Annotated in this window: 102 protein-coding genes and 1 tRNA gene; 37 read left to right on the top strand and 66 right to left on the bottom strand. The window is 65.7% G+C overall.

The window, feature by feature from the left end:
* Positions 1-172: 172 nt before the first annotated feature.
* Positions 173-1426, bottom strand: a complete 1254-nt coding sequence (gene murA / locus A5658_RS00510) for a UDP-N-acetylglucosamine 1-carboxyvinyltransferase (protein ID WP_067329492.1) — start codon at positions 1424-1426, stop codon at positions 173-175.
* Positions 1427-1484: 58 nt separating this feature from the next.
* On the opposite strand from murA, the gene A5658_RS00505 reads away from it, so the two are divergent.
* On the top strand, positions 1485-2063 hold the full coding sequence (locus tag A5658_RS00505; RefSeq protein ID WP_067329551.1) for a cob(I)yrinic acid a,c-diamide adenosyltransferase: 579 nt from the start codon (positions 1485-1487) through the stop codon (positions 2061-2063).
* Between the two features lie 8 nt (positions 2064-2071).
* Here A5658_RS00505 and A5658_RS00500 read toward each other — a convergent pair whose 3' ends face one another.
* The 22 genes from A5658_RS00500 to argS form a co-directional block, all read right to left on the bottom strand.
* Positions 2072-2515 carry a DUF2550 domain-containing protein gene (locus A5658_RS00500; protein WP_067329489.1) on the bottom strand — a complete coding sequence of 148 codons (444 nt, stop codon included), beginning with the start codon at positions 2513-2515 and terminating at the stop codon, positions 2072-2074.
* 12 nt (positions 2516-2527) lie between these two features.
* The gene (locus A5658_RS00495) at positions 2528-2893 is read right to left on the bottom strand and encodes a F0F1 ATP synthase subunit epsilon (RefSeq protein ID WP_067329486.1); all 366 of its coding nucleotides are present in this window, start codon (positions 2891-2893) and stop codon (positions 2528-2530) included.
* 49 nt (positions 2894-2942) lie between these two features.
* Positions 2943-4403, bottom strand: a complete 1461-nt coding sequence (atpD, locus tag A5658_RS00490; protein WP_067329483.1) for a F0F1 ATP synthase subunit beta — start codon at positions 4401-4403, stop codon at positions 2943-2945.
* Between the two features lie 24 nt (positions 4404-4427).
* Positions 4428-5336, bottom strand: coding sequence for a F0F1 ATP synthase subunit gamma (locus tag A5658_RS00485; RefSeq protein ID WP_067329480.1), 909 nt, complete (start codon positions 5334-5336; stop codon positions 4428-4430).
* Between the two features lie 6 nt (positions 5337-5342).
* Positions 5343-6995, bottom strand: a complete 1653-nt coding sequence (gene atpA, locus A5658_RS00480; RefSeq protein ID WP_067329477.1) for a F0F1 ATP synthase subunit alpha — start codon at positions 6993-6995, stop codon at positions 5343-5345.
* 39 nt (positions 6996-7034) lie between these two features.
* Positions 7035-8375 (bottom strand): F0F1 ATP synthase subunit B/delta, encoded by a 1341-nt coding sequence (locus tag A5658_RS00475; RefSeq protein WP_067329474.1) that lies wholly within the window; start codon positions 8373-8375, stop codon positions 7035-7037.
* A 7-nt stretch (positions 8376-8382) separates the two neighbouring features.
* Positions 8383-8895 (bottom strand): F0F1 ATP synthase subunit B, encoded by a 513-nt coding sequence (locus tag A5658_RS00470; RefSeq protein ID WP_067329471.1) that lies wholly within the window; start codon positions 8893-8895, stop codon positions 8383-8385.
* 9 nt (positions 8896-8904) lie between these two features.
* Positions 8905-9150, bottom strand: a complete 246-nt coding sequence (locus A5658_RS00465) for a F0F1 ATP synthase subunit C (RefSeq protein WP_067329468.1) — start codon at positions 9148-9150, stop codon at positions 8905-8907.
* Between the two features lie 63 nt (positions 9151-9213).
* Positions 9214-9999 (bottom strand): F0F1 ATP synthase subunit A, encoded by a 786-nt coding sequence (gene atpB / locus A5658_RS00460; RefSeq protein WP_067329466.1) that lies wholly within the window; start codon positions 9997-9999, stop codon positions 9214-9216.
* Positions 9992-10441 carry an ATP synthase subunit I gene (locus A5658_RS00455; RefSeq protein ID WP_067329461.1) on the bottom strand — a complete coding sequence of 150 codons (450 nt, stop codon included), beginning with the start codon at positions 10439-10441 and terminating at the stop codon, positions 9992-9994. Before A5658_RS00455 ends, atpB begins: the two co-directional genes overlap by 8 nt.
* 223 nt (positions 10442-10664) lie before the next feature.
* On the bottom strand, positions 10665-11867 hold the full coding sequence (locus A5658_RS00450) for a glycosyltransferase family 4 protein (RefSeq protein WP_156751177.1): 1203 nt from the start codon (positions 11865-11867) through the stop codon (positions 10665-10667).
* 31 nt (positions 11868-11898) lie between these two features.
* Positions 11899-12552, bottom strand: a complete 654-nt coding sequence (locus A5658_RS00445; protein WP_067329457.1) for an L-threonylcarbamoyladenylate synthase — start codon at positions 12550-12552, stop codon at positions 11899-11901.
* On the bottom strand, positions 12549-13400 hold the full coding sequence (gene prmC / locus A5658_RS00440; RefSeq protein WP_067329452.1) for a peptide chain release factor N(5)-glutamine methyltransferase: 852 nt from the start codon (positions 13398-13400) through the stop codon (positions 12549-12551). Before prmC ends, A5658_RS00445 begins: the two co-directional genes overlap by 4 nt.
* Positions 13397-14470 (bottom strand): peptide chain release factor 1, encoded by a 1074-nt coding sequence (gene prfA / locus A5658_RS00435; protein WP_067329449.1) that lies wholly within the window; start codon positions 14468-14470, stop codon positions 13397-13399. Before prfA ends, prmC begins: the two co-directional genes overlap by 4 nt.
* An 83-nt stretch (positions 14471-14553) precedes the next feature.
* Complete coding sequence (rpmE, locus tag A5658_RS00430) at positions 14554-14796, bottom strand: 50S ribosomal protein L31 (protein ID WP_067329446.1); 243 nt, start codon at positions 14794-14796, stop codon at positions 14554-14556.
* 145 nt (positions 14797-14941) lie between these two features.
* Positions 14942-16549, bottom strand: a complete 1608-nt coding sequence (gene fadD1 / locus A5658_RS00425; RefSeq protein ID WP_067329443.1) for a fatty-acid--CoA ligase FadD1 — start codon at positions 16547-16549, stop codon at positions 14942-14944.
* A 79-nt stretch (positions 16550-16628) separates the two neighbouring features.
* A complete protein-coding gene (rho, locus tag A5658_RS00420) occupies positions 16629-18416 on the bottom strand; it encodes a transcription termination factor Rho (RefSeq protein WP_369830462.1) in 1788 nt (595 codons plus the stop codon).
* Positions 18417-18742: 326 nt separating this feature from the next.
* Positions 18743-19678 (bottom strand): homoserine kinase, encoded by a 936-nt coding sequence (gene thrB, locus A5658_RS00415; RefSeq protein ID WP_067329437.1) that lies wholly within the window; start codon positions 19676-19678, stop codon positions 18743-18745.
* Complete coding sequence (gene thrC, locus A5658_RS00410; RefSeq protein ID WP_067329434.1) at positions 19678-20760, bottom strand: threonine synthase; 1083 nt, start codon at positions 20758-20760, stop codon at positions 19678-19680. The genes thrB and thrC overlap by 1 nt, the downstream gene beginning before the upstream one ends.
* Positions 20757-22082, bottom strand: a complete 1326-nt coding sequence (locus A5658_RS00405) for a homoserine dehydrogenase (RefSeq protein ID WP_067329430.1) — start codon at positions 22080-22082, stop codon at positions 20757-20759. The genes thrC and A5658_RS00405 overlap by 4 nt, the downstream gene beginning before the upstream one ends.
* A gap of 3 nt (positions 22083-22085) precedes the next feature.
* On the bottom strand, positions 22086-23420 hold the full coding sequence (lysA, locus tag A5658_RS00400; RefSeq protein ID WP_231997153.1) for a diaminopimelate decarboxylase: 1335 nt from the start codon (positions 23418-23420) through the stop codon (positions 22086-22088).
* 80 nt (positions 23421-23500) lie between these two features.
* On the bottom strand, positions 23501-25153 hold the full coding sequence (gene argS / locus A5658_RS00395; protein ID WP_067329545.1) for an arginine--tRNA ligase: 1653 nt from the start codon (positions 25151-25153) through the stop codon (positions 23501-23503).
* Between the two features lie 113 nt (positions 25154-25266).
* Here argS and A5658_RS00390 point away from each other — a divergent pair.
* A tRNA-Arg gene (locus A5658_RS00390) sits at positions 25267-25339 on the top strand.
* Positions 25340-25397: 58 nt separating this feature from the next.
* On the opposite strand, the gene A5658_RS00385 is transcribed toward A5658_RS00390, so the two are convergent.
* Complete coding sequence (locus tag A5658_RS00385) at positions 25398-25793, bottom strand: DUF2834 domain-containing protein (protein ID WP_369830461.1); 396 nt, start codon at positions 25791-25793, stop codon at positions 25398-25400.
* Between the two features lie 274 nt (positions 25794-26067).
* Entirely contained in the window at positions 26068-26328 is a 261-nt protein-coding gene (locus A5658_RS00380; protein WP_156751176.1) for a hypothetical protein, read from the bottom strand.
* 124 nt (positions 26329-26452) lie between these two features.
* On the opposite strand from A5658_RS00380, the gene A5658_RS00375 reads away from it, so the two are divergent.
* The gene (locus tag A5658_RS00375; protein ID WP_067329420.1) at positions 26453-27349 is read left to right on the top strand and encodes a PE-PPE domain-containing protein; all 897 of its coding nucleotides are present in this window, start codon (positions 26453-26455) and stop codon (positions 27347-27349) included.
* Here A5658_RS00375 and A5658_RS00370 read toward each other — a convergent pair.
* From A5658_RS00370 to A5658_RS00340, 7 genes are all read right to left on the bottom strand, one after another.
* Entirely contained in the window at positions 27346-27651 is a 306-nt protein-coding gene (locus A5658_RS00370; protein WP_067329537.1) for a DUF732 domain-containing protein, read from the bottom strand. The genes A5658_RS00375 and A5658_RS00370 overlap by 4 nt on opposite strands.
* A gap of 161 nt (positions 27652-27812) precedes the next feature.
* Positions 27813-28160 carry a DUF732 domain-containing protein gene (locus A5658_RS00365; protein WP_067329533.1) on the bottom strand — a complete coding sequence of 116 codons (348 nt, stop codon included), beginning with the start codon at positions 28158-28160 and terminating at the stop codon, positions 27813-27815.
* Between the two features lie 123 nt (positions 28161-28283).
* Complete coding sequence (locus A5658_RS00360) at positions 28284-28634, bottom strand: hypothetical protein (RefSeq protein ID WP_067329416.1); 351 nt, start codon at positions 28632-28634, stop codon at positions 28284-28286.
* Between the two features lie 100 nt (positions 28635-28734).
* Complete coding sequence (locus A5658_RS00355; RefSeq protein WP_067329413.1) at positions 28735-31371, bottom strand: FAD/NAD(P)-binding protein; 2637 nt, start codon at positions 31369-31371, stop codon at positions 28735-28737.
* Between the two features lie 45 nt (positions 31372-31416).
* Positions 31417-31890: a DUF4232 domain-containing protein gene (locus A5658_RS00350; protein ID WP_197502999.1), complete on the bottom strand. Its 474-nt coding sequence runs from the start codon at positions 31888-31890 to the stop codon at positions 31417-31419.
* A gap of 155 nt (positions 31891-32045) precedes the next feature.
* A complete protein-coding gene (locus A5658_RS00345; RefSeq protein ID WP_067329406.1) occupies positions 32046-32432 on the bottom strand; it encodes a DUF2237 family protein in 387 nt (128 codons plus the stop codon).
* Positions 32425-33309 carry an LLM class flavin-dependent oxidoreductase gene (locus A5658_RS00340; protein WP_067329403.1) on the bottom strand — a complete coding sequence of 295 codons (885 nt, stop codon included), beginning with the start codon at positions 33307-33309 and terminating at the stop codon, positions 32425-32427. Before A5658_RS00340 ends, A5658_RS00345 begins: the two co-directional genes overlap by 8 nt.
* 76 nt (positions 33310-33385) lie before the next feature.
* Between A5658_RS00340 and A5658_RS00335 the strand changes: the two genes are divergently transcribed.
* Positions 33386-33799 (top strand): VOC family protein, encoded by a 414-nt coding sequence (locus A5658_RS00335; RefSeq protein WP_067329400.1) that lies wholly within the window; start codon positions 33386-33388, stop codon positions 33797-33799.
* Between the two features lie 13 nt (positions 33800-33812).
* Complete coding sequence (locus tag A5658_RS00330) at positions 33813-34202, top strand: VOC family protein (RefSeq protein WP_067329530.1); 390 nt, start codon at positions 33813-33815, stop codon at positions 34200-34202.
* Here the strand turns inward: A5658_RS00330 and A5658_RS00325 are convergent.
* From A5658_RS00325 to A5658_RS00305, 5 genes are all read right to left on the bottom strand, one after another.
* Positions 34199-34681, bottom strand: coding sequence for an RrF2 family transcriptional regulator (locus A5658_RS00325; RefSeq protein ID WP_067329397.1), 483 nt, complete (start codon positions 34679-34681; stop codon positions 34199-34201). The two genes, A5658_RS00330 and A5658_RS00325, sit on opposite strands and share 4 nt — an antisense overlap.
* A gap of 28 nt (positions 34682-34709) precedes the next feature.
* Complete coding sequence (locus A5658_RS00320; protein ID WP_067329393.1) at positions 34710-35438, bottom strand: 3'(2'),5'-bisphosphate nucleotidase CysQ; 729 nt, start codon at positions 35436-35438, stop codon at positions 34710-34712.
* Positions 35435-37288, bottom strand: a complete 1854-nt coding sequence (cysC, locus tag A5658_RS00315) for an adenylyl-sulfate kinase (protein WP_067329390.1) — start codon at positions 37286-37288, stop codon at positions 35435-35437. Before cysC ends, A5658_RS00320 begins: the two co-directional genes overlap by 4 nt.
* Positions 37288-38211, bottom strand: coding sequence for a sulfate adenylyltransferase subunit CysD (gene cysD / locus A5658_RS00310; protein ID WP_067329387.1), 924 nt, complete (start codon positions 38209-38211; stop codon positions 37288-37290). The genes cysC and cysD overlap by 1 nt, the downstream gene beginning before the upstream one ends.
* Before the next feature lie 194 nt (positions 38212-38405).
* Positions 38406-38897 (bottom strand): carbonic anhydrase, encoded by a 492-nt coding sequence (locus A5658_RS00305; protein WP_067329384.1) that lies wholly within the window; start codon positions 38895-38897, stop codon positions 38406-38408.
* Positions 38898-39000: 103 nt separating this feature from the next.
* Between A5658_RS00305 and A5658_RS00300 the strand changes: the two genes are divergently transcribed.
* The 5 genes from A5658_RS00300 (at position 39001) to A5658_RS00280 (ending at position 45804) form a co-directional block, all read left to right on the top strand.
* Positions 39001-39978, top strand: a complete 978-nt coding sequence (locus A5658_RS00300) for an ABC transporter permease (protein WP_067329381.1) — start codon at positions 39001-39003, stop codon at positions 39976-39978.
* Positions 39975-40859 (top strand): ABC transporter permease, encoded by an 885-nt coding sequence (locus A5658_RS00295; RefSeq protein WP_067329378.1) that lies wholly within the window; start codon positions 39975-39977, stop codon positions 40857-40859. Before A5658_RS00300 ends, A5658_RS00295 begins: the two co-directional genes overlap by 4 nt.
* Entirely contained in the window at positions 40856-42691 is a 1836-nt protein-coding gene (locus A5658_RS00290) for an ABC transporter ATP-binding protein (RefSeq protein WP_067329375.1), read from the top strand. Before A5658_RS00295 ends, A5658_RS00290 begins: the two co-directional genes overlap by 4 nt.
* Positions 42684-44342 (top strand): ABC transporter family substrate-binding protein, encoded by a 1659-nt coding sequence (locus tag A5658_RS00285; RefSeq protein WP_067329372.1) that lies wholly within the window; start codon positions 42684-42686, stop codon positions 44340-44342. Before A5658_RS00290 ends, A5658_RS00285 begins: the two co-directional genes overlap by 8 nt.
* 94 nt (positions 44343-44436) lie before the next feature.
* Positions 44437-45804 carry a cytochrome P450 gene (locus A5658_RS00280; protein WP_067329369.1) on the top strand — a complete coding sequence of 456 codons (1368 nt, stop codon included), beginning with the start codon at positions 44437-44439 and terminating at the stop codon, positions 45802-45804.
* A gap of 286 nt (positions 45805-46090) precedes the next feature.
* On the opposite strand, the gene A5658_RS00275 is transcribed toward A5658_RS00280, so the two are convergent.
* Positions 46091-48703: an ATP-binding protein gene (locus tag A5658_RS00275; protein WP_067329366.1), complete on the bottom strand. Its 2613-nt coding sequence runs from the start codon at positions 48701-48703 to the stop codon at positions 46091-46093.
* Positions 48700-49863, bottom strand: a complete 1164-nt coding sequence (locus A5658_RS00270) for an exonuclease SbcCD subunit D (RefSeq protein ID WP_067329364.1) — start codon at positions 49861-49863, stop codon at positions 48700-48702. The genes A5658_RS00275 and A5658_RS00270 overlap by 4 nt, the downstream gene beginning before the upstream one ends.
* A 221-nt stretch (positions 49864-50084) precedes the next feature.
* Between A5658_RS00270 and A5658_RS00265 the strand changes: the two genes are divergently transcribed.
* Positions 50085-50561, top strand: a complete 477-nt coding sequence (locus A5658_RS00265; protein WP_067329527.1) for a histidine phosphatase family protein — start codon at positions 50085-50087, stop codon at positions 50559-50561.
* A 16-nt stretch (positions 50562-50577) separates the two neighbouring features.
* Here the strand turns inward: A5658_RS00265 and A5658_RS00260 are convergent, their stop codons facing one another.
* The 5 genes from A5658_RS00260 to A5658_RS00240 form a co-directional block, all read right to left on the bottom strand.
* On the bottom strand, positions 50578-51165 hold the full coding sequence (locus A5658_RS00260) for a hypothetical protein (protein WP_156751175.1): 588 nt from the start codon (positions 51163-51165) through the stop codon (positions 50578-50580).
* A 158-nt stretch (positions 51166-51323) separates the two neighbouring features.
* Complete coding sequence (locus tag A5658_RS00255; RefSeq protein WP_067329358.1) at positions 51324-51758, bottom strand: type II toxin-antitoxin system VapC family toxin; 435 nt, start codon at positions 51756-51758, stop codon at positions 51324-51326.
* Positions 51742-51975, bottom strand: a complete 234-nt coding sequence (locus A5658_RS00250; protein WP_231997150.1) for an AbrB/MazE/SpoVT family DNA-binding domain-containing protein — start codon at positions 51973-51975, stop codon at positions 51742-51744. The genes A5658_RS00255 and A5658_RS00250 overlap by 17 nt, the downstream gene beginning before the upstream one ends.
* Before the next feature lie 203 nt (positions 51976-52178).
* Complete coding sequence (locus A5658_RS00245) at positions 52179-52736, bottom strand: DUF3558 domain-containing protein (RefSeq protein ID WP_067329355.1); 558 nt, start codon at positions 52734-52736, stop codon at positions 52179-52181.
* On the bottom strand, positions 52733-53281 hold the full coding sequence (locus A5658_RS00240) for a DUF3558 domain-containing protein (RefSeq protein ID WP_067329352.1): 549 nt from the start codon (positions 53279-53281) through the stop codon (positions 52733-52735). The genes A5658_RS00245 and A5658_RS00240 overlap by 4 nt, the downstream gene beginning before the upstream one ends.
* 108 nt (positions 53282-53389) lie before the next feature.
* On the opposite strand from A5658_RS00240, the gene A5658_RS00235 reads away from it, so the two are divergent.
* The gene (locus A5658_RS00235; protein ID WP_067329521.1) at positions 53390-55138 is read left to right on the top strand and encodes an ABC transporter ATP-binding protein; all 1749 of its coding nucleotides are present in this window, start codon (positions 53390-53392) and stop codon (positions 55136-55138) included.
* The gene (locus A5658_RS00230) at positions 55135-57024 is read left to right on the top strand and encodes an ABC transporter ATP-binding protein (protein ID WP_067329349.1); all 1890 of its coding nucleotides are present in this window, start codon (positions 55135-55137) and stop codon (positions 57022-57024) included. Before A5658_RS00235 ends, A5658_RS00230 begins: the two co-directional genes overlap by 4 nt.
* 151 nt (positions 57025-57175) lie before the next feature.
* Here A5658_RS00230 and A5658_RS00225 read toward each other — a convergent pair whose 3' ends face one another.
* Together A5658_RS00225 and A5658_RS00220 are read right to left on the bottom strand one after the other, a co-directional pair.
* Positions 57176-57742: a hypothetical protein gene (locus A5658_RS00225; protein ID WP_067329347.1), complete on the bottom strand. Its 567-nt coding sequence runs from the start codon at positions 57740-57742 to the stop codon at positions 57176-57178.
* A gap of 171 nt (positions 57743-57913) precedes the next feature.
* Positions 57914-59023, bottom strand: coding sequence for an adenylate/guanylate cyclase domain-containing protein (locus A5658_RS00220; RefSeq protein ID WP_067329344.1), 1110 nt, complete (start codon positions 59021-59023; stop codon positions 57914-57916).
* A gap of 16 nt (positions 59024-59039) precedes the next feature.
* On the opposite strand from A5658_RS00220, the gene A5658_RS00215 reads away from it, so the two are divergent.
* The gene (locus A5658_RS00215) at positions 59040-59534 is read left to right on the top strand and encodes a DNA-deoxyinosine glycosylase (protein ID WP_067329341.1); all 495 of its coding nucleotides are present in this window, start codon (positions 59040-59042) and stop codon (positions 59532-59534) included.
* Here the strand turns inward: A5658_RS00215 and A5658_RS00210 are convergent.
* Positions 59529-60920 (bottom strand): amidase, encoded by a 1392-nt coding sequence (locus tag A5658_RS00210; protein WP_082992838.1) that lies wholly within the window; start codon positions 60918-60920, stop codon positions 59529-59531. The genes A5658_RS00215 and A5658_RS00210 overlap by 6 nt on opposite strands.
* 54 nt (positions 60921-60974) lie before the next feature.
* Here A5658_RS00210 and A5658_RS00205 point away from each other — a divergent pair, with 54 nt between their 5' ends.
* Both A5658_RS00205 and A5658_RS00200 read left to right on the top strand, forming a co-directional pair.
* Positions 60975-61403 (top strand): HIT family protein, encoded by a 429-nt coding sequence (locus A5658_RS00205; RefSeq protein WP_067329339.1) that lies wholly within the window; start codon positions 60975-60977, stop codon positions 61401-61403.
* A gap of 10 nt (positions 61404-61413) precedes the next feature.
* Positions 61414-61854, top strand: coding sequence for a nitroreductase family deazaflavin-dependent oxidoreductase (locus tag A5658_RS00200; protein ID WP_067329336.1), 441 nt, complete (start codon positions 61414-61416; stop codon positions 61852-61854).
* Here the strand turns inward: A5658_RS00200 and A5658_RS00195 are convergent.
* Positions 61851-62888, bottom strand: coding sequence for an LLM class flavin-dependent oxidoreductase (locus tag A5658_RS00195; RefSeq protein ID WP_067329333.1), 1038 nt, complete (start codon positions 62886-62888; stop codon positions 61851-61853). The two genes, A5658_RS00200 and A5658_RS00195, sit on opposite strands and share 4 nt — an antisense overlap.
* Before the next feature lie 35 nt (positions 62889-62923).
* Entirely contained in the window at positions 62924-63760 is an 837-nt protein-coding gene (locus tag A5658_RS00190; RefSeq protein WP_067329330.1) for a uracil-DNA glycosylase, read from the bottom strand.
* A gap of 60 nt (positions 63761-63820) precedes the next feature.
* Between A5658_RS00190 and A5658_RS00185 the strand changes: the two genes are divergently transcribed.
* Positions 63821-65188, top strand: coding sequence for an FAD-binding oxidoreductase (locus A5658_RS00185; RefSeq protein WP_067329327.1), 1368 nt, complete (start codon positions 63821-63823; stop codon positions 65186-65188).
* Position 65189: 1 nt separating this feature from the next.
* Here the strand turns inward: A5658_RS00185 and A5658_RS00180 are convergent, their stop codons facing one another.
* A complete protein-coding gene (locus A5658_RS00180) occupies positions 65190-65741 on the bottom strand; it encodes a dihydrofolate reductase family protein (RefSeq protein WP_067329515.1) in 552 nt (183 codons plus the stop codon).
* A gap of 64 nt (positions 65742-65805) precedes the next feature.
* Here A5658_RS00180 and A5658_RS00175 point away from each other — a divergent pair, with 64 nt between their 5' ends.
* Positions 65806-66237 (top strand): VOC family protein, encoded by a 432-nt coding sequence (locus tag A5658_RS00175; RefSeq protein ID WP_067329324.1) that lies wholly within the window; start codon positions 65806-65808, stop codon positions 66235-66237.
* Complete coding sequence (locus tag A5658_RS00170; protein ID WP_067329321.1) at positions 66234-66671, top strand: nitroreductase family deazaflavin-dependent oxidoreductase; 438 nt, start codon at positions 66234-66236, stop codon at positions 66669-66671. Before A5658_RS00175 ends, A5658_RS00170 begins: the two co-directional genes overlap by 4 nt.
* Here the strand turns inward: A5658_RS00170 and A5658_RS00165 are convergent.
* Positions 66664-67200, bottom strand: coding sequence for a TetR family transcriptional regulator (locus tag A5658_RS00165; RefSeq protein WP_082992842.1), 537 nt, complete (start codon positions 67198-67200; stop codon positions 66664-66666). The genes A5658_RS00170 and A5658_RS00165 overlap by 8 nt on opposite strands.
* On the opposite strand from A5658_RS00165, the gene A5658_RS27810 reads away from it, so the two are divergent.
* Positions 67199-67360 carry a hypothetical protein gene (locus tag A5658_RS27810; protein WP_156751174.1) on the top strand — a complete coding sequence of 54 codons (162 nt, stop codon included), beginning with the start codon at positions 67199-67201 and terminating at the stop codon, positions 67358-67360. The two genes, A5658_RS00165 and A5658_RS27810, sit on opposite strands and share 2 nt — an antisense overlap.
* A 40-nt stretch (positions 67361-67400) precedes the next feature.
* Here the strand turns inward: A5658_RS27810 and A5658_RS00160 are convergent, their stop codons facing one another.
* The gene (locus A5658_RS00160; protein ID WP_067329316.1) at positions 67401-68054 is read right to left on the bottom strand and encodes a zeta toxin family protein; all 654 of its coding nucleotides are present in this window, start codon (positions 68052-68054) and stop codon (positions 67401-67403) included.
* 9 nt (positions 68055-68063) lie between these two features.
* On the bottom strand, positions 68064-68411 hold the full coding sequence (locus A5658_RS00155; RefSeq protein ID WP_067329313.1) for a type II toxin-antitoxin system Phd/YefM family antitoxin: 348 nt from the start codon (positions 68409-68411) through the stop codon (positions 68064-68066).
* Between the two features lie 170 nt (positions 68412-68581).
* Between A5658_RS00155 and A5658_RS00150 the strand changes: the two genes are divergently transcribed.
* Positions 68582-69505 (top strand): TIGR03560 family F420-dependent LLM class oxidoreductase, encoded by a 924-nt coding sequence (locus tag A5658_RS00150; RefSeq protein ID WP_067329511.1) that lies wholly within the window; start codon positions 68582-68584, stop codon positions 69503-69505.
* A 13-nt stretch (positions 69506-69518) separates the two neighbouring features.
* Here the strand turns inward: A5658_RS00150 and A5658_RS00145 are convergent, their stop codons facing one another.
* Positions 69519-70520, bottom strand: a complete 1002-nt coding sequence (locus A5658_RS00145) for a patatin-like phospholipase family protein (protein ID WP_231997148.1) — start codon at positions 70518-70520, stop codon at positions 69519-69521.
* 412 nt (positions 70521-70932) lie between these two features.
* On the opposite strand from A5658_RS00145, the gene A5658_RS00140 reads away from it, so the two are divergent.
* Both A5658_RS00140 and A5658_RS00135 read left to right on the top strand, forming a co-directional pair.
* On the top strand, positions 70933-71121 hold the full coding sequence (locus tag A5658_RS00140; protein WP_067329504.1) for a hypothetical protein: 189 nt from the start codon (positions 70933-70935) through the stop codon (positions 71119-71121).
* Between the two features lie 160 nt (positions 71122-71281).
* A complete protein-coding gene (locus A5658_RS00135) occupies positions 71282-72085 on the top strand; it encodes an alpha/beta fold hydrolase (protein ID WP_067329501.1) in 804 nt (267 codons plus the stop codon).
* Between the two features lie 335 nt (positions 72086-72420).
* On the opposite strand, the gene A5658_RS00130 is transcribed toward A5658_RS00135, so the two are convergent.
* Complete coding sequence (locus tag A5658_RS00130; RefSeq protein WP_067329310.1) at positions 72421-73620, bottom strand: hypothetical protein; 1200 nt, start codon at positions 73618-73620, stop codon at positions 72421-72423.
* 161 nt (positions 73621-73781) lie between these two features.
* Between A5658_RS00130 and A5658_RS00125 the strand changes: the two genes are divergently transcribed.
* A complete protein-coding gene (locus A5658_RS00125; RefSeq protein WP_067329307.1) occupies positions 73782-75014 on the top strand; it encodes a cytochrome P450 in 1233 nt (410 codons plus the stop codon).
* Positions 75015-75602, top strand: coding sequence for a TetR/AcrR family transcriptional regulator (locus A5658_RS00120; RefSeq protein WP_067329304.1), 588 nt, complete (start codon positions 75015-75017; stop codon positions 75600-75602).
* Here A5658_RS00120 and A5658_RS00115 read toward each other — a convergent pair.
* Positions 75583-76719 carry an acyltransferase gene (locus A5658_RS00115; protein WP_067329302.1) on the bottom strand — a complete coding sequence of 379 codons (1137 nt, stop codon included), beginning with the start codon at positions 76717-76719 and terminating at the stop codon, positions 75583-75585. The two genes, A5658_RS00120 and A5658_RS00115, sit on opposite strands and share 20 nt — an antisense overlap.
* On the bottom strand, positions 76716-78422 hold the full coding sequence (locus A5658_RS00110) for a DEAD/DEAH box helicase (RefSeq protein ID WP_067329299.1): 1707 nt from the start codon (positions 78420-78422) through the stop codon (positions 76716-76718). Before A5658_RS00110 ends, A5658_RS00115 begins: the two co-directional genes overlap by 4 nt.
* A gap of 94 nt (positions 78423-78516) precedes the next feature.
* Here A5658_RS00110 and A5658_RS00105 point away from each other — a divergent pair, with 94 nt between their 5' ends.
* Both A5658_RS00105 and A5658_RS00100 read left to right on the top strand, forming a co-directional pair.
* Entirely contained in the window at positions 78517-79071 is a 555-nt protein-coding gene (locus A5658_RS00105; RefSeq protein WP_067329498.1) for an LppP/LprE family lipoprotein, read from the top strand.
* 37 nt (positions 79072-79108) lie between these two features.
* Positions 79109-82525: a TM0106 family RecB-like putative nuclease gene (locus A5658_RS00100; RefSeq protein WP_067329296.1), complete on the top strand. Its 3417-nt coding sequence runs from the start codon at positions 79109-79111 to the stop codon at positions 82523-82525.
* Here the strand turns inward: A5658_RS00100 and A5658_RS00095 are convergent.
* Entirely contained in the window at positions 82522-84465 is a 1944-nt protein-coding gene (locus A5658_RS00095) for an MFS transporter (protein WP_082992837.1), read from the bottom strand. The genes A5658_RS00100 and A5658_RS00095 overlap by 4 nt on opposite strands.
* Positions 84462-85010: a PadR family transcriptional regulator gene (locus A5658_RS28310; protein WP_197502997.1), complete on the bottom strand. Its 549-nt coding sequence runs from the start codon at positions 85008-85010 to the stop codon at positions 84462-84464. Before A5658_RS28310 ends, A5658_RS00095 begins: the two co-directional genes overlap by 4 nt.
* Positions 85011-85234: 224 nt before the next feature.
* On the opposite strand from A5658_RS28310, the gene A5658_RS00085 reads away from it, so the two are divergent.
* Complete coding sequence (locus tag A5658_RS00085) at positions 85235-85984, top strand: hypothetical protein (protein WP_067329291.1); 750 nt, start codon at positions 85235-85237, stop codon at positions 85982-85984.
* Between the two features lie 233 nt (positions 85985-86217).
* The gene (locus tag A5658_RS00080) at positions 86218-89901 is read left to right on the top strand and encodes a multifunctional oxoglutarate decarboxylase/oxoglutarate dehydrogenase thiamine pyrophosphate-binding subunit/dihydrolipoyllysine-residue succinyltransferase subunit (RefSeq protein ID WP_067329289.1); all 3684 of its coding nucleotides are present in this window, start codon (positions 86218-86220) and stop codon (positions 89899-89901) included.
* 50 nt (positions 89902-89951) lie between these two features.
* On the opposite strand, the gene A5658_RS00075 is transcribed toward A5658_RS00080, so the two are convergent.
* The gene (locus tag A5658_RS00075; RefSeq protein ID WP_067329287.1) at positions 89952-92882 is read right to left on the bottom strand and encodes an RND family transporter; all 2931 of its coding nucleotides are present in this window, start codon (positions 92880-92882) and stop codon (positions 89952-89954) included.
* Entirely contained in the window at positions 92879-93316 is a 438-nt protein-coding gene (locus tag A5658_RS00070) for an MmpS family transport accessory protein (protein ID WP_067329285.1), read from the bottom strand. The genes A5658_RS00075 and A5658_RS00070 overlap by 4 nt, the downstream gene beginning before the upstream one ends.
* A gap of 343 nt (positions 93317-93659) precedes the next feature.
* Here A5658_RS00070 and A5658_RS00065 point away from each other — a divergent pair, with 343 nt between their 5' ends.
* From A5658_RS00065 to A5658_RS00055, 3 genes are read left to right on the top strand one after another with little or no spacing between them, the layout of a single operon-like run.
* The gene (locus A5658_RS00065) at positions 93660-94499 is read left to right on the top strand and encodes a phthiotriol/phenolphthiotriol dimycocerosates methyltransferase (protein WP_067329283.1); all 840 of its coding nucleotides are present in this window, start codon (positions 93660-93662) and stop codon (positions 94497-94499) included.
* Between the two features lie 52 nt (positions 94500-94551).
* The gene (locus A5658_RS00060; protein ID WP_067329280.1) at positions 94552-95919 is read left to right on the top strand and encodes a cytochrome P450; all 1368 of its coding nucleotides are present in this window, start codon (positions 94552-94554) and stop codon (positions 95917-95919) included.
* 30 nt (positions 95920-95949) lie between these two features.
* Positions 95950-96756, top strand: coding sequence for a phthiotriol/phenolphthiotriol dimycocerosates methyltransferase (locus tag A5658_RS00055; RefSeq protein WP_067329277.1), 807 nt, complete (start codon positions 95950-95952; stop codon positions 96754-96756).
* Between the two features lie 7 nt (positions 96757-96763).
* Here the strand turns inward: A5658_RS00055 and A5658_RS00050 are convergent, their stop codons facing one another.
* Positions 96764-98257 carry an NAD(P)/FAD-dependent oxidoreductase gene (locus A5658_RS00050; RefSeq protein WP_067329274.1) on the bottom strand — a complete coding sequence of 498 codons (1494 nt, stop codon included), beginning with the start codon at positions 98255-98257 and terminating at the stop codon, positions 96764-96766.
* Positions 98258-98720: 463 nt separating this feature from the next.
* Here A5658_RS00050 and A5658_RS00045 point away from each other — a divergent pair, with 463 nt between their 5' ends.
* From A5658_RS00045 to A5658_RS00035, 3 genes are all read left to right on the top strand, one after another.
* Complete coding sequence (locus tag A5658_RS00045; RefSeq protein ID WP_067329495.1) at positions 98721-99710, top strand: diiron oxygenase; 990 nt, start codon at positions 98721-98723, stop codon at positions 99708-99710.
* Positions 99711-99842: 132 nt separating this feature from the next.
* Positions 99843-100679 carry a phthiotriol/phenolphthiotriol dimycocerosates methyltransferase gene (locus A5658_RS00040; RefSeq protein WP_067329271.1) on the top strand — a complete coding sequence of 279 codons (837 nt, stop codon included), beginning with the start codon at positions 99843-99845 and terminating at the stop codon, positions 100677-100679.
* Positions 100680-100725: 46 nt separating this feature from the next.
* Complete coding sequence (locus tag A5658_RS00035; protein WP_067329268.1) at positions 100726-102042, top strand: cytochrome P450; 1317 nt, start codon at positions 100726-100728, stop codon at positions 102040-102042.
* A gap of 10 nt (positions 102043-102052) precedes the next feature.
* Here A5658_RS00035 and A5658_RS00030 read toward each other — a convergent pair whose 3' ends face one another.
* Positions 102053-102838, bottom strand: a complete 786-nt coding sequence (locus tag A5658_RS00030; RefSeq protein ID WP_067329265.1) for an alpha/beta hydrolase — start codon at positions 102836-102838, stop codon at positions 102053-102055.
* Positions 102839-102917: 79 nt separating this feature from the next.
* On the bottom strand, positions 102918-103721 hold the full coding sequence (locus A5658_RS00025; protein ID WP_067329262.1) for an SDR family oxidoreductase: 804 nt from the start codon (positions 103719-103721) through the stop codon (positions 102918-102920).
* A gap of 137 nt (positions 103722-103858) precedes the next feature.
* Between A5658_RS00025 and A5658_RS00020 the strand changes: the two genes are divergently transcribed.
* Positions 103859-105127, top strand: a complete 1269-nt coding sequence (locus A5658_RS00020) for a PE-PPE domain-containing protein (RefSeq protein WP_156751172.1) — start codon at positions 103859-103861, stop codon at positions 105125-105127.
* Between the two features lie 44 nt (positions 105128-105171).
* Positions 105172-105999 (top strand): SDR family NAD(P)-dependent oxidoreductase, encoded by an 828-nt coding sequence (locus A5658_RS00015; RefSeq protein WP_067329256.1) that lies wholly within the window; start codon positions 105172-105174, stop codon positions 105997-105999.
* Between the two features lie 12 nt (positions 106000-106011).
* On the opposite strand, the gene A5658_RS00010 is transcribed toward A5658_RS00015, so the two are convergent.
* A complete protein-coding gene (locus A5658_RS00010; protein ID WP_156751171.1) occupies positions 106012-107763 on the bottom strand; it encodes a hypothetical protein in 1752 nt (583 codons plus the stop codon).
* Positions 107764-108009: 246 nt separating this feature from the next.
* Positions 108010-109620 carry a hypothetical protein gene (locus A5658_RS00005; RefSeq protein ID WP_156751170.1) on the bottom strand — a complete coding sequence of 537 codons (1611 nt, stop codon included), beginning with the start codon at positions 109618-109620 and terminating at the stop codon, positions 108010-108012.
* Between the last annotated feature and the right edge of the window lie 226 nt (positions 109621-109846).

The following is a 109846-nucleotide window of genomic DNA, read 5'->3' as shown; positions in this document are numbered from 1 at the left end:
GCGCCACAAATGCGGTCACAAAAACAACAACAAAAACAAAACCACCAAACACACTATTGAGTTCTCAAACAACACCCGTTTTCGGGCAACCCTGCTACTGTACTCCATCGCAAAAGCGCCGTCAAACTGCACGATTCACTGCCAGGGGCAGGTGTGCGACGTACCTAGCCGTCTACTGTACCCGCTCGATTTCTGCGCCGAGACTGGCCAGGTTCTCCACGAACAGCGGGTAGCCACGGTCGATGTGAAAGACGTCGTGGACCTCGGTGTCACCGTCTGCGACCAGGCCCGCAAGCACCAGTCCGGCGCCGGCCCGGATGTCGGATGACCAGACGGGCGCACTCGAGAGCTGAGGAAGACCGCGTACGACGGCATGGTGTCCGTCGGTACGGGCATCGGCGCCCAGTCGGATCATCTCCTCGACGAACCTGAACCGCGCCTCGAAGACGTTCTCGGTGATCATCGAAGTGCCGTCGGCAATCGACGCCAGAGCGATCGCCATCGGCTGCAGATCCGTCGGAAAACCGGGGAACGGCAGGGTGGCGACGTTGACGGCCTTCGGCCGTTCGTACTGGGTGACCCGGAAGCTGTCGTCCGTCTGGGTGACCGTGGCGCCTGCGTCGTGCAGTTTGTGTAAGACGACCTGCAGATGTGCCGGATCGATGCCGGTCACGGTGACGTCCCCGCGAGTCATCGCGGCGGCTATTCCCCACGTGGCGGCCACAATTCGGTCACCGATCACACGATGCTCGGTCGGGAATAGCCGCGGGACACCGGTGATCGTCATCGTCGGCGAACCCGCGCCTTCGACATGCGCACCCATTTGATTCAGCATCGTGCACAGATCGACCACGTCGGGTTCCCGCGCGGCGTTGTGAATCGTCGTGACACCCTCGGCCAGAACCGCGGCCATCAAGATATTCTCGGTGGCTCCGACCGAGGGGAACTCGAGCTGAATTTCCGCGCCGTGCAAGGAATCTGCCTGCGCGACGACGCAGCCGTGTTCGATATTGCAGACGGCTCCGAGTTGCCGCAGACCGGCTTGGTGCATATCCAGCGGACGCGAGCCGATGGCGTCACCACCTGGCAGTGCGACCCTGGCGCGCTTGCACCGCCCGACCAGGGGGCCGAGCACGCAGACCGAGGCCCGGAACTGGCGCACCGCAGCGAAGTCGGCGTCGTATTTGGGTTCGTCCGGCGAGGTGATGCGTACCGTCGCGCCGTCCAACTCGACGTTGGCACCAAGGCCTCGCAGCACCTCGGCCATCAATGGCACATCGAGGATGTCGGGGCAGTTGGTGATCGTGCTGGTACCTTCGGCCAGCAACGTCGCCGCCATCAACTTCAGAACGCTGTTTTTGGCTCCCCCAACAGCGACTTCGCCCGACAACCGACTCCCACCGGTCACCACGAAACGCTCGGTCACGCGGGCTAGTTTAGTGAAGCAGTATCGCCCTGTCAGTCAGCTAGGTACGTTCGTGATCATGGCCGTACATCTGACTCGCATCTACACCAGGACCGGCGACGACGGGACCACTGGATTGAGCGACTTCTCGCGGGTTTCCAAGAACGACACGCGATTGGTGGCGTACGCCGACTGCGATGAGGCCAACGCTGCTATCGGTGCGGCCCTGGCCTTGGGCGCCCCCGACGAGCGGATTGCTCACGTGCTGCGACGGATCCAGAACGACCTGTTCGACGCGGGCGCGGATCTCTCGACACCGGTGGTCGAGAATCCGAAGCATCCGCCGCTGCGCGTTACGCAGGACTACATCGACCGCCTCGAGACCTGGTGCGACGAGTTCAACGCGGCTCTGCCGCCGCTCACATCCTTTGTGCTGCCTGGTGGTTCGCCCCTCTCCGCGCTGCTGCACATCGCCCGCACGGTGACGCGGCGGGCCGAGCGCGCTGCCTGGGATGCAATCGATGAACATCCCTCGGACGTCAGTCCGCTGCCTGCGAAATATCTGAATCGCCTGTCCGACTTGCTGTTTATCCTGTGCCGGGTGGTCAATCCGGACGGCGACGTGCTCTGGCAACCAGGCGGCAGACGAGCCGACTAGCCGCCACGTCAGGTGCTGCGACGGCGCGCGCGCGGTGAGGGACGCGACTCCAGCCACGACTGGAACGCCGTCAAAGCCCCTCGGTCCAAGGCGATTTCGTAGCCTGCTTTGCGCTCCTGCGTGGCATCGCGTAGTTCCAGCACGATGATCTCTTCAGTCATGATGTCGAACTCGTCGCCGCGCGGTGGTCGACGCGAGACGACCTCGACGCCGCGCCTGTTGAGCTGGCGATCCGGCCAGAGGCGAACACTCGACAGTCGATAGAACGCGGCATCGCTTCCGCGGTAACGGATTACGCCGTGACGCCAGCCGTGGCCGCCCACCGCGGGGATGTCCCGCATGATTGCCGCTGTCCCACCCTGGCGCAGCTTCCACAGCCGATAGCTGAGAGCGACGACCGCCAGCCCCAAAACCGCAACGAGCACGACCATGACAATCATGAGCGCGCTCATCGCAGTGGTATATCAGTCGAGCGCGCCGACTGCGCGCAGCCTGCCGCGTCCCCTAGCAGCGATGCGAGGGTCGTCTGACTCCGAATCTTCTTTGGCCGCCGCCTCGTCGATCTCCGACTCGAATTGCGCCGACTCCGCGAGGATGCTCACGCTCTCCTCGGTCACTGACAGGAACCCGCCTTCGATGGCGACCCGAAGGTCGTCCTCGCCCGCACGCTCGACACGAACCATCGCGTCGTCAACCAATTGCGCAACCAGCGGGATATGACTGGGCAGAATCCCGATCTCCCCCACCGTGGTGCGCGTGAAGAGGAACGTCGCCTCGCCCGACCAGATCTTCCGATCGACGGCAACGATCTCCACGTTCAGCGCGGTCATCTCACACCTGCCCTTCCACGCTCAACCTTCGCCGCCGGCACCAACAACATCACAGCTTGGCGCCGAAGCTTTCGGCCTTCTTGGCCAGGTCGTCCAGGCCACCGATGAGGAAGAACGCCTGCTCGGGGATGTGGTCGAAATCACCCTTGGCCAGCTTGTCGAACGCCTCGATGGTTTCCTTCAGCGGCACGGTCGAACCCGGCTGCCCGGTGAACTGCTCGGCCGCCATCATGTTCTGCGACAGGAACCGCTCGATCCGGCGGGCCCGGTTGACCTGCTGCTTGTCTTCTTCCGACAGCTCGTCGATACCCAGAATCGCGATGATGTCCTGAAGGTCCTTGTAGCGCTGCAGGATTCGGATGACTTCCTGGGCAACCCGGTAGTGCTCGTCGCCGACGATCGCGGGGTCCAGGATGGTGGAGCTGGAGGCCAGCGGATCCACGGCCGGGAAGATCCCCTTGGAGAACACGTTTCGCGACAGCTCGGTGGTGGCGTCCAAGTGAGCGAACGTGGTTGCCGGGGCCGGGTCGGTGTAGTCGTCGGCGGGCACGTACACGGCCTGCATCGAGGTGATGGACTTGCCTCGGGTCGAGGTGATCCGCTCCTGCAGCTCACCCATTTCATCGGCCAGCGTGGGCTGGTAACCCACGGCCGAGGGCATCCGACCGAGCAGTGTCGACACCTCGGAGCCGGCCTGGGTGAACCGGAAGATGTTGTCGATGAACAGCAGCACGTCCTGGCCCTGCTCGTCGCGGAAGTACTCAGCCATCGTCAACGCCGACAACGCGACCCGCATACGGGTGCCAGGCGGCTCGTCCATCTGACCGAACACCAACGCGGTGTCCTTGAGCACATCGGCGTCCGCGAGCTCGACCCAGAGGTCGTTGCCCTCACGCGTGCGCTCCCCGACGCCGGCGAAAACCGAGGTCCCACCGAAGTTTCGGGCGATACGGTTGATCATCTCCTGGATCAGAACCGTCTTACCCACACCGGCACCACCGAACAGCGCGATCTTTCCACCACGCACGTAGGGCGTCAGCAGATCGACGACCTTCAGGCCGGTCTCGAGCATTTCGGTACGTGGCTCGAGCTCGTCGAACGGCGGGGGCTTGCGGTGAATCTCCCAGTGATCGAAGTCTTTTCCGTAGCCCGGTTCGTCAAGGCAGTCGCCCAGCGCGTTGAACACGTGGCCCTTGACGCCGTCGCCGACCGGAACCGAGATCGCGTCACCGGTGTCAGTCACCTCGACGCCACGGACCAGACCGTCGGTCGGTTGCATCGAGATCGCGCGAACCAGATTGTCGCCGAGGTGCTGTGCGACCTCGAGCGTGAGGGTCTTCGCCAGGTCCTTATAGGTGATCTCGGCGTGCAGGGCGTTGAACAGTTGGGGCACCGAGCCACGCGGAAATTCGACGTCAACCACGGGTCCGGTGATCCGCACGACGCGGCCGTGGGTGTCGCTGCCGTTCGGGTTCGTCGACTTCTCAGTCTTTTGGGTGGTAGCAGCCATGTCCTCTTCGCTTCCTGATGGGGCTTATTTGGCGTCGGCGAGCGCGTTGGCGCCACCGACGATTTCGCTGATTTCCTGGGTGATCTGGGCCTGCCGCTCACGGTTCGCCTCGAGCGTGAGCGACTTGATCAGGTCGTCGGCGTTGTCGCTGGCCGACTTCATCGCCCGTTGCCGTGAGGCCAGTTCTGACGCGGCGGACTCGAGCAGCGCCGCGTACACGCGGGTGGTCAGATACCGCGGCAGCATCGCATCGAACAGCGTCGTCGCATCCGGCTCGAACGAGTACAGCGTCTTCGGCTCGTTGTCGTCCTCGACGTACTCCACGACCATCGGTGCGATGCGGTGCGCTCCTACCGACTGCGACATCATCGACTTGAATTCGGTGTAGACGACGTGCACTTCGTCGACGCCGTCGTGCTCGTCGGACTCGTCGTCGCCGCGGCCGGCCATGAACGCGCTCACCAGCGAATCGGCCACCTTGACCGCGTCCTCATAGCTCGGCCGCTCCGAGAACCCGGTCCACGAGTCTTCGATGTCCCAGTTGCGGAACTTGAAGTAGCCCTGCGCTTTTCGCCCGACGGTGTAGAGCACAGGTGTCTTGCCGTCTTGCCGCAGCCGCGAGAAGAGCTCCTCGGCTCTGCGGAAGGCGCCGGAGTTGTACGCTCCGCACAGGCCACGGTCGGACGAAACGACCAGCACCGCAGCACGTTTCGGCGAGGGGTTCTCGACCAGCAGTGGGTGGTCGAGCGCGGCCTCGGCCGCCAGTGTGGTGAGCACGCGGGTGAGTTCGACGCAGTAGGGCCGGGCCTCGTTGAGCCGAGCCTGCGCCTTGCCGATGCGCGACGTCGCGATCATTTCCTGCGCCTTGGTGATCTTCTTGATCGCCCCGGCGGAACGAATGCGACCCCGCAGTTCGCGAAGTGTGGCAGCCATCCTCGATTACTTCTTCTGCTCCGGCGGTGCGGGCTTGTGCACCTGCACCGCTTCCTTCTCAATCTCTTTTTCGTCAAGCGCCTCGACATGCTCATCGGGCACCACCGAACCACCGCCGGTGGCGGCGAAGCCCTTCTTGAACTCGTTGATCGCGTCGACCAGCTTGTTCTCGGTCTCTTCGCTGAGCTTCTGGCTGTCCTTGATATCGGACAGGATGCCGTCCTTGCCTCCGCGGAGGTGGTCGAGGAATTCAGTCTCGAACCGGTGCACGTCCTCGGTGGGAACCGAGTCGAGGTGGCCACCGGTACCGAGGAAGATCGAAACCACCTGCTCCTCAACGGGTGCCGGCTGGTACTGCGGCTGCTTCAGCAACTCCACCAGCCGCTCGCCGCGCTCCAGCTGCGCCTTCGAGGTGGCGTCCAAGTCCGACGCGAACGCGGCGAACGACTCCAGCTCCCGGTACTGCGACAGGTCCAGTCGCAGCGAGCCGGCGACTTCCTTCATCGCCTTGATCTGAGCGGCACCACCGACACGGGACACTGACACACCGACGTTGATCGCCGGGCGGACACCCTGGTTGAACAGGTCGGACTCCAGGAAGCACTGACCGTCGGTGATCGAGATGACGTTGGTCGGAATGTAGGCCGAGATGTCGTTGGCCTTGGTCTCGATGACCGGCAAGCCTGTCATCGAGCCACCGCCGAGCTCGTCGGACAGCTTGGCGCAACGCTCGAGCAGCCGCGAGTGCAGGTAGAACACGTCGCCCGGGTAGGCCTCACGGCCGGGCGGACGACGCAGCAGCAGCGAGATGGCGCGGTAGGCCTCGGCCTGCTTGCTCAGGTCGTCGAACACGATCAGCACGTGCTTGCCGTTATACATCCAGTGCTGGGCGATCGCCGAACCCGTGTACGGCGCAAGCCATTTGAATCCGGCGGCGTCGGACGCCGGCGCCGCGACGATGGTCGTGTAGTCCATCGCGCCGCCCTCGTCGAGCGCACGCCGCACCGAAGCAATCGTGGTGCCCTTCTGACCGATGGCCACGTAGACGCAGCGGACCTGCTTCTTCTCGTCTCCGGTCTCCCAGTTCTCACGCTGGTTCAAGATGGTGTCGACGCAGACCGCGGTCTTGCCGGTCTTGCGGTCACCAATGATCAGCTGACGCTGGCCACGACCGATCGGAGTCATCGCGTCGATGGCTTTGATGCCCGTCTGCAGCGGCTCGGAAACGCTCTGCCGCTGCACTACCGACGGGGCCTGAATCTCCAACGCGCGACGCGTTTCCGCCTTGATGTCGCCCTGGCCGTCGATGGGCTCACCCAGCGGGTTGATCACGCGGCCGAGGAACTCGTCGCCGACCGGGACCGAAAGGACCTCGCCGGTCCGCTTGACCTGCTGGCCTTCTTCGAGCTTCTCGAAGTCACCCAGGATCACCGCGCCGACGCTGTGCTCGTCGAGGTTCAGTGCGACACCGAGCACCCCACCCGGGAACTCGAGGAGCTCCTGGGTCATCACGGACGGCAAACCCTCGACGTGCGCGATGCCGTCACCGGCATCCACGACGGTGCCCACCTCTTCTTTGGTGGTGTCGGAGGTGAAGGAGCTTACGTACTCCTCGATCGCACCCTGAATGTCGTCAGCCGAGATAGTCAACTCTGCCATGGCTTTTCGTTCTTCCTGCTTGTCGATGGTGTTACTGGGTCAGTCGGGCAACTGGGTCTGGGCTGCGGCGAGACGCGACGACAGCGTGCCGTCGATGATTTCGTCGCCAACCGAAATTGCGAGCCCGCCGAGCAGCTCTGGGTCGGTGGAAATCTGTGCTGTGACCGGGTGACCGTAGATCCGGCTCAGCACCTCGGTGAGGCGGGTGTGCTGGGCGTCGCTCAGTTCGGCCGCCGCGCTCACCTGCGCGACGATCTCGCCACGTCGAGCCACCGCGACCTTGGCCAGTTCTTGCACGGCCTCTTCGGCCGGCCGGCCACGAAGCAGCTCAACCGTCTTGGCGAGTAGGTCAGCCGTGGTCGCGTTGACGCCGGCGCCCGCACTTCCAAGGACGTTGCGCAGCAACTGAACTCGGGCGTCAGCCGGTGTTTCGTAGTCGCCCAGCAGGATGGCCAGGCGAGGCTGGGCATCGAGGATGCGAGAAAACCGGAACAACTGGTCTTCGACCTCGTCGAGCTGCCCGGCGCGATCGGCGCGAATCAGCAGCGCTTGGCGACCCGCCAGCTCGATGGCATCGATCAGGTCGCCCTCGGCCGACCAGCGCTGGGAAACGGCCGCTTTGGCCACGTCAAGCGCGGCCTGACCGACCTTGCCCGACACCAAACGTTCGAGCAGTCGGACTCGCGGTGTCGCATCCTCTGCGGTCTGCGTGAGGTAGCGGTTGACGACGGTCTCCCGATTCAACAGCGCCACAACGGATATCAGATCATCGGCGAGCGTTGACAAACCCTGGTCGTCAAGGCCGTCGGCAATCCCATCGAACTTGTCGAGCAGGTCCGTCAGGGCCTGCCGGCTGGCCGAGCGCATCTTCGTCGCGACGGGATATTGGACATCGGCCGTCGACGACGCCATGTCGTCGAGCTCGTCCAGGAAACGGTCCACAGTCGCCGACTGCTGTGCCGGGTCGGCCACGTATCCGCGCACCAATTCGCCTGCCCGGTGCACAGATTCGGCACCGATGTCCTGACGCAGCTGACGGATCAACTGCGCGCGCATCAACTCCGCTTGCTTGGCGCCCTGCTGCTTGATCCGCTCGGCGTCACTGTCGGCTTGAGCCCGTAGTTGTTCGCCGATGCGTTTCGCGTCGGCTCGCGCCTCTTCGGTCAACCGCTGCGCCTCGGCGCTGGCGTCTTCCTTCGCCTTGGTGTGGGCACGGCTGGCCTCCGCCAACCGATCAGCGGCGGCCGCGGATTCCGCCAGCTGCCGGCGCACGGTGTCTTGCTGGTCCGCCATCATCTTTCGCACTGGTGGCACGACGTAGCGCCAGACCAGCAGGATGATGACGGCGAACCCGACGAGCTGCCCGATAAATGTTGACATCTGGTGCTTACCGCTCCGAACCTATAGCCGAGACCGAGGTGCTGATCTCGACGCCGAGGATGCGGCTCGCCAGCGCGGTCGAGAGGCTCTCCACCCGCGTGCGAAGGTCCGCAGCCACGGCGTCACCCTCCCGCTTGAGTTGCTCGGCGACGTTCTGCAGGTTCGAGGAGACCTCCTCCTCGGCCTGCCCACGCTTTTCGTCGACGACCTTGCGGCCCTTGGTCCGAGCCTCGTCGCGAGCCGCCGATGCCGTAACCCGAGCGGCCGACATCGCCTTCTCGTAGTCCTCTTGGGCAGCGGCGAATTGCTCGGCCGATTTCTTGTTGTCTGCAACCGTTTTGGTGACCATGTTGTCGCGCTCTTTGAGCACCTTCGAGATCGGCGGGACCACGAAGGTGCCGATCACCCCGAGCACGATCAAGAAGATGATCAGCACGACGAAGAAGGTGCCGTTAGGCATGAGGAAGTTGCCCTCAGCCTGGCTGGCAGCCGCCAGAACCACAGCGCTCATGTCACCCATCTCGACTGACTACTTGACCGGAGTGGCGAAAACGAACAGCGCCATGAAGGCCAAGTTGATGAAGTAGGCGGCCTCGACCAGACCAACCGTGATGAAGAACGGCACGAACAGCCGTCCTTGCGCCTCGGGCTGGCGGGCGATGCCGGCGATCAGGGCGTTACCGGCGACACCGTCACCGATACCGGCGCCGATCGCGCCTCCGGCCATGATGAGTCCACCGCCGATGAGGGCGCCGGCAGCGATTGTGGGGTTCATTGCTTATCCTCCTTGATATTTGGTAGCGGTCTACCAAGTCTGTGGTGGTCGAGCCAGGACGTCTTAATGGTGGTCTTCCTCCAGTTCCATCGACTGGCTGAAGTACAGGATCGTCAGCAGCGCAAAGATGAACGCCTGGATTGCGCCGACGAACAGGTCGAATGCCTTCCAGACCGCGTTCGGCGCCCACAGCACGTATGGCGGGAACAGCGCGATCAGTGCGACGAGGATGCCGCCGGCGAAGATGTTGCCGAAGAGTCGGAGCGACAACGAGATCGGCTTGGCGAGTTCTTCGACGACGTTGATCGGCATGAAGATCACTCCGACGACCGGGGACAGGTTGTCCCACACGTGCCCCTTGAGGACCTTGACCGGATACCCGATCGGGCCGGCCCGCCAGATGCCGGCCAGGTGGTAACAGATGAACACGAACAGCGCCAGCGCCAGCACGTAGTTGATGTCCGAGGCAGGCGGGCCGAACACCTCTTTCGGCGATCCGCCCGATGACTTGGTGTACTGCAAGGGCAGCACCGACAGCCAGTTCGAGATCAGGATGTAGACGAAAAGCGTTACCGCGAGCGGCAGTACGAAGGGCGCGATACGCATTCCGATCGCAGCCTCGATCTGGTTGCGCATCTGGATGGTGATCGCCTCGAAGAACAACTGCACGCCGCCCGGGACACCACTCGAGGTGACCTTGGCGCGCAGGAAGAAGGCCAGTCCGATGACAATGAGGGCGGCGATCCCTGCCGACATCACCGTGTCGACGTTGATCGTCAGGCCGAACAACTCGGCGGTGTCGTGATGGCCGACCTCGATGGCGCCCTCAGCCAGCAGCATCTCAGTCATTGCTGTATCCCATCCCTTCAACACCGTCAGCCGCTCCGCTGCGCAGCTTCTTCCAGACCGGCAGTGCGGTCGTCAGCACCAGCAGCACCTGAAAGAGCGCAAGCCCGAATACCACGCCAAGCCCGGCCGGCCGGAACACGAACGCGATCGCCAATCCGATCGTCGTGATCACCAGCAGTCGCGTCGCAGAGTTCGCCGCCATCTTCTTTTTCAGCGGGTGCTCTTCGGCGGTGATCGCCGCGACCGAACGCTGCACACCGAGCGCATTGAGCAAACCCAACAGAAGTCCCACGCCGAAGAAAAGGCCGACCTTCGGATTGCCGAGAGAAGCGGCGATTGCGACCGCGACGGCAGTCAGCACAACCGAGATCGCGAACAGGCGAATAGGCCGAAACGCAATGGACGGGAACACCAACGGCGTGTCCTGCGCTGGTGTAGTCACTGCAGCACCTCAGTCCTCGTTCGGGGGGAGTTGTGCGTTGCTTGTCGCGTGGCCCGTTGAGCGTATCGGAGCGCTTTCAGCGCGCTCGCATCACCCAAGGGACTACTCCCCATTGTCGGTCGTTGGTCGGCAGGACCGGAGCTGGCTCCGACTGCCGATGGCCGGCAACCCGCGAGGTTAATTCGGGTTCTACCAGCACCGTACCATATCGACGAGGACTCTACTACTCCTCGTCGTAGACATCGTCACCGCGTCGTAGCAGCGGAATCAGCGTTGCGACGACCGCGATCACGGTGGCACCCAACATGACAGCGCCGGTGTTCCGCGGATCGAAGAAAATGGTGCTTGCCGTGCCGAATGCGACAATGCCGACCCACAGATAGATGATCAGCACGACCCGCCGATGGGAATGGCCGATTTGCAGGAGTCGGTGATGCAGATGCATTTTGTCGGGGCTGAACGCACTGCGGCCGGCTCGGGTGCGGCGCACGATCGCCAGCAGCAGGTCGAGCATCGGGACGAACATGACCGCAACGACCAATAGGAACGGCGACAGCAGAGCAAACACATCGCGGGCGCCGTACGCGTTCTGCGAGATGGGTCCGGCGGCCGTCGTCGACGCCGCGGCCAGCATCAGGCCGATGAGCATCGAACCGGAGTCACCCATGAAGATCTTGGCCGGATGGAAGTTGTGCGGCAGGAAACCCAGGCACGCTCCGGCCAGCACCACCGAGATGACCGCAGGCGGATAGAACAGCACGTCGCCGCCGTGGTCGCGGAGCAGGCCGACGGAGAACATGCAGATCGCCAGCGCGGTGATGAGCCCGAGTCCGGCGGCCAGCCCGTCGAGGCCGTCGACGAAGTTCATTGCGTTGACGATCGAGACCGTCAGCGCCAACGTGAGCAGGATCGACGACACCTGGTCGAGGACGATCGTGCCCACCCCGCCCAGCGGGATATACAGGACGCTCCACGCGACGCCCATCGTCACCAACACGCTGGCCGCGGTGATCTGACCGGCGAATTTCGTCAGCGCGTCCAGGCCCCAGCGATCGTCGATCAGGCCGATGCCCATGATCAGCCCACCCGCCAGCACCACCGCGGGCATGCCCGTCGAGTAGACGAAACCGCGGGTCAGCGCGGGAAGCTGCGACGCCAGGAACACCGCCGCGATCACGCCGATGTACATGGCCAGCCCGCCCATGCGCGGGGTCGGCGTCACATGCACGTCCCGCTCGCGGGGATACGCCACGGCGCCGAATCGGGTCGCCAGCGTCCGCACTGGCCCGGTCGCAAAGTAGGTGATGATCGCGGCGGTCAGCCCTACGAGTGCGAGTTCGCGCAACGGGACGCCCGCGCCCCGATCGGCCAAGGCGAGCAAACCGCCGGCGAGGTTGTCGGCACCGCTGACCATCCGGAAAACCATACTGAATCGCCCTGAGATCGAACTGAGTCGGTCAGGCGGTGAGGCTTTCGGCGTCGACGCCGAGTACCTCGGCGATGCGTTCGGCACTGACCGGGCCGGATCGCAGGATGCGCGGCTCGGGCGAGGTCAGGTCCAGAATCGTCGAAGCGGCCTGCTGGGCCGCCGGCCCACCGTCGAGGTAGACGTCGACGAGATCGCCCAACTGCTGGCGAGCGTCACCGACGTTGACGGCCGGCGGGCGTCCGGAAATGTTGGCGCTGGACACCGCCATCGGTCCGACCTCACGCAGCAACTCGATGGCCACTGGGTGCAGGGGCATACGCAGCATCACCGTGCCGCGCGCATCACCGAGATCCCATTGCACCGACGGGGCCTGCCGGACCACCAGGCTCAGAGCGCCGGGCCAGAACGCGTGGACCAGGTTGCGCATCGGGGTCGACACCGACATGGCGAGCCCGTCGATGGTGTGCCATGAGCCGACCAGTACCGGCACCGGCATGTCGCGTCCGCGGCCCTTGGCCGCCAACAGTGCAGACACCGCCGTGCCGTTGAACGCGTCGGCGCCGACGCCGTAAACGGTGTCGGTCGGAAGGACGACCAGCCCACCGTTCTTCACCGCCGCGGCCGCCGATGTGATTGCGCGCGAACGCTGTTCGGCCTGAGTGCAGTCGAAAGTATCGGTCATGGGTGGTCACCGATCCGGCGAGCAGTGACGAATCGTGGACGACCGGTGAGATCCTGGCGAGGCACGACGTCTTCGAAACCTCTAGTGCCGGAGACCAATTCGACGGTAAACACGGACGTGGTGTCATCGTGCTCGACCGCGAGCAGGCCGCCGGGGCTCAGCACTCGTTGGGCCAGTTCGACGATCGCGGTGATCACCGTCATGCCGTCGGGTCCGCCGAACACGGCGTGCGACGGATCGTGGTCCAGCACTTCGGGATCGAGCTCAGCGCCGTCTGGAACATACGGCGGGTTGGACACCAGCAGATCGACCTGCCCGTCCAGTTCGCTGAGGGCGCCTGGCGCGGTGACGTCGGCCTCGATCAACTCCACCCCGGTGCCCGCGGCATTGGTGCGCGCGTACTCGAGGGCCGCGGCGGAGTCGTCGACGCCGATCACCCGGGCGTGGGGCCACTGCCGGGCCAGGGCGAGTGCCAGCGCGCCCGAACCGGTGCAGAGGTCGACGATCACGGGAGCGTCCGGAAGGCGTTGTGCGCTAGCCCATTCCAGCATCGCCTCGGTTTCCGGCCGAGGGATGAACACGCCGGGCCCGACCGTCAACGTCAACGGGCCGAAAGGGGCGGTACCGGTCAAGTGTTGCAAGGGAACTCGACGTGACCGCTCGGCAATCGTTTCGCGGTAGCGGTCGAAAAAGCCGTCATCGGGTGTGGCCAGCAGCGCCAGCCGCCCCCGCTCGGTACCGGCCAGATGCGCGGCTAATTCCTCTGCGTCGTAGCGCGCGGAATCGATGCCGGCTTGGGCGAGCAGCGTTGTCGCCGAGTCGATCGCACAACGCAGCCGGGTGGTCATGCCTGCTGCAGCCGGGCTTGCTTGTCGGCGGCGCCAAGGGCGTCGAACAGTGCATCCAGGTCGCCGTCCAGGACCTGGTCGAGGTTGTGTGCCTTGAAATTGATTCGGTGGTCGGCGATCCGGTTCTCCGGGAAGTTGTAGGTGCGGATGCGCTCGCTGCGGTCGACGGTCCGGATCTGGCTGGCCCGGTCGGCTGACGCGTCGGCCTGTGCCTGCTCTTCGGCCAGCGCTTGCAGCCGGGCCGCGAGCACCAACATGGCCCGGGCCTTGTTCTGCAGTTGCGAGCGCTCGTTTTGACAGGTGACCACAATTCCGGTGGGCAGGTGGGTGATTCGCACCGCGGAGTCGGTGGTGTTGACGCCCTGACCGCCCTTACCTGACGACCGGTAGACGTCGATGCGCAGATCCGAATCGTCGATCTGTACCTCGCCCACTTCCTCGGGCTCGGGATACACCAGCACGCCCGCAGCCGAAGTGTGCACGCGGCCTTGGGATTCGGTGACCGGTACCCGCTGCACACGGTGAACGCCACCCTCGAATTTCAGCCGCGACCAGACACCGTCCACCGAATCGCCCTTGCTGGCGATCGTCAGCGTCGCGTCTTTGTAGCCGCCCAAGTCGGAGAAGGTCTCGTCGAGCACCGTCACCGTCCAGCCGTGCCGTTCCGCGTAGCGGATGTACATCCGGGCCAGGTCCGCGGCGAACAGAGCCGATTCTTCGCCGCCCTCACCGGATTTGACCTCCAGTACCACGTCGTCGGCGTCGTGCGGGTCGCGTGGCGCCAGCATGTCGCTGAGCTTGGTCTCCAACTCGTCGACCCGCGCTTCGAGTTCGGTGACCTCGTCGGCGAACGACGCGTCGTCGACGGCGAGTTCACGCGCGGTCTCGAGATCCTCACGCGCAGAAGTGAGCTGGCGGTGGGTCGCCACGATCGGGGCCAGTTGCGAGAATCGCCGCCCCACCTTGCGCGCGTTGGCCGCATCGCTGTGCAGTTCGGGATCGGACAGCTTCTTCTCGAGGTCGGCATGCTCGGCCACCAGTGCGTCAATCGCCTGACCGCCTTGTGTCATGCTCACCTCCTCGCTGGACTCTCCCGCACATGAAACGACGCCCGTCCCGCGCGATTATCGCGACAGTCCGGGCGTCGATCGTGCTACTTGTCGGCCGCAGCTTCCTTCTCGGCGCCAGCCTTGCGCTTGCCGTAGCGCTTCTCGAAGCGCGCAACGCGGCCACCGCTGTCGAGAATCTTCTGCTTACCGGTGTAGAACGGGTGGCACTGCGAGCAGACCTCGACCACGATGTGGCCGCTCTCCTTGGTGCTCCGCGTCTGGAAAGTATTGCCGCAACCGCAGACCACGGTGGTCTCGACGTATGCGGGGTGAATGTCAGCTTTCATGTTTCCTCTTCATTCGTCGGCCGCCGGGTCGCCAGATCGTGCTGAGAAGATCGGACGTGAACCGGAACCGTGACTTCGGCTGACCATTATGCCAGTTCAGCCGCCATGTCCCTAAACGCCGACAAGGCCCCGCGCATTCCCGGAGCTAGCGCGCGCTGACCTGGGCTTTTGCCGAGGAGTCCACGGTCGTATAGCTGGTGTCGCGGCCGTGCCGAGTCCACAGCAGGCCGCCGTCGGGGGTGCTGCCCTGGGCGGTGAGCTGCCGTTTGAGCACCTTGTTGGTGGCGGTGGTCGGCAGCTTGTCGGTGATCCAGACGTGTCGCGGCCACGCTTTGGGCGACAGGTCCGGCTGGGCGGCCAAGAAGTCGCTGAACTCCCCCGGCTGCAACGTGGCGCCGTCGACGAGCACCAGCGCGGCCATCACCTGGTCGCCCACCTGCTCGTCGGGCACCGCGTAGACCGCGACCTGGCTGACCGCGGGCAGACGCTGCAGGATGCGCTCGATCGGCGCGGTGGTCATGTTCTCGCCGTCGACGCGCAGCCAGTCGCCGCTGCGCCCGGCGAAGTAGATCCAGCCGTCGGCGTCGCGGTACGCCAGGTCCCCGGACCAGAACATGCCGTTGCGCAGCCGCGCGTCGGTGGCGTCCTTGTCGTTGTAGTAGCCGGCGAACAGGCCGGCGCCGGTGGTGTTGACGAGTTCGCCGATCGCGTCGTCAGGGTTGAGCAGCGCCCCATCGTCGTCGAATTGAGCTACCGCGCATTCGGTGAGGGTGTCGGGGTTGTAGATGCTGACACCCGGAAAGCCTTGTCCCAGTGAGCCCGGTGGGCAGCCGTCTTCGCGGGTGATGATGATGGCGCCTTCGCTGGAGCCGAAGCCGTCCCAGACCGTGCAGTCGAACCGCCGACTGAATTCGGCGATGTCGCGGTCGCTTGCCTCGTTGCCGAAGGCAACCCGCAACGGGTTGTCGGCGTCGTCGGGTTGCTCGGGGGTGGCCAGCACGTAGGCCAGCGGCTTGCCGACGTAGTTCATGTAGGTGGCGCCGTAGCGGCGTAGGTCGGACAGCAGCCGCGAGGCCGAGAAGGTGGCCGGCACCATCGCTGAACCGGAGCCGACGGCCACGCTCCAGCCGGCCAGCAGCGCGTTGGAGTGAAACAGCGGCATCGACAGGTAGCAGGTGCCCGAGGAGTCGACCTCGAAACGGCCAATCAGGTTGGCGCCGGCGAATATAACGGTCAGGTGGGTGATCTGGACGGCCTTCGGCTCGCCGCTGGTGCCCGAGGTGAAGATCATCATCAACGTGTCGGTGGGTTCCACCTCTTTGTGAGGTACCAGTGGGCCGGCCGAGGCGAGCAGACCCGACCACTCGTCGCCGCTGACATCGATGACGCGGACCCCGGGCAGATCCAGACCGTCGAGCAATCCGCGATGGGCGGGGTCTGTGAGCAGGATCTGGCAGTCGGCGCGCGCGATGTCGTTGGCCAGTGCGGCGCCGCGACGGGTGTCGTTGATGCCGCAGAGCACGAAGCCGCCGAGCGCGGCCGCGGCCATCGCGGTGAGCATCTCGGGGGTGTTGCCCAGCAGCGCGCCGACGTGCAAGGGCCGCTCGGCGTCGGCGATGCCGATCAGTGCGGAGGCGGTTGCCGAGGCGTCGGCGAGATGTTCACGCCAGGTCCACACCCGGTCTTCGTATTTGACCGCAGGCGTGGAGTCGCCGCTGCGCTCGCGAAGCAGCTGCTGAATAGTGTCCGCCACAGGCTGGCACGTTACCGCCGCAGCGGGGGTCGCAAAGCGGGACTGGCGATGTTGTCCGACGGAGTCGGTGTGCTAATCGCTAGTCGTTGTCCATGCCCGGTGTCGTCTTGGACACCTGGACCAGGAACTCGTAGTTGTTCTTGGTCTTTCGCAGCTGCGACATCAGCAGGTCGATGGCCTGGTGCGAGTCCAGGCCCGACAGCACGCGGCGTAGCTTGTGCACGACCGAGAACTCGTCGGGCGAGAGCAGCAATTCGTCCTTACGCGTACCGGAGGGATTCACGTCGACGGCCGGGAACACCCGACGCTCGGAGATCTTGCGGTCGAGCTTGAGCTCCGCGTTACCCGTACCCTTGAACTCCTCGAAAATGACTGTGTCACCGGTGGATCCGGTCTCGACCATCGCGGTGGCGATGATCGTCAGCGATCCGCCCTCCTCGATGTTGCGGGCCGCGCCGAGGAATCGCTTCGGCGGGTAGAGCGCCGTCGAGTCGACACCACCGGACAGGATGCGGCCCGACGCCGGGGAGGCGTTGTTGTATGCGCGGCCCAGTCGGGTGATCGAGTCCAGCAGCACGACAACGTCTTTGCCCTGTTCCACGAGTCGCTTGGCACGCTCGATGGCCAGCTCGGCTACCGCGGTGTGGTCGGTCGGAGGCCGGTCGAACGTCGAGGCGATGACCTCACCCTTGACCGACCGCGTCATGTCGGTGACCTCCTCAGGGCGCTCGTCGACGAGCACGACCATGAGGTGGCATTCGGGGTTGTTCTTGGTGATCGCGTTGGCGATGTCCTGCAGGATAGTCGTCTTACCTGCCTTGGGCGGTGACACGATCAGCGCGCGCTGTCCCTTACCGATCGGCATGATCAGGTCGATCACGCGGGTGGTCAGCCGATCACCCGTGGTCTCCAGGCGCAGGCGCTGGTTGGGGTACAACGGCGTCAGCTTGGTGAAATCGGGACGGTTCTTGGCATTTTCGACCGGGCCACCGTTGACGGTGTCCAGGCGCACCAGCGGGTTGAACTTCTGCCGCTGATTGGGCTGTTCGCCGTCCTTGGGCACCCGCACCGCGCCGGTCACCGCGTCGCCGCGGCGTAAACCGTTCTTGCGCACCATGTTCATCGAGACGTAGACGTCGTGCGGGCCGGCCAGGTAGCCGGAGGTGCGGACGAACGCGTAGTTGTCGAGCACGTCGAGGATGCCGGCGACCGGCTGGACCACGTCGTCCTCACGCAGTTCAGTGTCACCACCGCCGCTGTCGCGGGGCCCGTCACCGCGGCGCCGACGTTCGCGGAACCGGCGACCGCGACGACCGCCGCGTCCCTCACCGTCGTCGTCGTTCTGGTTCTGGTTGTTCTGGTTGTTCTGGCCACCGCGGTTCGGTTGACCGCCGGAGCCTTGCTCGCCGCCCTTGTCCGAATCCTTGTCGGAGTCGCGACCTTCGGATTTGTTGTCCTGCCGATCGCGGGCGGGCTTGTCGTTGCCGTTGTGCTGCTTCTTCTCCGTCTGGTCGCTCTTCTCCCCCGCGTTGCTGTCGTCGGAAGAAGGCTTGTCGCCGGCGTCGGTGCGGGCCGTCTGGATGTTGTCGGCCGCTTCGGTGTGATTGTTGGCGGCGGCCTCGGCGGCGTGATTTTCTGACTCGCCCGCGCCGCTCTTCGTTGGCGCGCCGTTGGAGTGGCCGCCTTGGCGGCTTTCCCGGATCGCGGCGATCAGTTCACTTTTGCGCATTCCCGAGGTGCCCTTGACGCCGGACCGGTTGGCCAGCGCGCGCAGTTCGGGGAGCACCATGGTGGCCAGCGAGCCATCCGACGCGCCTGATTGGGCGTCGTTCGCGCTGGAAGTATCGGGGGTCACGGGGTTCGACAGGTCGTCATTTCCGGTGCTGTCGCCAGCCGTAACGAGGTCCGTATCGGTCACGGATTTCCTTTCTCTCCCTCGCTGATCTAGTCAAGCCAGGGGTTCGTTGCACTTAGCCAATTCGCCGAGTGCTGCCAAAGACCGACTCTGTAACGGTGATTGCCAAGATTGGCGATGCAAATGGCGAACCATCGTCAACGAGAAGAATTTGGTATTCGTCCTAGTGGTCGCGCAATGTCTGCGCATGAGGCAGATGACTGCGATTGCTGGACGGCTCCGAGGATAACCTTCTTCGATGCCGGAAGCAAGAAGCCCCCTCGCCGTGTCTGTGGACACTAGCTGGGGACTGCTACCCCGGAACTCCAGCGCACGCCGTCACCGGGCGTCATCTCGCTGATCGCAAATCCGTTTGCGACAGCGTAGTCGTGCACTTCGGCGGGCAGTTGGGCCACCGTGCTCAGGGCGATAACTGCCGGTCCGGCGCCCGAAAGCACAGCTGCCAGGTTGTAACGCCGCAATAGCTGCAGGTATTCCGCCGACGCCGGCATCGCCGCTGCCCGGTGCGGCTGGTGCAGCACGTCCTCGGTGGCCGCCATCAGCAGGTCAGGCCGCTCTGTGAGGGCCACCACCAGCAGCGCGGCGCGGCTGAGGTTGAAGCGGGCGTCCTCGTGGCTGACCTGGGTCGGCAGTAGCACCCGGGCCTCCACGGTCGACGAGCGCTGGACGGGAATGGCCGGAAATAGATGAATGTCGGGATGCAGCCGTAGCTGTGCCGCCGCATAGGCAGGCGCGCCTCCGCTGGTGTCGGTCCACGACACCACGGCGCCACCGAGCACCGCCGCGGCCGCGTTGTCGGGATGCCCCTCGAACTCCGAGGACAATTGGATCAGCTCGGGTTGGCTCAGCGGCGTCAAACCCGCTTGCGCAAGAAGGCCGTTGACCGCCGCCAGACCGCCGACGACAGCCGCGGCCGACGACCCCAGGCCCCGTGAATGCGGAATAGCATTGCGGCACAGTACTTTCAGGCCAGCGGCGCTGACACCGGCGGCCTGCAGCCCGTGCTGGACGGCGCGCACGACGAGATGACCGGCGTCAAGGCTCAATTCCCCGGCGCCCTCGCCCTCGACCTCGACTACGAGGCCGGAATCTATTGTCTCGACGATGATTTCGTCATACAGGCTCAGCGCCAGCCCGAGGCTGTCGAAGCCCGGACCGAGGTTGGCGCTGGAGGCGGGGACGACCGAGGTCCCCAAGAGGCCGGAAGCCAGCACTAGGCCAGCCCCAGTTTGGCTACGACGGCGACCGGGTCGACCGGAACCGGTTCCACCTTCGGCATGTCGCGCAGCGCAGTGTCGGGGTCCTTGAGGCCGTTGCCGGTCACCGTGCACACCACGCTCGAGCCGGGTTTTACCCAACCATCCTCGACCGACTTGAGCAGACCCGCGATGCTGGCCGCTGAGGCCGGCTCGACGAAGACCCCTTCAGCGGCTGCGACCAGGTGATACGCCGCGAGGATCTCGTCGTCGCTGGCGGCCAGGAAGCGCCCGTTGGACTCCTGCTGCGCCGCGACCGCCGGCCCCCACGACGCCGGCGACCCGATCCGGATCGCGGTGGCGATGGTCTCGGGATTTTTCACCGGCTCGCCGGTGACCAGCGGGGCCGCGCCAGCGGCTTGGGTGCCGAGCATGCGCGGCAGCGTGTCGGTCACGCCGTCGGCGTGGTATTCGGTGTAGCCCTTCCAGTACGCGGTGATGTTGCCCGCGTTGCCCACCGGTAGAGCGTGAATGTCCGGGGCGTGGCCCAAGACGTCGACGATTTCGAATGCCGCGGTCTTCTGGCCGTCGATGCGAACCGGGTTGACCGAATTGACCAATGCGATTGTCGGGAAGTCGGCGACGATCTTGCGGGCCACCTCCAGGCAGTCGTCGAAGTTGCCGTCGACCTGAATGATCTTGGCTCCGTGCATGACCGCCTGCGCGAGCTTGCCCATCGCGATCTTGCCCTGCGGGATGAGCACCGCGCAGGTGATGCCGGCGCGGGCGGCGTAGGCCGCGGCCGACGCGGACGTGTTGCCCGTCGAGGCGCACAGCACCGCCTGCTGACCGCGCGCCACCGCGTCGGTGACGGCCATCGTCATGCCGCGGTCCTTGAACGAGCCGGTGGGGTTGAGCCCCTCGACCTTCAGGTGGACCGTGCACCCGATCTGCTCCGACAGCCGGGGCGCCGAGATCAACGGCGTACCACCTTCGAACAGGGTGACCGGGGTCCAGTTGTCGCCGACCGGCAACCGGTCCCGGTATGCCTCGATCAGGCCCGGCCACTGCCGGTGTACGGCCGCCTTGGACGAAGTCATGCGTTGGTTCCTTCCAGCCGCAGGACGCTGGCCACACCCTGCACCACATCCAATTCGGCCAGCGCGTCGACGGTTTCGGACAGCGCAGCGTCGGTCGCGGTGTGGGTGACCACGACGACACGTGCCCCGACGCGGCGTCCGCCCTCGCCGACCACACCTTCCTGGCGTACTTCGGCGATGCTGACTTCGCGCTTGGCGAATTCGGCTGCGACGGTGGCCAATACACCGGGCTTGTCGGCGACGTCCATGCTGACGTAGTAGCGGGTGGGGATCACGCCCATCGGGGCGATCGCCAACTGCGCGTACTTCGACTCCTTCGGCGCCCGGCTGCCCAGAACCCGGTTGCGCGCGGCCATCACCAGGTCACCGGTCACGGCCGACGCGGTCGGCGCGCCGCCGGCGCCCTGGCCATAAAACATCAGCCGCCCGGCGGCCTCGGCTTCGACCACGACGGCGTTGAAGGCGCCGTTGACGGTGGCCAGTGGGTGCTCCAACGGCACCAGCGCCGGGTATACGCGGGCCGAAACCCGTTGCAGCCCATCGTCCCCGGCGATCCGCTCGCAGATCGACAGGAGCTTGATCGTGCAACCCAGGGCTCGCGCGGACGCGAAGTCGTCCGGGCTGATCTTGGTGATGCCTTCGCGGTAGACGTCGTCGGCGGTTACCCGGGTGTGGAATGCAATGGACGCCAGGATGGCGGCCTTCGCAGCGGCGTCGAAGCCTTCCACGTCGGCGGTCGGGTCGGCTTCGGCGTAGCCGAGCGCGCTGGCGTCGGCCAGCGCCTTTTCGTAGTCGGCGCCGGTGCTGTCCATTTCGGACAGGATGTAGTTGGTGGTGCCGTTGACGATGCCGGCCACCCGCTGCACGGTGTCGCCGGCCAGCGACTGGGTCAGCGGGCGGATCACCGGAATCGCGCCGGCCACGGCGGCTTCGAAATACAGGTCGACCCGGGCGCTTTCGGCGGCCTGCGCCAGTTCGCCGGTGGAGACCGAGAGCAGCGCCTTGTTGGCCGTCACGACGGACTTGCCGTGCTCGAGCGCGGACAGGATCGCCTTGCGCGACGGTTCGACCGGTCCCATCACCTCGACGACGATGTCGACGTCGGCGCGGGTGACCAGTGCCTCGATGTCCTCGGTGAGCAGGTCGACGGGCACACCGCGGTCGTCGGCCACGCGACGGACACCGATGCCACGCAGGATCAGCGGCGCACCGACGCGGGCGGCGAGGTCGTCGGCGCTCTCCTCGATAATGCGGACCACCTCACTGCCCACATTGCCCAGTCCCAATACCGCTACACCGACCGGCTTTTCATCGCTACTCACGACTCACCTCACTTCCAGACTCAGCAGATCGTCGACCGTCTCCCTGCGCAGGATCAGACGGGACCCTCCGTCGCGTACGGCCACCACCGCGGGGCGGCCGATCAAGTTGTACCGACTCGACAGCGAATAGCAGTAGGCGCCGGTCGCCGCGACCGCGACCAGGTCACCGGGCGCAATGTCGTCTGGCACCCAGGTGTCGCGGACGACGATATCGCCGCTCTCGCAATGCTTTCCGACGACACGCGCCAGGGTTGGCTCGGCGTCGGTGGCGCGCGATACCAGTCGGATGTCGTAGTCCGCGCCGTAGAGCGAGGTGCGGATGTTGTCGCTCATGCCGCCGTCGACGCTGACGTAGCGGCGGTGCGCCGTCGCGCTGACGCCCACGTCTTTGACGGTGCCGACCTCGTACAGCGTGACCGTCCCCGGACCCGCGATTGCGCGCCCGGGCTCGACGACCAGACGCGGAACCGGAAGGCCGACGGCCGCGGACTCGTTGCGCACGATGTCGCTGAGCTTGTCGGCGAGTTCGCCCACCGGTGGCGGGTCGTCGTTCGGCAGGTATGAAATGCCAAGGCCGCCACCGAGGTCCACGGTGGCGATCTGCGCGGTCTTGTCGACGCCGAACTCGGCGACCACGTCGCGCAGCAAACCGATCACCCGGTGTGCGGCGATTTCGAAGCCGCCGACGTCGAAGATCTGCGACCCGATGTGGCTGTGCAGGCCGACCAATCGCAGGTTGTCGGTGGCGAACACCCGCCGGATCGCGGCCATCGCGGCACCGTTGGCCAGTGACAGGCCGAACTTCTGGTCTTCGTGTGCGGTGGAGATGAACTCGTGGGTATGCGCCTCGACACCGACGGTGACGCGAACCAGGACGTCCTGGACCACGCCGGCCTCCCCCGCGATGGCATCGAGTCGCTCGATCTCGATCATCGAGTCCAGCACGACAAGACCGACACCGGCCTTGACTGCTGCGGTGAGCTCGGCTGTCGATTTGTTGTTGCCGTGCAGCGTGATTCGCTCAGGGGGAAAATCCGCGTGCAACGCGACCGCCAACTCGCCTCCTGAGGCGGCATCCAGCGACAGGCCTTCCTCGTCGATCCAGCGGGCGATCTCGCTGGACAGGAAGGCCTTCGCGGCGTAGTGCACGTTGGAGCCACCACCGAAGGCCGTCGCGATTTCGCGGCAGCGGGACCGGAAGTCGTCCTCGTCGACGACGAACAGCGGCGTGCCGTACTCCTGCGCCAGCGACTGCAGCGAAACCCCAGCGATGCTGACAGCACCGTCGGCGCCACGTACGGCGTTGCGCGGCCACACATTCGGCGCCAGCTCCAGCAGCTCCTGTCCCGCACGCGGGCACGGCGGGACGCCGCCGTGGTGGAACTCCTCGGCGTGCCGGGGGCCGGCCGGGTGCGCGCTCACATTCGCTCCGGAGCGCTGACGCCGAGGATGGCCAACCCGTTGGCGATCACTTGGCGAGTCGCCTGGCAAAGCGCCAGGCGCGCGGTGTGCAGTTCGTTGGGTTCCTCGTCGCCCTGCGGCAACACGCGGCAGGCGTCGTAGAACCGGTGGTAATCGCCGGCGAGGTCCTCGAGGTAGCGGCAGACCCGGTGCGGTTCCCTCAGCGAAGCAGCGGTTTTCAGCACCCTCGGGAACTCGCCGAGGTTGCGAATCAGCGCGCCCTCTTTCTCGTGGGTGAGCAACTCGAGGTGGCTGGTGTCGGCGATCAGCCCGAGCTCCGCGGCATTACGGGCCAGCGCAGAAAGCCGCGCGTGCGCGTATTGCACGTAGTAGACCGGGTTTTCGTTGGATGCCGACGACCACAGCGCGAGGTCGATGTCGATCGGGGTATCGACCGACGAGCGGATCAGGCTGTAGCGCGCGGCGTCGACGCCGATCGCCTCGACCAGGTCGTCGAGCGTGATCACGGTGCCGGCCCGCTTGCTCATCTTCACCGGTTGCCCGTCGCGAACCAGGTTGACCATCTGGCCGATGAGCACCTCGACGGTGCCCGGTTGGTCACCGAACGCCAACGCGGCGGCCTTCAAGCGCTGGATGTAGCCGTGGTGGTCGGCGCCGAGCATGTAGATGCACAGGTCGAATCCGCGGCTGCGCTTGTCGAGGTAGTACGCGAGATCGCCGGCGATGTAGGCGTGCTTGCCGTCGCTCTTAATCACGACGCGATCTTTGTCGTCGCCAAAAGCGCTGGTGCGCAACCAGGTTGCGCCGTCCTTTTCGTAGATGTTGCCGTTCTCACGCAGCCGCGCGATGGCCTGCTCGACGCGGCCGCTGGTGTGCATCGACTCTTCGTGGGTGAAAACGTCGAAGTCGGTGCCGAATTCGTGCAGCGATTTCTTGATGTGGTTGAACATCAGGTCGACGCCGATGCGCCGGAACGTCTCGTGCTGCTCGGCGTCGGGTTGGCTCAGCGCGTCCGGCACCTGCTCCAGGATCTGCGCGGCGATGTCGGCGATGTAGTTGCCGGCGTAGCCGTCTTCCGGTGCGGGCTCACCCTTGGCCGAGGCGATCAGCGAGTTGGCGAATCGGTCGATCTGCGCGCCGTGGTCGTTGAAGTAGTACTCGCGGACCACGTCGGCGCCCTGCGTGGTGAGCAGGCGGCCTAACGCGTCGCCGACCGCCGCCCAGCGGGTGCCCCCGATGTGGATCGGGCCGGTGGGGTTGGCGGAGACGAACTCGAGGTTGATCTTGTGGGCGGCTTCGGCGTCGGAGTTGCCGTAACTCTGGCCGGCGTCGATGACGTTGTTGACGATCAGGCCCTGCGCCGAGGCGTCCAGCCGCAGGTTGATGAAGCCGGGCCCGGCGATCTCCGCCGAGGCGATGCCGTCGGCCTGGGTCAGTGCCTCGGCCAGCCATCCGGCCAGCTCGCGGGGGTTGGCGCCGACCTTTTTGGCGACCTGCAGAGCCAGGTTGCTGGCGTAATCGCCGTGCTCGGGGTTGCGTGGCCGCTCGACGGTGACCGCCGGCGGCAGCGCGGCGGTGTCGAGCCCATGCTGGGTCAACACCGCGGTCGCGGTGGCCTTCAGCAGCTCGGCAAGATCGGCGGGATTCACGCAGGCCATCCTATGGGCTGAGGTCCTCAGCCTTCGAATCCATTCCGATGCTCGGTCGGCCGCTGTGATGCGTTAGTCTGTCGTGGCCCTTTGGCGCAGCATTTCTCGCGTGCGCCCCCGTAGCTCAGGGGATAGAGCGTCTGCCTCCGGAGCAGAAGGCCGCAGGTTCGAATCCTGCCGGGGGCACGCTCTCACCAGGCATTTCCCGAACCCGTGCAAGCCACGTGCGATTAGTGCCCCGATGTCAACCCATATCAACCCAGGTCGTGAGAGCTAGAGCCCCAACGCTGGACACGATCAAGAGCATCACATCGAGTGGGCGAAGGCGCGGAGGTTCCGCGGCGCCGATCCGAATCTCGCGAGCGATAAGGAACAGCGGAACCGTCACGCTTATGGCGATGAAGACCCCGCCGATGATGTAGAGCCAGACGAATCGCACTCCGTGCTTCCTGGCTTCGAACACCATGAGGATGACGACGGACATGCTCAGCATCAGCGCGTCGGCGGTGATGTTGCGCGAGGCAGCATTGACTCTGGTGTCCTGCCAGAAGGTGCCGAAGAAGGCGGCGCCGCTGTGTGTGTATGCGACGGTCTGGCTCCATGTCGCGACTAGCGCCAGAAGCGCGATCAGCGTGTACACGCCGCACAACACTTTGCGGGCGAGGGGCATTGATGCGGGTTGAACCGTCTCGCTAGTTGTCATGGCCACACGGTAGGGGAACACAAAACCGGTGGCCGCAGGATTGACCCAACACCATTGGCAGTTCAGAAAATATCTTCTCGGGCAGCTCCATTTTGGGGCAACGGGCCGTCGGGCAGCGGCTCAGAACGCTTGTCCCGCAGCACTTCGCCGCAGGACGTCGATCCTTCGACGACGCTTGCGCGAGCTTTCCGACTGCCGGCTTAGCCCGCGTTCACTCGTCGAGGTAACGGACGTGGTCGTCATCGTAGTCCGGCCGTGGGCCGAAGTTCGTGCTGGGATCGATCAGAGAATGCGGCGACGCCGGCGAGCTGTAGGGACTCCATTGGGGGTCCATGCGCGGGTCGATGCGGCCGTTCCGCATTTGTCGGAAAACCCAATATGAGAACAGCACGAAAAGCGCGACGACGGCCACGAATGCGACGCCAGCCGCGATCGAGGTCGTCACGTCGGACACGGCGGCATTCATCTGCACGTTCGAATCCTGCCTGGGCACTTAGGTTCTCGCATTCTGGAACGTATTTCTGGCACAGTTGGAAGGGTACGCGTCCCTGCCGCGTCCTAGCGGTTCGAGCGCATTCGACCGTCAAGGAGGACAAATGGCTCAGCACGTGGTGATGACCGTCAGCGGAACCGGCACCAATATGTGGGACCAGACCCCGCCGCAGCCGGCCGCCGTCGCGAACGGTCTGCCAGGTGTGGCCACCGGAAACAGCGGGCCGTTCTTTTGGCAGCCCGTGGGAAACTACCCCGCCGCCTACTTTCCGATGGGTCCGTCGGTCGAGGACGGCGTCCAGGAACTCATCCGACTCGTCAACGACGTGTATCCGCCGGGAAATCCCGTGGGCCAGGGCATCATCCTGTTGGGCTACAGCCAGGGCGCGATCGTCGTCTCGCACTTCATGAGAGATCACGTGGTCAACCCGCTCGGGCAATGCCATAACCGCTGGCCAGACATCGTCGCGGTGGCCACGTGGGGAAACCCTTGCAGAGGACCAGGATTCGCGTCGGGCAACGATTTCGCGGGCTGGCCGGATCCAGCCCCGGTGGACGGCGTGATCACCGGTGGCATCGCCGGCCCTGACGACCTCATGCCTGCGGTCTATGCACCAGTCAGCAAAACGGTCAACCACTACTGGGGAGAATTCGTCAACACGATCGGCAACGGAAATGACCTGTACGCCGACTGTCCGGTCGGAAGCAATCCGTGGACGGGCGAAGCCCCGACCGGGGTGGTCGAGACAAACATCTACAACATCGTCCAGAACGTCACCCCGGCCGACATTTTCCAGATCATTCTCGAGGTCGTTGGCGTCATCGCCACGTTGGGGCTTGAACTCATCCCGATCATCGAGGCCATTATCAACGGCGGCTTGTTCCTGCAGGCCGGACCTGGCGCGCCCCACTACACGTACGACATTGGCCCGATTACCAATTTCGTTGCGTTAGCCGGATCCGAGACCCAACCGTACGGAGCCGGCGCTAGCAACCTCTAGCAGTGAGCGGCCCAGCACCTCTGGTTAGGGCAGTACACCTGACGCGCGATGTTGACCATGGCGCCGACGTCGTGCACGGAGATGTTATCCGGGTCCAAGTTGGCGTGGACGTGGTTGGCAATTTGTTGTGGCGTCCAACCCCAACCGAGGTCGTCGCAGATGAGCAACGCCGTCCCGATGAGCGCTCCCTCGTGGCCCGGCGGCCACGTCAGGCCGGCGCCGCGAAGTTGATCGAGGTATGAGTCAGCGAGGGGATCCGCGGTCGCGGCCGGAGTCCCGGTGACTAGAGCGGCGCCGATCAGCGCGGGAACGGCCAAGGTCATCAGCCACCGAGGTGAACGCATATTCGGGCCTTTCGTCGCGCCGAGGACAGGTGCGGTGAGTGTGCGCGCCCAAAGCGGCAGAAAGATGAAAAATCGGCGAAAGCTGGGCGAACCTATTCGCGGTCGCCGGGCCAACAGACTCAGCAGTGGGCGGCCCAGCACCTCTGGGTCGGGCAGTAGGTCGCGTGCGCGAGGTTCACCATGCCCGCAGCCTGTGAGTAGTGCACGCCTTGTCCACTGACAGTGGCGTGGATGTCTTGGGCGATTCGGTCTGGCGTCCAACCCCATCCAAGGTCCTGGCAGATGAGGCCTGCCATCTCCACCAGTGACGGTTCATGCCCCTGCGGCCAGCTGAAGCCCATGTCTTTCAGCTCCGCGAGGTAGCCGTCGTCGCGGGAATCAGCGCTCGCCGTCGCAGAGCCGGTGAGCAGAGCGCCGACGACGACCGCGGGAACGGTCAGGGTCGTCAGCCAGCGAGGTGAACGCATCTGATGGGGGCCTTTCGTCGTGCCGAGGACGGTGACAAAAGTATGCGTGTCCACAGCGGCGCGACGCCGTAAAGAAGCCCATATGCAGGGCAAATACCTACGCTGCTCGGCAAATACCTATCTTTATTGGCTGCAGCCACCAGGCCCTGCGGGCACCGGTCCCTGCTGCGGCGGGACGAACAGGCCCGGCGGCGGTGGCGGCTTGACGCACTGGACGATGACCAGCGCGGCCGTCCCCGGGGCACCGCGGTTGATGGCGCGCCAGTAGGAGCCGTCGTCGTAGGGAACGCCGTCGCAGGATGGCTCGGCCGGCGACATCATGTCGACCGTTCCGCCGCCCGGGCAGTAGTGGGCCCCAAGGTCCGGCTTGTGTGGGTCAGCAGGCGGAGGGGGTGGAGCCGCGTGGCCCACGGGGGCGGTCAGCAAGGCGGCTGCGGTCAGCGCGAGCATCATCGCGTGCTTCATGGTCGGCATCCTGTCAGAGTGTCATCGCGGTCTGGCTGTGTCATTATCCGCACATAGCCTCTGTGTTGCTACTTCGCGACTTGGTGCGTTGTTCTCGGCCGACCAGCGACTAGTTCACCGCTCCACGGGTCACCTGCGGCCCGGGCGAGGCGCGATGCCGTGACAGCAGCCGCGCCGCCTGACCGGGAGCGCCGAGTTGCAGCATCGCGGCCAACGCGGTTTCGAGAATCACCTCTTGTTGCACGCGGCTGCCGCCGATAGAGGCAAGCCCGCCAAGCGATTCCAGGAGGTAGTCCAGGGCCAAACGTGGCTCGCCCGCTATCAACGCAATCAGTCCTTCGCCGATGAGGCGCAACGTCGTCTGCTGCGCATCGGTGGCGCCCGGCACGTGCATCGCCCGGATGGCCGCGGGATCATTCGCCGCGGCCAGCACCAGCAGCGCGTGGAACGCGATGAACGCCGTCTGCGGCGTATAAGCAAGTGCGCCAGCCTCGTTGAGCACCTTCATCGGGTCGGGCGGCGTCACCCAGTCCGGGTGCAGGCGGGCCCGCCAGGCGAGCGAGCCGGCGTCGACCAGGCAGCGCACGCCGTTCGAATGCGGCGGCGCGAGTGTGGCGTTGTAGCGGCGCGCGGCGGCGGCCGCATCGCCCATCGCCAATTCGTGTAGCGCGGCGTGCCATTGGAAGTGAGGAACGTAGCGCTGGGTGCTGCCGTCGGTGGGGATCCAGTCGGTCAGCCATTTCAGCCCGGCACCGTGTGCATCGGTCTCGTAGTGCACATGCGACAGCGCATGCGCGGCGTTGCCATTTCCCGGGTCGAGTTCCATTGCGGCATCGGCCAAGTCGGCGGCGTCGTACCAGAGCCCCTGCTCGGTTCGCCCGTAGGCGCGCAAGCCGAGGTACCACGGCGCCTCGCCGTGGACACCGGTGAACTTCTCGACGTATTGCCATGCGTCCGGCAGCGCATCGCCGGCGCCTGCGAACGCGATCGACGGCGCGAGGACCAACAACGCGACCGCGTCGTCCGGAATCCGTTCGAGGTGGTCGATGAGTGCATCGGTGCCGGCCTCGTTGCCCTTTTCGCACCAGGTCGCGATGGCTTCGACGTGGCTTCGGTCGTCGTCGCTGCCGTGTGCCAGCGCCGCGCGTGCTCGGGTGAGGTGGCCGGTGACGGCGTCGGGTCCGCCTGCGCGGTCAGGTCTTTCGGTCGCGATCATGGCCAGCGCGACGTGTGCGCGGGCGTGGTTCGGGTCTTCGGCGACGGCGGCCGCGAACGCGGTCGACGCACCGTCCTGGACGGCAAGCAGGCGGCGCACGCCCTCGGCGTACGACGCTGCGGCACCGGTCAATTGCGGCTTGGCCGCGATGAGACTGGGTGCCCGTCGCGCCGGCCGCTCGGGGACGCCGTCGGCGAGAAGCTTCGCGATAGCTGCTGCCTGAGCGCGGATTTCCGGAATGGCGGTGGTTTCCCATTCCTGGCCCTGTCGAATGGCGCCGATGCAGACGATATTGGGGACCAGGCTTCCGGCTGCGTCGATCAGGTAGCCGTCGGGGGTGAGCCGAACCCCCACCCCGCACGGGTGCAGCGACGCGACCTCTGCCGCAAGCAAATTCGCCCACAGCGGCGAATCGTGCAGCGAACGCCGGTCCCAGGCCGCGCCGGTGGCAACCACGACCGCGTCACCGCGACGGCGGACGGATCCGTCGCTGGTTGTCACCACCAACTCGACGCCCTTGCGCCGCAACGACACATCGGCGACCTCGCCCGCCTCGATAACGAGTTGCCCGCCGTCGATCGCCTCGTCGATCGCGTCGGCGACGGTCGGCGGCATCCGGTGTCGCAGCACCTCCCAGTCGCGCAAATCCTCGCGGAGGAAACGGCGTTGGTCCTCCCACCCCAACGACTGCCACAGTCGCGCCGTGCGTGGACGGATCGCGTCGATCACCTGTCGCCAGTCCCTGCCCGCGTCACGGGCGGCCACGAGGTCGGCGGCGAGCGCTTCACGCATCTGCTCCAGCGAAACGTCGCCGCGCAGCGCGTCGAGATGCGGCAACTCCGTGGGCGCACCCGTCACCCGGAACCGGCGTGGTATCGCGCCATGCCGCGAGAGCAGGGTGACGGTCGCGCCCCGCGCGGTGAGATGCAGCGCGACATCGACACCGGTGAGCCCCGATCCGATCACCAGCACGCTGTCCGGCCGCCTCGAGCCCAGAGCGTCCAAAGCGCCGGGTGCCCACGGGTCCAATACGATCCGGCCGTCGGCGCCGTCGGCCAGTACCGGGGCGAAGGCACGTTCCAATGAGTCGGGCAGGCTGTTTTGCGGTCGGCCGGACGCGAGTACCACTGCGTCGGCGGACAATTCACGACCATCGTTGAGCACCAACCGAACCGGGGCACCCGGGTTTAACCCGACGACTTCGGCCGTCTCGATACGCACGTCGGCCGCGGCGAGTTGCTCTCGCAGATAACGGCCATACGCCAGCCGCGGTGCGAAGCTGTCAGCCGGTGCCACGGCTCGCTGGTCGAGCCAACGGGCGAAATGGTCGGGATCATCGGGCCAGGCCGACATTCGCGACGCGGGCACATTCAGCAGATGCGTCGGGTCGTTGGTGCCATAGGCCGCCCCGTTGCCGGGACGCCCCGACGCATCGATCAGCGTGATCTGGGCGTCGGGCTTGCTGCGGCGCAAGTGCACCGCCGCAAGAACTCCGGCGGCTCCGCCGCCGACGATCGCGACCCGCATCATTGCGGAAGGTTATCGCTCAAAGCCGACATTCCAACGGGATTCGAGCTAATCCACGTTGCTGATCGTCGCGTGGCAGATCGGCAGCGCGACGGGCAGCGTATGGGCGACCGAATCACCGGGCGCGGTGACCACCAGGGTGCCTTCACGCGGGCATGGATTTCCCGAGCCGTTGACGTCCAGCGCCGACGACTGGACGGTCGCTGTCGCGGTGTCACCCGGGTTGAGGTGCAGCAGGTGCGACGCCAACGCCGGCTCCCTGTCGACATGAACCAACACACCCCCGGCGGCGGTGACCAGATTCGCATCGGGATAGCCGACCAGCGTGCATTGGGCCGACGACGTGTTGGTGAAGGTCACGACCACGTGGCGCAGGGTATTGGCGGGTTCGACGGGCCCGCTGGTGACCGAGAGGCCGGCGCCAGAGCAACTGCCAGGGGTAGCGGCCGGGGCCGGCGTCGGGGCACCGCCGCCGCCGCCGCCGTCGTTCGGCGGGCCCCCAGCATATGCGGATGGCGCCATGCCAATTGCGGTGGCGGCGAACACTATTGCGGCAACAGACGTCCCTGACGGTTTCATGATTCTCCAATTGCTTATGGCATTGGGATGCCGTGAAACTATTCATTTTTGGGACACTGCAGTTAATAGTAGGCGATATTATGCACGTGTATCAATAACTACAGGCTGCCCAGATCGTCGGGCACATCGACGGCGTTCTCCTGCAGGGCCTCGAGCGGCACGACGTCGAGAGTTCGCTCGTGCGTGGACGCCAATACCACCGGGGCAGCGACACCGTCACGATATGCCAGCAGCCAGTTGTTCGCGGTCACACACCAGCGATCACCTGGCACCAGGCCGGGAAACCTGAACTGCGGCATGGGCGTTGACAAGTTGTTGCCGATCGAGCGTTGGTGCTGCAGGAATTCGGCGGTCACCACCGCGCAAATCGTGTGCAGGCCAATGTCTTCCGGCCCACTGGAGCAGCAGCCATCGCGGTAGAAGCCGGTGAGCGGCTCGCTACTGCACGGCTCCAACGGGCCGCCCAGAACATTGCGCTCAGACATCGATCGCCTTCACCAGATCGGCCGCCCGCCGCAGTTGGTCGAGATCGGCACTCGTTGGAATGAGTTGAACTTCGTCGGTGCCGACGGCCGCGAATTCGCGCAATACCGCTGCCAGATCGTCCTCGCTACCGGCGAATCCGGTGGTAGGCGCCATCGCGTCGATGTATTCGGCAGGTATCCAGTTCATATAGCGCCGCAAATGCCGGTGCACCTGCGCGCGGGCGTCGTCAACGGATCCCAACGCGAACCAGAACGACGTGGCGAGGTGCGGCTTGGGCTTGCCAGCCTCGGCCCACGCCTGGCGCGCGACGTCGAACAGCTCGTTCTGCTTGGCGACGTCGAGATCCAGCGTGGTTCCGGCCAGGCCGTCGGCCCACGCCGCCGCGCTGCGCAACGTCTTGGGCCCGAGGGTCCCGACCAGCAGCGGCGGCCCACCGGCTTGCACCGGCAGCGGTCCCACCGGCAGCGTCGACTCGGTGACCTTCTCGCCGGCCCACACCCGTTGCATCACCGCGACCCGCTCGGCCATCCCGCGGATGCTCTGCGTCGACGGGTCCGCGCCGGCCGCGACATAGTCTTCGACGCGTCCGCCGACGCCAAGGCCAACCGTGAGCCGGCCGCGGCTCACCATGTCGCCGGTGGCCAACGCTTTGGCCAGCATTACCGGGTCGTGCAGCTGCGGCACGATCACCGTCGTCACCAGTCGCACCCGATCGGTCCAGGCCGCCAGCGCACCCATCAACGTCAAGGTTTCCGGGTTGTCGAAGGCCATCCGCTCGCCCCAACACAACGACGAGAACGGGCCGTCGTCGATCGTGCGCGCCCAATCCCTCAATATGGCGGCGTCCAAATCCGGCTCCATGACCGGCATGGTCATCGCTATCTGCACGATCGCGATTCTGGCACGCGGACCACCCTGTTCCGGTTGCTATCGACGTGGCAGCATCATCGGGATGGCCATCACCGCCAACTCGATCGCTCACGTGCGGCTTACCGTCACCGACATCGAACGATCGCGGCAGTTCTACGAAACCGTGTTCGGTTGGCCTGTTCTGATCGAGGTCCCCGACAACGCCGACGACGCGACCCGGGAGCAACTCGGGTTTCTGTTCGGCGGTGTCATCTACGACCTGGGCGGTGCGCTGATCGGGCTGCGGCCAGTGGCCACCGACCGCTTCCACGAAGACCGCGCCGGGCTGGACCACATCGCTTTCAGGGTCGCCGACAGGTCCGGATTAGACTCCGCCGCAGCGCATCTCGACGACCTCGGGATCGCCCACGAGCCGGTCAAGGACATCGGCCCGTCCTACATTCTGGAGTTTCGCGACCCGGACAACGTCGCCTTGGAGTTGACCGCGCCCAAGTAGACTGGTGGGCACGATGCCTATCGAGTTCAACCACACCATCGTCGCGGCATGCGACAAGCGAGAATCTGCCGAGTTCCTCTGCGAGCTGTTCGGCCTAGCGGACCCCAAGCCGTTCGGGCATTTCATGGCCGTCACCCTGGAACACGGCGCCAGCCTCGACTACGCCGACGTGGCCGACGGCGAGGAGGTTCGTCCGCAGCACTACGCGTTTCTGGTCTCCGAAGACGACTTCGACGCGATCTACGGCAAGATCTCCTCGCGCGGCCTGCAGCATTGGGCCGACCCCGCCGGTCGACGGCCCGGGGAGATCAACACCAATGACGGCGGGCGCGGCGTCTACTTCCGCGACCCCGCGGGCCACTATCTGGAGATCCTCACGCGGCCCTACGGCTCGGGCAGCTAACTGGCGCTCCGCGGACCGCGGCGCAGGGTCTCCTGGTCGCGGTAGTCGTCGGCTAGTCGACTGACGTGGTCGGGCAACGCCCCGGCCGCGACGTCGGCCAGGGTGGTCTGCTCCAGCACCGAACGCATGCTGGCGCGCAGCGCCCGCCAGACATCGGTCAGCGCCGCGGTCGGTCCGGAGTAGGGCAGGTCGCCCAGCCCGATGTCGCGGACGCTGGCCAGCGGGCCGTCGATGCAGCGCAACACGTCGGCGATGCTGATCTCGGTTCCGGGACGAGATAATTCGTATCCACCGTCGCGCCCGCGGTGGCTGCGTACGAGGTGATCGGAGCGCAGCGCGGACAGGATGTCGACCAGAAACTGCGGTGGGATTCCCTGCGCGTTGGCCAGATCGTCGGTGGTGACGCGGACGCCGTCGTCGACGGTGGCCAGCTCGACCATCGCCCGCACCGCGTATTCCGCCTTCGCCGACATCCGCATGGAATGCGATTCTCCCACCGCAACGGCCTCAGCTCGTGACCGCCAGCACCGCGTCGGCGTATTCCGGGCGGCACACCACCAGGTCGGGCAGTTTCGGGTCGGCCCGGTTGTACTGCAACGGCGACCCGTCGATGCGAGAAGTATGCAGGCCAGCGGCACGGGCGACAGCGACCGGCGCGGCCGAATCCCACTCGTACTGGCCGCCGGCGTGTACGTACACATCAGCCAAACCTTGGATGACGGCGGCGACTTTCGCCCCCGCCGAACCCATCTCGACCAGCGTGCCGTTCAGCTGATCGCGCACCTGCAACGCGATGGCCGGGGGGCGGGTGCGGGAGACGACGATCCGCGGGTCGCCGGAATGCTCCGGCGGCGGTGTGGGATCGGGGGTGGCCAACGTGATCCTCTGCGCCGGAAGCGCGACCGCGCCGGCCACCAGCGCACCTGACTGCCACAGCGCGACGTGTACGGCCCAGTCCTCGCGACCGAGCTCGGAGAATTCCCGGGTGCCGTCCAATGGATCGACGATCCACACCCGCTGCGCGCTCAACCGAACCGGGTCGTCGATGCCCTCCTCTGACAGCACCGCGTCGTCCGGGCGTTCGCGCGCCAGCGCCTCCATCAGGTAGTCGTGAGACCGCTTGTCGCCCGCGGCTTTTCGCTCCGCTTCGGTCGCGTCGGCGAGCTCCTCCCGGACCGCCAGCAGCAGTCGGCCCGCCTCGGTCGCCAAATGCGCGGCCACCTCGTGATCGGTCACTTCCGGCCCTCGATCAGCTCGACGACTTGGTCTGCGAGCTCGTCGACGCTGCGGTCGGGCACGAGTCGCAGGTCCGGGTTCTTCGGTCGCTGGTAGGGGCTGTCGATTCCGGTGAAATGCGTGATCTCACCCGCCCGTGCCTTGGCGTAGAGGCCCTTGGGGTCTCGCCGTTCGCAGTCCTCGAGCGGGGTGTCACAGAAGATCTCGATGAAGTCGAGCCCGCTCTCCGCGTGAATCCCGCGGGCCAGCTCGCGATGCTCTTCCAGTGGGCTGATCGCCGGCACCAGCACCGTGTGGCCGGAGTCCGCGATCAGCGCCGCCACGTGGGCCAGACGCCGCAGGTTCTCGGCCCGGTCCGCCATGCTGAAGCCCAGGTCGGCGTTGAGGCCATGCCGCAAGTTGTCTCCGTCGAGAACATAAGCGGGAACACCCTTTTCGAGTAGCTTCCGCTCGACGAGCATCGCCACCGACGACTTACCCGAAGCCGACAGGCCGGTGAACCACAGCGTGCGGCCCCGCGACATGCGGTCCTCGGCGGTCACCAACGAGCTGTGCCGCACGGTGTTGGGGCTCGCCGTCTGCGCGGTGGCCTCACGCAGCACCATGCCCGCGGCAACCGTCCCGTTGGTGTGCGGGTCGATCAGGATGAACGACCCGGTGCTGGCGTTGCGGGTGTACTCGTCGAGCAGCAGCGGCACCTGGGACCGTAACGAAACCCGGCCAAGTTCGTTGAGCTGCAACGCCGTTGCATCCTTGTCGCGGCGCAGCGTGTTGACATCGAGCCGGTATTCCAGCGCCTTGACCCTGACCCGGGTGGTCCGGGTGGTGTGCTTGATCAGGTAGTCGCGGCCCTCTTCCAGCGCCGACGCGTCGGCCATCCAGCACACGGTCGCGTCGAAATCCTGGGTGACCCGCGGCGCGTTGGCCGGCCGGGCGATCATGTCGCCCCGCGAGATGTCGATGTCGTCGGCCAGGCTCACCGAGACGGCCATCGGCGGGAACGCTTCTTCCACTGGGCCATTGGGCCCTTCGATCGCGGTGATGCGACTGGGCTTTCCGGTCGGCAGCACCACCACCTCGTCGCCCGGACGCATCACGCCGCTGGCCACCGTCCCCGCGTAGCTGCGGTGATCCTGGTGGTCGTGGGTCTGCGGACGGATGACGTACTGCACCGGGAACCGGACGTCGACGAGGTTGCGGTCGGCCGCGACATACACCTCTTCGAGGTGCGACAGCAGCGAGGGCCCGTCGTACCACGGCGTGTGCTCGGACTTGCTGACCACGTTGTCGCCGTGCAGCGCCGACATCGGGATGGTCAGCACATCTTTGACGTCGAGGCGGGTGGCGAAGGCGTAGAACTCGTCGCGAATCGCCTCGAAAGCTGCCTTGTCCCAGTCGATCAGGTCCATCTTGTTGACGGCGAGCACGATGTGCTCGATGCCCAGCAGCGACGCCAGGAAGGTGTGCCGGCGGGACTGCTCGAGCAGGCCGTGACGGGCGTCGACGAGCACGATCGCCAACTGCGCGGTCGATGCCCCGGTCACCATGTTGCGGGTGTACTGGATATGCCCGGGGGTGTCGGCGATGATGAATTTCCGCTTGGGCGTGGCGAAGTAGCGGTATGCCACGTCGATCGTGATGCCCTGTTCCCGCTCGGCGCGCAGGCCGTCGGTCACCAGGGACAGGTCGGTGTATTCGTGGCCGCGGTCTTTGGAGGTGCGCTCCACCGAGGCCCACTGGTCGTCCATGACGGCCTTGGAGTCGTACAGCAGCCGCCCGATCAGCGTGGACTTGCCGTCGTCGACCGAGCCCGCAGTTGCTATGCGCAGCAACGTCGTTGGTCCACTCATCAGAAGTACCCCTGCCTCTTGCGGTCTTCCATTCCAGCTTCGGAGATTCGGTCGTCGGCCCTGGTGGCGCCGCGTTCGGTCAGTCGCGACACGGCCGTCTCGGCGACGACCTCGGCGACGGTGGCGGCGGTCGATTCCACGCAGCCGGTGCAGGTGACGTCGCCGACGGTGCGGAACCGGACCGTCTTTTCGACCACCTTCTCGTCGGCCCGTGGCTGCAGGTGCCGGTCGACCGCCAGCAACATCCCGTCGCGCTCGAAGACTTTCCGCTTGTGCGCGTAGTAGATCGACGGCAGCTTGATCTTCTCGGCGCCGATGTAGGACCAGATGTCGAACTCGGTCCAGTTCGACAGCGGGAACACGCGGATGTGCTCGCCCTTGTGGTGGCGCCCGTTGTAGATGTTCCACAGCTCGGGCCGCTGTGCCTTGGGGTCCCATTGGCCGAACTCGTCGCGGAAGCTGAACACTCGCTCCTTGGCGCGGGCCTTCTCCTCGTCGCGGCGGGCGCCGCCGAATGCGGCGTCGAACTTGTTCTCCCGGATTGCGCGCAGCAGCGTCACGGTCTGCAGCGGGTTGCGCGACGGGATGGTCTCGACCACCCGGCCCGCGTCGATGTCGTCCTGGACCTTGGCGATCACCAGCCGCACCCCGGTCTCGGAGACCAGCTCGTCGCGGGCGGCGATCACCTCGTCGAAGTTGTGACCGGTGTCGACGTGCATCACCGGAAACGGCAGGCGGCCGGGGCGGAAGGCCTTCAGCGCCAGATGCAGCATCACGATCGAGTCCTTGCCGCCGGAGAACAGCAGCACCGGACGCTCGAACTCTGCGGCCACCTCGCGGATGATGTGGATCGCCTCGGCCTCCAGCGAGCGCAGATGGCTCAGCTCGTACTGCCCGGCAGCGGGCGCCTCTTGGGTGGTCATCAGCCTCCCCGATTCTGGGTAAAGTGGGTAGATTTGGTCAGGTTTATAAACATTACCGAGTATGAAACCAGGCTGACAGTCTGCTGTCAATCAATTCGGTCAGGACGACGCCAACGTCCGTCGACGGTGCAGCTAATTAGCGTTTTTGCGGCCCATTTGCGGGCATAACCCACACACTCGGCGCATACACCGCCCTAGCCGGTGACCTCGTCGAGCTTTCCGGTGGCGACGTCGAAGATGAATCCGCGCGCCGACGTGTGCTTGGTGACGAACGGGCTGTTCTCGATGCGGCGCAACGACTGGCGGACGTCTTCGGCGAGCTCGGGGAACGCTTCGGCCGCCCACGGCGGCTTGACGCCGGTCTCGTCTTGGATCGCGCGCTTGAAGTCGTCGTCGGTGAACGTCAGCATGCCGCAGTCGGTGTGGTGAATCAGGATGATCTCGGTGGTGCCCAGCAGTCGCTGGCTGATGGCCAGCGACCGGATCGCGTCGTCAGTGACCACCCCGCCGGCATTGCGGATGACGTGCGCTTCGCCTTCGTGGATGCCGAGCGCGCGGTAGACGTCGATGCGGGCGTCCATGCAGGCCAGCACGGCGATGTGTTTGCTCGGCGGCAGCGGCAGCGGGCCGTGGAAGGACTTCGCGTAGTCGGCGTTGTTGGCCAGGTAGCCATCGGTGACCGTCACCTCCTCTACGCTACGACGCGACGGGCGTCCGATCACCGGTCCGAATCAATCGGATCGCAATCTCTTAGTCTGGGCGGATGCGACAGGGGCGAGGCCGGTAGGCATGACCCGGTTTCTGGCGCGTCGGCTGCTGAACTATGTGGTGCTGTTGGCGCTGGCCTCGTTTTTGACGTTCTGCCTGACGTCGGTGGCGTTCTCGCCGCTGGAAAGCCTGATGCAGCGCAGCCCGCGACCACCGCAGGCCGTGATCGACGCGAAGGCCGCGCAACTGGGCCTGAACAAGGCCATCCCGCTGCGCTATGCCGACTGGGCGTCGCACGCGGTGCGCGGCGACTTCGGCGCGACGATCACCGGTCAACCGGTGTCGGGTGAGCTGTGGCGCCGGATCGGGGTCAGCCTGCGGCTGCTGCTGATCGGGTCGGTCGCCGGAACGATCATCGGTGTGGTGCTCGGCGCTTGGGGGGCGATCCGGCAGTACCGGATCAGCGACCGCGTCATCACGATGCTGTCGCTGCTGGTTTTGTCGGCCCCGACCTTCGTGATCGCCAACCTGCTCATCTTGGCGGCGCTGCGCGTGAACTGGGCGCTCGGCTGGCAGCTGTTCCAATACACCGGTGAAACTTCGCCCGCCTTGATCGACGGCGCTGCGGCGCGATTCGTGGATCGCTTGCAGCACTTGGCTTTACCTACGCTGACGCTGACACTGGGCACCGCGGCCGGGTTCAGTCGTTATCAGCGCAACGCGATGCTCGACGTGCTCGGCCAGGATTTCATCCGCACCGCCCGCGCCAAAGGCCTGAGCCGCCGCCGCGCCCTGGTCAAGCACGGCCTGCGGACGGCGCTGATCCCGTTGGCGACGCTATTCGCTTACGGCGTAGCCGGTTTGGTGACCGGGGCGGTGTTCGTCGAGAAGATCTTCGGCTGGCATGGCATGGGCGAATGGATGGTCCAGGGGGTGGCCACCCAGGACACCAACATCGTCGCGGCAATCACGGTGTTCGCCGGCGCGGTCGTGCTGCTGGCCGGGCTGCTGTCTGACTTCATCTACGCCGCACTCGATCCCAGGGTCCGGGTGTCATGACGGTCATTGCAGCGGCTCCCGAGTTCGCATCCCGACGGACGTTGGTGCTGCGCCGCTTCCTGCGTCGCCGCTCGGCGGTGGCCTCACTGCTGGTGCTGCTGGTGTTGTTCGTCGGCTGCTACGGACTGCCGTCGTTTCTCCCCTACTCCTACAGCGACCTCGACTTCAACGCGCTGCTGCAGCCGCCGAATGCGCGACATTGGTTGGGCACCAACGCCCTTGGCCAGGATCTGCTGGCCCAGACGCTGCGGGGTATGCAGAAGTCGATGCTGATTGGGGTGTTCGTGGCGGTCATCTCCACCGCTATCGCCGCGACCGTGGGATCGGTCTCCGGTTACTTTGGGGGTTTGCGCGATCGCGTGCTGATGTGGTTCGTCGACCTGATGCTGGTGGTGCCCGCATTCCTGTTGATCATGATCCTGACGCCGCGCACCAAGGGCTCCGGCAACATCGTCGCGCTGGTGCTACTGCTGGCAGGCTTCGGGTGGATGGTGAGCTCGCGAATGGTCCGTGGCATGACGATGAGCCTGCGTGAGCGTGAATTCATCCGCGCGGCAAGGTATATGGGAGTGCCCAGCGGCCGGATCATCACCCATCACGTGGTGCCGAATGTGGCGTCGATCCTGATCATCGATGCGGCCCTGAATGTCGCCGTCGCGATCCTGGCCGAGACCGGGCTGAGCTTCCTCGGCTTCGGCATTCAGCCCCCGGACGTGTCGCTGGGCACGCTGATCGCCGACGGCACCCAGTCGGCGACGACGTTCCCGTGGGTCTTCCTGTTTCCAGCCGGCGTGCTGGTGCTGATCCTGGTGTGCGCCAACGTGACCGGTGACGGGCTACGCGACGCGCTCGATCCGGCTTCCCGGGGTGGGCGCCCGTGAGCCGGCTACTGGACGTCCGCAACCTTGCGGTCAGCTTCCCCACCGACGGGCCGCCACTGAAAGCGGTGCGCGGCATCGATTTTCACGTCGATGCCGGTGAGGTGGTGGCGATAGTCGGCGAATCCGGTTCGGGCAAGTCGACAGCGGCGATGGCAGCGGTGTCACTGCTACCCGAGTACGCCGACGTCCGAGGTTCGGTGCGGTTGCAGGGCAACGAGCTGATCGGCCTGCCCGACCGCGCCATGTCGCGGCATCGCGGCAACACGATCGGCATGGTGTTCCAGGACCCGATGTCGGCGCTCACGCCGGTCTACACGGTCGGCGATCAGATCGCCGAGGCCATTGAAGTGCACCAGCCGCGCACCGGAAAACACGCCGCCCGTCGCCGCGCGGTCGAGTTGCTGGAGCTGGTCGGCATCAAGCAGCCCCAGGAGCGTGCGCGTGCGTTCCCGCACGAGCTGTCCGGCGGCGAGCGGCAGCGCGTCGTCATCGCGATCGCGATCGCCAACGACCCGGACCTGTTGATCTGCGACGAGCCGACCACAGCGCTCGACGTCACCGTGCAGGCGCAGATCCTCGAGGTGCTCAAGACCGCGCGCGACGTGACCGGCGCCGGGGTGCTGCTGATCACGCACGACCTGGGCGTGGTGGGCGAATTCGCGGACCGTGCCCTGGTGATGTACGCCGGCCGGATCGTCGAGTCGGCCGCCGTCAACGACGTCTACCGTGATCGCCGAATGCCTTACACGGTCGGGCTTTTGGGCTCGGTCCCGCGGCTTGACGCACCGCAGGGCGCCAGGCTGGTGCCGATCCCGGGCGCTCCCCCATCGCTGACCGACTTGGAGCCGGGCTGCCCTTTCGCGCCACGCTGCCCGCTGGTCGTCGACGAGTGTCGTGCGGCCGAGCCGCCGCTGGCGCCCGTTGCCCCCAACCACGACGCGGCTTGTATCCGCACCGATCACGTCGTCGGTCGCAGTGCCGCAGATGTTTACGGGGTTAGCACGGAAGCGAAAGCTTCGGCGCCCGGCGAACCGACTGTCGTCGTGCGGGTTCGCGACTTGGTGAGGACCTTCCCCTTGACCAAGGGAGTGCTGTTTCGCCGCAGGGTCGGCGAAGTCCGCGCGGTCGACGGCATCAGCTTCGACCTGCACCAGGGGCGCACGCTGGGCATCGTCGGCGAGTCGGGTTCGGGCAAGTCGACGACGCTGAACGAGATCCTGGAGTTGGTTGCGCCGCAGTCGGGTTCGATCGAAGTGCTCGGCAACGACGTCGCCACGCTGAACTCGACGACGCGACGGGCGTTGCGACGCGACATTCAGGTGATCTTCCAAGATCCGGCGGCGGCGCTGGATCCGCGGCTTCCGGTCTTCGATCTGCTGGCTGAGCCGTTGCACGCCAACGGATTCAGCAAGGCCGAGACCCAGACGCGAGTCGCCGAGTTGCTCGACACCGTCGGGTTGCGGCGCGGCGATGCCAGCCGATATCCGGCGGAGTTCTCCGGTGGGCAGAAGCAGCGGATCGGGATCGCACGGGCGCTGGCGCTGCGGCCCAAGATCCTCGCGCTCGACGAGCCGGTCTCCGCGCTGGACGTGTCGATTCAGGCCGGCATTCTCAACCTGCTGCTCGATCTGCAGCAGGAACTTGGTCTGTCGTATCTGTTTGTGTCGCATAACCTGTCGGTGGTCAAGCATCTGGCGCACGACGTCGTGGTGATGCTGCACGGCGTGATCGTGGAGCAGGGTGACAGCGACGAGATCTTCAACCGGCCGCAACAGGAGTACACCCAGCGGCTGCTAGCAGCTGTGCCGCAACCGGATTCGGCCCATGGGTAAACGGCTCCTGGCTCTTACCTTCGCGGTCGGCCTGCTGGCCGGCTGCTCGTCGGGTGCCGACTACGTGCCCAGCGATCCAGCCACCGCCGTCGGCGCGACCAGCGACATCAATCCACAGAACCCGGCAACGCTGCGCGACGGCGGAGACCTGCGGCTGGCACTCACCGAATTCCCGTCCAATTTCAACACCCTGCACATCGACGGCAACTCCGCCGACGTCGGCGGGATGCTGAAGGCCACCATGCCGCGCGCGTTCGTGATCGGCCCGGACGGCTCCACCACCGTCGACACCGACTACTTCAGCAGCGTCGAACTCACCGGAACCAACCCGCAAGTCGTCACCTACACCATCAACCCGAAGGCGACCTGGTCCGACGGAACACCACTCAGCTGGGAGGACATCGCCAGCCAAATCCACGCCACCAGTGGGGCCGACAAGAACTTCGCGATCGCCGGCACCAACGGCAGCGAGCGGGTCAAGTCGGTGACCCGCGGCGTCAACGACCAGCAGGCCGTGATCACCTTCGCCAAGCCCTACGCGGAATGGCGCGGCATGTTCGCCGGCAACACCATGCTGCTGCCAAAGAAAATGACCGCCACCGCGGACGCGTTCAACAAGGCGCAGCTGTCCGGTCCGGGTCCGTCGGCCGGCCCGTTCGTCGTCTCCGCGCTCGACCGGACCAAGCAGCGAATTGTGTTGACCCGCAATCCGAAATGGTGGGGCGAGCGGCCACGGCTGGACAGCATCACCTTTCTCGTACTGGACGACTCCGCCCGACTGCCGGCGCTGCAGAACAAGGCGATCGACGCGACCGGCCTGGCCGGGCTGGACCAGATGACGATCGCCCGTCGCACGAAGGGCATTTCGATCCGTCGGGCGCCCACCCCAAGCTGGTATCACTTCACATTCAACGGCGCCAAGGGGTCAATACTCGCCGATCCCGCGTTGCGCCGCGCCATCGCCGAGGGCATCGACCGGCAGAGCATCGCCGCCGTCACGCAGCACGGGCTCAACAGCCATCCGGCGGCGTTGAACAACCACATCTACGTCGAAGGCCAACAGGGCTACCAGGACAACAGCGGGGTGGTGGCGTACAACCCGGAGAAGGCCAAGCTCGACCTCGACGCGCTCGGCTGGAAGCTCAACGGGCGGTTCCGCGAAAAAGACGGCAAGCAGTTGGTCGTGCGCGACCTGTTCTACGACGCGCAGACCAGCCGGCAGTTCGGGCTGATCGCGCAGCACAGCCTCGCCCAAATCGGGGTGAAACTCGAGCTGATGGCCAAGGCCGGCAGCGGATTCTTCACCAACTACATCAACGTCGGCTCGTTCGACATCGCCCAATTCGGCTGGATGGGCGACGCTTTCCCACTGTCCGCGCTCACCCAGATCTATGCGTCCACCGGGGAGAGCAACTTCGGCAAGATCGGCGGCCCCGAGATCGACGCGAAGATCGAGCAGACCCTCGAAGAGCTGGACCCGGCCAAGGCGCGAGTCCTGGCCAATGACGTCGACAAGCTCATCTGGGCAGAGGGTTTCAGCCTGCCGCTGGTCCAATCCCCCGGCAACGTCGCGGTCAACAGTTCATTGGCCAATTTCGGTGCGGCCGGGTTGGCCGATCTCGACTACACCGCAATCGGATTCATGCGCTGACGCATTATCAGACCCCACCGCCAATTAGACAGATGTCAGCAAATATGTCCAAAATCTTGCGATCTGCCAGGTGAGGCGGTAATTCTTGACGTTGATGACCGCGACGATTGATCGACTCGATGTTGACGCGCTTCCGCTTGCGCCGAAAAATCCGTTGCCCATTCTTCGGGTGCTGTCGGCGGGGCGGGCTTTGCACACCGGGCTGCCGCTGCTGAGCGAGGCTGGCGGGCCGGTGACCCGCTTCGTGCCGCTGCCGAAGTTCCTCGCCCCGGCCCTGGTGCTGGTCAGCTCGCCCAGCGGGGTGCGCGATGTGCTGGGACGCACGGACGGACTTACCGAGCGATGCCAGCTGCACCAGGAAATCCGAAACGTGGCGGGCGACAACCTCTTTGTGCTGCCCAACAAGGAATGGGCTCCGCGTAGACGGATGCTGCAGCCGGTGTTTACCAAGCAGAGCGTCGACAGTTTCGGCAGTCACATGACGCAGGCGGCACAAACGGCTGCCGATCACTGGCGTGAATTCGGTGACGTCGACCTCGACACTGAGTGCCGCCGATTGGCCATGCGGTCGCTCGGCCGCTCGATTTTCGGTGTCGACGTCAACGAGTTCGGTACTGAGATCGCGGCCAACCTGCACGTGGCATCGCGCTATGCGGCCGATCGTGGATTGCGGCCGGTGCGTGCGCCGTGGTGGCTGCCGACGCCGTCACGCCGTCGCGCTCGCGCCGCGGTTGCGGCGATGAAACGGGGCACCATGGCGATCCTGCAGGCCTGCCGCGCGGACACCACCCGCGATGCGCCGCTGGTTCGGGCGCTGATCGCGGCCACCGATCCGGACACCGGCCGGCCGCTGTCCGACGAGGACATCTGCAGCGAGCTGCTGATCTTCATGTTGTCGGGCCACGACACCACCGCGACAATGCTGACCTACGCGTTGTGGGAACTGGGACGCCATCCCGACATGCAGGACCGGGTCGCCGCCGAGGTTGCCGCGATCGGCGATCGAGAACTGACGCCGGCGGATGTCCCCCGGCTCGGATACACCACCCAGGTGATCAAGGAGTCGCTGCGACTGTGCCCGCCGGCCGCCGGGGTCGGCCGGGTGGCGCTGAGCGACCTCGCGGTAGACGGCTACCGAGTGGAGGCAGGCAGCATTGTGGCCGTCGCAATCAGTGCGCTGCATAGGGATCCGGCCTTGTGGGAGCGTCCGTCGGTCTTCGACCCCGATCGGTTCAGCCCGGAAAACTCCGCGAATCGCGATCGGTGGCAGTTCATTCCGTTCGCCGCCGGGCCGCGTTCGTGCATCGGTGAACACTTCGCGATGCTGGTGACGACGCTCGCGCTCGCCACCGTCGCCAGGTCGGTGCGGATCCGGTCTGTCAATGAGGATTTCCCGGTCGAATCGCCGTGCACCACCATTGCGAAGGGACCCATTCCGGCTCGGGTCGACGCGCGGGGGTAGACGGTCTGCTCTAGACGAGCAGGCGGGCAGCGCCCAATTCCGTTTGGACGTATCGCGCGTGGTGACCGCGGCACTGAGCAATCTCGGCAAGCGCTCCCACGTCATTCCCGGGGCCGCTAACAATTTCACGGACCTCATTGTCAGATACCTCATGCCGCGGCGATTGTCGGTCAAACTGTACGGCCGGCTCATTCATCGCGCACTCGATGACAGTGCCACGAGGGCGTGACTGCCTTGCTGAGGGGTGTTACGTTGTCGAAATTCTCGCCGGCCGTCGAGCCAACCCCTAGGCGCACAACTCAATCCGCTGCGCGTCCTTGACGCCGTCGTATCGGGCTGGCGTGCAGGTCAATACGATGACCTGGCCGCGCTCCCCCAGCGTGTCGAACACCGCGGCCATCTTGACCAGCCGTTCGGGATCGGTGAAGCCGAGCGCGTCGTCGATCAGGATCGGGACCGCGTCGTCCTTCGCGACCAAGGCCGCGCCGGCCAACCGGGCCAGGATTCCGAGTTGCTCCTTGGCCCCACCCGACAGCGACTCGTACGGAACGGTTCGGCCGTCGAGTGTCCGGTTTTGGATGCACAGGTCGCTGTCGACGTCGACTTCGAAGCTCTCGCCGAACACGGGTCGGCCAAGCCGCTGCAGTTCGGCGCGATACGGCTCGACATAGCGCAGCCGCGTGGTGTCCCGGTGCCGCGTCATCACCTCACGCAGCAACTGCACCGCTCGGGCCCGGCGCCCGACCCGGTCGTACTCGTCGCGAGCATGCTCGAGCTCGATCTCGGCTGCATCGAGCTTGCCCTTGCGCCCCTCGGTGCCGAAAACCGTGAGCTGGGCGGCGATCTCATGCAAAGTACGCGTGACATCGTCGTGACGCTGACGCAGTCCCTCGGCGGCCTCGACCGCATCGGCCAGCTCGGTGGCGACGGCCTCGGGCGCCTTCGCGGCCAACTGCTCAGCCAACTCGGCGACTCGGCTCGCAGCGGTAGCGGCCGCCTCCGTGTGGGCATCGACATCCGCGGTCAGCTTCTCGTCGGGAACGGCGGCACGCTGTTCGGCCAACCGGTCGGCGACGATAAACAGCTCGGCTCGCTGCGTCACCAGCTTGTCCTGCACGCGCGTGGCCTGCGCGGTGATCTCGGTGAGCTTGCTCATCGCCAGCGCCGCAACCTTGCGGTGCGTCTCACAGTCGACCTCGGCCTGCGCGCGAGCGGCGACCGCCTCGAGGAGCTCGGCGCGCGCGGCCCCAGCATCGACATCGCCGGAAAGAGCTGGCAATTCCTGCAATTCGGCCAATCGAGCCCGAAGCTGCTCGACGTCGTCATCGCCGGACAGGCCGCACAGAGTCGCGGTGAGCTGATCGCGGGTGCTCCGCAATTCGCGGCGCCGCTCATCGGCCTGGCGCGCCGCGGCCAGGTCGTCAACCCCAGCAGCCACCAACGCCGCGGCCAACTTCGCTTGCGCTGCAGCGTATTTTTCTTGAATGTCGAGCGCCGACGCTCCGGGTGTGACGCGGGAGGTCACAATGCCGGGAATCACGACCTCGGTGGCGGTGGTCGCGACCGTCGACCAGGTCTCGCCGGCCGGCAGCGACACACGCTGATCACCGACGACCAGTTCGACGTCGGCGGCGGCGACGAATTCGACTGTCGCCGAGATCAATGCGAGCTGCCCCTCGGCCCGATCGACCGCGGCGGCGGCTTGTTCGATCTGACGCAGCGAGTCGTCGGTCATGGCGATGGCCGACAGCTCCCGCGCCACCTCGTCGCGTTCGCTCACCGCGGCATCGATTTTCGCGAGCCTGGCGGTCAGCCGCTGCGTCTCTTCGCGGCGGGCCAGATCGTCGACAGCCTGTCGGGCGGTCTCGGCGCGTTCCCGGGCGGCGGCGAGAAGTTGATCGGACCGCTCGACCACGGCGTCGGCCTCGACCGTGACGTCGCGCGCGATCGCCTGGGCTTCGCCGACCTCACGGGCTTCCTCTTCCAGTGCCGCGACTGTGGCTGCGCGCGAGTCGTTTTCGTCACGCAGCCGAATCCGCTCGGCGAGGGCAACTGTTGACGCGGTGCTTGTCGCGGCCGCGGCCGCGGCAATCAGCTCGGCCTCCCTCAATTGCTCGGCGAGCCGGTCGATCTCGTCGGCGGCGGCTTGCGCGGCGGTCTGCCTCGACGCGGCGGCCTGCCGCTGCTCCACCAGTTCGGCCAGCTCAACCGTGAGCGCAGCGTGCCGCTGCACCCGGTCGTCGACCTCGGCGACCGCCGCGGCGCAACGCTCGACTTCCTGGTTGGCGGCCTCCAATGCCTTGATCGCGACCATCCATTCGCCGGTGGGACGGCCGGTCGAGGTGAAGTACCGGGCGTATTCCTTGTCGATCCGCTCGATCAGCAGCGGCTCGGTGCCCGACAACGCCGCCGTGTCACCGGCGGCGACGTCCAGTGCCCGGGTCAGCGCGTCGCAGCCGGACAGGCTTACCGCATCCGTCGAAGTGGCCTGCAAAACCCTTTGGGCATGCCATAATTCGGTGTCTACGGTCTCGGCCAGCATGGCCTGCACCCTGTCGTGGGCCTCGTCGCCGCTGTGCTGTTCGCGGCGCGGCTCCAGGACCGTCAGCTGGGTCTCGGGCCTTTTGTGGAATCGCTTGTGATAGATGAAACGGTAAGGGCCGGCGCTGATCTCGGCGGTGATCTCGGATCCGACGTCGGCGTGGGTCGGCTTGACCTGCTTGACTTCTTTCTTCGTCGAACGGTCCTTGGATTCCAGCAGCAGATCCAATGCCTCGACCATCGACGACTTGCCGATCTCGTTGGCGCCCGACACCACGACCACGCCGTGGTCGGGAAAGTCGATCTCGCGGTGGGCGATTCCGCGATAGTTCTTCAAGACCAATCGATGCAACTTCATGCCGCACCCCGGCCCTGCCGACCGTGGTCGGTCAGCCGCAACAACAAGGCCAGCGCTGCCTGCGCGTCACCCGCGGCGTCATCGTCGGCGCGGGCGGCCTTCATCAACTCCTCGACCGCGTCGGCGGCGAACCCGCCGATACCCAGGTCGCTGAATTCGCCGTCGGCCGGGATCACCGCGAGGTCGCTGTGGCTGTCCCACACCCGCAGCGACGCGAACAGCCGCGAATACTTGTCTAGGCAGGCGTCCAGCGCGGCGCGATTGGTGACGGTCAGCGAGCCAATCAGGGCCAGCCGCAACACGGTTCGATCCTTGTCGGGCATCAGGTCGAGGTTCATGTCCAGGTCGGCGATGTCGCGGCTGTTGTTCACGTCCCGGTTCAGCGTGCTGAACCGCCAGCGGCCGACGCGTGGGGAATCGACCGTCACGCGACGCTGCGGATCCGCCTCCTCGAGGTCGACGATCAGTACGTGGCCGGGATCGGCCTCGACATCGTCGTAGTTGGTGACCTCCGGCGAGCCGGAGTACCAGACCCGACCGGTGCTTCCCACGTCGGTGAGCGAATGCTTGTCGCCGAGCGCCACGTAGTGGATTGCCCCGCGCGCCAGCGCATCTTCGACGCCGGCCAGGCGGATCAGTGACGGCTTAGTCGGATCGGGGTCGAGCACGTCGACGCCGCCGTGGGCGACGAGCACCCGGGTGACCCCGTCGACCGGCACGCCTTCGAGCACCTCGGCAACCAGATCAGTGGTCGGCGCCTTGGACCGCCACGGCGCCGCGACGATCTGGAGCCCAGGCCGGACGTCGTGGACGCCGGCCCGATCGAGCACGTGCACGTTGGCCGGGCACTCGGCTCTGAACAGCGCGCTGGTGTACACCGAGGAGGCGTCCAGCGGGTCGTGGTTGCCGGGCAACAGGTAGACCGGAATCCCGATGGCGCGCATGGCTTCCAGTGACTGGCTGATGACCGCCGGAGCGAGCTGATTGTGCTCGAACACGTCGCCGGACACCACGACGAACTCCGCGCCGGCGTCGGCCGCCAGCGGGCCTAGCCCGGCCACCGCGTCACGCCGGGCCGCCGAGTAGCGCGGCTGCGCTTCGCCCGCCAGGAAGTGACGGGTCATGCCCAGTTGCCAGTCGGCGGTGTGCACGAATCGCATTGCGATGCCGTCCCTTCTACGTATGTCCGGCCAAACTTCGACCGGGCAACGAGAGTTTAGGACCGCCCGCCGACAAGTCCGGGGACCTCGATCGGCAGGTCCGCCGCGCATCGAAACCGGGCCACCTCATCGATGCGCAGGCGTCACATCAGCCACAGGAGCCCCAAAGGCCACCGGGTAGCCTCGACCGGGTGAGCGACCACGACCGCACCCTGGTGCTGATGCGTCACGCGAAGTCGGCCTACCCCGAGGGGGTCGCCGACCACGACCGACCGCTGGCACCGCGTGGTCAGCGCGAAGCCGGGCTGGCCGGCGACTGGTTGCGCGGCCAACTTCCGACGATCGATCTGGTGCTTTGCTCGACGGCGACCCGCACCCGCGAAACGTTGGCGCGCACCGGGATTGACGCGCCGGTCCGCTACGTCGACAGGCTCTACGACTCCACGCCGGGCATCGTGATCGACGAGATCAACGGCGTCGGCGACGAGGTCCGTACGTTGCTGGTGGTCGGACACGAGCCGACCACCAGCGCACTGGCGTTGGCACTCGCGGACCCCGAAACCACCAACAGTGATGCCGCCGAACGCATCTCGATGAAGTTTCCGACGTCGGCGATGGCGATGCTGCGTCTCAACGGCAGCTGGGCGGACCTCGAACTCGGGTCCGCCCAGCTAGTCGACTTCCACGTGCCGCGTTAACCGCGGCTACGTCGGGTTATTTGCAGATCTCGACGATCTTCTTGATCTTGTCGTCGAGATTCTGACGCAGCTCGTCCTGCGCGAAGTCCTGCGCGCCGGCCAGGTAGCCGATGGCAAGTTCCTCGAGCTGGGTGCCGAGCGCGTTCGCGTTGTCCGCCAGGTCTTTCGGAGTAGCTGGCTGGTCGGCGACCCGGTCGCGGAGGAAAGCGCCGCCGTCGTAGAAGGCGAATCGCTGGGCGGTCGCGACCGAGAGCGCACCGATTGGCCCGCCGTTCTCCGGGTTCTTCAGGTGGGAATTCCTGACCACGGCGCGGTCGACGATCTTGAAGGTCTCACAGATCTTCTTCTTGGCGTCGTTGCGCTGCTGGTCGCTGTACTTGCCCGAGGCAGCGGCGCTCGCGTTCGGGTAGAAATACCCGTACGCGGCGCCCGCGACGCCGAGGATCGCCAGCACCAAGGCCGCCACCGCGAGCCACAACGGCAGCTTCGACGGACTTGCATGCGAAGTCGTCGTAGTCGTTGCCGGCGTGGCAGTAGACGCGTGGGTGGATTCGGTGACGTCCTCGGATGCGGACGATGGCTCGTGTGAAGGTGTCTCAGACATTCGTCGATCGTATAGGGCTCGATGATGGGCCAGTGACCCTTTCGGGTGTCAATAAATTGCACTGGCTGTGAACTCCCTGTGGTTCACCGAAGGTCCGGCTGATAGGTGGCGGCGACGTGCCCGAATTGTGAGCAGCACCGATTCCCCGGCGCCAATCGCTACTGCGAAATCGGCGCTAACAACTCATAATCGACGCCGAGCAGGTGATACGTCGGTTCCGCCCGTCGATCGCAGCTGATGAGGGGCAGCCTGTGCTTGCGTGCGGCCGCGCCGACCAGGCCGTCGTAGATGCTGCCGCCGGCGAGCCCCGCTTGGGCCAACTCTCGTAACAGGGCCTTGGTGTCCGCTGCCGACAAGAACCGAGATTCCGGGAAATTCGTCTCCTGAAGCCGCAGCGCCGCAACCGGACTGAGACGCTGGGGTGCAGGCAATCGGGTCAGCACCGACAACAATTCCACCGCGGCGTGCCCGGCCATCCCACGCCGGCATCGAAGCAGTCTGGCTTTCGCGGCACGGTGAAAGGGATTCTCACGCTGCGCCAAGGCAAGTGCCGCGCTGGTGTCAACCAGCACATGTTCACCGCTGGTCGGCAAGGCGCAACTCCCTGACCGCGTCGGCGTCAAGCTCCTGGCCACCGCCGGGCAGCAACAGAAGCCCGTCCTCTTCGACAAGGTCTTCGGCAACCGGACTTTCGATGCGAATGGCGGCCCCGTCCAGCGACACCTCTACCTCACCCGCGGTGATACCCGACTGCTCGCGGAGCGACTTTGGGATCACCAAGCGTCCGGCATTATCGATGGTAGTACGCATACCATTAGATTACCATCGCCCTGGTATCGGATTCAGTTGCTTGGACTGAGGGGCTCAGTGCCATCGCCACAAAATCGAGACGCCACAATGGCTGAAACAGCTTGCGGGCGAATTTTTCGAAGTCAGCGCCGTTGCCGCGCTGTCCCTCACCGCGATTGCTTGCCAGCGGCGGTCTCGACCGTGCCGCCGCCACCGGCGACCGATCAGGAATTGGTGGAGAGCGTCAGCTCCATGAGCTTGAGCGCCTGCGCGCAGGCGTCGATACCCGGCACCTGAGGATTCACCCACCACCCGACCACACCGGCCGCGTCACTGGCGACGCCGCACGAGCCGTTGGGGTCGTTGGGCCTCATCACGATCGACGGCACACCGGCGATGGCCCGGTTTTCGATCTGATACTTCAAGAATTCGGCGACCTTGCGCTCGTTGTCCAGGCTGCCCTGCTCGAACCAGAACCGGGTGATGTCGATCAGACCACCCGGGTTGGCCGCCTGCCAGCGGCAGATCGCGCCGACGAAGGTGCTCTGAATGTCCTGCGGGTCGGCGCCGACGGTCTTGGCCAGCACGTCGGTGGTCAGTACTTCACATTCCTTCTGCAGGTTCGGGTACTGCTGCTCGGATGTGTTGTTGCGTGGCACGTCGCCGGCGCCCGCTTTCTGCGCGGTGCCGCCGACCGATCGGGTGCAACCGGTCGATACCGACAATGCGGTGGCCAATATCGCCACACCCACCAGAATCCTGCGACGCACGCTGAGACTCATTTGCCATTCGCAATCGTTTGGCGCGCAAGCTCTTTGGCGATGTTGCAGGCGTCAGGGTACGGCTTCTGGTTGAAGTTCACCGACCACTCGAAAAAGTCGTCGTTGAATTGGATGCCCACCTCGCACAGCGAATCACCCAATTGCGGGTCGTTGCCGATCGCGATGAAGCCGTTGTGGCCGCTGATGTTGAGGTCTTCGACGCTGGACCGCGACAGCTCCTCGGTCTTGCGCTCGCGTCCGATGGGGCTGCCGCGATACCACGAAAACGAGAAGTGCGGCCCCAGGATGCCACCGCCGGCCAGCCACTGGCAGCCCACCGAGTTTTTGGCGGTGTTGACCAGCCCATTGATCTGAGTCAGCTTGTTCACCGTCTCGTCGGTGACGCCGCCACACTGCGGAAACGACGGTCCATGGCTCCCGTTCCCCGACGGGGACGCGGTCGACCCGCCTGACTGGGAATGGTTGGAACCGGAATCGGAGCACGCGGCCGCCATCGGAACCAAGATTGCCGCCGCGCACGCAAGTGCCGCCACGTTACGTCGCACCGCTACCCGCACCTTCTGGTGATCACAGGTTGCACTGTAGCGGCACGACCTTTGGGCAACCATCGCACACGCGGTGAGCTGTGGTTTCTGGTGTGCAAGAGTTACCAGATGCTCGTGGCACTGCTGCGCCAGTTCGTGCGGCCGTACCGATGGCTGGTCGCGGCGGTGATGGTGCTGCAGTTGGTCAGCAGCCTGGCCTCGCTGTATCTGCCGACGGTCAACGCCACGATCATCGACGACGGCATCGCCAAGGGCGACACGGCCGCGATCGTTCGCCTCGGCGGGCTGATGTTCGCGGTGACGGCGCTACAGGTGCTGTGCGCCGTGGGTGCGGTCTACTTCGGCTCCCGAGCCGGCATGGGCATCGGCCGCGACCTCCGCTCGGCGATGTTCCATCGGGTCACGACCTTCTCCGAACACGAGACCGCCCGCTTCGGTGCGCCGACGCTGCTGACCCGGAGCACCAATGACGTGCGGCAGATCCAGTTCCTGGCCCAAATGGGATTCACGGTGCTGGTCGCCGCTCCGATCATGTGTGTCGGAGGTATCGCCATGGCAATCCATCAGGACGCCGGGCTGTCGTGGCTGCTGCTGGTCAGCGTCCCGGTGCTGGTGGTGGCGAACTACTGGATCATCTCCCGGACACTGCCGCTGTTCCGCAGCATGCAGCGGTTGATTGACAACATCAACCGTGTGATGCGCGAGCAGCTGTCCGGTGTGCGCGTGGTGCGCGCATTCGCGCGTGAGAGCTTCGAGCGTGAGCGGTTCGACGAGGCCAACGTGGCACTGTCCGGCACCGCGCAGGCCGCCGGCAACTGGCAGGCTCTGATGCTGCCGGTCACCACGCTGACCATCAACTGCTCCAGCGTGGCGCTGATCTGGTTCGGCGGCTTGCGAATCGACCGCGGTCAGATGCAAGTCGGATCGCTGATCGCGTTCCTCGTGTACTTCGCCCAGATCCTGATGGCCGTGCTGATGGCGACCATGACCGTGATGGTGTTGCCCCGGGCCGCGGTGTGCGCCGAGCGCATCACCGAGGTGCTGTCGACTGTTCCTGCCGTCGGCAACCCGTCGAATCCGGTGCGGCCGGCGGCGGCGTTAGGTGAGGTTCAGCTCGACGGCGCGTCATTCCGCTATCCCGGTGCGGATCGGGCTGTGCTGCAGGATATCTCGTTGACGGCACGGCCCGGCACCATGACCGCGATCATCGGCAGCACCGGTTCGGGCAAGTCGACGTTGGTGGCGCTGCTCTGCCGGTTGTACGACGCGACCTCTGGCGCCGTCCGCATCGGCGGTGTCGACGTGCGCGACCGCGATATCGACGAGTTGTGGTCAACCATCGGCCTGGTCCCGCAGCGCGGGTACCTGTTCTCTGGAACCGTCGCCGACAACCTGCAGTTCGGTGCGGCCGAGGGAAGGATAGTGACCGACGACGAGATGTGGGAGGCGCTGCGGGTCGCGGCTGCCGACTTCGTCAGCGCCCACCCCGACGGCCTGCAGATGCGCGTCGCGCAGGGTGGGATCAACTTCTCCGGCGGGCAGCGGCAGCGGATTGCGATCGCGCGGGCGGTGATCCGGCGTCCGGCGATTTATGTGTTCGACGACGCGTTCTCCGCGCTCGACGTGCACACCGACGCGGTGGTGCGCAGCAGGCTGGCATCGGTGGGCGGAGATGCGACGGTGATAGTTGTCGCGCAACGCATTTCGACCATTATCGATGCCGACCAGGTGATCGTCATCGAGGACGGGCGGATCGTCGGGGCCGGCACCCACGAATCGCTGATGACGGAATCGCCCACCTACCGTGAATTCGCCGAGTCGCAGTCGGTGGACGCCCAAGTGGGCGGTGCGCGATGACGACGGTCAAGCGGGAGGTGCCTGCTCCCCCGGCCATGCGGGCGCGGGATTTCAGGGGATCGACGGTCCGCCTGGTGAAGTTGCTTGCGCCGCAACGGCACACGGCCATCACAGTGATGGCGCTGAGTATCCTGGGCACCGTCATCGGGGCTGTGGTGCCACGGATTCTCGGCCATGCCACCGACCTGCTGTTCAACGGGGTGATCGGCCGCCGCTTGCCCGCGGGCATGACCAAGGAACAGGCCGTCGCGGCGGCGCGGGCCCACGGCGACAACGCCTTCGCCGATCTGCTGTCCGGAATGCACGTGGTACCCGGTCACGGCGTCGACTTCGATGCTGTTGCGCGCACGCTCACACTGGCGCTCGGCATGTATCTGCTTGCCGCGGTGATGATTTACGCGCAGGCCCGCCTGCTGAACGTCACGGTACGACGGTCGCTGCAGGCGCTGCGCTCAGATGTCGAAGACAAGCTGCACCGGCTGCCGCTGGCCTACTTCGACACCCGCCGACGGGGCGAAATCCTCAGCCGGGTCACCAACGACGTCGACAACCTGCAGACATCGCTGTCGATGACGATCACCCAATTGCTCAGTGCTGTACTTACCGTCGCGACCGTGTTGGTGATGATGCTGAGCATCTCGCCACTGCTGACCGGGCTGACCCTGCTGACCGTGCCGCTGACGATCGTCGTGACGCGGGCGATCGCCCGGCGCTCGCAGCGGCTGTTCCTCGCCCAGTGGACCAACACCGGCCGGCTCAACGCGCACATCGAAGAGAGCTACAGCGGCTTCACCCTGGTGCGGACCTACGGGCAGCGGGCCCGGACCGAAGACGAGTTCCGACGGCTCAACGACGATATGTACGAGGCAAGCTTTGGCGCCCAACTCATCTCGGGGATGGTGGCGCCGGCGACCACGTTCATCGGCAACCTCAGCTACGTCGCCGTCGCCATCGTCGGTGGCATTCAGGTGGCGACCGGGCAGATCACCGTCGGCAACATCCAGGCCTTCATCCAGTACGTGCGCCAGTTCCACGCGCCGCTGAACCAGGTGGCCTCGATGTACAACGCGCTGCAGTCCGGGGTGGCCAGCGCCGAGCGGGTGTTCGAACTGCTCGACGAGCCCGAGGAGCCCTTCGACAGCCCCGGCTCGTTACCCGACGGGCCAACGGGCCGAGTGGAATTCGACCACGTCAGCTTCGGCTACCAGCCCGGGGGCGTTAATGTCATCGACGACCTGTCGTTTGCCGCCGAACCGGGCAGCACCGTCGCAATCGTCGGGCCGACCGGGGTGGGCAAGACGACGTTGGTGAACCTGCTGATGCGGTTCTACGACGTCGACGCCGGCCGGATCCTGATCGACGGTGTCGACATCACCACGGTCAGCCGGCAGTCGCTGCGCTCACGGATCGGAATGGTGCTGCAGGACACCTGGTTGTTCAGCGGGACGATCGCGCAGAACATCGCCTACGGACGGCCCGACGCTTCCGACGAGGAGGTGGTCGCGGCGGCCCAGGCGGCCTACGTCGACCGGTTCGTGCATTCCCTGCCCGCCGGCTACGACACCCAGGTGAGCGACGGCGGAAGCAACATCAGCGCCGGCGAGCGGCAGCTGATCACGATTGCGCGGGCATTCCTGGCCCGCCCGCAGCTGCTTGTGCTGGACGAGGCGACCAGCTCGGTGGACACCCGTACCGAGTTGCTGATCGCCAAGGCCACCCATGAACTTCGCCGCGACCGGACGAGTTTCATTGTCGCCCATCGCCTTTCGACGATCCGCGATGCCGACGTGATTATGGTGATGGAGGCGGGCAAGATCGTCGAGCACGGCAACCACGGCGAGCTGCTGGCCCGCCGCGGCGCCTACTACCGGATGACTCAGGCCTAGCGTGGCCACTCTGGCCACACCAGCGCCGTCTCCCGACCATGACCTGTTTTTCGAAGTCGACGCGTATGCGATATCACGCTCGGGGCGGTGATATCGCATGCGCGTGCACAACGAAAAAAGAGTGTGCCCCCAGAATCTGTGACTGCTGAGGTTAGAGCTCCGGCCCTTCGGCGCGCAGGTCGTCGACCGCGGACATCGCGTCGCGCAGCTTAGCCAGCCATTCCTCAGTGTGCTCCCCGACCAACTTGACCGACCAGGCCAGCGCGTCGGAGCGCGACCGCGCCACACCCGCGTCGACCAAGGTATCGAGCACCTGGCGTTCCGGTTGCTTCAATCGGGTCATCACCGGAACCGCGATGTGGGTGAACAAGACCCGCTCGCCGGCCACCTCCACACCCCAGGAAACCTTGCGGCCGTAGCGGCTTTGCGCCTCGTCGGCGATGCTCATCCGCTCCGAACGCGTCTCCTCGCGGAACCGCGAGGCCCGGCCCTCGGCATGCGCTGGATTTTCGTCGCTCGCTGATCCTTCCGGCTCCGGCAGCTTTCCGATGACGGTGATTTCTTCGCGGTCGACCACGACGGTCGGGTCGCCGTCGAACCAGGCGTCCGGCAAGCGTCCAGCGAACCAGTCGGCCGCGTCGCCCGCTTCGGGTTGGCCGGCCTGCTGCCACCCGCCGGGGCGGCCGTGGCGCCTTCCGTGTCCATGATGTTGTCTCATGCTTACATGATTACACCATTACAACCCACGTCAAGGCGGTTTCGCTCCCCGCGAAAGCCGGGCGCGGTGGGCGTCGGGAGTACTCTTACACCCACTTATCACGCTAAGTGGGTGTAAACGTCACCGCCGCGCTTGCCGAATTTGCTGACCGCGCACGCCGGGGCGGCGCGCTTAACTTTCGCCGCGACGGGCGCGGAACAGCTTCACCTCGCCCTTGATGCCCTTGAGCCTCCGCGCGCCGGCGAACGACCAGCTGAAACCCGAGTCGTCGCCAAGCTCGTCGCGCACCGACTCGGAGGCCAACACCGCGCCGGGCCGCGACACCGAGGTCACCCGGCTGGCCATGTTCACCGGGCTGCCGAACCAATCCCCGACCCGGCTCACCGCCGAACCCGACGCGATGCCGGCCCGCAGCGACGGAAAGTCGTTGTCGCTGTCGGTCATGTCGACCAGCTTGAGCACGGCGTCCAGCAGCGGCGCCGGTTCGGTGCAGACGAACATCACCGCGTCACCGATGGTCTTGATGAACCGCACCGGCGGGGTCGCGACATCCCGCGCGAGACCGGCGAGCCGGTTGGCCAACAGCCCCAACTCCTCGGCCGGCACCTCTTCGCCAAGCCGGGTGAACCCGACGAGATCGGCAAAAGCGACGGCGACGTGTCGCGCGCCCGGCAACGGCGCCCCGGCGGCGCGTTCGCTGGCCGTCACGGCCTCGGTCTCCATCATGTTCCGTAGCTGCATGAGCAGCATTTCCTCGATCCACGGGCCCAGCAGCGGCGCGATCCGACTGACCAACGCGTGCGAGCGCTTGGCGACTTGCAGTTCGGTTGTGCCGGGTTCGATGACGGCCGCCATCGCGGTGTAGCGCATGACTTCGGCCGCGTGCGAAAGCCCCTCGGCGAGCACCCGCGTCACGAGTAGCAGGTTCTCGGTATCCAGACCGAGCTCGGAGAAGTGCCGGACGTGGGCGGCCGCCTCCACGTCGGCCCGCATGTGAACGGCCGCGTCGGGATCGTCGACCCGGGCCAAGCCGATCGCGCGCTGCACACGCTGCAGGAGGTCGAGATCGATGCCGTACTCGTCGGCGATCTCCCGGGTCGACACGTAGGTGCCGTCGTCGCCGATCACGCGACGCGTTGCGAGCAACAGCGGCGCCGACGTCGCCTCGATCTCCTCGGCCGTGATGCCCTGCTCGAAGAGCCACTCGATCAGCTCGGCGCGCTCAGCCCGCGCGTCACCTTCCAGACCGTCGAGCAGCTTCTCGATTTCTGCGTGGTCCACGTGGTCAAGTTATCCGATGGCAACGCCACTGCTCCATGGATTTGCGCCCGTCGTCGACCACACGGCACGGCTACTGATCCTGGGCTCGTTTCCCAGTGTCCTGTCGCTGGAGAGCGGGCAATACTACGGCAACCCCCGCAACGCGTTCTGGCCGATCACCGCCGAGCTGTTCGGCTTCGACGCCTCGGCGTCCTACGAAACCCGTTTGGCTGCACTGCAATCGGCCGGAGTGGCCCTGTGGGATGTGTTGTACGCGTGTCGTCGCGTCGGCAGTGCCGACGCAAAGATCGATCCGAACAGTGTGGTGGCCAACGACTTTCGTCGGCTGTTCGCCAGCTATCCGTCGATCACGAAGGTGTGTTTCAACGGCGGCGCCGCGCAGCAACTCTACGGGCGGCTCGTCGACGCCGACGCGCAGGTCGACTACCTGCTGTTGCCGTCGAGCAGCCCGGCCCGCGCGATGCCCGCCGGCCGGAAACTGCAGGCCTGGCGGATTATCGCGCCGTCATGACACCGGCGGCCGACGCTGCGCCCACGGCCGGGCAGCCTCGATCTGCGCTCCTAGCGCCACCAGCGTCGCCTCGTCGTTCGGACGGCCGACCAGCTGGATCGACAGCGGAATGCCCTTGGCGTCCAGGCCCCACGGCACCGACGCGGCGGGTTGCCCGGTCAGATTCCAGATCTCGAAGAACGGCACCCGCTGCGCGACCGCCAGCAGGGTCGCGATGCCGCCGAGGCGTTGGTAGGCCCCGATCCGCGACGGGCCGGTGGCGTTGCCGGGGGTGAGGACCACGTCGACGTCGTGGAAGATCGACTGGACGCGCTCGGCCACTGCCGCTTCCCCGGCGCGGACCTTGGCCATCCGCCCGTCGGGAATCAGGGACCCGACGCGGGCCATGTTGCGGGTGCGCTTTTCGAGTCGCTCTTGGTGCGGCATCACGCGGACGTCGTTGTAGATGCCGCGGAAGTAGCGCGGAAGGTAGTTGGCGTAAATCGCCGCCGGTGGGTAGTCCGGGTCGCGGACGACGACGTCGTGGCCGAGGTCGCGGAGCAACCCGCCGGCCGCGTCGACGGCGGCCCGCTGTTCCGTGCCCGCCTTGGCGATCAGCGGCGGCGGAACCTTGGTGCTCAACGCAATTCGCAGTCGGCCCGGGTTCTTGCCGACGGCGCCGACGAAGCCGCCCTGAGGCGCGGGCGTCGTGGTCGTGACGTCGAGGAACAGCGCGGCGTCTTCGACCGTCCGCGCGAGCGGGCCGTTCACGCTGAGCCCGCACCAGGCGTCGTGGTGCGGCGCCAGCGAAACCCGATCCCGCTGCGGTTTGATTCCGAACAGGCCGCACCAGCCCGACGGTATGCGGATCGAACCGCCGCCGTCGGATCCGAGTGCCAGGGGCGCGAGCCCGGCGGCCACCGCGGCCCCGCTGCCGCCGCTGCTGCCGCCCGGCGTGAACGCGGTATCCCACGGATTGCGGGTCGCCCCGAATGTCAGCGTTTCGGTGAACGGGAACATCATCAGTTCGGGCACAGCGGTTTTGCCGATGATCACCGCGCCGGCCGCGCGTAGCCGGGCGACGACTTCGGCATCGTGGGCCGCCGGGGTCGAGACCGCGCTGCTGCCGCACGTCGTGAGTTCGCCGGCCACGTCGACGTCGTCCTTGATCGCGACCGGGACACCGAGCAGCGGCAGACGCTCACCGGCGTCGAGGCGGCGCTGCGCGGCCAACGCTTCCTGGCGTGCGCTCTCGGCGAGCACGACACGGTAGCTACGCAACTGCGGATCGAGCCGCGCGATGCGATCCAGGTAGATCTCCAGCAGCGCCGGCGCGGTGATGGTGGCCGCGGCCAGCATCCGCGCTTGCTCGGCAGCCCCCGCGAAGGCCAGATCAGCTACGTCCACGTCGAGGCAGACTACTCACTTGACCCGAGCCGCGGACCGCTACCGTGTGACGTCATGTCCTGTGTGTTCTGCGCGATCGTCGCCGGCCAGGCCCCGGCCATCCGAATCTACGAAGACGACGGTTATCTGGCATTCCTCGACATCCGTCCCTTCACCCGCGGCCATACGCTGGTGGTGCCCAAGCGGCACACCGTCGATCTGACCGATACCCCGCCTGAGACGCTGGCCGGCATGGCGGCGATCGGGCAGCGCATCGCCAAGGCCGCGCGTGCGACCGAGTTGGCCGACGCCACCAACATCGGGATCAACGACGGTCCGGCCGCTTTTCAGACGGTCATGCACATCCATCTGCACGTGCTCCCGCGACGCAACGGCGACAAGCTGTCGGTCGCGAAGGGCCTCTTACTACGTCGCGATCCCGACCGCGAGTCGACCGGTCGCATCCTGCGGGACGCGCTGGCGGAGATCGACGCCGCGGGCTAATACTGGACGTATGGCACTCCCGCTAGAACAGACGTTGCTGCCTTACCTGCTGAAGGTCCACGACACCGTCTACCAGAAGACCAACGGCTGGATCGGGCATCGCGCGCTGGGTATCCCCAGCCTGCTGCTGCACACCGTCGGCGCCAAGACCGGGCAGGCCCGCACCGCGTCGCTGACCTATGCCCGTGACGGCGACGACTACCTGATCGTCGCGTCGAAGGGCGGCGACCCGAAGGCCCCCGGCTGGTACCACAACCTGAAGGCCAACCCGAGCGTCGAAATCAATGTCGGCCCAAAGCGTTTCCGCGTGACGGCTCATCCGGTGCTACCCGACGACGCCGACTACAAGCGACTGTGGCAGATCGTCAACAAGAACAACAGCAACCGCTACGAGGCGTATCAGGAGAAGACGTCGCGGCCGATCCCGGTCGTGAAGCTGACGCCGGCCTAGAACAGCTCTTTGGCCAGAAGCTCGAGCGTCTTTTCGCGCGCGGGCGAAGTGGTCGGGTCGGTGCCGCGGTGCGCCGACGCCACCGGGTGGATCATCACCTCGTCGACGCCGAACCGCTGCGCCAACGCGGTCACCTGAGCGGCGGCCTCCGCAGGCGACCCGACGACCGCCCGCTCCAGCCCGCTGTCGACGATGTGCTGCATCTGCGGTGGCAACGTGCCGCCCTCGACGTCCTCGACAAGCTCAACCGGACCCAGGGGTTGACCAGTCCGCAGCCGGGCCATCATGTGCAGGTTCGGCAGAATCAAAGCCGTTGCCTCGTCATGGGTTTCGGCCACTGCGGCGTTGACGGTCAAGAACGTCACCGGTTCGGCGGTCAGCTCGCTGGGCACGAACTGGGAGCGGTAGAGGTCGAGTGCCTCTTCGGTGCCCTGGCCGGAGAAGTGATGCGCGAACACGTAGGGCAGACCCTTGGCGGCAGCCAGTTGCGCGGAGTACATCGACGACCCGAGCAGCCACAGCCGCGGCTCGCTGGCCGCGGCCGGCGTGGCCTTGAGGACGTAGTCGCCGTCGCGCAGCTGCACTTGCACACCCTTGGCGCTCATCATCGCGCGCACGTGGTCGAGGTAATTCGGGAACTGGTCGATGTCCCGGTCGTCGCGGCCGGCGGCGCCGCGCAGCAACACCGATGTCACCGGATCGGAGCCGGGCGCGCGGCCGATGCCGAGGTCGATGCGGCCCGGGGCGGCGGCTTCCAGCAGGGCGAACTGCTCGGCGACCGCCAGCGGCGCGTGGTTGGGCAGCATGACGCCGCCCGAGCCAAGCCTGATCTGATCGGTCTGCGCCGCCAGGTAGGCGATGAGCACGGGCGGGCTGGTGGCGCCGACCGAGGGCATGTTGTGGTGTTCGGCGACCCAGTAGCGGGTGAACCCCAGCCGGTCGGCCGTTTGCGCCAGGCCCAGCGTGGCTTTTAACCCGTCCGCGGTGGTCTGGTCGGTGCGGACGGGTACGAGATCGAGGACAGAAAGCCGCATGAGGTGGTCAACGCCTCCCGTCTGTCGAACGTTCCCTACGAGATACCTGCCATCTTGCGTGCCTGCCTGAAGATGTCGTCAAGCATCTCGGGGGTCAGCCTGCCGGTGAACGTGTTCTGCTGGCTGGGGTGGTAGCAGCCCAGCAGCGTCACATCGCCGCCGGCGGCGCGCACCGTCGCGGTCGCCGCGTGGCCGAATTTCGGCTGCGGGCGCGGCACTTCGCCGCCGGCGGCGCGAATCATGTCGAGGGCTGAGCGCCAGCCGAATCCACCCAGCGCCACGATCACTCGGGTGTCTGCGCCGACCAGTCGCCATTCTGCGGTCAGCCACGGCGCGCAGGTCGACCGTTCGGCCGGTGTCGGCGCATTGGCGGGTGGCGCGCAGCGCACGGCGGCGGCCACGCGAATGTCGTTGAGCTGCAAGCCGTCTGCGGCGTCGACGGCGATCGGAGAGTTGGCCAGACCCGCTCGATGCATTGCGGCGTAGAGGAAGTCGCCGGAGCGGTCGCCGGTGAACACCCGGCCGGTTCGGTTGGCGCCGTTGGCCGCCGGGGCCAGGCCGACGACCATGATCCGCGGGCGGGTGTCGCCCCACCCGGTGACCGGCCGTCCCCAATACGGTTGGTCGGCGAAGGAGCGCCGCTTGGTCAGCGCCGACTCTTCGCGCCACTCGACCAGCCGCGGGCAGGCCCGGCACACCGATATCTCGGCGTCGAGCTGCTCGAGCGTTTCGGCGGCTCCGGCCATCGCCTCGACATGTGCCGCATCGGACGCGACGGCCGTGCGTGGGGTCGCCGGATCGCCGGGCCACCCGGCGCCCGGGGGAACCGGGGAGTCGAAGAGCGCGCCGGTACGCGGGTGGGCCAGATTCACAGCTCCACTGTGTACCTAATGGCACCGGGGCGGGAAAGGGCAGGCCCGTAGGATCGATGCATGGCCGCTGATGCGCTGGCCGGCCTGATCGCCGGGCTACCCGAGGGAATGGTCGTCACCGACCCTGCGATCACCGAGGGTTACCGGCAGGACCGTGCCCTGGACCCGTCCGCCGGGAAGCCGGCGGCAGTGGTGCGCCCGAAGCGGACCGAAGAAGTGCAGACCGTTCTGCGTTGGGCCACGGCCCACCAGATTCCGGTGGTGACCCGCGGCATGGGCACCGGCCTGTCCGGTGGGGCCACCGCGGTCGACGGCGGAATCGTGCTATCGACCGAGAAGATGCGCGACATCGTCGTCGACCCCGTCACCCGTACCGCGGTCTGCCAGCCGGGGCTGCTCAACGCCGAGGTGAAGAAGACCGTAGCCGAGTACGGCCTCTGGTATCCGCCGGACCCGTCGTCGTACGAGATCTGCAGCATCGGCGGCAACATCGCGACCAATGCGGGCGGGCTGTGCTGCGTCAAATATGGGGTCACCACCGATTACGTGCTCGGCGTGCAGGTGGTGCTGGCCGACGGCACCGCGGTGCGGCTCGGCGGGCCCCGCTTGAAGGACGTCGCCGGGCTTTCGCTGACCAAGTTGTTCGTCGGCAGCGAGGGCGCGCTGGGCGTGATCACCGAGGTGACGCTGCGCCTGGTGCCGGCCCAGCAGCCGTTGAGCACGGTGGTCGCCAACTTCGCGTCGGTGGAGGCCGCCGCCGAGGCGGTGCTCGGCGTGACGTCGCGGCTGCGTCCGTCGATGCTGGAGTTCATGGATTCGGCGACGATCAACGCCGTCGAGGACAAGCTGCGGATGGGCCTGGACCGCGGGTCGGCCGCGATGCTGGTGGGCGCGTCCGACGAACGCGGACGCGGCGGCAGCGAGGACGCCGAGTTCATGGCCGCGACGTTCACCGAATTCGGTGCGACGGAAGTGTTTTCGACCGACGACCCCGACGAGGGCGAAGCCTTTGTGGCCGCGCGTCGATTCGCCATTCCGGCGGTCGAGGAGAAGGGGCCGCTGCTGCTCGAGGATGTCGGAGTGCCGGTGCCGGCGTTGGCCGCGCTGGTCGGCGGGATCGCGCGGATCGCCTCCGAGCGTGACCTGATGATCGCGGTGATCGCGCATGCCGGTGACGGCAACACCCACCCGCTGATCGTCTACGACCCCGAGGACGTGGCGATGACCGAGCGGGCCCAGCTGGCCTACGGCGAGATCATGGACCTGGCTTTGGATTTGGGCGGGACGATCACCGGCGAGCACGGCGTCGGCCGACTGAAGCGGCCGTGGCTGGAGGGCTATCTGGGCCCGGAGGCCATGGCGTTGAACCGTCGTATCAAGGACGCCCTCGACCCGCAGGGCATCCTGAACCCCGGCGCTGGCGTGTAGATCAGTCGACGACGTAGCGCAGCATCACCACGGTGTTGAAGTGCTTCGTTTCGGCCAGCCGGAGCTGCAGCCGCTTGTCGAGTGGCGGGAAGAGCCGCGTGCCGCCGCCGAGCACCACCGGTGCGACAAACAGCTGGTATTCGTCGATAAATCCGTGTGGCATCAGCGAGGCTGCGAGGTGTGCACCACCGACTTCCATCACGCCGTCGCCTCCGGCCTTGAGCGTGCGGACCTCGTCGACCGCGTTGTCGCTGACCAGCGTGCTGTTCCAGTGGACCTCGGTGAGGGTCCGGGAGAAGACGACCTTGGGCTTGTCCGTCCACAGCCGGCCGAACTCACGCTGTATCGGCGGCGCGGTCTCCGGCACGTGCGGCCAATGCTCTGCCATCAGCTCGTACAGCCGGCGGCCGTGCAGCGAGATCTCGATCTCGCGGTACCGGTCGTTGTGGAATTGGTGCAGCTCGTCGTCGGGTTCGCTCCAGTCGATACCGCCCTCACTATCGTTGACGTAGCCGTCCAGGGACACGGTGAAGGGGTAGATCAGTTTCCTCATGACCGGGTAGACCTCCATGTCGCCGGGAAATGAGCGGCGTCGCCCGCTGGGTAGCATGCGACCAATGGCCATCAAACTCGAAAATGTCGGGATCGCCGTTCTCGACCTCGACGCGACGATCGCCTTTTTCACCGATCTCGGGCTCACAGTGGTGGGGCGTGACACGGTCAGCGGCGAGTGGACCGACACCGCCGTCGGCCTCGACGGGAACCACGCCAAGATCGCGATGCTCGAGACGCCGGACGGTCACGGTCGTCTGGAGCTCTTCGAGTACATCCATCCCCAGGCGATTGAATCGAAGCCGACTTCGCCCAACGACGTTGGCATGCACCGCGTCGCGTTCTCCGTCGACGACATCGACGAAGCCCTCGCAATCGCCGCGCGACATGGTTGCTATCCGCTTCGCGGCGTGGCGAACTATCAAGATACGTACAAGCTCACCTACGTCCGCGGGCCGAGCGGCATCATCGTCATGCTTGCAGAGGAGCTGCAATGAATCTCAACTCCATCAAGGACAACGGCGCCAAGCTGATGAACTTGGCGCACCGCGTCATTCTTGCGACTACCGGGAACAGGCTGCTGGCCAAGCCATTCGGGATGCCGCTGGTCGAGCTCCACACCAAAGGACGCAAATCCGGGCTCCCCCGGTCCTGCTTTCTGACCGCACCGATCCACGACGAGCATCGCGTAGTGCTCGTCGCATCCAAAGGTGGCGACGACCGCAACCCCGATTGGTACCAGAATCTGCGGGCTCACCCGGATGCCGAAATCGTGATCGACGGTGAGCGACACAAGGTTCGCGCGCGGACGGCCGACCCGACAGAGAAAGCCGAGCTATGGCCGCAAATCGTTGCGGCATATAAGGGTTACGCCGGATATCAACGACGAACCACACGCGACATCCCGGTGGTGATCTGCGAGTTCAGTTAGAGACGGCCGTCGGGTCGGTCAGGTATCGCTCGACCGTGAATCCGATGGAGGCGACCAATTGGTTAATGCTCGCGGAGGCAATGGGTTCGATCTTCAATTGGTAGCGTGCGAACGCGAGCCCGATCAGGTGACTGGCTACCAGCTCAAGACGTAATTCGGCGTCGGAAACCCCGAATTCGTTGCCGACCCGCTTCGCGAGCGGACCGACAAGGCTGCTGTGCAGCATGTTTCGTGCCTGTGGAAGTAGCGGTGCGGCGTTCCACAGTGCCACGAGAGGTTCGAATTCCGACCCGGCGTCCCAACGTTCGACGAATTTTCGTACCAGTCGGGGCCCGACATCTTCGGGCCCTTCGTCGAGCAACGTGATCAGCTGGTGCAGCGGGTGCTCGGGCCCGGTCACCGCGGCCGCGGTGAACAGACCCTCCTTGTTGCCGAAGAAGTAGTAGACCATCGCGACGTCAACACCGGCGTCGGCGGCGATGGCACGCACGGTGGCGCGCTGGTGCTGGAAGGTGTTTCGTCGCGGCATGAACACCTTGCGCGACAGCGGACGTCAGATCGGCGAGCGCATCGACCAGCTGCGCGCCGAGCCTGGCGACGACATCTTCAGCCGCATCATCCACAACGGGACCTCAACGGTTTCCGGCACATCCCCGCGTGCACAGACCGGAAGATGTCAACGAGTTTGACAGGGACTTGACCACGATGACCCAAGATGCACCGACACGATCAGCGAACTTGTGAAAGTTCCAGCGCCGCAGCCACAATGGGGCGCGCCCACCGCGGCGTCGAGCTCAAATCGGACGGCCCGACAATGCTGCCGCGCTGGAGGTGCAACACGAGGATCGGCTTGGGCGCCTGTCCGGTCGCGGGGTCGGCGACGGCCGAGTTGTCATACATCTTCAGCCCGGTCAGTGCCGGCAGCAGCTTGATCAGGTTGATCCGGCTGTGCCGATAGCGGCGGCGGATGGCGGCTTCGGGAATGTCGTGCCCGCCGGCGCGGACTCGTTGCCGCACTCGTTCGATGTGCGCCTCGGCGCTCTCGAGTCCGACGAAAAAGAGGCGAATCTCGACCCCGCGCTGCGCGGCCTCGGCCAGTAGCGCCGGCATCGTGTTGCCGCCGAGGGTGGTTTCGATGGTGAAGTCGAGCCCTTCGTCGATCGCCCGCTGCAGCAGCCTGCGGCCCTGTGTCCACGCGGCGGCGTTGGCCGCGGTTTGGCCGAGTCCGGGATTGGCCGCAATGATCGCTCGCGCGGCCTCGTCGGGGTTGTAGTACTCGCCGCCGTTGTCGCGGATGGTGGCGCCAACGATGCTGCTCTTGCCGGCGCCGTTGACGCCGGCAAGTACGTATATCCGCGGCGGGGTCGCGGAAGTATCAGACATGTGTCGCCGTTACGGGGTGCGTGCCGCCTTCACCGCCGCGGCACCCATCTCCTCAGGGGACGCATCGAATGCCGCCGCGACGCCGGCTTTGGCTTTCGGCGCCTGCATGGTGGCCAGCATCGTGTCGAAGCGCTCGCTGAGGTCGTCGAGCGCTGGGGTGGTCGAGGCGATCAGCGCTTCGAACTCGGCATACGACATCAGCACCGCCCGCGGGGTGTCGTGCTTGGTGATCACCACGGCTCCGTCGACTGCGGCCTGCTCGAAGACGGTGCCGAACTCGTTTTTGAGTCGGCTGGCTGTCACCACGGGGACGTCTACCAGCTTGCCGTCGCGGTTGCGGAACGAGACGGTCATGATGGTCTCCTCGCTCGTCGTCTACACGGGCAGTTTAGCTATTTTGTCCATTTTGTGCGAACCACTGCGAAGAATGTGCAGGCTGCTCAAGCGCGGGCGCCGGCCGACCGCCACGGTTCGCCACAAGCGAAACGGGGTTATGGTTCCGTTTAATCGCCGCTAGGTTCGGAATGGTGACAATCAAACTCGGCTATCAGATCCCGAATTTCTCATACGGCACCGGTGTGGAGGAGCTCTTCCCGACAGTCATCGCGCAGGCGCAGGAAGCCGAAGCCGCCGGCTTCGACGCGGTGTTCGTGATGGACCACTTCTACCAATTGCCCGGCCTTGGTGAACCGACCGAACCGATGCTGGAGGCATACACCGCGCTCGGCGCGCTCGCGGCGGCCACCGAGTCGGTACAGCTCGGCACGCTGGTCACCGGCAACACCTACCGGAACCCCACCCTCCTGACCAAGGCGATCACCACGCTTGACGTCATCAGTCAAGGTCGCGCGATTCTGGGTATCGGCGCGGGCTGGTTCGAGTTGGAGCACGACTCCCTGGGCTTCGAATTCGGTACGTTCACCGACCGGTTCAAGAAGCTCAACGAAGCGCTCGAGATCATCCTGCCAATGATCAGAGGTGAGCGCGTCACCGTCGACGGCGTTTACTACAAGACCAAGGACGCGTTCGCGAATCCGCGCTTGCGCGACCGCATTCCGCTGATGATCGGCGGCAGCGGGGAGAAAAAGACGATCCCGTTGGCGGTCAAGCACTTCGACCACCTCAATCTCATCGCGTCGTTGGATCAGCTGGCCAACAAGGTGAAGGTCGTGCAAGAACGTTGCGAGGAGGCGGGCCGCGATCCGGCGACGCTGGAAACCAGCACACTGCTGAGTGTGATCCACGATCCAAACGTCACCATCGACTCGGTGCCCCCGGAGTTCCAGCAGCGCGCCGCAGTCGGCACACCCGAGTCCATTGCCGACCAGATCAAGACCAAGGTTCTCGACGCCGGTGTGGGCGGGGTCATTTTCAACATGCCTGCCTACACTCCGGGCTCGATCGCGGCCGTCGGCAAAGCGCTCAAACAGGTTCTGGGACTGCCCGACTGACAACGTTGTCGCGCTAACGCCTTGGCGTGGGGTGAGCCTTGTCCCAGGCGGCCAGGAACTTTTCCGCCGCGTCCTGGCCGTTGCGGAATAGCGCGTCGCGCTGGTCCGTCGTCAGCCCGAAATTGGTGCTGGCGATGCCCATCGTGTCCACGAACACCGTTCGGGCGCCGACGCCCTCATCGGCCAGCGGGTAGCGGTTCCACTCGCCGATGGCCGTGTGCGCAATCGCGACGACCTCGTGGAGATCGCCCTGCACCGGCACGTCCGGGGTGTTCATCGCCGGCCGCGATGAGAGCTTTATCCCGAACGTCGGCCACCGGTTAGGCTTGCCGTCGGTCCGGTCGAATACGGTGACCGGGAAGTTCTGCAGCAGCCCACCGTCGACCCACGTGCAGATGCCCCGGGCCGTCTTCTGCTCGAAGGGTTGAAAGAAGAACGGGATCGACATCGAGGCACGGACCGCGTCCACGATCCGGTAGCTGTCGATGACCTCGATCTGCTTCGCCGCATCCCCTTGACCCTCACCGCTCAGCAGGTAGTAATGCAGGTCCCAAGGCAGCCGAACCAGGGTGCCGCGGGTCAGGTCCGAGGTATGGGTGACCAGCCGGTAGCGCTGGTACGGGGCCAGGGCGGTGCCGCTGTCCCCAGTGATCTTGAGGTCGGCGAAAGTGCGGATGCCCAGCGGCTCTAGCTTGGAGGTCAGCCAATCTTCAACGTAGGAACTGGCGTACAGGCCCTGGTGGCTCACCAGGGCTGCGGCGTTCCCGATCAGACCCAGGTGCTTCTCGGCCCAGGTCTTCTGCATGAACTGGGTGTAGTCCAGCTCGGCCATGTCCGTCTGAAGCTGGGTCAGCGGGACGTCCCTGACCTGATATGCGGCGATGAGGGCGGCCACAATGGCGCCGGCCGACGTGCCCCCGATGCGAGGAAAGACGTAGCCCGCCTGATGCAGGGCCAGGACGGCCCCAACCAAGCCGATCCCCTTGACTCCCCCGCCCTCGAGAACGAGGTCCACGCCCAGTCCGTCCTGCGCTCGCCTTTCAAGTGTCTTGCCCCGACCCGCCTGACTGCCTGCCTTTGCCACGTCTGCCTCCGCGGATGATTGGTCCCCGTGAAAATGTGACTCAAGTACAGGCTCAAGATCCGCGCGCTGTCCGGCGAATGCCGTTTTTCGCGGCCGGGCTGGGCAGCGTCCTGCACTGCGTTTCCACCCCATCGGCGTCATCGGAGAGCGACGTTGCTGATCTCCGAGTGAAAGATGTTCGCCTGCGCGCCAATCCGGCACCGTCTCGCGCTGCGAACGCACACCGGCGCCGTTAAAATCGGAACATACTCGTGCGGCACAGCCAGCCGCCGGAGTTCTTGTCATTTCGCGCGGGACGCAGGACCTCACCGAGGTCTGCCCTCGCATGATCCAAGGAAACTTGATGAGCGACCCTCTGTTTGCCGGCTTTTCGGACGCCGGCTGGGATCAGGCACCATGGGATGTCGAACCGTCATTCTCGGCCGAGGAAATGCAAACCCTGCTCAACCCAGAGCTGTCGGTCGCCGAGGCCGCCGACCGCGTGGGCTGCGCCGAACACGACGTGCGACGGCTACGGCGAGCAGCCTCCTAGCCTCAGCCGAAAGGGTCGCTGCCGCCCACATACTCGTCCTCTGAAGCGCCGCTTGCCGATGTGTCATGAGGCAGGACCAGCGGGCTTCCAACCATCTGGCGTCATCGCGCCCGCTGTGGGAGATTCGCACGAAAGCATCGAGTGCGGTGAGGGACCGAACATGGCGAGTCTCAAAGTTCCGGGTTGCGTGCTGCACTACGAGGTGCACGGCATCGGCGAGCCCTTGGTCCTCGTGCATGGCACCGGCACCGACTCCAGCACCTGGGATCCGGTCGTCGATCTGCTTGCTGCGGATGCCCGGGTCATCGTCTATGACCGCCGGGGATACGGGCGCTCCACGCATCCGCCGGTTCGCGATTACCGCATCCACACCAACGACCTCCATGCCTTGCTCGAGGAGGTCTGCGACCGCCCCGCTCATGTCGTGGGCTGGAGTTCCGGTGGAAACGTGTCGATGGCGCTAGCGGCTAAGGACACCTCGCGGATGCGCAGTCTGTGTGTGGTCGAACCGGCCTTTCACGGCCTGCGCCTCGGCGACCCCGCGGTGCTCGCGGTGACGACTCGCGTGAAGTGGCAACAGGTTCGCGGACGTCGCGCCGAGGCCGGCGAAGAATTTTTCCGTTTCGTCTACGCCCTTCGGTCAGGGGGCAACGCTTACGACCTGGCTGACGAGCGTGTGCGTGACGGCATGCGGCGGAACGTCGAACCGGTCATAGCTGAATTCGATCTGCACCCGTTCGGCGTCGCGGTCGAGCACGTCGCCACTCGGGCTGTCGCTGCCGCGCGGGTGCCCATGACATGGGTCCTGGGTGATCAGAGCCCGCGTTGGCTACACCGGATCCACGCCCGCTTCGCTCGCCACCGCAGCGACCTGCGCACAGTGGTGATACCGAATGTGGGACATCTGGCGCACGACCAAGACCCGCTGGCGTTCACCGAAGCGGTGAGGCCGCCCGCACAGTGACTGTCAGCTCGGAGGAATCTGCGTTTACTCGTCGTGCCGCCGGGCTGGTGTTGTCTGCCCAGAGGCCTCCCGGCGGTAGGGCGCAGACGGTGGCCGCTCGCCCACGTCGGGCCAATTCAGTTGCGACCGTGGCGCCGCCGGAATTGCCCGCGAGGTGAGGTCGATCGAGGCTTTGGGTATCGAGGTACTGTTCTGCGGTCGAAATCAGTGCTTCCGCAGCTTGATCCAGCCCTGCTCGCCGACAGCGCAGGTCCGCCACGACGTCGTGCTTTAAGCTTCCGGAGCCGACCCAGAATCGGGCGGCGATGCATCAAATCGGTTGGAGCGGTTGCCCGTTAGATGCTGGTGCTGGGTGCGGGTTTGAGGCCGGCAGCGGTCGTTGCGAGTTGCTCGCTGGTGAGGTTGTTGGATGTGAGGAATACCAGTGTTCCGTCGCGTTCGAGGTTTGCTTGGGCTTGGGGCCATTCGGCTGGGCTGAGTTTGATCGACGTCCCGTCGTGGACCACCGCGTGCCAGTCCTCATCGTTGATCATGCTCCCGAAGTGCGAAGCGCGATCAGACGCAGCCACCTGCGAGATTGAGATGCTCTGGTGCCCGTCCATCGACCGGTAGCTCAGCGCGACCTGCGCGGGCGATGGTGGCCGTGTGCTGGCTTCGATGAACATGCAGCGCAGCTGCCACCCTTCGGGCACGCGATCTGGCACAAAGACGGTGAAGGGGGCGCGCTGCTGCGCTTCAGTGACTGTGATGTGTTGCGGGCGAGGGCGAGTTTGGCTGAGCTGGATCTGTTCGCCGCCCGGTGGCGTGAACTGGAAGATCTCGGGTTCGATCGGTTCGTCGAAGCGAATGGCGAGTGTGGTGATCTTGTGGAAGGGCTGCTCGTCGCGAAAGGCGGTAACCGCCAGTAGCACTCCGCGGTCCTGGTCGACCTCGAGCTGATAGTGCTGGGCGCCGATGCCGAGCTCGTGAAGTTCGAAGCCGAACCCGCCGCGGCGCGGATCGTGGGGGCGGGCGGTGGCGTGCGCTGTCATGGCGGCTCGACCCGCGACCTGGGAGTTGCCAGTCACGCGAAAGCGCAGCGAGCTAAGCAGCGGAATGGGATTGAGCATGACTTGGAGCCGCTGCCCGACGGCGCTCTGCGCACTCGGATTGTCCTGGTTGCTCATGGCGCCCATCTGCTCGTCCCAGAACCACCACCGTGGACCGTCGGCGACGCCGTAGTAACCGTCCCGGCGGCCGCCATGCAGCTCTTCGCGGAAGCGCTGGCCCTCGCGCCAGATGCGCACCGTCTCTTCGGTTTCCGGGGGCGCGGGCTCGCCGCTACTGCCGACGGCGGCGACGGCGGCGAACGAAACGCCGCGACGCTTCTGGTCTTCGGTGTTGGCGCGGAAAGCCTCGTGCAGGCGCTGTTCGTGGCGCCAGGTGCGGTAGGTCGCTTGGACGGTTTGATACCGGTCATCAGTGCCGTGTAGCAGCGCCAGCAACGTGCCAAGCTCGACCTCGCCGCCAGTCGCGCGGTGCGGCACGTCGGACATGGAATCAAAGTAAACCGCGAGCCATGTCCACACCAGGCATCAGGACCGTAGGTCAGTGATAACTAATGCTTGAAAACCAACAGCGCTACAGCAGCACCGCCAGCCAGGTCACGCGCGCGAACACTGTTGACAGATGCCGCTATATGTCGTAATCATAAGACATGACTGCCACTTTGTCTCATACGCCGAGGTTCCAGCTGGCGACCGCGGAGACCTGGGCCAACCCGTGGCCGATGTACCGCGAGCTGCGCGATCACGACCCGGTGCACCACGTCGTGCCGCAGAGCAAACCCCACGACGACTACTACGTGCTGACCCGCCACGCCGACATCTGGGCCGCGGCCAAGGACCACGAAACCTTCTCCTCCGCCCAAGGCCTGACCGTCAACTACGGCGATCTGGAAATGATTGGGCTAGCCGACAATCCGCCGATGGTGATGCAGGATCCGCCAGTGCACACCGAGTTCCGCAAGCTGGTGGCCCGCGGGTTCACCCCGCGACAAGTCGAGGCCGTCGAGCCCAAGGTCCGCGAATTCGTCGTCGCGCGCCTCGAGCGGCTGCTCGCCAACGGCGGCGGCGACATCGTCGCCGAATTGTTCAAGCCGTTGCCGTCGATGGTCGTCGCGCATTACCTCGGCGTTCCCGAGGAAGACCGGGGCCAGTTCGACGGCTGGACGGACGCCATCGTGGCGGCCAACACCGCCGAGGGCGGCATCGCCTCATCGCTGCAAACCGCGGGCGAGGCCGTCGGGTCGATGATGGCCTACTTCACCGAGCTGATCGAAAGGCGCCGCACCGAGCCCGAAGACGACACCGTCTCGCACCTGGTCGCCGCGGGCGTCGGCGCTGACAACGACATCGCCGGCACGCTGTCGATCCTCGCGTTCGTCTTCACGATGATCACCGGCGGAAACGACACCACCACCGGAATGCTCGGCGGCGCAGTGCAATTGCTGCATCAGCGGCCCGACCAGCGACGTCTGCTCGCTGACAATCCCGACCTGATCCCCACTTCCGTCGACGAATTCCTGCGGCTCACCTCACCGGCACAGGCATTGGCGCGCACGGTAACCCGCGACGTCACCATCGGCGACACCACCGTGCCCGAAGGCCGTCGTGTCTTGCTGGTCTACGGCTCGGGCAACCGCGACGAGCGCCAATTCGGTTCGAGTGCAGGAGAGCTCGACGTCGAGCGCAAACCGCGCAACCTGCTGACCTTCAGCCACGGCGCTCACCACTGCCTGGGCGCGGCCGCCGCCCGCATGCAGTCGCGGGTCGCGCTGACCGAACTACTCACCCGCTGCCCCGATTTCGAGGTCGACGAGGCGGGCATCGTCTGGGCCGGCGGCAGCTATGTGCGTCGTCCGCTGTCGGTCCCGTTCCGGGTCGCGTAGATGCCGGCCAACGATTGGCTCGCCGAGCGGCGCACCGAGGTCGCCGCCGACCGCATTCTCGACGCCGCCGAGCAGCTGTTCACCCGCCACGATCCCGGCTCGGTCGGAATGAACGAAATCGCCAAGGCCGCAGGGTGTTCGCGCGCGACGCTGTACCGCTACTTCGAGAACCGTGAGGCGTTGCGCGCTGCCTACGTGGCCCGCGAAACCCATCGTCTGGCCGAGTCGATCGATGTCGACCACATCAAAGATCCTCAGCAACGCCTGGTCACTGGCATCGTCACGACGCTTCGCCTGGTTCGCGAAAGTCCAGCGCTGTCAGCCTGGTTCGCGACAAGCTCGGGCCCGCTCGGCGCCGAAATGGCCGAGCAGTCGGACGTCATTACCGGGCTGGCCACTGCGTTCGTCAGCTCGCTGGGCGACGACCATCCGGCGAACGTCGCGGGTCGAGGCCGTTGGCTGGTCCGCGCGATCACGTCGCTGCTGATCTTCCCCGGCCGCGACGAAGACGACGAGCGGGCGATGCTCACGGAGTTTGTCGCCCCGGTCGTGGTGCCCGCCGAACAGGTCAGCCGCGCACCCGGGTGAACCGGTGCAACAACCACGCCGGCGGAATCGTGATGGCCATCGTCGCTAGGAACAGCCCGCCCATCGAGCCTGTATAGACGTGGTCCTGCATGATGTAGACCATCGCGAATTCCATTGTCACCAAGTGGATCAAGAAGATCTCATAGGATATCTCGCCGAGCCACACCATCGGCCGGCTGGCCAACAACCGTGCGTATAGTCCCTCATTGTCGAGTGCCAACGGCGCAACCGCCAGCGCCGCGATCACCGCGTAGAACACCGCCTTGTACAGCGCCTGCGACATACCGAGCGGCGTGGTCGTCGGGTCGCCGGCCAGAGGCGTCGAGGCGATGAAATAGCAGATCGTCGCGAGCGGTAGCGCGACAAACCCGTAGCAGCGCACGCCCATCCGCTGCAGCACGGTCAGCGCCATTCCCGCGAGAAACCAGATCAGATAGGTGGGCAGCCACAGCCGGGCACCGTTGGGAATCGACGTGACGAGGTGAACCCCCACCAACCACGCCGGGGAGATCAGCGCCAACCCAGCGAGCCCGGCCAGCAACAACTTTGGACGCCATTGACGCCGGCACAGCACCACTAACAGCAGGTAGGCGAGCAGCGGAAGGATGACGTAGAACGACGCTTCCACCGCCAGGCTCCACATCTGGGTCAGACCCTGATGCAAATACCCGCGCATGTAGTTGAACGTGTAGATCTGCGTCAGCGTCAGGTTGCGCAACAGCCCTTCCCAGGTGTGGCCGTAATTCGGCCCGGCATGGCGAAAGTGGTAGATGACGTAGGCGGCGAGCACTGTCACGACGTAGGCCGGCATGATGCGCCGCACCCGGTGCCAGGCGTAGCGACGAACCGATGGCTCCGCCCCGCCCTTCGCAGCCGATTTCACCCACGGCCGAAACAGCAGGAAACCCGACAGCACAAAGAAAATCGGGACGCCAATCTCCATCCGCGAACACACCAGACCGTAATAGCCCTCGACGTATTTTCCGGTGGTGTAGGCCGCGTGCGTGCCCACCACCAGCAGGGCCGCGACGGCCCGAACACCGGTCAACGAGGCGACCCGGTCCGGCCCGGCTACCTGTTCGAGTCCGCCCTGGGCCGCGGTGTCGGCCTGGGTCATCCCTTGTGATCCCGCCGAGGTGCGCTACGACCGGCGCGGCGGTTCTTGTCAGGTGCGCGGTCCGGCTGCAAGTTGATCAGCTGACCGGAAATACGGGTCTTCTCAAGCTTTTTCAGCGTCTCGCGCGACAACTTGGCCGGCAATTCCACCAGGGAGAAATCCGGCTTGATCGTGATGTGGCCGAAGTCGCTGCGGTGCAAACCACCCTCGTTGGCGATGGCGCCGACAATGGCACCCGGCCCGATCTTGTGCCGCTTGCCGACCGCAATGCGGTAGGTGGCGAACCCCTTATTGCCGCCGTCGCCGAAGCTGCGTCCAGATTTGGCAGGCCGGTCCTGGTGTTCCCGCGACCGGCGCTCGGGCGGCGGCTCGGACATGAGGAAGTCTTCGCCGTCGCGGGATTGCAACGCCAGCGCCGCGGCGATGTCGGCCATCGGAACATCGTGCTCGCGTTCGTAATCCGCGACCAGACGTCGGAACAAGTCGAGCCCGGCGGAGCCGAGGCTGCTGGTGATGGAGTCGGCGAATTTCGCCACCCGCTGCGCGTTGACGTCGTCGACGCTGGGCAGGTGGGCTTCGGTGAGCTTCTGCCGCGTCGCCTTCTCAATTGACTTAAGCAAGTGGCGTTCTCGCGGCGACACAAACAGCAGCGCGTTGCCCGACCGTCCCGCCCGACCGGTCCGGCCGATGCGGTGCACGTAGGACTCGTTGTCGTGCGGGATGTCGTAGTTGACCACGTGCGAGATCCGCTCGACGTCCAGCCCTCGCGCGGCGACGTCGGTGGCGACCAGGATGTCGATGCCTTTGGCGCCGCCCTCTTTGAGGGCCGCGATCGTACGCTCACGCACGGCCTGTGGGATGTCGCCGTTGATGGCGGACGCGGAAAACCCTCGGGCGCGCAGCTTTTCGGCGACCTCTTCGGTGGCCTGCTTGGTGCGGACGAACACGATCATCGCCTCGAACGGCTCGACTTCGAGGACCCGGGTCAGCGCGTCCATCTTGCGCGGGCCGGAGACCTGGATGTAGCGCTGCGAAATGTTCTCGGCGGTCGCGGTTTTCGCTTCGACCTTGACCTCGATCGGGTCGTGCAGGTACTTGTTGCTGAGTTTGCGGATCGCCGGTGGCATCGTCGCGGAGAACAACGCGACCTGTTTGTATTCCGGTGTCTCGGCCAGGATTCGCTCGACTTCTTCGGCGAAACCCATCGTCAACATCTCGTCGGCCTCGTCGAGCACCAGGTAGTCGACGTGGGACAGATCCAAGGTCCCGCGCTCCAGGTGGTCGATTACCCGGCCCGGCGTACCGACCACCACCTGCGCGCCGCGCTTCAGCCCGGCCAGCTGTGTCGTGTAGGACGCCCCCCCGTAGATCGGCAGCACGTTGATCTGTGGCAGGTGCGTGCCGTACCGGCTGAACGCCTCGGCGACCTGCAGCGCCAGCTCCCGTGTCGGCGCCAGCACCAGCGCCTGGGTGGCCTTGCTGCCGGTGTCGATCTTCGACAGGATCGGAACCGCGAACGCCGCCGTCTTACCGGTCCCGGTCTGGGCCAGGCCGACCACATCCGAGCCCTCCATCAGGGCCGGAATCGTCGCCGCCTGGATCGCCGACGGCGACTCGTAGCCGACGTCGGCCAGCGCCTGCAGCACTGACGGGTGAATGTGCAGGTCGGCGAAGGTCACGGTGTCATCGTTCGGGGAGTCCATGTCGAGGGGAAGTTTAGTGCTTCGCTGCCGCTCGGCCACGCCTGCCACATCGACGGCGCTGGTCACGGTACGGTGCGGCGTTGTGTGGACACGAATGCGACTGAGCGGCGTCACCGCGGCGGCGCTACTCGCCGCGACGCTCAGCGGGTGCGGGTCAGGAGATTCGACCGTCGCAAAGACGCCGGAACCCACGACCCACTCGACCGCCGCGCCCCACCCGACGGCAGCACCGCCACCATCCGCAACCGCCGCCCCGACAAGTCCGGGCCCCGTCGACCCCTGTGCGGTCAACCTCGCCGATCCCGCGATCGCCCGTGGGGTGTCCGAGCTGCCGCAGGACCCGCGCAGCCACCAGCCGTGGAACCCCGAGCCGCTGGCCGGCAACTTCAACCAGTGCGCGCAGCTGTCCGCGGTCATCGTCAAGGCCAACACCAACGCCGAAAGCCCCAACACCCGCGCGGTGCTTTTCCATCTCGGCAAACTGATACCGCCGCAGGGCGTGCCCGACACCTACGGCTTCAACGGCCTGGACAACTCGCAGTGCACCGGTGACACCGTCGCGCTGAGCTACTCCGGCGGCATCGGCCTGCCCAGCATTGTGAAGTTCCGCTGGAACGGCAATGGCGTGGAGCTGATCCCCAACAACTGAGTCCGACCTGTCGGTCCGTCGGCCTACAGTGGCTCCTGTGTTCATGGCAGGCGACAGCGTCATCTACAGCGCGTCGGATCTCGCATCCGCGGCGCGCTGTGAATACGCCCTGCTGCGGGAATTCGACGCGAAACTCGGCTGGGGGCAACGCGTCCTCGTCACCGATGACTTGCTGGACCGCACCGCGACTCTCGGTGACGAGCACGAGCGGCGCCGGCTCGACCAACTGCGCGACGAACACGGCGGCGGCGTCGCGGTAATCGGCCGTCCTGTCCCCTTCACCGTCGACAACGTCACTGCGGCTGCCGCGCAGACTCGGCGCAAGATCGACGACGGCGCACCGGTGATCTATCAGGCCGCGATGTTCGACGGCCGCTTCGTCGGGTTCGCCGACTTTCTGGTGCTGCGCGACGGCAGGTATCAGGTGTCCGACACCAAGCTGGCCCGCTCGGCGAAAGTCACTGCGCTGCTTCAGATCGCCGCCTACGCCGACGCCTTGAGCCAGGGCGGCGTTCCGGTGCATCCGGAAGCCGAGTTGATACTCGGCAACGGCACCGCGGTCACCTATCAGGTCGACGAGTTGATCCCGGTGTACCGGGAGCAGCGCGCTCGACTGCAGCGCCTGCTCGACGAGCACTACGCCGGAGGCACCCCGGTCCGCTGGGACGACGAGGGCGTGCGCGCCTGCTTCCGATGCCCGGTCTGCGAAGAGCAGGTCCGTGCGAGCGATGACCTACTGCTGGTCGCGGGCCTGCGAGTCAGCCAACGCGCCAAGCTGATCGACGCAGGCATCCTCACGGTGGCCGACCTGGCCCGGCACACCGGACCGGTGGCGAACATGTCCGCCCGTTCGGTGGCCAACCTCGCCGCGCAGGCCACCCTGCAGATCCGCGAACGCGACACCGGCACACCACAATTCGAGGTCGCCGACTCGCAACCGCTGAGCCTGCTGCCCAACCCCGATGCCGGCGACCTGTTCTTCGACTTCGAGGGCGACCCGCTGTGGACCGCCGACGGCGTCGACTGGGGTCTGGAGTATCTGTTCGGCGTCCTCGAAGGCGGCACAGCGGGCGCCTTTCACCCGCTGTGGGCGCACGACCGCCCCGAGGAACGCAAGGCCCTGACCGACTTTCTCACGCTGGTGGCCAAGCGGCGCAAGCGGTTTCCCAACATGCACATCTACCACTACGCGGCGTATGAGAAGACGGCGTTGCTGCGGCTGGCCGGCCGCCACGGCGTAGGGGAAGACGAAGTCGACGACCTACTGCGCAGCGGGACACTGGTCGACCTGTATCCGATTGTGCGCAAGAGCATCCGGACCGGCAGTGAATCGCTCAGCCTCAAGGCGCTGGAGCCGCTCTACATGGGATCGCGGCTGCGGTCCGGCGACGTCACGACGGCCGCCGACTCGATCACCCAGTACGCGCGCTACAGCGAACTGCGCGCCAACGGCGACCTCGACGAGGCGGCGGCGGTGCTCAAGGAGATCGAGGGGTACAACCAGTACGACTGCCAGTCCACCCGCGCACTTCGCGACTGGCTGATCATCCAGGCCTTCGAAAGTGGCGTCACACCGATTGGCGCCCAACCGGTTTCAGACGGCGGTGCCATCGGGGCAGTCGACGACCTCGCGGCGACGCTCCAGTCCTTCAGCGGCGACCCGACAGACGGTGACCGCACCCCCGAACAGACGGCGGTCGCGCTGGTGTCGGCCGCGCGCGGCTTTCACCGACGCGAAGACAAGCCGTTCTGGTGGGCCCACTTCGATCGACTGAACTACCCTGTCGACGAATGGGCCGACGAGACAGACGTCTTCATCGTCAGCGAGGCGGAGGTCGAGGTCGACTGGAATCAGCCGCCCAGAGCCCGCAAGATGCAGCGGCGAGTTCGGTTGACCGGCGAGTTGGCCCGGGGTGCGCTCAACGCCGAGGTCTTCGCGCTCTACGAGCCGCCAGCTCCGGCCGGATTGACCGACGACCCTGACCGACGCGCCGCGGGCCGCGCCGAAGTCGTCGACTTCGACGATCCGACGGTGCCGACGTCAGTGGTGATCTGCGAGCGAACCCCCGCCGACGGCAACACTTTTCACAAACTGCCGTTCGCATTGACGCCGGGTGGGCCGGTCAACACCAAGCCGTTACGCGAGGCCGTCGAGTCGGCGGCGGCGGATCTGGCGGCCGCACTTCCGCAACTCCCCCGCACCGCGGTGCTCGACATCCTGTTGCGCCACCGGCCCCGGCCTCGCGGCGGCGGCGAGCTCCCCCGAAGCGGTGACACGATCGACGACATCACCGCCGCCCTGCTCGATCTGGATTCATCGTACGTCGCGGTACACGGTCCGCCCGGGACCGGCAAGACCTACACCGCGGCGCGGGTCATCACCCGGCTGGTCACCGACCACGGCTGGCGCATCGGCGTTGTCGCGCAATCACATGCCGTGGTGGAAAACCTGCTGCAGGGCACGATCAACGCCGGCATCGACCCTGCGCGCGTGGCCAAGAAGAAGGCCGACCGGGCCGACGTTGCGTGGCAGCAGATCAGCGAGAATGAGTACGCCGGATTCATCGGCGGCACACCGGGATGCGTGATCGGCGGCACCGCCTGGGACTTCGCCAACCCCGGCCGAGTCCCGCCGGGCAGCCTGGATCTGCTGGTGATCGACGAGGCCGGCCAGTTCTGCCTGGCCAACACCATCGCGGTGGCCGCATCGGCGGCCAACCTGCTGCTGCTCGGTGATCCGCAGCAGCTGCCCCAGGTCAGTCAGGGCACTCACCCCGAGCCGGTCGACGGGTCCGCGCTGGGCTGGCTGGTCGAGGGCCACCGCACGCTGCCCCCCGACCGCGGCTACTTTCTGGATCGCACGCATCGCATGCATCCCGCGGTGTGCGCTCCGGTGTCGGCGCTGGCCTACGAGGGCCGGTTGCAGCCCCACGCGGAAGTCACCGCCGCACGCCGGCTGGACGGGTATCCGCCCGGCGTTCACGTGCTTCGCGTTGCCCACGAAGGCAATTCGAGCGAGAGCCCGGAGGAAGCCGACACCATCGTCGAGCTGATCAACACGCTGGTCGGCTTGGACTGGACGACCGAGGACGGCACCCGGCCGTTGGCGTCGACCGACGTGTTGGTGCTGGCCCCGTACAACGCGCAGGTGGTGCTGTTGCGCAAACATCTGGCCGCCGCCGGGCTCGGCGACGTCCGGGTCGGGACCGTCGACAAGTTCCAGGGTGCCGAAGCACCCGTGGCCATCGTCTCGATGACGGCCTCGTCCGTCGACGACATCCCGCGTGGAATGCCGTTTCTGCTCAACCGCAATCGGCTGAATGTCGCGATCAGCCGGGCGCAATACGCAGCCGTGATCGTGCGAGCTGACGCGCTGACCGAATACCTGCCGTCGGCGCCGACGGGGCTGGTCGAACTCGGCGCGTTCCTGGCGTTGACGGCGCCTAAGACCTAGCGCCGCCTATCGGGTGGTTGACGGCGATAGCCGTTGCGCCGGTTGTCGTGGAAGCTCGAACCACCGTAGGTGTCGATGTCGTCGAAGAACGGTTCGTCGGGTTCGGCGCGTCGCTGGGGGCCTAACCGCAAGTCGTCGTCGACGCCAAAGCCGTTGTGGCCGTATCGGATTGGCTCGATTTCGGTGGTCGTGACCATGTCGTCGAGCTGGCTGCGCCACGACTCGGCCGGCGTGGGCCGGCGACGCTCCTCACGACGCGGCGGGGTGGGCGCGCGGGACGGCTGCGGCGGCGACAGAGTGTACTCGACGTAGTCGTCGTCATCGTCGAAGCCACCCCGGTAGCCGTCGAAGTCGTTCGCGAAACCCTCTGCGGCGCTTGGCCTTACCCGCACTCGCTTGGTCGGGGCATCGCCCGCCGCTGAAGCCGTCAACTCGTTGTCGTCCGCCGACCCGGTAGCCCCGACCAGGAACAGCGCCGCGCAAATCCCGAACAGCGCAACGAACGCCGGCAGCAGCATCGACTGAGACATCGCGTCGGCGAACGGGACATGCAGGAACTCCGGCAACTCCAGGCCCATTCCTGCGCCGCCCGGGGCTCCCGAGCCACCGTCGGGCATCGGGCCGAGCGCGGCGGTGATTCGCGACGTCATGAACGACGCCATGGCGGCGCTGCCCAACACGGCGCCCACCTGGCGCGTCGCGTTGAACACACCGGAACTGGCGCCGGCGAACCGCTGGGGCAGGTTGCGGGTTGCTGTCGCGGTGACCGGCGCCCAGATGAACGCCATCGCGACGCCCAGTGCGAGGAACGGCAGCACCAGCTGCCAGATCGGCGTCGACGGCGTCATCACGATGGACAGCCAGGTGAGGCCGATCGCGAGAGCCGAGAAGCCGAACCCGATCACCGGCCGCGGATGCGCCCTGTCGACCAGCTTGCCGGCGATCGGCGCGAGCACCCCGCTGGTGATCGCCATCGGCGCGGTCAACAGCGCGGAACGGGTCGGCGACAATCCGCACACCGCCTGCGCATAGAACATCAGCGGCAGGATCATCCCGGTCGCGGCGAAGGCGATCACCACCGCGGCGGCGTTGCACAGGCTGAAGTCGCGGTCGCGGAAGATGTCCAGCGGGATCAGCGGCTCGAAATGGCTGATCGACTGCCAGTAGACGAATGCCGTCATGAACCCGACGCCGGCGACCAGCACCGCCCAGATCCAGGGCGCCCAGCTGTGCGACTGCCCTTCCTGCAGCGAGAACACGATCAGGAACATCCCGAACCCGGACAGCGTCACCCCGACCAGGTCGAAGCGGTGCTTGCGGGTGGGCAGATCGGGAATCAGCCAGAACGCCAGCCCCAGGCCGATCACCCCGATCGGGACGTTGACGAAGAAGATCCACGCCCAGCCCATCGAGTCGACCAGCACGCCGCCGGCCAACGGTCCGACCAGTGTCGCGACGCCCGCGGTCGCACCCCACACGCTCATCGCCACCCCGCGGCGCTCGGCGGGGAAGATCCGGGTGATCAACGTCAACGTCTGGGGACTCATCAGCGCGGCACCGATGCCCTGCGCCACCCGCGCGGTGATCAGCATCCCGATCGTGCCCGACAGCCCACACCACAACGAGGCGCCGGAGAAGACCGCCAGACCGATCAGGTACAGGTTCTTCGGGCCGAATTGGTCACCGAGTCGCCCGGACACCAGCAGCGGGACCGCGTACGCCAGCAGATAGGCGCTGGTCACCCAGATCACCGTGTCGTAGCTCGTCCCGAGCTTGACCATGATGCTGGGATTGGCGACGGCGACGATCGTCGAATCGAGCAGGATCATGAAGAAGCCGACCATCATCGCCCACAGCGCGTTCCAGGGATTCACGTCGCCGGCGCGCTTGCCCGCCGCCAGGCCACCGCCCGGTCGCCGGCGAGCAGTCGCCGTGGTCATATCTCCACCTCGTTCGGTCGTTGCCGCCGTGCAAAGCCGTGCAGCCAGGACAGCTCGGCCTGCGTGGTCGCCAGCAAGTAGTCGAATGCCACCAGATACCCGGCGGGCGCGACGCTGGCGTCACGCAGCGCCATGAGCTCGGCAACCCGAGCCTCCAGCGCCCCAACACGGTCGTCTACCGCATTCGCGGCGACATCTAAACCCACGGTATCGATCTCGGCGAGTGCGACGGCGAACTGCGGAAACTCGTGCGCCGGCACGGCGATCAGTTCGCCCACCCGGTCGGCCAGCGCCTCGACTCCCGAGTCGGTGATCTCGTAGACGGCCCGTTCGGGGCGCTTACCGTCGCGCACGGTCCCGGCCCGGCGGATCAGCTTCTCATCGGTCAGCCGGTCCACGACGTGGTACAGCGACCCGGGCCGCACTTTCACGATGCGATCGGCGTGCCGTGCGACCAGGGTCTGGAACATCTCGTAACCGTGCATCGGACGGGCTTTGAGCAGCGCCAACACCGCGATACCCAACGAGGTCAGCTGGTAGGCCATCGACTGTCCGTTTTGCTTGGCGGGCCCGCCCCGACTCATCGTCGGGCGGGGGCGTGGACCCGCGTCGTCATCGCACATGTGTCCAACCCGGATTATTCCTAATGGACCATTTGTGTGCACGCCCGGCCCCACGTTTGCCGGCGCCGGCGCTAGCCTGAAGGCACGTACCACCTCATCAGGAACCGCCCGCACAGGAGCCGGGCAATCCACTACCGGAGGCATCCATGAGCGCCCGACGATCATCGGCCGACTCTCTGCCCGCGACTCCCGAGGGGAAGCCCAAACGGTCCGCGCGGGCATTAGCCAGCGTCATCGAACGCAGCTCACGCATCCAGGGACCTGCCGCGGCAGCCTACGTCGACCGGCTGCGCCGCGCGGATCCCGACGCCGGCCCGGCTGCAGTCGTCACGAAACTGGAGAAGCGCTACCTGGCCGCCGTGACGGCCAGCGGCGCGGCAGTGGGCTCGGCTGCAGTGCTGCCGGGGCTGGGCACACTGTCTGCGCTGTCCGCCGCCGCCGGCGAGACCGCGGTGTTTCTGGAGGCGACGGCGTTCTTCGCGCTGGCAATCGCGTCGGTGTACGGGGTTTCCACGGATGAGCGGGAGCGACGGCGCGCACTGGTGCTGTCGGTGTTGGTCGGCGACGACAGCAAGCAGGCGATGACCGAACTGATCGGTGGCGGCCGCACCAGCGGGGCGTGGCTGTCCGAAGGCGTCGCATCGTTGCCGATGCCGGCGCTGTCCCAGCTGAATTCGCGACTGCTCAAGCGCGCGGTGCGGCGATTCACGCTGCGGCGCAGCGCGCTGCTGTTCGGCAAGCTCCTACCGGTCGGCATCGGCGCCCTGATCGGTGCGATCGGCAACCGGCTGGCGGGCAAGAAGATCGTGCGCAACGCCCGCAACGCCTTCGGGACGCCGCCGGCGAAGTGGCCGGTGAACCTGCACCTGTTGCCGACGATTTCCGACGCCGGCTGACCGCGCCGTAACGGCGGACCGATCCGGCACGAAGTCACATGGCGGATCGCCAGCTTAGGGTTAGCCTTTATGAGGCGGGCTGTCGGAGCCGCAGGTCCGGCGACGATGCGGGCGGTCCGCGGAGGAGCCGGACAATCAGGGCGTCCGGCGACGACGCGGGCGGTCCCGCGGAGGAGCCGGACAATCAGGGCAAGTGACGCGCATTGACAGAGGAATCGAGGCGAGCAGCTGCTGTGAGCAGTACGAGTTCACCATTCGGCCAGAACGAATGGCTGGTCGAGGAGATGTACCGCAAGTTCCGCGACGACCCCTCCTCGGTCGACCCGAGCTGGCATGAGTTTTTGGTCGACTACAACCCCGAGTCGACGGGCGAAACCCCCGCTCAGGTGAAGCCGGCTCCCACTCCACCGCCCGCAGTGACTCCCCCGCAGGCTGCACCCGTGCCCGCCGCCTCCGGCAACGGCGCACCCAGCACCCCGCAGCCGGCGGCCCAAGCGCCGGCACCCAAGCCCGCGGGTCCCCCGCCTGCCGAAGGCGACGAGGTCCAAGTGTTGCGCGGCGCTGCGGCGGCCGTCGTCAAGAACATGTCGCAGTCACTTGACCTCCCGACGGCGACCAGCGTTCGGGCCATCCCCGCCAAGCTGATGATCGACAACCGCGTCGTGATCAACAACCAGCTCAAACGCACACGCGGCGGCAAGATCTCGTTCACCCACATCCTGGGCTACGCGCTGGTGCAGGCGCTCAAGAGCTTTCCGAACATGAACCGGCACTTCGCCGAGATCGACGGCAAGCCGAACGCGGTCACGCCCGCACACATCAACCTCGGCCTCGCCATCGACTTGCAGGGCAAGGACGGCAAGCGGGCCCTGGTGGTCGCCGGCATCAAGCGCTGCGAGGAGATGAGCTTCGGGCAGTTCGTCGCCGCCTACGAGGACATCGTGCGGCGCGCCCGCGACGGCAAGCTGACCGCCGAAGACTTTGCCGGCGTGACGATTTCGCTGACCAACCCCGGCACCATCGGCACCGTGCACTCGGTGCCACGGCTGATGGCCGGCCAGGGTGCGATCATCGGCGTGGGGGCCATGGAGTATCCCGCCGAGTTCCAGGGCGCCAGCGCGGAGCGCATCGCCGAGCTGGGGATCGGCAAGCTGATCACCCTTACCTCGACCTACGACCACCGCATCATCCAGGGCGCGGAGTCAGGTGATTTCCTGCGCACCATCCACGAGCTGATCCTCGCCGACGACTTCTGGGACGACCTGTTCCGCGAGATGGGCGTGCCATACCTGCCGATCCGGTGGAGCACCGACAACCCGGACTCGATCGTCGACAAGAACGCCCGCGTGATGGAGTTGATCGCGGCGTACCGCAACCGCGGTCACCTGATGGCCGACATCGATCCACTTCGGTTGGACAACACCAGATTCCGCAGCCACCCCGACCTCGAGGTGGTCACCCACGGGCTCACCCTGTGGGATCTCGACCGGGTGTTCAAGGTCAACGGGTTCGGCGGCTGGGAATACCGCAAGCTGCGCGACATCCTGGGCCTGCTGCGCGACGCCTACTGCCGCCACATCGGCGTCGAGTACACGCATATCCTCGACCCCGAGCAGCTGGCCTGGCTGGAAGAGCGGGTCGAGACCAAGCATGTCAAACCGACGGTGGCGCAGCAGAAGTACATTCTGAGCAAGCTCAACGCTGCCGAGGCATTCGAGACGTTCCTGCAGACGAAATACGTTGGCCAGAAGCGGTTCTCGCTCGAGGGCGCCGAGAGCACCATTCCGCTGATGGACGCGGCGATCGACCAGTGCGCCGAGCACGGGCTCGACGAGGTGGTCATCGGCATGCCGCACCGCGGCCGGCTCAACGTGCTCGCCAACATCGTCGGCAAGCCGTACTCGCAGATCTTCAGCGAGTTCGAAGGCAACCTCAACCCCGCTCAGGCGCACGGGTCCGGTGACGTCAAGTATCACCTCGGCGCCACCGGGGTGTACCTGCAGATGTTCGGCGACAACGACATTCAGGTCTCACTGACAGCGAATCCGTCACACCTCGAGGCCGTCGACCCCGTGTTGGAGGGTCTGGTCCGCGCCAAACAGGACCTGTTGGACAAGGGCGAGGGCGAGCGAGGCAACTCGGTCGTGCCGATGATGCTGCACGGTGACGCCGCGTTCGCCGGCCAGGGCGTGGTCGCCGAGACGCTGAACCTGGCCAAGCTGCCCGGCTACCGGGTCGGCGGCACCATCCACATCATCGTCAACAACCAGATCGGCTTCACCACCGCGCCGGAGTACTCGCGCTCCAGCGAATACTGCACCGACGTCGCGAAAATGATTGGCGCGCCGATCTTCCACGTCAACGGCGACGACCCGGAAGCCTGCGTGTGGGTGGCGCGACTGGCCGTCGACTTCCGCCAGAAGTTCAAGAAGGACGTCATCATCGACATGCTGTGCTACCGCCGCCGCGGGCACAACGAGGGCGACGACCCGTCGATGACGAACCCGTACATGTACGACGTCGTCGACGTCAAACGCGGTGTGCGCAAGACCTACACCGAAGCGCTGATCGGTCGTGGCGACATCTCGATGAAAGAGGCCGAGGACGCACTACGCGATTACCAGGGCCAACTGGAACGGGTCTTCAACGACGTCCGCGAACTGGAGAAGCACGGCGTGCAGGCCAGCATGTCCGTGGAGTCGAACCAGATGCTCGCCGCCGGTCTGGACACCGCGGTGGACAAGGCACTGCTGGCCCGCATCGGTGACGCATTCCTGGCTCTCCCAGAGGGATTCGCGGCCCACCCACGCGTCACACCGGTGCTGGAGAAGCGCCGCGAGATGGCCTACGAAGGCAAGATCGACTGGGCCTTCGGTGAACTGCTGGCGCTGGGTTCACTGGTGGCCGAGGGCAAGCTGGTCCGGCTGTCCGGCCAGGACACCCGCCGCGGCACGTTCTCTCAGCGGCATTCGGTGATCATCGACCGCGAGACCGGCGCGGAGTTCACCCCGCTACAGCTACTGACGGTCGACAAGGACGGCAACCCGACCGGCGGCAAGTTCATGGTGTTCGACTCGCCGCTGTCGGAATACGCCGCCGTCGGCTTCGAATACGGCTACACCGTCGGCAACCCGGACGCATTGGTGTTGTGGGAGGGCCAGTTCGGTGACTTCGTCAACGGGGCGCAGTCGATCATCGACGAGTTCATCAGCTCCGGTGAAGCCAAGTGGGGCCAGCTGTCCAGCGTCGTGCTGTTGCTGCCGCACGGGCATGAAGGGCAGGGCCCAGACCACACGTCCGGCCGCATCGAGCGCTTCCTACAGTTGTGGGCGGAAGGCTCGATGACGATCGCGGTGCCGTCGACGCCGGCCAACTACTTCCACCTGCTGCGCCGCCACGCGCTCGACGGCGTACAGCGTCCGCTGATCGTGTTCACCCCGAAGTCGATGCTGCGCAACAAGGCCGCGGTCAGCGACATCAAGGAGTTCACCGAAGACCGATTCCACTCGGTGCTCGAGGAGCCCACCTATTCCGAGGGCATCGGCGATCGCGGCAAGGCGACGCGAATGTTGTTGACCAGCGGCAAGATCTACTACGAGCTGGCGGCCCGCAAGGCCAAGGACAGCCGGGACGACATCGCGATCGTGCGCATCGAGCAGCTGGCGCCGCTGCCGTTCCACCGGCTTGAGGAGACGTTGGACCGGTATCCGAACATCGACCAGTACTTCTGGGTTCAGGAGGAGCCGGCCAACCAGGGCGCCTGGCCGCGGTTCGGTTTGGAACTGCCCGAGCTGTTCCCCGACAAACTTGTTGGCATCAAACGGATCTCACGTCGCGCGATGTCGGCACCGTCGTCGGGCTCGTCGAAGGTGCACGCCGTCGAGCAGCAGGAGATCATCGACCAGGCGTTCCGCTGAGCTGCTGAGTGGCCCAACGGGGCGCGCGAAAGCCGCTCAGCCGCAGAGGGTTAGCGGCGCAGCAAATGCTCGTACATCCGCGTCGTCGCCAACGGCGCGGTGACGTCGGCCTCGGCGGGTTGCCGCGGTGTCGGTGCCGGCGGGGGCGCCACGGGCCGCCGCCGCGGCGGACGCGACGCGACGTTCATCGGCCACCAGAACCAGCGCCCGAGCATCGCCGCGATGGACGGCATCAGGAACGACCGCACCACCAGCGTGTCGAACAACAGGCCCAGACCGATGGTCGTGCCCACCTGACCGACCGCGCGGTTGTCGCTGACCATCATCGACGCCATCGTGAACGCGAACACCAGGCCCGCGGCCGTCACGACCCGACCGGTGCCGCCCATGGCCCGGATGATGCCGGTCTTGAGCCCGGCGCCGATCTCCTCCTTGAACCGCGCGACCAGCAACAGGTTGTAGTCGGAGCCGACGGCCAACAGGATGATCACCGACATCACCATCACGAGCCAATGCAGCTTGACGCCAAGGATGTACTGCCACAACAGCACTGACATCCCGAACGACGCGCCCAGCGACAACGCGACCGTGCCCACGATCACCAGCGCGGCCACCAGGCTGCGCGTGATGAGCAGCATGATGATGAAGATCATGCACAGCGACGAGATGCCCGCGATCATGAAGTCGTAGTTCGAGGCTTCCCGCAGATCTTTGAAAGTCGCTGCGGTGCCGGAGATGTAGACCTTCGAGTCCTCCAGCGCGGTGCCCTTGAGCGACTCGTAGGCAGCCGTCTTGATGACGTCGATGCGTGACATGCCTTCGTTCGTCGCGGGATCACCCTTGTGCGAGATGATGAATCGCGCCGCCTTGCCGTCCGGCGACAGGAACAGCTTCTCGACCCGCTGGAAGTCCGGGTTGGCAAACACCTCGTGCGGCAGGTAGAACGAGTCGCCGGTCTTCGCGGCGTCGAAGTCCTTGCCCATCGCGGTCGCGTCGTCGCTGAGTTCGTTTGCCTGGTCGAACATTCCGGACGCGGTGCTGTGCAGGGTCAGCACCATGGTACGCAGGCTGCGCATGGTTTCGATCTGCGCCGGCAGAAGCGCGACCAGTTGCGGCACCACCGCGTCGACGCTATCCACGTCCTTGGTGAGCTCCTCCAGCTTCTGGCTGAGTTTGTCCACCCCGTCGGTGGCGTTGTAGGCCGACCGGATGCCCCAGCACAGCGGGATGTTGAAGCAGTGCTGCTCTGCGTAGAAGTAGCTACGCAGCGGACGGAACGTGTCGTCGAAGTTCGCGATGTCGTCGCGCACCTCGTTGGTAATGGCCAACGTGTCTTTGGTGACGCCGGCGATGTGGTGCGTGGTGCCGACCATCTGGTTCATCAGAACGTTGACTTTCTCCAACGCCTTGATGGTGCCGCCCAGTTGATCGGCCAGCTTGGACATGTCGTCGAGACGACCCTTGGCGACCTGCAGGTTCTGCAATTGCCCGGCGTTCTGCATGCTCAGCAGGAACGGGATCGAGGTGTGCTCGAGCGGGGTTCCCTGCGGCCGGGTGACGCTCTGCACCCGGGCAATTCCCTCGACGCCGAAGATTCTCTTGGCCAGCCGATCCAGCACTAGGAAGTCCGCAGAGTTGCGCATGTCGTGGTCGGACTCGACCATCAGGACTTCGGGCATCATCCGTGCCTGGGAGAAATGCCGTTCCGCGGCGGCCATTCCGACGTTGCCCGGAGTGTTCTTCGGAAGGTAGTCACGGTCGATGTAGCTCACCTTGTAGCCCGGCAACGCCAGCAGGCCGACCATGGCCACCGCGCACGTCGCCGCGAAAATCGGTGCGGGCCAACGCACTACCGCGGTACCCACACGCCGCCAGCCGCGCACGCTATGGAGCCGTTTTGGCTCCAGCAGACCGAATCGGCTGCCGACCGCGATGACCGCGGGGATCAGGGTGAGCGCGACGGCAACGGCGACCAGCATGCCGATCGCGCACGGCGCACCCACCGTCTGGAAGACCGGCAGCCGGGCGAAGCTGAGGCAATACGTCGCGCCTGCGATGGTCAGGCCGGACGCCAGAACCACATGGGCGACGCCGCGATAGGCGGTGAGATACGCCGTCTTGCGATCCTCACCGTCGTGGCGTGCCTCGTGATAGCGCCCGATGAAGAAGATGCCGTAGTCGGTTCCCGCCGCGATCGCCAGCGATACCAACATATTGGTGGCGAACGTCGACAGCTTGATGACGTCGTGCATGGCGAGGAACGCGACAATGCCTCGGGCAGCGGCTAATTCGACGCCGACCATGGCCAGCAGAAGGCCCACCGTGATGAACGATCTATAGACGAACAGCAGCATCACGAAGATCACCGCGACCGTGGTGATCATGATTTTCACGATCGTCTTGTCACCGCTGGTGAGACCGTCGGCGGCAACCGGGGCCGACCCGGTGAGGTAGGCCTTCACCCCCTTGGGCGCGGGAACGCTGTCGATGATTTTCCGGACGTCGGCGACAGAACTATTGGCCGACGTTTCGCCTTGATTTCCAACGAGATTCAGCTGAACGTAGGCAGCCTTGCCGTCGGGGCTCTGCGCGCCCGCAGCGGTCAGCGGATCACCCCAGAAGTCCTGGATGTGCTGGACGTCCTTCGGGTCGGCCTTCAGCCGGCCGATGATGTCCTGGTAGTAGCGGTGCGCGTCGTCGCCGAGCTGATTGTCGCCCTCGATGACGATCATCGCCATGGCGTCGGAATCCGATTCCCTGAACACCTTTCCGATGCGCGCCGCCGCGCGGACCGACGGCGCGTCCTTGGTGCCAAGCGACACGGCATGGTCGCGCGCGACCTGTTCCAGCGGGGGAATCGCAAGCGTCACGATCGCCGAGATCGCCACCCAGCCAAGGATGATGGGCACCGACAACTGGCGAACCAATCGCGCCACGAATGTCCCCGCGGCGTGCTCATGCCGGAGGTGATGGCTCGTCATGCGCTTTTGACCCGGCAGTACGTGAACGCGTTCACTTCGTTCGAGATCCTCTCGGCCTTGACGTGCCCGTCCACCACGATCCGGCAGCCAATGCTGTTGCTGTCACCCTGAGCCACAACGTTGCCCACGACGGCTGGGCTGTTCGTCGTGATCTTGATGGTCCACGGCAATCGTGCACTATCGACGCGCTGCGGGTCAGAGTTCACATCAAAATAGCTGATGTCCGCCACCGTACCTACGGGACCGAAGACCTCATATACGACCGATTTCCGGGCAAGTTGTCCGATGTCGGCGACTTCGGATTTTCCATACGGCGAATGCTTGTCAGAATCGGGAACGGCACGGACGCGCCACACCGTGAACCCTGCGCCGGCGACGACCGCCAACACCACCAGCGGTATCCATGCACGCCTGAGCACACCAGCGAACGCCATCTCTTGCCCGTCCCGAACGCCCGTGGCGCTTCGATACGTAAGCGACCAGTGGGACGAGTAAACCATGCTTCCCACACAATGTGTCAGGGGGTTTTCCCATGCATTATCTAAGAATTCAATCCGCTCGCGAAAGGCATTCTACCTGCGGATATACCGCGCAATATCGTTATTTCACCGGCAATCTATTTTGCGGCGCAGCCAAACGCATCCCGAAGCCAATTCGCTCTTATCGTGACGCATTCCGGCCACGCCAGTTGCGATAGCCGACGTGTACGTCTCGACGAGTAAACGCCGCTGCCAGCCACGTTGTCCGGCGCCGTCGCGCGTCTGTCATACTTCCGCGATGGCCACCGCGAACCGCCTGACCCGTCGCCCACTAGTTCATCGGCTCGTGATAAACCCCTTCGTCTTTCGTTTGATATTCACGTCATTCGCCACCACCCGGTTCGCCTCGCAAACGAAGCTGCTCGGTGGCGATGACTGGTTGTTCTTCAACTACGGATACGAAGAAGACCCACCGATGGGCATCCCGTTGGACGAGGCCGACGAACCGCACCGCTACTTCATCCAGCTGTATCACCGCACCGCGACCCAGGTCGACCTGGCCGGCAAGAAGGTGCTCGAATGCAGCTGCGGCCACGGCGGTGGGGCCTCATATCTGGTGCGCACTCAGCACCCGGCCTCCTACACCGGACTGGACCTGAACCCGGCCGGCATCGAGTTCGCCAAGAACCGGCACCACCTGGACAACCTGGATTTCGTCGAGGGCAACGCCCAGGAGCTGCCGTTCGCCGACGAGTCGTTCGACGCGCTGGTCAATGTCGAGGCCTCTCACCTGTACCCCGATGTCCCGAAGTTCCTCAGCGAGGTGAAGCGCGTGCTGAAGCCGGGCGGACATTTCCTCTACACCGACTTCCGTCCGCGCTCGGAGGTCGCCGAGTGGGAGTCGGACTTGGCGAACTCAGGGCTGCGGCAGATCTCCATGTCGGTCATCGACCAGAACGTGTTGCGCGGCAACGAGAAGAACACCCCGCGCAAGCAGGAACGGATCAGCCAGCACCACGGCTCGGCGGTCAGCCGCACCTTCGCGCGCTACGCCAGCGACATAACCGACTGGGCCTTCAACGGCGCGCTGCGCGGCAGCGAGTACACCTACCGCGTGTATCTGTTCACCAAGGACTGATCACGCGCCGGTACGGTGAAATGTGCTGGTAGATAAGTAGGAGGGGGGCGACATGGCAACGGCCACCACGGATCCGGTGCGGCTGCCGCCCACGCTGCGGCTGCCCAAGCTGGTCACCAGCGTGCTTTTCTTGACGTCGCTGCAGTACTCTGTGGCGCCCTGGCTGAGCCGGCATTACGGCGGCCCGTTCACGATCAACCTGCCTCTTTTCGGGAAGACGATCGTCATCCACGACCGCGACATCGTCAAAGAGGTCTACAGCACCAGCTTCGATCTGATCGAGCGGCCGACCAAAGTGCTCGGGCAGGCGTTCGGCCCCGGCTCGACGTTCAGCCTGCTCGGCAAGGAGCACTCGGAGCGCCGAAAGCTGGTGCTGCCCAACTTCTCTGGCAAGAAGGTGAAGAATTACGAACAACTCGTCGAAGACGAGGTGCTGCGCGAAACCGCGAACTGGCCGGAGGGCCAAGAGTTCGAGACCCTCGAATCGATGACCCGGCTGACGCTCAACGCGATCATGCGCGCCACGTTCGGCGAACGGGCCGACGCCCTGGACGAGCTCAAGGCCGTCATCCCATCGTTGATCACGCTGGGCTCCCTGATGCAGCGGATGCCCCCGGTCGTGCGGCGCGAGTACGGCTCCTGGAGCCCCGGCAGCAAGCTGGCCGGTTACCGTCGACGGTTCGACGCGGTGATCGACGAACTCCTCGCCGAGGCTCGCGTGGATCCGTCGCTGGCCGATCGCACCGACATGCTCGCGCTGCTGATGCAGGCCCGTTACGAGGATGGCTCGCCGATCTCAGACCGCCACATTGCCGACGAGCTGCTTACCCTGGTCGCCGCCGGTCACGAGACCACCGCGTCCCAATTGGCATGGGCCATCGAGCGGTTGCGCCGCAACCCCGACGTGATGACGCGCCTGACCGAGGAAGTCGACGCCGGCGGGTCCGAACTGCGGGCGGCCACGATCTACGAAATCCAGCGCGTCCGGCCCACCATCGCCGCGTCATTGCGGACCACCAAGACCCGGGTGAGGGTCGGCGAGTGGGTACTTCCTCCCGACACCGCCGTGATGATCGACTTCCAGCTTGCCCACGAGTCGGACGTCAACTACGACGACCCGGAGGCGTTCAACCCGGACCGGTTCCTCGGCGGCCCGCCGCCGTCGTTCCGTTGGGTGCCGTTCGGCGGCGGTATAAACCGTTGCGTGGGTGCGGCTTTCGCGCACATGGAGATGGACATCACGCTGCGCACGTTGTTCCGTGAATTCCGCTTCACGCCTACCGACGCACCCGACGAGGGCCGCAACTTCCGCGGGGTGGCGATCGCGCCGGGCAAGGGCGCACGCGCGGTCGTCTACCGTCGCCACCACGCTACGGCGAAAGATCGCGACTCGGTCTCGGCCGCCGACCGCAGCAGCTGACACGAACGCTTGCCTGGCATACTTCCCGGCATGCCTACGACTAAGGAACGCGTCACCGACATCGGCTACCGGGGCTACAAGGCCTTCATGAACAAGGTCTGGTACCCGTTCCTGACCCGTCGGCTCAACACCGAGGACGTCACCTTCCTCAACTACGGCTATGAGGGTGACCCGCCGCTGAACCTTCCGCTCGACGAGAACGACGCGGCCAACCGGTACTCGATCAACCTGTACAACCAGGTCGCCTCGCAGATCGACCTGGCCGGCAAGAAGGTGCTCGAGTGCAGCTGCGGCCACGGCGGTGGCGGGTCGTACATCATGCGCACGTTCTCCCCCGCCGAGTACATCGGGCTGGACTACAACCCGGACGGCGTCGCCTACTGCAACGCACACCACAAGCTGCCCGGCCTGAGCTTCGTGCACGGCAACGCCGAGGATCTGCCGTTCCCGGACAACAGTTTTGACGCGATCGTGAATGTCGAAGCCTCGCATGCCTATCCGAACCTGGAGAAGTTCCTGTCGGAGGTCACCCGGGTCCTGAAGCCGGGCGGCAGCCTGCTCTACGCCGACTTCCGCGGCCGCGCCGAATTCCCGGTCTGGGAGGGTGCTCTCGACGCGATGCCGCTGCGTCAGGTGTCCATGCGCGTGATCAACGACGGGGTGATCCGCTCACTGGACGCCAGCGCCCAGCACAAGCTCGACCTGATCAGCGCGCAGCTGCCGAAGTGGTTCCGGCCGTTCGGCCGTCACTTCGCCGGCGTGCCGGGCACCGGGATCTACAACGTCATCGAGAGCGGTGACGCGGAATACCGCATCTACCAATTCATCAAGGATTGAGCGCCGCTCAGGCGATCGCGTAGTCCGACATCGGGAAGGTCTCCTGCTCCTTCACGGCGCTACGCACCGAGGTCGGACGGAACAGCGGCGCCTCACCCTTGCCGGTGTGGTTGCGAAACCAGTAGGACCGCGAGCTGACGCAATTGCCGAGCTCGAACGCAGAGTCTTTCATCAGCGTGGTCATCCGCTCCAGGAAACGCGCGTTGGCGTCTTCGGTGACCTCGAAGGTGCGGGCCTGGCGCTGCTGCATTTCGCCGAACAGCCGTTCCATGTGCTTCATCTGGTACTCGACGGTGTTGAACCACGACAGGCCCACCCAGGCGTACGGGCTGGCCATCGACAGGAAGTTCGGGAAGCCGGGCATCGAAATACCTTGGTAAGCCTGGAATTGGGTTTCGCGCCACCACTTTCCGAGGTTCTTGCCGTCACGTCCGATCACCTCGATGGCGGGCAGGTTGGCCTCCCAGACGTCGAATCCGGTTGCCAGAACCAGGGTGTCGATCATCCGCTTGGTGCCGTCCCTGGAGACGATGCCGTCGGGCTCGATCCGGTCGATGCCGTTGGTGTCCAGGTGCACATGGGGTTTGGTGAAAGCCTGGTAGAAGTCGTTGGAGATGGTGGGCCGCTTGCAGCCGAAGTCAAAGTCCGGGTCCAGCTTTCGGGACAGCTCCCTGTCCCGCACCGCCAGCATCCGGTAGAGCCGGGAGAACTGCGAGATGCCCTTGTTGAAGAGCCGGAAGTACCGGAACTTCCACATCGTGAGGACCATCGAAAGTTCCAGGATCGCGTCGGTATACCAGCGCAGCGCGCGCTGGGTAACCGGGAACCGCGCGAAAAGGCTTTGCACCGGCTGGAAGAACTTCACGTCGAACTTCGGTAGCACCCAGATCGGGGTGCGCTGATACACGGTCAACTCCGCGGCGTCCTTCGCCAACGCCGGAGCCACCTGCACCCCAGTGGAACCGGTTCCGATGACTGCGGCACGGCGCCCGGCGGCGGAGAAGTCGTCATCCCACTGCGCGGTATGGAGGATGCGGCCACCGAACGTCTCAATACCCGGGATGTCGGGCATCTTGGGCTGGCACAGAAACCCGGTGGCGGCGATCAGGAATTGCGTGCTCAGCGTCCCGCCGTCGGCTAGCGCCAGGCGCCACAAGCGGGCCTCCTCATCCCACCGGGCCCCCTCGACGGTGGTGTTGAACCGCATGAACCGCCGGACGTCGTACTTCTCGGCGACGTTGACGGCGTAACTCTTGAGTTCGGAGCCGGGCGCGTACATCCGCGACCAGTACGGGTTGGGCTCGAACCGATAGGAGAAGGTGGGCGACGGTTGGTCGACCGCCAGACCGGGATAGTGGTTGACGTGCCACGTGCCACCCAGATCGTCTTCGCGATCAACGATCAGCACGTTCTCGTACCCCATGCTTTTCAGCTGGATCGCAGCGCCGATACCGCCGAAACCCGCCCCCACGATGATCACATCGAACTGCTGGTCATCCATAAGTTCTAAACGGTACCTTCCTGCTGCACGAACGGTGAAACGACGGCGAGCGAGGCCGCCGTCGCGCGGTCTAACGCGCACCCGGCGCGCGACGGTCGTGATGATCCCGTAGCTTTGTGACCCGGAGGGTCAACCCGCGGGCGGAGCGTGTGTACTGTCTAATGGGATTTGGCTGTTCGAGGGGCACACCCACGCTGATCACGAGCTACCCGGGGCTAAACAGACAGACATGAGAATGAGGCCGTTCCGTACTAGGTCTTTCACCCTCACCCGGTAAGCTCCCGTTCCGACTGTGCCCCATGAAGCGCATGTGCAGAAAGCCGCATGCTGAGCTGAGCCGGAGGGAGGCCTCGGTTTGCCGGTCACGCTGGCCATTTTCTTCATCGTGCTGGGCGCCGTCCTCTCGGTGAGCCTGCTGCTCCTGCTCGCGTTCTTCGGCGTGGTCAGACGGCTCAAGCGCAACATGGATGTCAGCGATGACACCGATTACGCCGCCACGCTGACGTCACTCTCGGAAGCCTCGGTCCGCCACTTCAATCCCTACACCGACGTCGACTGGGAAGCCCCGATCTTCTCGGTCACCGCGAACGACCCGCGGTGGGTACTGTCCACGTCGGATCCGCTGGGGAGCCACCCGTGGTACCAGGCGCAGCCACTGGACAAGCAGGTCGCGATCGGCATGTGGCGCCAGGCCAACATGGCCAAGGTCGGTACGCAGTTCGAGGGCATCCTGGTTCGCGGGCTGCTGCACTACGCGTTCTGGGTTCCCAACGGTTCGCCCGAGTATCGCTACTGCGTGCACGAGTCGATCGAGGAATGCAGCCACAGCCTGATGTTTCAGGAGATCGTCAACCGCATCGGCGTCGACGTTCCCGGGATGCCGCGCTGGCTGCGGGTGCTGTCACCGGTCGTCCCGTTCTATGCGGGTCCGCTGCCGAACGCATTCTTTTTCGGCGTGCTGGCCGGCGAAGTGCCGTTCGACTACCTGCAGACGAACCTGTTGCGCGAGCCCGAGCCGCGCTCGATTCACCCGATCATGCAGGACCTCATTGCGATCCACGTCGCCGAAGAGGCCCGGCACATCTCGTTTGCCCATGAGTATCTGCACCGGCGTGTTCCGCGGTTGAAGTGGTACACCCGGTTCTGGTTGTCGCTGTATGTGCCGATCGTGATGCGGATGCTGGGCCAGGCGATGGTGGTGCCCTCGCGTCGGTTCTTCCGCCAGTTCGGCATCCCCCGCTCGGTGCGCAAGGAGTTGTACTCCGACGGCGGGGAATCACGCCAGACGCTGCGGGACATGTTCGGTGACATCCGCATGCTCTGCGACGACCTGAATTTGATGAACCCATTCGCGTTGCTGATGTGGCGTATTTGCCGAATCAACGGCCCCGCATCGCGTTATCGCAGTGAGCCGCAGCGCACCAACGTTGCAACTTCGGTGCCCGCCGCTTAAATCCTTTGCCGCACAACTCGTCTGGAGTTTGCGCGACGCTTCATGACCACGTGAATTTCGGCCACGCCTTCACGGCAGCGCGAAAAAGGCATGCCACAACAAGCACACCCGACACTGTGCGATACTTCCTGCATGGTTCGTAGCCCTTCATTGGACAACGTCGGCGCAAGTCTCGTCTACCGCATCGGTTCGACAGCGACGTACAAGAAACTCTTCCGGTACTGGTACCCGCTGATGACCAAGCGGCTGCACAACCAGGACGACGTCCAGTTTCTCAACTGGGGCTACGAGGAGGACCCGCCACTGGGCCTGCCTCTCGACCCGGCCGACGAGCCCAACCGGTACAGCATTCAGCTCTACCACCAGTGCGCGACCCAGGACGGCGTCGACCTCGCCGGCAAGAAAGTGCTGGAGTGCAGCTCTGGCCACGGCGGTGGCGCGTCATACCTGTCCCGCACGCTGAAGCCCGCGTCCTACACCGGCCTCGACTTCAACGCGGCCGGAGTCAAATTCTGCAACGAGCGGCACAAGGTGCCGGGCCTGAGCTTCGTGCACGGCGACGCCGAGAACCTGCCGTTCCCGGACGAATCCTTCGACGCGGTGATCAACGTCGAGGCCTCGCATATCTACCCGCACTTCGACCGCTTCCTCAGCGAGGTCAAGCGCGTGCTGCGCCCGGGCGGGCACTTCCTGCACGTCGACTTCCGCAACCGCGACAACTTCGGTAACTGGGAGTCTGATCTCGCCAACTCGGGCATGCGCGAGGTGTCGCACCGGGTCATCAACGACGAGGTGCTGCGCGGCCTGAAGAAGAACTCGGCCCGATCGAACGAGATCATCAACACCCGCCTGCCGGCCTTTTTGCGTAAGTTCGGCCGGGAGTTCGCCGTGGTCGACGGGTCGTGGTTCTACAACGACCTCGAGCGTGGCGAAATCGACTACCGCGCATACCATCTCACGAAGGACTGACACCCGTCTCTTGCGTCGGTAGGTGTTCACGAGAGGGTTTGTCCGCATGACGCTGGCTCGCAGGCTGCGGTTTCGCGCCAGCCTGATGAAGGTCGGTGTCGACGGGGCGCTGGGGGTGGCGCGGGATAAGGCGACCTCCTACGGCTACTCATTGACCGGCCGGAAAACCGCGCCCCACACCGACTTCGACCCGTTTTCCGCCGAAGTCATGCACGACCCGTATCCGGGTTACCAGTCGTTGCTGAACGGCGATGACGTTCCAAGCGTCTGGTACAACCGCAAACGCAGCATCTGGATCATCGCGGGCTACGACGATGTACGAAAGGCGTTGCGCGACAACGAAGAATTGTCGTCGGCGCAGAGCCAAAGCCGATACCGGGTCTACCTACCGTCGATGAACGCCGCCGACCCGCCGGCCCACACCCGGCTGCGCAAGTTCGTCTCCCGCGCGTTCACAGCACGGGCGATGACGGCGTGGCAGACCAACATCAACGAGGTCGCCGACGAACTCGTCGACAACGTGATAGCCGAGCGTCACACCGAGGCCGTCAACGGCCTCGCCAAGCCGCTACCGACCCGGTTGATCGCCAGGATGCTGGGCATCCCGCAGCAGGATCAGCCGCAGTTCGTGGCCTGGTCGGACGACATGGTGGCGGGCGCCTTCGCGCCGTTGACCCCGCACGGCATGCGCCTGTCGGCGCGTTCCGGCAGCGCGACCGCGGCCATGCGACGCAGCCTCGACCCACTGATCGCGCAGCGACGCCTCAATCCCGGCGACGACCTGATCTCGATGATGACGCCGGCCGACGCCGACGACGTGCTCACCGACGACGAAATCTTTTGGAGCGCCGCGATGTTGATCGGCGCGGGCAGCGAGACGACCACGAACATGTTGTCCGGCCTGCTGTTGACGTTGGCTCAGCGGCCCGACCTGTACGCGCGGCTGCGGGCGCACCCGGAGTTGATTCCGGCGGCCGTCGAGGAACAGTTGCGGATGGGCTCGCCGGTGCAGGGTTTTTACCGCACCGCGACGTGCGACTACAAAGTGGGAGCCGACACGATTCCGGCTGGCGCGCGGGTGCTGTTGCTGTTCGCCGCCGCCAACCGCGACCCACGTCACTACCCCGACCCGGACACCTTCGACCTCGACCGCAATCCGACCGATCACCTGGCGTTCGGCGGCGGCGTGCACTACTGCCTGGGTGTGCCGCTGACCCGGCTGGAAGGGGCCCGGGTGTTCTCCCAGCTGCTGCCCCGGGTCGAAGAGATCCGTTTAGCCGGCGAGTACCGCTACCTGGACAACCCGACGATGCGTGGGCTGGAACACCTTCCGCTGGAATTGGTTCCCGCCAAGGGGGTCTGACGTACGAGGCTCAGAGCCCGCGGGTGCCGAACCAGGTGTGAATCCGCTCGGCGACATTTGCCCAGCCGGGTTCGAGCATCATGTTGTGTCCCATGTCCGGGAAGAACTCCGCCTCAGTGCCATAAGCGCGTGCGGTAGCAAGGATTTCCTTGCGGGTGTGCGCGCCGTCCTCGTCGGCTCCGAGCACCAGCATCGGCGCCCTCACCCGCTTGGGCCGCGGCAGCCGCAACAGCAGGCAGTCGATGCCGATGCGTGAGCTGTCTTCCTGCAGTCGGGCTGCGTACTTGCGGACGTCGGCTTCCGGTGTGTGCGACGAGAAGAACCGCTGCCGGGCCAGCTGCGGTGGATTGATATAGGGCAGCGCTTTGCCGGTGACGGTCATCTTGACGAAATCCGACGGACGTTCCCGGATCCAGCGCAGCGCGTTGCCGAGGTTTCCCTGCGGAGGAATCGACGTCATCAGCACGCCGGCCGGGGCGTCGTATCGCTCCAGGTACTTCTGCACGATCAGGCCGCCCATCGAGTGCCCGATGATCGCGGGCGGGCTGGGCAGCTGCTCGGCAACCGAATGCACGTCCTCGACGTAGTCGGCCACCGAGCACGCGCGAAGCGGCTTGTCAGTCGGGCTTTCGCCGTGGCCACGGAAGCTCAATGCCACCGCACGGTAACCCTTGTCGGCGAAGTAGCTGAGGAAATTCTCGTCCCAGCACCATGCGGCATGCCAGGCCCCGTGGACAAACAGCAGCGGGACCGGATGAGCCTCGCTGACACTGCCCTTTTCGATGACCTCTAGCACCGCGTCAGCCTATCCGTCCGTGTTACCGGAACCCGGCCGTGTCCAATAATCCGTATATCGCGGCGCGTTAGCCAGGGCGTCAATTGAGCTTCTTTCGCGCGTGCCGGGCAAGTAATGGCAGCAGTTGTTCGTGGGGCGCAATTCGACACAGCGCCGCGATAAGTCGATTCATCCGGCCCGGAACCACGCGGCATTTGCCGGCATCCAAACCGTCGATTGCGGCGCGGGCGACTTCGTCGGCCGGCTTCCACATGAAGCCCGGCAGCGTCGCCGCCCGCTCCCCCGCGCTGTAACCGGCCACGACGTCGAAGTCGGTGTCGACCGGTCCCGGGCACAGCGCGGTCGCGACGACGCCGGTGCCACGCAGCTCGTTGCGCAGACTTTCCGTGTAGGACAACACAAATGCCTTAGCTGCGCCGTATGTGGCCTGACTGGGTAGTGGGTAGAAACCGGCCAGCGACGACACGTTCAGCACGGCGCCGCGACCCCGCTCGACCATGCCCGGCAGGAACCTGCTGCACAGGTCCACGATGGCCGCGATGTCGACCTCGACGAGGTTAAGTTGTTGCTCGGGAACGGAATTCGCCACCGGAGCGCGGCCGGCCAGGCCGGCGTTGTTGATCAAGATGTCGGGCACTACACCCAGCGCGTCGACACGCCCAGGGAGAGCGGCGCGGTCGGCCCGGCTCGACAGGTCGGCCGGCAGCACATGCGCCTTGATGCTCAACCCGTCGGCGATCTCCTGGAGGCGGCCGGTCCGCCGGGCCACCAGCACCAGTTGGTAGCCACGTCGCGCCAACTCGAGCACCATCGCCTCGCCGAGGCCGGACGAGGCGCCGGTCACGACGGCCACTCGGTCTTCTGCTGGCGTCGGTAGGACCACGCGGACTGACCTTACCCGCGTTGCTGACGGTGGCAACACCAAACGACAGACGGCGCCACGGCCTAAATTCATACGCCGAGAACGCCTTCGGCGAGCGGCAAAGGTAGTACTTTGTAGGCGGACCGGGGGGATCAGTGGTGAATTGGGGTTCGATGGCGCCGTGGAAAGCCCGTGGGCTTGGCTTTGGATTGCTGGCCGGCGCGACGCTCCTCAATGCGGCCCCGGCCTTCGCGGACGACACACCTGACTACACCGCGTTGGTCCTCGGCCATGCCTACCTCTCGCAGCCCGATGCGACATACATGCAGGAGTTGCTCAGCACCTACGTCGATCCCGCAAATCCTTTCGCCGGGCAGCCGGTGTACCACATCCTCGGCGATCCGGTGAGCGTCTACACGCCCGAGACCGACTACAACACCGGACTCACGCAGGGTATCGCCGACCTGGATGCCGCGATCCAGCAACAGCTCACGGCAAACCCCGACGCCAACCTCGTCATCGCCGGCTACTCGATGAGCAACTCCGTCATCACCCAGGAAATGATCAATCTCGCCGCCACGAACACCGACATAAACGGCCTGAAATTCGTATTGGCCGAGGACCTCAATACCCCCGACGGAGGCATTTTTACCCGGTTTCCGGGGATGTTCGGGGTAAACCTTCCGTCCACTCCGGTGGACACTCCGTACACCACCGACATCTACAGCATCGAGTACAGCGGCGCCTCCGACTTTCCGCAGTACTACAGCAACCTGTTCGCCGACCTGAACGCCTCGAACGGCTACTTCGACCTTCACCCGTATCTGCTGCCCGGATGGCCGGCGTATTTCGATCCGTCGACGGTGGCCGATGCGGTCAAGCAACCCGTGACCGACGGCTACATGGGCAACACCGACTACTTCCTCATTCCGACCCAGGACCTTCCGTTGCTGGACGGGCTGCGCCTGGGCACCGGCGCGGGTTCGGCATATGCCGACTACATCCAGCCCGACATGCGGGTGCTGGTCGACCTTGGCTACAACTGGACGGGCGCCGCGAACGTCAGCACCCCCGCGGATATGACCGCCCCCGACATCGATTTCACCGCCGTCGATTCCTATCTGGCTGCCGGCGCCGACCAGGGCATGATCGCGGCCCTCGTCGATCTCGGCATCCTGCCGCAGAGCGATTTGGCGGGCCTCGCAGATCTCTATCCCTACGTACCGGACGTCGCCAACCTGCAGTTGGGCGCGCTTTCTGACAGCACGCTGGCTGCCCAGGACGCGGCGGCGTCGCTCAACTTGCTGACGGCCGACCTGGCCGCGTCGACGAGCCCGTTCGCGAGTGAACTCAGTGCGTATTTGCCTGGCCTGGCAACCGATCTCGCAGGCTTGTTCCAGAGTGCCGCCAGCCTGCTGTCCTTCTGATACCTCACCCGGCCGTCGGCGCACGCGGTTGATACCGTCGCCTGATGAATTCCAGCCCGGTTGCGCTGATCACCGGCGCGACAAGTGGCATCGGCGAAGCCACCGCGTACCGGTTGCAGAAGCAGGGTTACACGGTCTTCGCGGTCGGCCGTAATCCGGAAGCGCTGGACACCCTGCGCTCCAAGGGCTTGCAGGCACGGTCGCTCGACGTCACCGACGAAGCCGGCGTCGCTCAACTCGTCGACGAGATCAACGCCGACTACGGTGGCGTCGACGTGCTGGTCAACAGCGCCGGCTACCCGCTTGCCCGCCCGCTCGAGCAGGTCCAGTTGAGCGAGCTGCGGCACCTATTCGACACCAATGTGGTTGCCACGCTTCAGCTGTCGCAGGCGGTGCTGCCGGGTATGCGTGCGCGGGGCCGCGGCCGGATCATCACCATCGGCAGCACCGGTGGACGATTCACCAGCCCCGGCGCCGGCGCCTACCACACGGTGAAGTACGCGGTCGAGGCCCTGTCGCTGTCGCTGGGCGCCGAGGTCGCGCAATTCGGTGTCCGCGTCGTGCTGATCGATCCCACCGGCGTTCGAACGCCTTTCGTGGCTTCACAATTCGAGACCGAGCACTCCTACCCCGACGACGACCCCTACGGCCAGTTCAAGATCCGCTACTCGGAGACTACGCGCCGGCTGGCCACCACGCCCGGGGCGACGATCGACGCCGACACCGTGGCCCGCACGGTCCTCCGGGTGGTCAAGACCCGAAATCCCAAGCCCCGCTACATCGTCGGCGCGTCGGGTAAAGCATCCGTGTGGGCCCGAGCGCTGTTGAGCGATCGGATGTGGGACCGCGTGATGTCCACGGGGTTGCGCTAGCGCCGGCCGTGCCTAGAACATGCTCGGTACGAGCGTGCCGAGATCGGTGGCCAACTGTGTGCCGAACTCGGTGGCGAACTGCGTGCTGAGGTCGGTGAGCATCTGGCTCAGCGCTTCCCCACCCACGCTGGTGCCGAGGCTCGACAGCAAGCTGGTCAGGTCGGTCGAGAGCGCGCTTGGGTCGAAGCCGGCCAAGAGCGAGCTCAGGTCCGCGGTCATGCCGGTCGGGTCGGCAGCTCCCGCCGCCGTCGACGCGGCGCCCTCGCCCAGCAGCGACGCCAGCGCCGACGGATCTCCCGGGAAGGTGAAGTCGGTGAACAACGTTTGGAGGTCGGTTGACAGGGTCGGGTCCACATGGCCGGTGAAGCTGTCCTGGATGAACTTCACCAGGTCGTCTCCGACCAACATGTAGTTGTAGCCGCCGTATTCGCCGACGAGCTGGCCGGACGAGTTGAGCAGGTCCGGGTTCGTGGGATCGGACAGGTACGCAAGATAGTTCGGGTCGGTCAGAATGCCCATGTTCGTGTAGAGCGCAGGCAGCTCGGGGTTGATGTTGCCCAGTGCGGTGTCGACCTGCGCCAGTTCGGTCGGGCTGAAGTTGTACGACCCTGTCTGCAAAAGCGCTATCGCGTCGTTGATTTGGGGAATCGTCGCGTTGTTCTGGTCGGCGAAGTCACCCACGTAGCTGGCCAGCGAGGTGTTCGACGGATCCAGCGCGAGAACGTCTTTCAGCAAGTCCAGCTGCGTCGTGCCGGCCGGCAGGGTGTCACACAACGCCGGGCAGGCCGGGCTTCCCGCTACGAACGGGTCGAACGCGACAAGCGCACCGGCAGTGAGGTTTTGCAGCGACTGGCCGATATCCGTCAGGCTCGGAAGGTCGATGCCAGTGCCGTCGATGCCACCGGTCGGGGTTTCGAACAGGCTGTTGTAGAAGTTCTCAAACGGTCCAAACAGGTTGAGCTGGAATGTGTCCCCGGCCCACGGCATGTATTCGCCGGTGCCGGTGCCGTCGACGCCGGTGGTGCCGTCGAAGCCCAACGAACCGGTCACTCCGGGCGCGTCGGGGCCGACATCGGGGCTCGGGTCGAGCAGCCCCGGGTCGGTCGCTGGAGTGAAGGTGAAGTTGCCGCTGGTCAGTTCCGACAGCGGCACCTGCAGCCAGTTGGAGAACAGCGAGAACGGCTCACCGTTCGCGTCGGTGCCGTGTCCACTGAGCGCCTCGAGGAAGCCGATGTCGCGGTCGAGACCCGTGTTGCCGGTGATGACTTCCGGCGGCGTCATCGGGGCGCAGGCTTCCGCGTCACACGATGCGCTGGTGGGCAATTCGGCCGCGGCCAGCAGCCCGATCTGCTGCGCCAGGCCGGCCATGCCGCTCGCATCAAGCGTCGGGTCGATCTCGGGCTGCCCGAGTCCCGAGATCTGCGGCGCGAACGGAAGCAGCGTGTCGAGGATGCCCATGTAATGGCCCAGGTCCCCAGGGTCGGTACCCCAGATGTTGGTAGCACTGGGCACCCACCAGTCTCCACTGAAAAGCAGCGAATTGCCGAGGACGTCGATGCCCGCGAACTCGTTGTAGGGGATGTTGACGAAGTCGTCGAACAGGTTGATCGGGACATTGAGGAAGTCGGTCGCATCGACCAGCCGCGTTTCGATCTTGCGGACGGGAATGTGCGACGCCTTCGGAGCGGCCGGCGCAAGAACCACGGCACTGGTCGCCGCAACCGCTGCGGCAGCTAGGACGTACGTGCGCGAAGCAGCCTGCACGGCGGCCCCCCTTCACAACCTTCGGCTCTGATGCCAGCTGAACATACAGTGAAAGGAAGTTGAGATTCCAGCCGACCCATAGGCGTGGCCTGTGGATCGCGTAAGAAACTGCCAGCCTGTCAGATGCCGACCAAAACGCTGTGCGTTAGGTGTACGTCCACCGCAGCGGCGTCGAATCCCGTTCTCGCAGAACAACAATTGGGACCCGGCGGGCTAGTAGCCCATTGTTGGGTCAGGGCTTCGACCTCAGAACATGCTGAGCACGGACTGCGGCACGAACGACGCCAGGTCCGCGGTGATCTGAGCGCTGATCTCCGCGAGCGCTGCGCTCAGCGCGTCCGCGACGGTCGTTCCGCCCATGCTGGCCAGCAGCGCGCTCAGGTCGGTGGTCAGTTCGTTGACGGCGGAGGTGACGGTCGCCGTTTCGGCGGCGGCCTCGAACGGTGGCCCCAATACGTTTTGCGACGCCGGGTCGAAGAAGTAGTACAGCGTGTTGATGTTCTCCAGGGGCGTCAGGTCCCATTTGTTGTTGGTGAGCAACGTAAACCAGTCGTTGATCACCAGGTTGGAGTTCAGACCGCCGTACACCGGATCGAGACTCGTTGCGGTGCCGCTTGCGAACTCGACGTAGTTGGGGTCGGTGACGATCCCGTCGTTGGTGAACAGGTAGGGCAGTTCGGGGTTGATCTGGGCGAGGAGCGCGTCGTAGTTCAGCAGGTTCTCGTAGGACAGGTTGAACTGCCCGGTCTGCAGCAGCGCGACGGCGGCCTCCTGTTGGAGCAGCGTCGCGTTGTTGTTGGCCCCGTCCAGCCAGGCCTGAATTGTCGTGTTGCTCGGGTCCCAAGCCAGGATGTCCTGGACCAGGGCCGTCTGGGTCAGGTTGGCCGGGATGTCGCAGAGGGCCGGGCAAGCGGGGCTGCCCATGAGGAATGGGTCGAAGGCGATCACCGATCCGGCGGCGAAGTTCTGGAACGCCTGACCGATCTCGGTGATCGTCGGGATCTCGATCGGGTTGCTCGCCGGATCGGCAAGCAAGCTGTTGAAGAAGTTCTCGAACGGTCCGAGCAGGTTCAGCTTGAAAGTCACACCTTCCCAAGGCATGAAGCCGGCGTTGCCCTCGGTGGGATCGGTGGTGCCGAAGAATCCATAACCACCGGGCACTATCCCGTCGGGACCGGTGCCAGGGCTCGGGTCGATGATGCCGGGGTCGTCCTTACCGAAGGTGAAGGTGCCGTTTGCCAAGTCGGAGAACGGGACCTGGAACCAGTTCGAGAAGAGGCCGAACGGCTGGTTGTGCGCGTCGGTGGCCTGACCGAATAAGGCTTGGAGGAAACCAATGTTTCGGTCAAAGCCCGTGCTGCCGGTGATGATGTTCGGCGGCGTCATCGGATAACAGGTCTCTGCGTCACACGAAGCGCTGACCGGAAGTTCGGCCGCCGCGAAGAGGCCGATCTGTTGCGCCAATCCCGCCAGCCCGGCCGCGTCCGCTACCGGGTCGATCTCCGGTTGGTCGAGACCCGATATCGCCGAGAACGGGATCAACACGTCGAGCAGGCCCATGTAATGCCCCAGATCACCGGGATCGGTTCCCCACAGGTTCACCGCGCTGGGCACCCACCAGTCCCCGCTGAAGAACAGCGAGTTGGAGAGCACGTCGAAGCCCTGAACCTCGTTGAACGGGATGTTCAAGATGTCGTTGAACAGGTTCACCGGGATATCGGTGTAGTCGACGAGCCGAGTCTCGATGCTGCTGACGGGCGGGTGGATAGGTCGCTGCATGGCCGGTGTCGCGACGACGAGACTGGTCGCTGCGATCGCCGCAGCAGCCAGAACACTTCCACGCGAAGCGGCCCTCACGGCGGCCCCCTTCCCACCAAGGTGACTTGAGATCGCTGAGCCTACTCTGAAGAGAACCTGAGATTGAGCCAAATCGCTGCGCACGTGTTGAATATTTTTCTCGCGTGCCGACCGGAGGATTTCAACGCAAATCGGACCCCCAGCGGTGGGCTGGGGGTCCGATTTTGTCTTGGGCGGTTAGGCGCCTTAGAACATGCTCAGCACGGACTGCGGCACGACCGACGCG

Source organism: Mycobacterium sp. 1245111.1, from assembly GCF_001673405.1.
Classification (GTDB): Bacteria; Actinomycetota; Actinomycetes; order Mycobacteriales; family Mycobacteriaceae; genus Mycobacterium.
Note: the sequence above shows the minus strand (reverse complement) of the source record. Positions and strands in the feature narration are given on the sequence as shown.

Bases quoted from the DNA above. Each gene is read 5' to 3' on its own strand.
- A5658_RS00235 (WP_067329521.1), top strand. From the start codon at position 53,390: ATGCTCGTGGCACTGCTGCGCCAGTTCGTGCGGCCGTACCGATGGCTG.
- A5658_RS00120 (WP_067329304.1), top strand. From the start codon at position 75,015: ATGCCGGCCAACGATTGGCTCGCCGAGCGGCGCACCGAGGTCGCCGCC.
- A5658_RS00295 (WP_067329378.1), top strand. From the start codon at position 39,975: ATGACGGTCATTGCAGCGGCTCCCGAGTTCGCATCCCGACGGACGTTG.
- A5658_RS00505 (WP_067329551.1), top strand. From the start codon at position 1,485: ATGGCCGTACATCTGACTCGCATCTACACCAGGACCGGCGACGACGGG.
- A5658_RS00345 (WP_067329406.1), bottom strand. From the start codon at position 32,432: ATGTCTGAGCGCAATGTTCTGGGCGGCCCGTTGGAGCCGTGCAGTAGC.
- A5658_RS00485 (WP_067329480.1), bottom strand. From the start codon at position 5,336: ATGGCTGCCACACTTCGCGAACTGCGGGGTCGCATTCGTTCCGCCGGG.
- atpA (WP_067329477.1), bottom strand. From the start codon at position 6,995: ATGGCAGAGTTGACTATCTCGGCTGACGACATTCAGGGTGCGATCGAG.
- A5658_RS00065 (WP_067329283.1), top strand. From the start codon at position 93,660: ATGGCCACCGCGAACCGCCTGACCCGTCGCCCACTAGTTCATCGGCTC.
- A5658_RS00135 (WP_067329501.1), top strand. From the start codon at position 71,282: ATGGCGAGTCTCAAAGTTCCGGGTTGCGTGCTGCACTACGAGGTGCAC.
- prmC (WP_067329452.1), bottom strand. From the start codon at position 13,400: ATGACCACCCGGCTGCGTTGTGCGATCGACTCGGCGACAACGCTGCTC.
- thrC (WP_067329434.1), bottom strand. From the start codon at position 20,760: ATGACTTCGTCCAAGGCGGCCGTACACCGGCAGTGGCCGGGCCTGATC.
- A5658_RS00265 (WP_067329527.1), top strand. From the start codon at position 50,085: ATGCGTCACGCGAAGTCGGCCTACCCCGAGGGGGTCGCCGACCACGAC.
- A5658_RS00250 (WP_231997150.1), bottom strand. From the start codon at position 51,975: ATGCGTACTACCATCGATAATGCCGGACGCTTGGTGATCCCAAAGTCG.
- A5658_RS00500 (WP_067329489.1), bottom strand. From the start codon at position 2,515: ATGAGCGCGCTCATGATTGTCATGGTCGTGCTCGTTGCGGTTTTGGGG.
- A5658_RS00230 (WP_067329349.1), top strand. From the start codon at position 55,135: ATGACGACGGTCAAGCGGGAGGTGCCTGCTCCCCCGGCCATGCGGGCG.
- A5658_RS00335 (WP_067329400.1), top strand. From the start codon at position 33,386: ATGGCCATCACCGCCAACTCGATCGCTCACGTGCGGCTTACCGTCACC.
- A5658_RS00275 (WP_067329366.1), bottom strand. From the start codon at position 48,703: ATGAAGTTGCATCGATTGGTCTTGAAGAACTATCGCGGAATCGCCCAC.
- A5658_RS00040 (WP_067329271.1), top strand. From the start codon at position 99,843: ATGGTTCGTAGCCCTTCATTGGACAACGTCGGCGCAAGTCTCGTCTAC.
- A5658_RS00180 (WP_067329515.1), bottom strand. From the start codon at position 65,741: ATGAGGAAACTGATCTACCCCTTCACCGTGTCCCTGGACGGCTACGTC.
- A5658_RS00330 (WP_067329530.1), top strand. From the start codon at position 33,813: ATGCCTATCGAGTTCAACCACACCATCGTCGCGGCATGCGACAAGCGA.
- A5658_RS00105 (WP_067329498.1), top strand. From the start codon at position 78,517: ATGCGACTGAGCGGCGTCACCGCGGCGGCGCTACTCGCCGCGACGCTC.
- A5658_RS00050 (WP_067329274.1), bottom strand. From the start codon at position 98,257: ATGGATGACCAGCAGTTCGATGTGATCATCGTGGGGGCGGGTTTCGGC.
- A5658_RS00340 (WP_067329403.1), bottom strand. From the start codon at position 33,309: ATGACCATGCCGGTCATGGAGCCGGATTTGGACGCCGCCATATTGAGG.
- A5658_RS00115 (WP_067329302.1), bottom strand. From the start codon at position 76,719: ATGACCCAGGCCGACACCGCGGCCCAGGGCGGACTCGAACAGGTAGCC.
- A5658_RS00360 (WP_067329416.1), bottom strand. From the start codon at position 28,634: ATGCCGACCATGAAGCACGCGATGATGCTCGCGCTGACCGCAGCCGCC.
- A5658_RS00450 (WP_156751177.1), bottom strand. From the start codon at position 11,867: ATGGTTTTCCGGATGGTCAGCGGTGCCGACAACCTCGCCGGCGGTTTG.
- A5658_RS00285 (WP_067329372.1), top strand. From the start codon at position 42,684: ATGGGTAAACGGCTCCTGGCTCTTACCTTCGCGGTCGGCCTGCTGGCC.
- A5658_RS00075 (WP_067329287.1), bottom strand. From the start codon at position 92,882: ATGACGAGCCATCACCTCCGGCATGAGCACGCCGCGGGGACATTCGTG.
- A5658_RS00350 (WP_197502999.1), bottom strand. From the start codon at position 31,890: ATGGCGCCATCCGCATATGCTGGGGGCCCGCCGAACGACGGCGGCGGC.
- A5658_RS00095 (WP_082992837.1), bottom strand. From the start codon at position 84,465: ATGACCACGGCGACTGCTCGCCGGCGACCGGGCGGTGGCCTGGCGGCG.
- A5658_RS00085 (WP_067329291.1), top strand. From the start codon at position 85,235: ATGAGCGCCCGACGATCATCGGCCGACTCTCTGCCCGCGACTCCCGAG.
- A5658_RS00200 (WP_067329336.1), top strand. From the start codon at position 61,414: ATGGCACTCCCGCTAGAACAGACGTTGCTGCCTTACCTGCTGAAGGTC.
- A5658_RS00495 (WP_067329486.1), bottom strand. From the start codon at position 2,893: ATGACCGCGCTGAACGTGGAGATCGTTGCCGTCGATCGGAAGATCTGG.
- A5658_RS00465 (WP_067329468.1), bottom strand. From the start codon at position 9,150: ATGAACCCCACAATCGCTGCCGGCGCCCTCATCGGCGGTGGACTCATC.
- A5658_RS00045 (WP_067329495.1), top strand. From the start codon at position 98,721: ATGGATGTCAGCGATGACACCGATTACGCCGCCACGCTGACGTCACTC.
- A5658_RS00185 (WP_067329327.1), top strand. From the start codon at position 63,821: ATGGCCGCTGATGCGCTGGCCGGCCTGATCGCCGGGCTACCCGAGGGA.
- A5658_RS00140 (WP_067329504.1), top strand. From the start codon at position 70,933: ATGAGCGACCCTCTGTTTGCCGGCTTTTCGGACGCCGGCTGGGATCAG.
- A5658_RS00470 (WP_067329471.1), bottom strand. From the start codon at position 8,895: ATGGGTGACATGAGCGCTGTGGTTCTGGCGGCTGCCAGCCAGGCTGAG.
- A5658_RS00325 (WP_067329397.1), bottom strand. From the start codon at position 34,681: ATGCGGATGTCGGCGAAGGCGGAATACGCGGTGCGGGCGATGGTCGAG.
- A5658_RS00355 (WP_067329413.1), bottom strand. From the start codon at position 31,371: ATGATGCGGGTCGCGATCGTCGGCGGCGGAGCCGCCGGAGTTCTTGCG.
- A5658_RS00110 (WP_067329299.1), bottom strand. From the start codon at position 78,422: ATGGACTCCCCGAACGATGACACCGTGACCTTCGCCGACCTGCACATT.
- A5658_RS00175 (WP_067329324.1), top strand. From the start codon at position 65,806: ATGGCCATCAAACTCGAAAATGTCGGGATCGCCGTTCTCGACCTCGAC.
- A5658_RS00215 (WP_067329341.1), top strand. From the start codon at position 59,040: ATGGCAACGCCACTGCTCCATGGATTTGCGCCCGTCGTCGACCACACG.
- cysD (WP_067329387.1), bottom strand. From the start codon at position 38,211: ATGACCACCCAAGAGGCGCCCGCTGCCGGGCAGTACGAGCTGAGCCAT.
- A5658_RS00225 (WP_067329347.1), bottom strand. From the start codon at position 57,742: ATGAGACAACATCATGGACACGGAAGGCGCCACGGCCGCCCCGGCGGG.
- A5658_RS00060 (WP_067329280.1), top strand. From the start codon at position 94,552: ATGGCAACGGCCACCACGGATCCGGTGCGGCTGCCGCCCACGCTGCGG.
- A5658_RS00035 (WP_067329268.1), top strand. From the start codon at position 100,726: ATGACGCTGGCTCGCAGGCTGCGGTTTCGCGCCAGCCTGATGAAGGTC.
- A5658_RS00365 (WP_067329533.1), bottom strand. From the start codon at position 28,160: ATGCGTTCACCTCGCTGGCTGACGACCCTGACCGTTCCCGCGGTCGTC.
- A5658_RS00130 (WP_067329310.1), bottom strand. From the start codon at position 73,620: ATGTCCGACGTGCCGCACCGCGCGACTGGCGGCGAGGTCGAGCTTGGC.
- A5658_RS00055 (WP_067329277.1), top strand. From the start codon at position 95,950: ATGCCTACGACTAAGGAACGCGTCACCGACATCGGCTACCGGGGCTAC.
- atpB (WP_067329466.1), bottom strand. From the start codon at position 9,999: ATGACTGAGATGCTGCTGGCTGAGGGCGCCATCGAGGTCGGCCATCAC.
- prfA (WP_067329449.1), bottom strand. From the start codon at position 14,470: ATGACACAAGGCGGTCAGGCGATTGACGCACTGGTGGCCGAGCATGCC.
- A5658_RS00245 (WP_067329355.1), bottom strand. From the start codon at position 52,736: ATGAGTCTCAGCGTGCGTCGCAGGATTCTGGTGGGTGTGGCGATATTG.
- A5658_RS00375 (WP_067329420.1), top strand. From the start codon at position 26,453: ATGGCTCAGCACGTGGTGATGACCGTCAGCGGAACCGGCACCAATATG.
- A5658_RS00300 (WP_067329381.1), top strand. From the start codon at position 39,001: ATGACCCGGTTTCTGGCGCGTCGGCTGCTGAACTATGTGGTGCTGTTG.
- cysC (WP_067329390.1), bottom strand. From the start codon at position 37,288: ATGAGTGGACCAACGACGTTGCTGCGCATAGCAACTGCGGGCTCGGTC.
- A5658_RS00270 (WP_067329364.1), bottom strand. From the start codon at position 49,863: ATGCGATTCGTGCACACCGCCGACTGGCAACTGGGCATGACCCGTCAC.
- A5658_RS00445 (WP_067329457.1), bottom strand. From the start codon at position 12,552: ATGACCGATACTTTCGACTGCACTCAGGCCGAACAGCGTTCGCGCGCA.
- A5658_RS00125 (WP_067329307.1), top strand. From the start codon at position 73,782: ATGACTGCCACTTTGTCTCATACGCCGAGGTTCCAGCTGGCGACCGCG.
- A5658_RS00260 (WP_156751175.1), bottom strand. From the start codon at position 51,165: ATGTCTGAGACACCTTCACACGAGCCATCGTCCGCATCCGAGGACGTC.
- atpD (WP_067329483.1), bottom strand. From the start codon at position 4,403: ATGGCTGCTACCACCCAAAAGACTGAGAAGTCGACGAACCCGAACGGC.
- A5658_RS27810 (WP_156751174.1), top strand. From the start codon at position 67,199: ATGAACACCTTGCGCGACAGCGGACGTCAGATCGGCGAGCGCATCGAC.
- A5658_RS00205 (WP_067329339.1), top strand. From the start codon at position 60,975: ATGTCCTGTGTGTTCTGCGCGATCGTCGCCGGCCAGGCCCCGGCCATC.
- A5658_RS00160 (WP_067329316.1), bottom strand. From the start codon at position 68,054: ATGTCTGATACTTCCGCGACCCCGCCGCGGATATACGTACTTGCCGGC.
- A5658_RS00015 (WP_067329256.1), top strand. From the start codon at position 105,172: ATGAATTCCAGCCCGGTTGCGCTGATCACCGGCGCGACAAGTGGCATC.
- A5658_RS00070 (WP_067329285.1), bottom strand. From the start codon at position 93,316: ATGGCGTTCGCTGGTGTGCTCAGGCGTGCATGGATACCGCTGGTGGTG.
- A5658_RS00170 (WP_067329321.1), top strand. From the start codon at position 66,234: ATGAATCTCAACTCCATCAAGGACAACGGCGCCAAGCTGATGAACTTG.
- rpmE (WP_067329446.1), bottom strand. From the start codon at position 14,796: ATGAAAGCTGACATTCACCCCGCATACGTCGAGACCACCGTGGTCTGC.
- A5658_RS00195 (WP_067329333.1), bottom strand. From the start codon at position 62,888: ATGCGGCTTTCTGTCCTCGATCTCGTACCCGTCCGCACCGACCAGACC.
- A5658_RS28310 (WP_197502997.1), bottom strand. From the start codon at position 85,010: ATGGCCTACCAGCTGACCTCGTTGGGTATCGCGGTGTTGGCGCTGCTC.
- A5658_RS00280 (WP_067329369.1), top strand. From the start codon at position 44,437: ATGACCGCGACGATTGATCGACTCGATGTTGACGCGCTTCCGCTTGCG.
- A5658_RS00165 (WP_082992842.1), bottom strand. From the start codon at position 67,200: ATGCCGCGACGAAACACCTTCCAGCACCAGCGCGCCACCGTGCGTGCC.
- A5658_RS00475 (WP_067329474.1), bottom strand. From the start codon at position 8,375: ATGTCAACATTTATCGGGCAGCTCGTCGGGTTCGCCGTCATCATCCTG.